Genomic DNA, 115,343 nt, shown 5'->3' on the forward strand with positions numbered 1-115,343 from the left:
CATCACGCTCCGCTATAAATGCCCTCAGCTCATCAGTCAACGCCTCCCCCGTAAGCTGCGGCAGCAGGAAGGCATTGCCGCTTAGCTGCTGCCGGATCTCTTCGAGTACACGCTGCGGGTCCGCACCGGCACGGTCGGTTTTGTTAATGAAGAACAGGGTGGGAATGTTATGCTGGCGCAGCAGCTGCCATACGGTTTCCGTATGACTCTCTACACCCTCCACCGCGCTCAGAATGACCACTGCATAATCCAGCACCTGCAGACAGCGCTCCATCTCTGGAGAGAAATCAACATGGCCCGGGGTATCCAGCAGGAAATACCGCGAATCCTTATATACAAATTCCGCCTGATCGGCAAAAACAGTGATTCCGCGCGCTTTTTCAATCTCGTGGGTATCCATGAAGGTATCCTGATGATCCACCCGGCCCCGGCTGCGGATCGTTTCGGTATGGTAGAGCAGCTGCTCAGCGAAGGTCGTCTTGCCGGCATCTACATGTGCAAGCAGTCCGACGGTTATATTGTTCATAAGGTGCTGCTACACTCCTCCACGGATATGCGGAACAACCTCGGACTGATAGAATGCGCTCAGGCGCTCCATTTCAGTTGAACTATAGGAAGGAGCTTCAAGTGTAGCGAGATTATCCGCTACCTGAGTTTCATTCTTGAAGCCCGGAATCACACAGCTGACGGCGGGATGGTCCAGAATCCAGCGCATGGACGCTCTGGCCATATTGCCGCGTCCTTCAGCAATCCACTCCAGCTTGCGGGCCAGTTCCACTCCGGTAACAAACGGAAGTCCGGCGAAGGTCTCACCAACGTTGAATTGCTCGCCGTTCGCGTTGAAGCTGCGGTGGTCGTTCTCCTGGAAGGTACTGGTCTCCTTGAACTTGCCGGTCAGCAGACCGCTGGCCAGCGGCAGACGCACCAAGATCCCTGCGCCGCGGGCAGCCGCACGCGGTAATAACTCCAGCGCCGGCTGCTGGCGGAACAGATTGAAGATCACCTGAAGCGCCTCTACTCCCGGATATTCCAGGCATAGCAGCCCTTCCTCGATGGTTTCGACACTTACGCCGTAGTGGCGGATTTTACCTTCGGCCTTCAATTGGTCAAGGGCCCCGAAGACACTGCCCTCTCTGAGGATTTCAATCGGCGGACAGTGGACCTGATACAGATCAATCGCTTCCCTCTCCAGCCGCCGCAGGCTCTGTTCACAATATTCGCTTATTCTGCGCGCAGAGTAATTCTCCGGATCATGAATATCACCGGCACGGCAGAATTTCGTAGCAATATGTATCTCATCCTGCTTGCCTTTGGTTGCCTTGGCCAGCAGCTCTTCCGCATGCCCGGAGCCGTATACATCGGCAGTATCAAAGAAATTAACGCCCTGCTCCATAGCCAGCTGCAAGCCCTTAAGCCCGTCTTCATCCCTGCTGCTGCCCCAGTCCCCCCCGATTGCCCAAGTGCCAAAGCTGACTTCACTTACTGACAAACCTGTATTTCCCAGCTTGCGGTATTTCATCGTAGAACCTCCGTTTATGAGTGTAGTTAGTGTAATGAACCCTATGGAACCGTTAACAACTGACCTTATTATTATGAATGGTTTGCGCGAGAAGGTCCAGTCTCTGTATAGCTATACCGCCCGTGCTTAATCTCAGACTAATCGGACTCAGAATCGCTTATATTACTCGATACTGTGCATTTGGGGCACGATTTAACCAGATAACGGAATCTCTCAGTCCGCTTCATCCTCAAAAGGTGGTTTCCTCACGAAATAGGGTCCTCTCAGTCCGCTTCATACAACACTGGCTTTCTTGACCAAATGCAACATAGAATTGCTTACAATAAAAAAGACCGCCTCCATTATAGCGGAGCACAGCCTTTCACTAAATCCCGGCACAACATTATAGCTCTATCCGGTAGAACGGTCCTCATTTCTCGACTGATAGAAGGCCAGGCCCCATACAAGCAGAACCAAAGGAATGAAGACAAACCAGGGAAGTGTGACGGTATCTCCAATAATGAACGAAATAGCCAGCAGAATGACTACCACGATAATGGAATACAACATCCCTCTGCCAAAAGTTCTCATAATACTCTCCTCCTGTCACTGGATTATATTGTATATTACCCCGGTGACTGAAGTTTAAGCTCCTGGCTCTCCATGACAAAAGCAAACACCGGATAACTCTCCACAGGCTCGAATCCCAGCTTCAATGCCAGCCTGTGTGACGCGGTATTCTCATGTGTGGTTTCCCACAACGGAAGCTGGCCTCTGTCCAGGTAATAACTAATCAGTGACCGTGCGGCTAGCGTTGCGTATCCTTTGCCGCGCTCAGCTTCTGAGTATGTATCCACATCAATGAAATATCTGTTGTTATCGGTGAAGCCGTTATGCTTACAGACAGAGACTGCCTGACCCTCTACCTTCACCACAGCTCCGGTGGTTGTCAGGCTGCTGAAGCGGTTATGTATGTCAGACATATCATCTTCATGCTCCTCCAGAACAGGAAATTGCCTGTAGTCAACGGTCACGCCGCTGCCTGAAGCGTCTTCCGTAACCTTACTCTCAGGCGGATTAAACCTTGCACGATTGAACTCATATACCGATTCCATATGTCTATATACTTGCAGTCCGGCATATCCGGGCTTAAATAATGCAGTCCATGCATCACAATCATCCGTGTATATCTCGAACCAATTCTTTTGCCGCCGCCGGCAATCCGGAATCACTTGGGTCTGCAAAAATGCTGTCAGCTTCATCCTGTTCAGCTCTGTTCTGATATCTCCGGCAGCATACATCCATCTCCCCGTAGCCCATACCACGGCAAGGGATGGTGCAGCTGCATCATCGGCAAATACCCGTCCGGGATAATTCCCCTGCAAGACTGACAATGCGGGAATATGCTGCTTCTTATCGGCAAAAAAAACTTCAGCCGCAGGATAATTCTCAAATTTCAGCTCAATCATCGCATTAAACCTCCAATACAATCCATGTTTCCGTTTACAATAATACTCTATTATGCTATTTGTCGACAATGGTAGCAATTCACTTGTGGATTATCTATATATTTAGTATTGTTTAGATATATTCAGTATTAAATCTCTCTAATTAGCAAACATCCAGAACCACTAAATAGAATCTATACACTCCATACATGAAAGGAACGTGAAATCATGAAGATCAGCGCCAGAAACCAGTTTGAAGGAACTGTAGTGTCGATTGAAGAGGGACAAGTCAATGCTAAGGTTGTGGTGGATACCGGAGGCCAGAAGCTTACCTCTATTATCTCAGTAGAAGCGCTGCGCGATTTGGAACTGAAGGAAGGCTCTCCTGTTACCGCAATTATCAAAGCTTCCTCCGTATTGCTGATGGCATAACCGGCTTACGGCTTGCGCCGGGTATACGCATAGCCTATACACGCCCGCACGCCAAAAGACCTGATCCGGCTATCCGCCGCTGATCAGGTCTTATTGGTTCAATACCGCAGCACCACCACAAACCGCATCCCATGCTCCAGAGGCTCTGCGAAGATGTCGCCGCCCATCTTCATCAGCAGCTGCTTGCAGATGAATAGGCCGAGGCCGTTGCCTGGCTTCCCGTCCGCATTGGAGCCGCGCCAGAAGCTGGTGAAGATATAGGGCAGCTCGCCCGGCAATAGCGGTTCGCCTGAATTCTTAATGACGATGAGCTGGCGGTAATCCTCTTCCCGGAAGGTCATGCTGACCGTACCGCCATCGCCGTATTTTATCGCATTCTCGATAAGATTATTAAGTACTTCAAGCAGCCTATCCATATCACCCAACAGCAGCTTGTCCTGATAAGGCCCCACCTTCAGCTCTATCTTCAGCAGCTCCAGCCGTTCTTTATGACCCGGGACAACCTTCCTGATCAACTCACTGATGTAGAACTCTCCCGGCACGACCTCCATCTCCTGCAGGGAGGAGACCGAGGCCGTGATAATATCCCCGATCAGCTGCTCCATCTGCTCCGCTTTCCGGCCGATCAGCCTGGCGACCGCTTGGCGTTTCTCTTCACTGTCATAGAGGCTGCCGTCTAGGGCACTGGCGTACAGCCTGATTGCGGCGACTGGTGTTTTGAGCTCATGTGACAGGGAGGCGACCAGCGTCTGGCGGTCTTTTTCCAGGCGGAGATTGGTCTGCTTCTGGGCATCCAGTGTCTGCCGCAGCAGGTCCAGCCCCCATACGAAACGGCCGAAGAACCGGCTCCGGTGCTCCTTCATGCCTGTATTTAATTGGCCTCTGGATAACTCGTAAGGCAACTCCTGTAAGGTGTGAAACGGCTGCAGGATCTGCCTCCGGATATAGAACAGCAGTGCAGTCACCGCCCCAAGCGCCGCCAGCAGGAACACATTCAGGATCAGGAACACGCTGTGATCCGCACCGGGCAACCGGTATGAGAACCTTAAATACCCTGTCAGCTGCTGCTCCAGATAGACAGGTTTGACCGTGAATTCGTATGAATCCGCTACACCTATTCCGGCAAAAAACCGCTCAACAGCCTGTGCTTCCGCCCCCTGATCTATCCAGCTTAATCCGTTAACGTATGTATAATCTCCCGGAGTAAGTATAATCTCTTCCGGCAGCACCCCGCGCTGCACCTGATCAATAATCCGGTTGATCTCCACCCGGTAAGCTTTGCCGGGCTCCCGTACTTCCCGGTAGGATACATATCCATTCAGAATGGCAATCACGATGAACCCGGCGAGTATTGTCCAGAGAATCAGCCGGTTAAATGCCTTCATATTTGTATCCTACCCCCCAGACGGTTACAATCCGCCTCGGCTCTTTGGGGTTCAGTTCGATTTTGTCCCGCAGCTTATTCATATGTACCGTCAGCGTAGAAGGCTCACTGAAGCTGTCTGCTCCCCATACCTGCTGGAACAGCCACTCTTTGCGCAGAGCCTTTCCCTTGTTATTCATCAGCAGCACCAGCAGCTCATATTCCTTGGCCGTCATCCCGAGCGGCTGCCCGCCTCTATACACCGTCATCGAGGTCCGGTTAACTGTAAGGTCTCCATCAGCCAGCAGCTGCTTATCATCGTTCATATCATAGCTGCGCCGCAGATGTGCTTTGACCTTGGCTGTCAGCAGGTTGACCGAAAATGGCTTCTCCAGATAGTCATCTGCACCCAGCTCAAGACCGATAATCTTATTGTCATCCCCATGGCGTGCACTCATAATCAGAATCGGCAAATTGAACTTCTCTCTGGCGAGTCTGCAGACGGCGAACCCGTCAAGCTCCGGCAGCATAATATCGAGCAGCAACAGCTTGACCGCGTGTACTTCCAGATATGCCAGCCCCTCTTTTCCGGTGGCTGCAATGAATACAGAATAACCCTCCACCTGCAAAAAATCCTTAATCACCTCCGCCAGCTCCGCATTGTCTTCAATGATCAGAATATCCGCCACGGCTATCTCCTCCTGCTGCTTGTTACCAGCCCATCTCCATCAGCCAGCCCGTCAGGCTGCGCTCACGTTCCCTCGAACCCTGCTCCGGCGAATATTTGCCCAGGACATGCTCGCCCTGAATATTTCCGTCCACCATATATAATACCTTATCGCTCTGTGCGGCGACCTTCACATCATGGGTTACAATCATAACGGTTGTTCCCTCACGGTTGATCCGGCACAGCTCATTCATTACTTCCTGGGCTGCTTTGGAGTTGAGCGCACCTGTCGGCTCATCGGCAAACAGCATCGCCGGCTCATTAATCAGCGCCCGGCATATACAGGCCCGCTGCAGCTGTCCCCCGGATACCTCTGTAATGTCATGTGCCGCAGTTTCAATTATATTCAGCTTCCGCATTAGAGCATCGGCGTATTGATTGACATCGCTGCGGCTGCGCCCGCTTCCTTTGCCGGATAGCGCCTGATAGCCCGATAGAATGATATTATCATAAACGGACAGATTGCTCAGCATATGCATCTGCTGAAAGATGAACCCCATCTTATGCAGGCGCAGCCCGGCCATCTCTTTCTCGGAGAGCTGTGAGAGGCTCTGCCCGTCAAACACCACTTCCCCCGCCGTGAGCCGGTCCATCCCGCTGACAGTATAGAGTAGCGTTGATTTGCCCGATCCGGATGGTCCCATTACGGACACGAACTCTCCTTCATGAAGCGTAAGATTAATATTCCGCAGGACATTATTCTGTCCTTTGTTTACAATATAGGTTTTGCATAGATTGGTTACTTCCAGTACGGCTGCCATTTCTGTATTCCTCCTTGGGTAGTTGTTTGCAGTTCGCTAATACTCACTCATTCTTTATTCATATTCCAGATCTGCACGCGCCTGATTTGTCCGCAGCTGGTGTATACCGCCAGCATGACGACAGCAAGCATCAGGAGCGGATAGAAGACATAGACCTGAAGCGGAATGATGACGAGTTCCAGCTTCGTCAGACCGAATATCCTGAAGATGATGCCGAGCAGACGTCCTCCAAGGGTATTCGCTGCGATCACCCCAAGGATTAATGAGGCAGCCATGATAATCAGAATGCGCAGTACCTGCCACAGCCGGATGGCTGAATTCGTGAAGCCGATGCTTTTCATGACCGCAATGCCGTGTACTTCCTTCGTAATCATCAACCTGACGAACAGACTCGTAATAAAGAACGTAATAATGCAGATAATCGCCGTGAGCAGTGCATTGAGGCTGCGCAGCTGGCTCATGAACCCTCCGGTAGTCTCTCCCAGCATTTCCATCCCCGATTTGATGTTAAGTCCGCTGATTTGGCTCTGAATGTCCTTAATAATTTCAGCCTTCTGCTCCTCCGGGGCATGGATATTACCAGAAAACAGGTAAGCTGATATAACCTTCGGGTTGTAATCCCGTGCAATCCAGACGCCATAACCTTCGTTAGAGATACTCTGGAACAGTCCGCTTATCATGAAAGTGCTTTGCTTGCCATCCATTTCAAACTCAATAGTATCCCCTACCTGCTTACCGTACTTCTCGGACATGATGCTCGTTATGGCAATTTCATTCTTAAGTATAGGGGCAGTGCCCTCCAGATATGGAATGGACTCATCCTGATCATTCTTCTGGGCGTTGATGCGCCGGTTATCCTGACCGTCATCTGAGATATATTTGATCAGGAGCGCATAGTTGGCCGTGAGCGAGACATCGAAGCCTTTATCGCGGAAGCTCTGGCTGAGTATCGCCTTTTCCCGCTGGATCTCATCCACAGACTTCTCAGTCATTTCCGTTTTGGTATAGAAATCCGCCCCGACTGTGCCGAAATACTCTAAAAACTTAGGGGTAACGATCGTATTGGTCAGATTAACCGGGATGAGGATGATCGCTGTACTCAGGACAAGAGTCAGGATGAGTGAAGTGTAGCTCTTCAACCGGTTCAGCACATCGCTCAGCGCCAGGAAGAATGCGGTGTGCAGGTAGCGGCTTTTATGTAAATGAATTCTGCGGGAAGCCTTGAAGCGTTCTCCTGTCTGGCCTTGCCGGATGGCGTCAATGGCGGAAGCCTTGTTAATCTTGCGCATACAGAGCAAACAGAACAGCAGAATGAAACCTATAATGGCTACAGTACTGCACGCGGATATAATGATGCTGATACTGCCGCCCGGCAGAATCATATACTGCGAAGTCCTGCCGGACATCAGCCCTGTAAGCGGAAGACTGATTCCAAGTCCGATGATGCCGCCAAGCAAGGACAGCCCCATATATTTCGTTAAATAGAGCTGTTTGATCGCGTGGTTCCTGAAGCCAATCGCCTTCATCACACCGATCTCCTTGTACTCATCCTGCAATGTAGAGACAATCGTGAAGCGCAGGGTAAGAAAGGCAATGAAGATCAGGAACAGGCTAATCGCAAACATCATTGCGGAGATGATCCGGTCTGTCATATAGGACATCGCAACGAGCGACTTGTCGACCTCGAAGTTAATCGGCAGATCCGCACCGGCAAAGGCTCCGGACAGTTCAGTAGGCTCGATACCCGGAACAGCGTTGAAACTCCATAAATTCACGCGGGAATTCTCCGGCAGCGTCTTCTCAATTTCGTTAAAGTCTTCTGTGGAGATTATCAGACGTTTGAGGCCCAGCAGATTCGAACCCATAAATGCATCCTTGAAGTAACCGCTGACGGTAAAAGTTCTCGTAATCCCTTCCAGCTGGAAGCTGATCCGCTCTCCGGTTTGGATGCCGCTAGTCAGCATCAGGTTCGTAGGCAGTCCAATTTCCCCTTGCTGAAGGGTATAGGGCTCATTATCTGCGCCGAAGATCAGGTTCACCTGTTCCGGGATGGCGGACAGTACAAGACTTGTATTGCCGGAAAAGCTGGTACGCCCCTCTGGCATCTTGATTTGCTCCAGTGAAAGACTGATTTGTTTCTCCGTATACGCCGTCTCCACTCTCTTCTCATTCCGAACCCAGTCCTGGACCGCCCCGTTATATTCGGGATTATCCGCCAGTGTGATATTAAGATCGGCCACACGGCTCTTGTCAATAAAGCTGTCGAGGGCACTGGACGTCGAATACATCAGGCTGGAGCTGCTTGCTACGAGCGTTGAAGCCAGAATAATGAGTACCAATAGAACGGTATTCATCACTTTTTTACGCCGCAGATCTTTTTTAAGTATTTTCAGGAACACGATGTTGTTCTCCTTTCGTCAAGCTCTGTCCTGAGTATAGCGGGTCAATTATTAAATAATCCTTAAGTCGCTGCAAAAGAAGTCCGCGCAAAAAAAGAGCTACGGAATGATCCATAGCTCTCTGCTTGCTTCCAGCCTAAACGTCCTGCTCCGAGATCCCCGATTCCGGGTCAAAGGTAAGCATCTTCGTCGCTATTTTATCAATAAAGAACCGGTCATGGCTGACCGTAACTACCGCTCCGGGAAAATGAATGAGTGCCTGCTCCATCACTTGAATACTGGTCAGGTCCAGATGATTGGTAGGCTCATCCAGGATGATCACAGCAGCACCGGAGAGAAGACATTTCGCTAACGCTACTCTGGCCTGCTGGCCGCCGGATAGATGTCCGATCCTTTTACTCAAATCCACTTCAGAGAATTGCAGCATAGACAGGAATTTGTTCACTTTTTTCCGCGGCGCATCGAGTCCCAGACCATACACATTAACCGCATGACTTACTGTATCTTTAGGATCAAGCTCGTCCCACATACGATTGAAATACGCGTAACTGACACCTCGCTCCCAGGTCACAACCCCGGAATCCGGCTCCTCCTGACCCGTCAACACCTTGATTAGCGTCGATTTCCCGCTTCCGTTAGGGCCGACTATGACCATCCGGTCTTCCTTTTGGATGTCGAAGCTAATGTTCTGGAAGATAGTCCGGCCATCATACGTCTGGCCAATTCCCTTCACTTCACCGAGCTTGTCCGGAAAACGCAAATTGCTATAAATATCGGTAATCAGGACATTCACCGGATGCGGCTCCACCCGCTTTTTGATCTCCGTCAGCTTGCGCGACAGGCGGTCTTTGGGAGACTTTTTACGGCCCCGGGTATCAATGGCTTCAGACTCCATAAGCAGAAGTTCTTCTTCCCATTCAAACTGACGGTCGAGCACCTTTTTGCGCATCTTCTTTTTTTGAACATAATCGGTATAATTGCCTTCGTACTCCTGAAAATGATAATTCTCGATCTCTATGGTCCGTGTAACTACCCTGTCAATAAACTGCCGGTCATGTGAGACCAAAAGCATCGCCCCGGTGAAACGGTGCAGCCACTGCTCGAGCCATACGATTCCTTCCATATCCAAAAAGTTGGTAGGTTCATCGAGCAATACGACATCGGGCACCTCAATTAAGACCTTGGCCAGTGCCGCGCGGTTCCGCCACCCTCCTGATAACTCCTCTACTGGCTGATGCCGTGATCTCTCATCAAATCCCAGTTTAGTGAGCACCGTATTAATCTCCACCGAGACATTCCAGCCATCCAAATGATCCATCTGTTCAAAAAGCTCCGCTTGCCGTTCTAACAGGGTATTCATCTGGTTATCATCCGTTACTTGCCCAAGCTGTTCCCCGATCTGATGCAGCTCCTGTTCGATTAGCGTCACCTGCCCGAAGCACAGCTCCAGCTCCTGTTGAACAGACAAGGACCCGGATAGCTCCGAGAATTGGGAAAAGTAACTGATCTTAACCTTCGGGTCCAGCTCCACGTTCCCGGCCGTTGGCTGTTCTTGTCCCATGATCAGCTTGAACACCGTTGATTTACCTGCACCATTGCGTCCGATTAGACCTATGCGTTCGCCTTTGCTTACACGGAAATAGATATCTCTGAAGATCAATGTATCCTCATATTTCTTAGTCACGTTCTCCATACGTATTACACTCAAACCTATCGCCCCTCTGGTTCATAACATCAGAATTCATCTATCCGCACACAGAGGTGATTATAACATTAAATCCGTATTCCCGTTCTCCGATTACACAAAAGGCCGCGATCTGCGGCCTTTTCACTTGAAATTAGAGTTGTTTTTGGGCAAAATCATAAAACGCCACTGCTGCTTCCCAAGCCGGGAAGCCGGCCTGGGCCAGCTTGTCGCTGCCGCCGCCTTTGCCCTGGTATTCGCCGAGATGGGCTTTGAAGAAGGCCCCGCAGGACAGATCCGCAGCACCGCTGCGGGCGAGTACCACCTTATTCTCCACCGCGCTCAGCAACAGAACAGGAAGGTCGGTCAGCGCAGTAAGCTTCACAGCCAGACTCTGCAAATCCTTCAGCGTTCTGGTGTCGGAGATATGCGTAATCACCCGGCTGCCTGGTTCCATGGCGGATAATAGCTCCCGGGCCAGATAGATATCATTCTGTTCCTTAAGCGCAGCCAGTTCAGTCTGCACCAGCTTCTGCTCATGCTCCCATTTCTCAAACCGGCCGATAATTTCGTCCTTACCCGTATTGAACCTGGCTGACAGCTGCCCCAGAATACGTACATTGTCATTGAATTCATCCAGTGCGCGGCTTCCGCATTTGAAGGTAATCCGGGTGTTGCCCTTCTGCTTCTCGGAGCGCAGCAGCTTGATCATGCCGATGGCTCCTGTTGAAGCTACATGCGTCCCCCCGCAGGCGTTGTGTTCGACACCTTCTATCTCAACAATCCGGATATCCTCTGTCACCTTAGGCAGCTTCACAAGCGGCAGCCTGGCCATTTCTTCTGCTGTTACGAAGTAGCTGACAATGCTCCGGTTCAGGTAAATCTGCCGGTTGACCTCCTGTTCAGCCTCCGCCATCTGCGCAGCAGACAGCTCCGGCAGCCCGATGTCAATCGTGGCATAGTCACTTCCTAGATGGAAGCTAAGGGTCATGGCCTGGTACAAATCACGGAAGACCGCCGACAGCAGATGCTGTCCGCTGTGCTGCTGCATATGGTCAAATCTCCGGTTCCAGTCGATTCTGCAGTTAACCTCTGTATGCGCAGGAAGCTGCGCTACCTTATGAAGCACCTCATTATCTTCCAGCACTACATCCAGCACTGGAAGTTCACCTATGTACCCTGTATCACAAGGCTGTCCGCCCCCGTGGGGATAGAAGGCTGTCTCCGCAAGCGTCACATAGATCCCGTCTTCACGTTCTAAGGTTCCGCTTATAGTTGTACTCCATTCATTCAAATAAGCTGATTCATAATACAGCTTCTTAGTCATGGGTAAACTCCTTTCTGTTTGTCGTCTTCAGCGGGCGTGAAGAACCTTTCCATTACGACATAGTCCTTGCCGCCTTTGCTGAACACTTCTTCTGTCGCCTGCATTCCAAATTTCTTGTAGAAGCCCGCTTTGTAGGTTCTTGCGTTGCAATAGATCCGCTGTACCCCTGCCTGCTCTGCCTCTTTCAGTACGGTCTGCAGTAGTCTGCTGCCGTAGCCCAGACCCTGTTCCAGCTCCAGCGTAGCAAACTTGCGGAACTGTGCTTCTGTACCATTAATGAACAGGGATAACACTGACACCAGCTGTTCTCCCAGATACAGCCCGTAATGCACGCCCAGCTCATCATCCGCCAGCTTGATGTAATCCGGCTCACGCTCGGGCCACATCACTTCATGCCTCAGTTTCCATGCTTCTTCTTTCTGTATGATTCTGATCTCCATCTCATCCACTCCATTATATGTACTTAATGCATCGTATCCCATATCTGCTTGCCGATCAATATAACAGTAACTGTTATGAATAGCGGGCGGATGTAAGCCGCTCCATTGCGGATAGCTATCCTGGAGCCCACAATAGCTCCGATCACCATCGGAATGCCCAGGATCAGCCCATGGGTATAGCTGACAGAGCCGAGGGCAATAAACGTAAGCAGACTCGTGATGTTGCTGGCGAAATTCAGCATTTTGGCATTGCCGGCGGCCGTAACAAATTCGAAGCCCATCATCAGAAAAGCAAAGATCAGAAAAGATCCGGTTCCCGGTCCGAAGAAACCATCGTAGAAGCCTATGACCAGTGCCGCGATAATCCCGATCAGCCGTGTTCTGCCATTGCTGCCGGAGAAGGTGGATACGTCTCCCCATGCTTTTTTGAACAAAGTATAGACCGTTATCACTACCAGCATCACAATGACCAGCGGCTTTAGAAACTCTGATGGCACCTGGCGGACGGTAAGTGTACCGGCCACCGCACCTATAATGGACAACGGAATCAGTGTCCGGACCAGCTTGAAATTGATTTTGCCGGAGCGCACGAAAGAGGCCGTACTGGTCAGCGAGCACATGGACCCGGCTAATTTGCTGCTGCCCAGGAGCAGAGGAAGCGGAATCCCTACAGACAGCAGTGCAGGAATTGCAATCAGTCCTCCCCCGCCTACCACAGAGTCAATTAATCCGGCCAAAAAACCGCAAAGCACCAATACTGCCACCATGCCAATCGTCCAATCTTCCATCCTGCGGAAATCCCCCTGCTATGTACTTTACATTTGTTTTCAGTAAACTTCATTCAGCATACACAATTTTGGCGGGATGCACCATAGATTTGTGAAATTGCGCTCGGCTCTGGTTACTTCTGTCACGCCCATCCATGTGAAGCAAACCAGACACCGTCTCTGAATTTGCTCCATGCCTCCTGCACAAAAGGGATGATATTCTCCGGAAGATCATCCAGCGGGAACCAGCGTAAATCATCGCATTTATCAGGCTCGGTGTTGCTAATCTCACCACTCCAATGCTCCGCTTTGAAGAAGAAATCAATCCGTTCATTTCCGGAAATCCGGATATGCATCGCTCCGAGCATTTCAAGGTCAGAAGGCGCGATAACAGCTCCGCATTCTTCCCGGACTTCACGGATGGCGGCGGAATGAAGCTCTTCTCCTCCTTCCAGCTTGCCCGCAGGCAGACCGTATTCTCCATCGTGATGCCCTGTATTCGAGCGCCGCAGTAGCAATATCTGCCCATCCTTGATCAGAAATACATGGACTACACTCAACAACCGGAAAGGTTCCATTTATTAATTCCTCCTGTTTGATCAGCCAACCAATTAAAGAGAACGCTAGTTTGCATATTTACAATCGACTATAGCATACCAGGGTGAGCTTTGTCAGACTGAAAGAGTACTGTCAGCTTCATCCAATGCCAAAAAGCGGTGAGGTTGCCCTCACCGCCCGCTTAGCCCCTGCTTCACTTTCAGGAACAAATCATTTATACGTATTCTGCTCATTTTTCTTATAGGTCGTTTTGTCATCCCTCAGGGATTCCTTGCGGATGTCACTCTTCTTCTGTTCCATCTGCTGTGCTTCCTGGCTGGTGACCGGGTCCTGATCAAGCTCCTTGACGGTATTAACCAGGTTCTTATCCGGTGTTGTAAATTCCTCCACTATATTGCCTCCTCTACGTAGTGTGCTGCTCGGTTCGGTTTATTTTGGCAAAGATCGGTATAGAATATACACAGCATGGCAGAAGTAAAAAAGCGGACAAGCCCGAAATAGGCTTATCCGCTTAGCAAAGCAGCTTATTCTATTCTTCCGAATCCACGTTGTGGTAGACCTGCTGCACATCGTCCAGTTCTTCGAGAGCGTCAATCAGCTTCTCGAACTGCGCCTGTGCATCTTCAGGCAGGGCCACATAATTCTGTGGAAGCAGAGTCAGCTCGGCTACGGTGAATTCCGTAATGCCTGCGCCGCGGAAAGCTTCCTGTACAGCGTGGAACTGGTCGGGTTCGGCATATACGATCACTGCTTCATCCTCTTCCAGCACATCACGGACATCCAGGTCTGCTTCAATCAGCAGCTCCATCACTTCATCCGCAGTTTTGCCTTCTACACCGATTACCGCTGTCGGATCGAACATATACGTTACCGAGCCGCTGACACCCATATTGCCGCCGTTCTTGCTGAAGGTGGAGCGTACCAGCGGAGCTGTACGGTTAACGTTATTCGTCAGCGCATCGACCACGATCATCGAACCGCTGGGACCGAAGCCTTCATAACGAAGCTCCACGTAATTTTCGTCGCCGCTGCCTTTTGCCTTTTCAAGTGCGCGGTCGATAATCGCCTTCGGCACATTGTAAGTTTTGGCCCGTTCCAGAACCACCTTCAGTGCACGGTTGGATTCGGGATCAGGTTCACCCTTCTTAGCAACAACATAGATTTCTACACCGAACTTGGCGTAGACCTTACTTGTATTGGCATCCTTGGATGCTTTCTTTTCCTTAATATTATTCCACTTACGACCCATATCGTTACCGCTCGCTTTCCAACATTTGATTAAAAACAGTCCTGTACATTATACCTCTGTTCGATATATCCCGTAAAGGGCCGTCCGGCTCCATTCATAAATCCAGTAAAGACAGCATCCGCTCCGTCCCCGCAGCCTGAATAAGCATCGGCAGACGCGGGCCTTCATCCGCACTCAGAACTAGCTGATAAATAATGGTGAACAGCCTTTTTTGCTGAGTCCGCATTGTTTTTTTGTCCTCATGATGACAGATGGCGTAGATTTGGGTCATTCTCTGCGTTTCATCCAGCTCACAGTTTCTTAGCAGACTGCAAAGGGTGCGCAGCCATTTCAGCTCTGCCGCGTCCAGTGAATGATAATAGGCTAAGTCCGGCGAAGAATTGACCGTAATCAGCTTGTGCGGCATCCAGTTTCTGATCCAGTGCTCCGCCCGGTCCGCCGTCAGCAGCAGCTGATGCTCATCTGCCTTCTCCCCATTCTTGGTGAGAATATCCCGGAGCAGTTCCCGGTCGAAGTTGATTAATGGCAGCAGACTGGACACCTGATTGAAGCTCGGGGACGTTCCGGTAGAGCCGCTAAGCAACGATAACTCCAGCGCATCCGCAAGATCACCCGTTAATGTTCCGGCATGAACTGCAGCAGCATATCGCTCGAACTCCGCATAATTGCGCAGCACATCCTCATCCAATCCAATATGAAAAGCCGCATTCGGCTGGTATTTGGCGAACAGGAACAGGATATTCTCCGGGGCATATATGTTCAGCAGATCATCGGGTGTGTAATTATGCCCGGAAGAGCTGGACATTTTGGAGTAACTGCCTTTAATGCTGATAAATTCATAGGGCTCATACATAGGCGGCGGGTTGCCGAAGATCCGCTCCGAGATTACTGCGGCCACATTATAGCTTCCGGTTTCAGACGAGTGATCACGTCCTCCAGGCTCAAACACCACCTGCTCCATGTTCCAGCGCATCGGCCAGTCGATTTTCCAGTGCAGCTTCAGGTTGTCAGCCTCAGGAACACATATGGTATCGGCATGACCGCACTTACAGCTGTACACCACGGTCTCTGCGCTGTCGTCGAAGCTGTGAATCGTTGTCGCATCTTTTCCACACCGTCCGCAGTATACATTCACCGGATAAAAAGCTGCCCGGTCTTCCGCAGAGCTCTCGCCAGTTTTGAACGACATCAGAATATCGTAGATCTCTTCCCGGTGGCGCAGGGCATGCAGGATTGCCGGATTATAGCGGTGTGACTGGTATTCCCGGCTCTGATAGATGAATTTAGGCTCGATCTCAAATGCCTGCAGCGCCTGCTCAAACTCCGCCTCGAAATGTGCCGCGTACGAAGTATGGCAGCCATGCGGACAGGGAACCTGCGAATATGGCAGCCCTATATATTGTCCGAATGCAGGGTCCACAAGCTTCGGCACCTTCCGGAACCGGTCAAAGTCATCCCACGAGAAAATGAACCGTACCTCCTTCCCCGCCCGCCGCAGCGCTTTGGCTACAAACGAAGTGGTCACAATCTCGCGGAAATTTCCGATATGGACCGATCTGGACGGACTGATCCCCGATGCACATACAAAAGTCTGCCGCTCCGGATGGTTTTCTATTAACTGGCCTGCAATTTTTTCTGCCCAATGCATTGGCAAATCACCTCTACTGTTAGTATGGAGTTCATGTGGAGCCTGTTTGACTTGGCACGACGCCCGGCCGCCCGGGAACGCAAAAAAGCTCCCGCCCTCAAGATTGTTATCTTGAGGACGAGAGCTTGAATAAGCTTCGTGGTACCACCTCTGTTCGCGGACATGTTGCCAGGCCCGCCTCTTCGGGTACGGCCATTACGCTTATACCCTATCTCTGTAACGGGAGATCCCGGCATAGTATCCTTGGGCGCCGTGCCCAATTCCGTATGCAGCTCAGAGACTTTTTTCAGATCAGACGCTTCGCTGCCCCCTTTCACCACTCTGGAGCTCTCTGTGAACGCTGCCGCCTGCCTACTCTTCTCTTCATCGCTTGTGTGTATGTAAGTAATTATTTGCAAGTGTACTGCGGGAGCTGGGTTCTGTCAATAACAAAGCATTAACCGGGAACAGTCCCCCCCTTGGGGAGATGCCGGTGTGGAAGCTGTTTGGGTACCGCCTCGCACGATAAGCAAGTGGAAAAACGTATCTTAATTTCCCCATTTCTGAAGTATTAGTGAAAGCAAGTGGATAAATGACATCTAATACTATTGGTTTTTGCTGCTCTGGGTGAAAGATGATCATTTAAGTGTTGTTTTTCCAACTGCTACCTTGACAGGGACCATTTGTTCATCAACAAGTGGATTAAATCCAACTAATTCCGGGTCCTCATCCCGGCGCGTGGTGCTTGGCCCAAGGTGGTGGTCACCCCCCCATCCCATCAGGTCCTGGCGAAGCATATATCTTATATATCCCCTCAAAAAAGAGAGCAGGTCACCCCTTCGTACAACCCCGCTCTCTATGCAGCATATACCTTCTACACCCAAACCTCATCCGCCGTCTCAATCACCAGCCGCAGCTTGTCCCACTGTTCTTCTTCCGTCAGGATATTCCCTTCCTCGGAGGAGGCGAAGCCGCATTGGGTGCTGAGACAAAGCTGATTAATATCCACGTATTGTGATGCTTCGGCGATCCGGGCTTTGAGCTGCTCTTTGTTCTCCAGGCCGCCATGCTTGGTGGTGACCAGCCCCAGCACAACAAATTGGTTACGAATAAAGCGCAGCGGTTCGAAATCACCGGAACGTTCATTGTCATACTCCAGGAAGAACGCGTCCACTTCGGCGCCAGCGAACAGCTCTTCGGCAACTGGCCCGTACCCCCCGGCAGCAAACCAGGTCGAGCGGAGATTACCTCTGCACACATGCAGCGCAATCGTCATATCCGCAGGGCGCGCAGCGATGCTCTCATTAATCAGCCGGACATAGTCCTTCGCCAGCTGGTCGGGATCGACGCCTCTGCTGCGCAGATGCGCCCGGTGTTTGCCGCTGCAAAGTGTGCCCCACGTGGTATCATCCAGCTGCAGATACCGGCAGCCGGCATCATAGAAGGCCTGTATCGCATCCCGGTACACCCGGACGATATCTCCATACAGCGTTGCGGAATCCGAGTAGACCTCGTTTCCGTTATAATCCTGCACGAAATGAAACAGCGCCGGTGAGGGAATCGTCATTTTGGCAAGCGTGTCTCCGGCCATCTGCTGCAAACTGCTGAAGTCTGCCACCATAGGATGGTCGCCGAATGCGATTTTCCCGGTAATCTTGAAGCTCTCGGCCCGGTTCACCGGTTCCTTGGAGCTGCCGGCCGGCCCGAGTGTGATCTTCTGCGTCCCCTGTACCCCGAAGAAGAAATCAAGATGCCACCAGGAGCGGCGGAACTCGCCATCGGTTACGGCATGCAGCCCCAGGGATTTCTGCTGCTGGAGCAGCTTGGCAATCTCTATGTTCTCCACCTCACGCAGTTCCCCGGCGGTCATGGTACCTTGGGCATGCAGGCTGCGCGCTGCTTTGAGCGCCTCTGGCCGCAGGAAGCTTCCGACAATGTCATAGCGAAAGGGCGGTGCATTTCTTGTCGATCCGATAACTGGACTACTCATACGTCCCTCCTGCTGTTAAAGTAGGAATGATTCAAGCTCGAAATAATTATCCGACACCAGATCATTCAGAATGTTAATATACCCCGACATAATCTCGCTCGGTTTACGGTCCTTGTGGGCAATCCAGCCGACAGAGAACACCTCTTTGCTGTCAAAAGGAATAGTGACCAGTCCCGCGTCATTCAGCTCAGAGGCCATAATCCCTGTGCCTACCGTATACGAGTCACTTCCGAGCAGCAGATGAGTCAGTGTGGCGCGGTCGGTAACTTTAATATTCTTCTCAATTTGTGTGAAGCTAAGCATTTCCTCCGAGAAGTGCAGTGAATTGTTATCCCCCTGCTCAAAAGTAATATAAGGAAACGCAAGAATATCATCAATAGTGATTCTTTCTTTGCCGGCCAGCACATGTCCTGCCCGCACATATACATGCGGATTCGTATTGAATAGCGGTGTAAACTTCAGGTTACCGTCGCTGAACAGCTTGTTCATTACCTTATAGTTACTCTCATTGATATACAGAATACCAATATCGCTGCGCAGGGTACGAACATCCTCAATAATCTCATAGGTCTGTGTCTCCCGCAGGCTGAAATTGTATTCCGCTATCTTACTCTCCTTCATCAGCTTCACAAATGCGTCCGTAACAAAAGCATAGTGCTGCGTTGATACCGAAAAGTAGATCGGACTGCGTTTCTTGCCGGTATAACGGTTCTCCATAAACTCCGTTTGTTCAATAATCTGCCGGGCATAGCCCAGAAACTCCATGCCTTCCGCCGAGATGCTGATCCCCCGGTTGTTGCGTTCGAAGATTGTAATGCCAAGCTCGCTCTCCAGCTCCTTGATAGCATTCGAGAGGCTGGGCTGTGACACAAATAGCCTTTTGGCCGCTTCGTTCATAGAGCCGCTGTTCGCAATCTCAATTGCGTAGCGGAGCTGCTGCAATGTCAAACCTGTTCCCCCTCTGATCAAGGAATTCACCTATGCTACAAATAAGAATTTAATAGTTATCCTATCACACCTTGCCGCGCCCAATCTACTAGGGAATATGCAGCGTGAAAAGCTGAAGTTATTGGGTCCGCTTCTTGCCTGCATCGATTTTGGACGGATCCAGTCCTTCCCAGATGTTCTTGATATCCGCCTGCTCGGGATTCTCAAACACCAGGAATGCCGTAGGCAGATAACGCTCCCCGTATTGTGAAGAAGGCTTGTTAAGAATCTCGTTGTCCTTCACCAGTACAGTGGATGATCCCCCGTCCAGATTGGCTGCGATCACAGCACCCTGCTTCAGCATAATCTGCTGCACATCATACAGGTTCGCCCCGATGCTGTAGCCCGGCTGCCGCCCGTCAATGACCACGAAGATCAGTGCACCGTCCGCCCGCTGGCCCATAGCCGTTCTTGGGGCGATCCCCCAGCCTTCAGCGGCATTCTTGATCTGGCCTTTGCCATTCACGATAATCCGCGGCTGAAAAGTCACCGCCTCTTGCACACCCATCTTGCTCAGCTCATCTAACGTGTAATTTCCGGCAATCATTTTGCCTTCTTTATCGAGACCCACAATCTGCGTAGACTTCTTGCCGCCAAGTCCGTTATAGTACAGCTTCCCTTGCGAGACGACCAGCCCGATCGGCTTGAAGCCATTGCCCTTCCAGTTCGGGTCGGCGAAGCCTCCGCCGTTCACCCCGGCGATTGCGCCAGTCCGCGCCACCATACTGGATACCTTTTCCCCTGAACCGATCTTATTAGGTACACCGAGGCGAACCTTCTTCGGATCGTTAACAATCATCACATAACCTGCGTACCCGCTGCCATTCACCTTTTCAATCTCGACCAGAGGTTTATCCTCCGGGACCACGGGCTCCGGCTCAATCACATGGGTATCCACCTCATCGCCCATCTCCTGGAACCGTTCTGTATATTCGCTGACGCGGTTCTTGAGCTCATCTTCACCAATAATATATTTGGCCATATACCGGTGTTGTGTCGTAATCAGCGTATCAGCGATAAGATAGCGGGTGTTCTGGGCAGACGGTGCAAGGTAGAGCCAGCCTCCGGCTACAATCAGCAGGATGAGGCAGAACATAAATACTCTGAAGACTGTACGGAAAAAGCCCCTTTTCTTGCGCTTGCGGGCTGGTTTTTTCTTCTTGCGGACAGTGGAACGTTGCGGTAATGATGAAGAATTCACTTCTAAATATCCTCCCTAAACAAACCTTTTGTTGTATACTTCTATAAACTCACATATCTCATAATAGACCAATATAGAAGTTTAAAAGTTTCAGTTTGGTCAATTCTCTGCCCATTATCTGTTATTTTCTAACTCATCCATGTGGCTGCTGACATTCCGTTGTCAGTAGCATTTTTGTATAATTGCTTAAAGAGATTACTGAGGAGAACTTACTATGCAAACTAATAACAATCCATTTATTTTTGAAACACCTCTCATTGAAGGTGTGATTTGCAGACGGCGTAACCGGTTCATTATGGAAGTCGAGGTTGACGGAGTCATTTATGATTGCCATTGTCCCACGACAGGCCGTATTGGTGACATCATTTTGCGTGATGTTCCTTGCCTGCTTTCACTAAGCAATAATTTATCAAGAAAGACCCTTTATACAGTGGAGGCCATATCAGTTGATTTACCATCCAATGCCACTAAATCATGGATAGGAATCAATCAGAATGCAGCAAATAGATATGTAGAGCATTTTATTAAAAACGGCCAGCTTTCTGGTATGGTGAATAATGGTGAAGCAATAAAAAGAGAACAAAAAGTCGGCAACTCCAAACTTGATTTTCTTGTGGGAAATACTTACATTTAGGTCAAAACACCCCTTACGCGATTACAGGTCGAGGTTAAGGAGCATATCGAAACTAAGGAAGGAAGCAGCTTCACTTCCTTTGAAAGATTCATAAAACATATTGGGGAACTGGCCCATAGTTTGAATGAAAATGACAAAGCAATCCTGTTGGTATGTTTCATCTATGATAGTTCTAAATATATGGGCTCATCGGGCGGGAAGTATAGCAGCTATATCCGGAATTCCGTGCAATCATCAATAAACCAAGGGGTTGAAGTGTGGCAGGTTAATTTCAAAATAACCCCTACTGAAGTAAATCTCATACGTTATTTTGAAACCACGAAAGATATGATCAAGGGTTGAATTCTAAACAAGGGAGTGCAGCTTCCATTGAATAAAACAGAGCGTCTTTTATCGATTGTGATGGAACTACAGCGAAGCAAATTGCATACGGCTGATGAATTAGCAGCGGTCTTAGGGGTTAGTGTAAGAACGATCTATCGTGATATGCAGGCTCTGAGTGAAGCGGGAGTTCCCATCATCGGTGAGACAGGATTAGGATACTCCTTAATGGAAGGCTATTTTCTTCCACCCATCAGTTTTACCACAGAAGAGGCAGTATCACTTCTTATTGGAGCTGAATTCATAGAGAAACGTTTTGATCCGACTTATCGCAATAGTGCCCGTTCTTCCCGAAGAAAAATAGAAGCCATTCTTTCCCGGCCCATGCGTGAAGAGACAACCCGAATACAAGGGAGCATCCGGTTGCTTCAAAGGGATGAAAAGGTCAAAATGGCCCGGGAGAAAGTAAACTTGGGAATCATTCGTGAAGCCATGCTGGAGGGCAAGAAACTTCGTTTAACCTATCACAAGCGGGTGGCTGAAGCTGGTGGGAACCGGGTAAATGTGCGAACTGTATCGCCATACGGATTGGCACATGATGAGCAGAATGGCTGGCTGTTACTTGCTTTCTGCGACCTAAGGGAGGATATCCGCCATTTTCGGGTCTCCCGGATCAGTGACCTTACCGTGACTGAGGATACGTTTCAGACTCCCGATAACTTCAACCTTGAGTCCTACCGGCCGAAGGATACCCGCAGCATACGGGTCTGTGCCATTTTTAATCCAGACATCACAGATAGAGTTGAAGAAGCTAATAACTATTATATGGAGACTGCCGAATCTAAAGAGGACGGTTACCATGTCACTTTTCGTGTCCACGAGCCGGAAGAATTGCTGAGCTGGATGCTTGGATGGGGGGCAGATGTAGTAGTCACTGAACCTGAATCCTTCAAAAACCGGATAAGAGAAGAAATCGGAAAAATGAAAGAACGCTACTGACATGCTGTTGGCAGTAGGGGGCTTGTATAATCAAGACATACGAATAGTACATTGAAGATTTGCAAATGCTGATTTTGAGGCGGTGGCGAGTCAGATGATTATTCTAATAACATAAACAGGAGGACATTATTATGTCAGCAATTGGACCCGACTTCATTTCAATTCAGGTGAGCAATCTTGAAGGCTCTGCGGAATTCTATCAAAACTATCTCGGACTGGTACGCTCTCAAGCAGGACCACCTCATGCTGTAGTCTTTGATACCAAGCCTATAGCATTTGCTCTTCGTGACCTAATGCCTGGAACAGAACTCGGTGCAGGGACTCAACCTGGACTTGGTGTCGCTCTGTGGCTTCATGCCCCTGATACGCAAGACATCCACGACAAGCTTATTGCAGCAGGCGTAACAATTACATCCGCACCAATAGACGGACCCTTCGGGCGAACCTTTTCATTTGCCGACCCGGACGGTTATCAGGTTACTCTTCACAGTAAAGGCTAATACGCAAAAGTATTCAGCTTAATAACTAGTGATAGGCTCCCCATATGGTAGACAGGTGAGATCATACAACCTGTTACTGTCAGGGGAGCTTTTTCATGCCGGCGAATGGTCAAGCTAAGTGGAACACCTTGTACGGCAAGGCTATTTCTCCAACTCATAGCGGGCCGCGATAATGCCCGACTTGAGCGTTCGGCTGGACAGCAGCTTGAGCCTGATTTTCTCACCGTCATCCTGGAATGCTGATTTCCCACTGCCCAAAATGACCGGACAAATCGTCAGCAGGAATTCGTCTATCAGACCGAGCTCAAGCAACGTCTTCGCCGCCCCAGGGCTGCCGAAGATAACGAGATTGTTGCCAGGCTGCTCCTTGAGTACCCTGATTTCCTCGGCGATATTATCTTTGATCAGCATCGTATTGTTCCATTCCACAATGTCCATCGAGCCGGAAATAACGATCTTCTTAACATCCTGCAGCCATTTGGCATGCTCCATATCGTGCCTCGACGCATTCGGATCGTCCAGCACCGAGGGCCAGTAGCTCTCCATCATCCGATACGTCGTGCGTCCGTATACGGGAGAGCCGACCTCGGTTACGACCTCCTCAGCGTATTTCTCTAATTCCTCGTTGTACGGAATCCAATCTAGTCCTCCATTCGAATCCGACGCATACCCGTCCAGCGACACATGCATGAACAATACGAGTTTTCTCATGTTTGCTTCTCCTCCGATTTCGAATTTTCTTCAAAGATAATACTATTGTGCAAATCTGTTCGTTCGGAGCATCTCACGCCTTCCGGACAGCGGGCGAGTAAAATACGTCAGCATGCATATGCTGAATTTCGGCCCAGTTGCGGGGATTGGTCGTATCTGGTGCACCATGCTCCAGAATGTCCTGATATAGGGCAGTTTTTTGTTCCAGATGGGCTATATGCCGTTTAGCTTCTTCAAGCTTAATGAGCGCTGCTTCTTTATGCTTCATTATGAGTTCACTGCGTTGCGGAAGGGTCGAATCTCCTTCGAGACAGAGATCAATGTATATTTTGATAACTTCAATCGGCATGCCGGATTGCTTGAGACATCTGACGCCATGCAGCCAGTTGATCGATTCTTCATCGAACAGCCGGATATTATTCTGGTTTCGCTGTACGCTGGGCACCAGCCCTTTATCGGTGTAAAAGCGTACAGCATGCTCAGTGAGTCCAGTAATCTGGGCGGCTTCTTTGACCGTATGCATGTGTGATCCTCCTTGAAAAAAATGATAAGACCGCTTGACTTCGTGTTACACGAAGGCGATAGGCTTATTGTAATGCAACTCGGATGGAAGTGGAACCCCCGCTGCAGTATCCTTCTTCCGGATACACACCGTTTGCTGTTACACATCTGAATACTTGGAGGAATTATAATGCTAAACGTAACCTTAAACAATGGTGTGAAAATGCCGATCATCGGTTTTGGTGTCTACCAAATCCCGGATGCTGGAGAATGCGAGAACGCCGTATATGAAGCTCTGATGGCTGGATACCGCCTCATTGACACAGCGGCCGGTTACCTCAACGAGGAAGCGGTTGGACGCGCAATTAAGCGTAGCGGCTTGAAGCGTGAGGAGCTGTTCATCACGACCAAGCTTTGGGTTCAGGATGCCGGCTACGAGAGTGCCAAGCTGGCGTTCGCCAAATCCTTGAATAAGCTGCAGCTGGACTATCTCGATCTATACCTTATTCACCAGCCGTTCGGGGATTACTACGGCGCTTGGCGTGCGATGGAAGAATTGTACCGCGAAAACAAGATCAGGGCGATCGGTGTCAGCAACTTCCTGCCCGACCGTCTGATGGACCTCATTGTGCATAACGAAATCGTACCCGCTGTCAACCAGATCGAAACGCACCCGTTCTACCAGCAGGCTGAGAGCGCTGCTTTTATGAAAGATCAGGGCGTGCAGCACCAGTCGTGGGCGCCGTTCGCTGAAGGACTGGGCAACATGTTCGGCAACGAAGTACTGGCTTCAATTGCTGAGAAACACAACAAGTCCGTCGCCCAGGTCGTGCTGCGCTGGCTTGTTCAGCGTGGTATCGTTGTGATTCCAAAATCAGTGAGAAAAGAGCGGATCGCGGAAAACTTCAATATTTTCGATTTTGAGTTGAGCGCGGATGACATCGGACAAATTACCGCCCTCGATACGCGGGACAGCCTTTTCTTATCCTATCACGATCCGAAGTTCGTCAAGATGCTGGGCACCTTGAGAGTCGATCTGTAAACCTTGATCATACCGTAAGCTCATCACATCTTTATCTTTATCTATGAAAAAAGGGACAGGGCGGCCGCACGGCCACTGTCCTTTTTTCATTATTTTCTTAGTCTGCAACTCCAGCCAATCACCGGTGTCTGCCTACACCGCCTCCTCCGCTTGCACTGCCGCCTCCGCCGGAATTATTATCGTCATCGTCATCATAGGAAGAATAACGCCCCGCTCCACCACCATTGGTAGAACCGCCATCCCCCTCATTTTCATCCTCGTAAGAGGAATAGCGCCCTACTCCGCCTCCGCTTGATGAACCGCCGCCTCCCTCATTGCTACCCCAGAAGCTGCTCTGCGAACTGCTGTGATTCAAGGCTTCGTTCCGATGCCGCTCATGACGGCGGTGCCGCCTCTGTCTCATTGTAGAACCTGAGCCGAACCTGGTAACGAGGCGGTTCATATTCTGCTGGTTGAACGGATTAAGCCTTGATCCGAAACGGGCAATTAAACGGTTGCGGCCGGAAGCAGCAAGACTGAATAGAGCAATGATTATCAGATACACTCCCATAATCTTTAATCCTGTAGATGCGCTGACAGGTTTCGGTTTACCGTTAATGTTCGATTTTACAGGTGATTTGGTTGCTGCTGCAGCGGTTGATTTGGTGCCCGCCGCCGCAGCCTCCTGGCTGGCATCTGCTCTGGCCAGGAAGAAGCTGTAGAAGGCATTCGCCGTGGCGGTTGCCCCTCCGGCGTAATCTTTTGCGGCAAATCCGGGTTCAAGTACCGTGTCCAGTATTCCGCCAATGCGTTCATTGGTCAAGACTCCATCGATTGCCTTGCCCTGTAATACATGATAGTTATCTCCGCCGATATCGAGCACCAGCATCACATCTTTAGGCCCTGCGGCTACACCGGCGAACTTTGCGTACGTATAATCCTGCAGGCTTTTATCACCGGGATTCTTGATTGTCACTACATAGATCCCGCTTCCGGTCGTTGCCGCATAACGGTTGCTGGACTGGTTCAGATAATCCTTCGTAACTTGTTTGAAGACCCCGGCATTATCCGATACATAGTTTTTGGTGCCGACAGTCTCCGAATAGATTCCGCCAAGGCTCTTAATTAACGCACCATAGGTTTTGCGCGCTCCAACACTGTAATCCTTCTTGGCAAAATCCGGCTCCAGCGACTCCGATAGAATCCGGGATAACACATTGTCGTTGAGCGTATCCTCCAGGCCTTTGCCCGGAACCGCCCAGTAATCATCATCCTGGGTGGAGAGCAGCAGCAGGACTCCGTTATTCTTATCTGCCGAACCGACTCCCCATGCATTGAACAGCGAGGTCGCATACTCTTCCATCGGTGTTCCGTTCGTAGTATTCACCGTCACCAACACAACTTGAGCACCAGTCTGCTGATGCAGCTTCACGCCGTAATTGACCATATAATTCTCTGTCTTCTGATCGATTACGCCCGCGAAGTCATTCACATAAAAGGACTCCGAATGAGCGGGAACAGCTGCCTCCATCCGGCTTGGCGCCAGCGGCAGCAGAAGCAGGATCATCAGGATGACGGTAAACGCTGCTAGTATACTTTTACGATTCATTCGTACCCCTCCGCTAGTTATATCTCTTCTATACTATATCGGTTACGCACATTATGGTATATAGTTCCATTCCGGTTGTACTTATGTATGAAGCAAAAAAATGGCAGGCCAGCCCGCAAAAGGGGAGGCGCTGCCGTTGTATTTGTGCTGTCTCTAGTTCTCTAATCAGACTATTACAGATATAAAAAAGCGAAAAGAACAGATTACCGGTGTCTGCCTACACCACCGCCGCCACTTGCGTTGCCGCCTCCGCCGGAATTGCCGCCCCCAGAAGAACCAGAGGAGTGGCGGCCCACTCCGCTGCTGCTGGAAGATCCCGAGGAATGACGGCCTGAGCCGCCTCCGCTTGACGAGCCTCCGCCTCCATGATTCGTTTCTCTACTGGAGGAGGAAGAGCGGCCCGAGCCCCCGCCGTTTGTTGAACCTCCGCCTCCCGAATTACTGCCCCAGAAGCTGCTCCGTGATTCATTACGGGACGATGAGCTGCGGGGTTGAGGCCGCTGGTTATAGCTTCTTTGGTTATGGCTTCTTTGGGTATAGCTTCTTTGGGTATAGCTCCTACGCCTGATGCCATAATCCTGCTGCCCCGTCCAAACACCATAGCGCTGTATATTGCCGGGGTGATGCGGGTTAATTCCGATTCCGTACCGGGCAATATTCCGGTTGCGGCGCGAGGCGGATACGCTGAAGCCCAACACCAATATTAGAAAACAAAGAATAATAGCACTCCCGTCTAAATGGTCAACCGGATCTTTGTCTAGCGGATCATAGCTGGAGGCTGGATACGTGCGCACCTGCACTTTCGAAGGGTTGTCCGCTGCCGGCAACGTGTTTACCTCCGCAGACTCAGCGCTTTGAACTGCAGACTGTTGGCTATGATCCGCTCTAGCCAGGAAAAAGTTGTAGAAGGCATTCGCCGTAGCGGTTGCCCCGCCGGCGTAATCTTTTGCCGCAAATTTCGGTTCAAGCGCAGTATCCAGAATCCCGCCGATCATATCATTAGTCAACAGATTGTCGATATCCTTACCCTGAAGGACATGATAATTATCTCCGCCGATATCGAGCACCAGCATTACATCCCTAGGTCCAGCTGCTACGCCGGCGAACTTCGCATACGTATAATCCTGCAGGCTAGTATCACCGGAATTCTTGACAGTCACTACATAGATCCCGCTTCCGGTCGTTGCCGCATAGCGGTTACTGGACTGGTTGAGATAATCCTTCGTTACCTGCTTGAAGACTCCGGCATTGTCTGCGACATAGTTCTTGGAGCCGACCTGCTCCGAATAGATTCCGCCAAGCTCCTGAATTAATGATCCATAGGTTTTGCGCGCACCAGCGCTATAGTTCTTCGCCGCGAAATCCGGCTCCAGTGACTCCGAGAGAATCTGAGATAACACGTTGTCGTTCAGTGTATCCTCCAGACCTTTGCCCGGTACCGCCCAGTAATCATCATCCTGGGTGGAGAGCAGCAGCAGGACTCCGTTGTTCTTATCCGCCGAGCCGACTCCCCATGCATTGAACAGCGAAGTCGCGTAATCTTCCATCGATGTTCCGCCTGTAGAATCCACTGTTACCAGTACAACCTGTGCACCGGTCTGCTGATGCAGCTTCACGCCATAATTGACCATATAATTCTCTGTTTTCTGATCAATGACTTCCGCGAAGTCATTCACATAAAAGGACTCCGAATGTGCCGGAACAGCCGCCTCCGTGTGGCTTGGCGCCAGCGGCAGCAGTAGCAGGATCATCAGGATAGCGATAAGCGCAGTTTTTAAAGTTTTCCCATACATTAATACCCCTCCGGCTACTCATATCTCTACTATACTATATCGGTTAAGCACACAATGGGATATAGTTCCATTCCCTTTATACTTATGTCCGAATCTAGTAAATATTCAAAAGAGACTGCCCGGAGGTTACTCGTTGTTAAATCTGTCCGGATGCGATCCAAAACGCTGGTTGTTGTTCAGCGCATTAATGCGGCTGATTTCATCCTCTGACAGCTCGAAATCAAAGATATCGGCATTCGCGATAATCCGCTCTTCCTTGACCGACTTAGGAATAGTCACGATACCGTTCTGCAGATCCCAGCGCAGGATGACCTGAGGCAGCGTTTTGTTATGGCGTGCCGCAATGTCAGCAATCACTTCATTGTCCAGCAGATGGCCTTGGGCCAGCGGAGCCCAGGCTTCAATCTGGATACCTTGCGCCTTGCAATACTCACGGAGCTCTAGCTGGCTAAGCAGCGGATGAAGCTCGACCTGGTTAACCATTGGCTTCACGTTAGCTTCAGTTAAAAGATCTTCCAAATGATCAATCTGGAAGTTCGAGACACCGATCGCCCGGACTTTGCCATCCGCATACAGCTTCTCAAGTGCACGCCAGGTGTCTTTATATTTGGCTCGGATCGGCCAATGCACCAGATACAGATCTACATAGTCCAATCCCAGTTTGCTGAGACTCAGGTCAAATGCCGCCAGCGTAGAATCATACCCCTGATCGTTATTCCATACCTTGGTGGTGATGAACAGCTCTTCGCGGGCAACCCCGGATTCACGGATCGCCTGGCCGACTCCCTCTTCATTACCATACACAGTTGCTGTATCAATGCTTCTGTATCCGGCCTTAATTGCTGCTTTGACAGAATCCACAACCTCTTGACCTTCCTGGACCTTGAACACTCCCAGACCAAACCAAGGCATTTCTACACCGTTAGCTAACTTCGTTGCCGATTTTAGATTCATCATTATAAGAATACCACCCATCTATATAATTTGGATTGTTGCTAGAACAATGAGGCAGGGATCAGCTTGCGGCCGCCCTTAATCAGGGTTGAATCCAGTGCATCTCCTTTATCACCGCCAAAATACAGCTGCCAGTACACGCCGAAGCGGATGCTGACATCATTCTTCACCAGCTCCGGCGGCGTAACGATCAGCCACTGGAACTTCAGCGCCTTGGAAATCTCGAATACCGGATCAAGCACGTTATTGGAGACCATTTCACCGAACGGATTATCGTACAGGAAGACCGTCCAGCCTTTATTCTCACGGTTGACGCGCTTGTGGGTCATAATCATCATCGCCACCAGCAGCTGAACCGACTGGCGTTGACCGCCGCTGCCGACGGCCTCATCCAGCGCCCCGCGGTTAATGACCTCCCAATCCGAGTAATGGTACTCTTCCGGTGCTGCGTAGAGGAAATAATTCTCGGTCACCGGTTTATATACCTGGAGCACCGGGAAGCGGTTCTGCAGCGCGGCATACACCATCCGCCCGTCATTAATCAGCTCTCTGACTGCGGAAGCCGGAACCTGTTCGATCTTCGGGAACTTCTCCAGCAGGCTGCTGATGCAGCGGTTGAAATACTCACTGACCAGCGGTTCGATGTCATCTGTCGTTCTCGGAACGGTAATATTCTTGTAATTCAGCCGGACCAGCGGGAAGGCATGCCCGTTCTCATTATGAATAATCATCCGTCGTTCCATCCGCTTGAGAATGTCGGTAATCTGCACGACCCGCTTCGCGGCACGTCCTACCCACAGCTTGCGCGACAGCTCCATATCTTCCTTGTCACTGCGGATACTTTCAATCTGATCACGTGAGCTCTGGAGCATGGAGTCCAGTACCTGCAGTGCAATCGAGAAATCATCCCAGTGAACCGTGTTCAGGCGATCCTGAATTTTGGTCTCCAGCTCTGCGTTCCAGCCGGACTTGGCCAGTCTGCCGCTGAGTGTTGTCTTCTCTTCTTTGACTTTGCGCGAGATCTCCGCACGCTGGCTGCGGCTCTCCTTGCTGCGCAGGAGCCAATCTGCAACCAGCTGCTCACAGTTCTCCCGCACATCCAGCTGCACCTCTTCCGGAACATCCCGCAGCTGTACGCGGCTCTCGACATGGGTATCCATGACCTTGCTCTGATTGGAGAGTGTCTGCAGCCATATATCCATAGAGGCAAGCGCCTGCTTGCTTGTATTCAGCAAATACTCATTCTCTCGGAAGCGCGCACTGAGCTCTTCTTCCTTCTGCGCCAGCGGCTCATGCCAGAGCTCTACAGCACGCTCGTGCTTCTCCTTGATGGCCTTCTCGGATTTGCCCAGCTCCTTCTGCAGGTTATCCAGCTCCGCCATACAACGGATGTAGGAATCACGGATATGCTGATAATCCTCATCCAGAATTCCCGTGTCACTCTTCTGGCGCGTTCTGGCCGACTGAATAACCTCGGGCGAATCGTCCGGTTCAGGTGCGGACTGCCATCCGTCATCGACCTGCTGTACTGCTGCTTCCAGGTCAACCAGCTGTTGCCCTGCCGCTTTGATCTGGGCAGCCCGTGTGCGGATTTCCAGCTCATTCTGGCTGAGGGACTGCTGCAGACTTTCCACGGTACTCAGCAGCTGCAGCAGCTTATCCTGTACAGCCTCATCCGGCACTGCTTCTTCCTGCACAGTATCTTGTGCAGCACCGCCATGTTCACTTGGGAAGTGGATCTCCGGGAACCAGTTCTGCAGCCGCGGGAACAAGGAATATTTAGCTTCTCCCAGCCATTTCTCACGCTGCAGGGCGAGGCTGTCCATATCTGCCTTTAAATGTGCCAGCTGCTGTTCCTTAACGGCAATCTCTTTGCTTAAGCCTGTCTTCAATTCAACTGACTTTTGTTTGTCCTTGTAATCCTGCTCCTGCTTCCGGCTACGCTCCGCCCACTCACGCAGCGCCGCTGCCCTGGCCTCATGCTCGGTTTTCTCGGCCTCACTGACAGCCAGGTCTCTGGAAATTCCGGATAGAGTCTCTTCATTCAGCGACATTTCAGCGTTCAACTCATTCAGACTCTTGCCAAGCTCCTGCTGCAGGGTCTCTAATACCTTCTGTCTGGCCCGAAGACTTACGGTGTGTTCACTCTGGAGCAGCCGGTCATACTCCTGTCTGGCTGATTTCAGCTTCGCCAGATACCCTTCCGCATCCTGCAGCTCTTCTTCCCGCTCTTTGAGCCGGGAGGCGATCCCTTGCTTCCAGTCCAGGAAACGCTCCGGCTGCAGCACCATCTGTGGCCCCTGATGGGAGAGCAGCAGGAATGAAGCTCCTGTGGCATCCGCCATTTCCTCACGCACGAAGACCGGGACAGGCGATTTGAGCAGAAGCTCCTGAAGCAGCTCAGGCTGAAGCTTAGCCGATTCACGCTTCGTTACAATCAGCCCGTAAGGCAGCAGCGGGTGACGTTCCAGCTCCTCTTCACGGACCAGGTAAGACTGGTCGTTCAGATATGCACTACCGATCATGGAGCTGATCTTAAGGGCATCCAGGGCATCCTTCACTATCAGGATATCATTATTAGGCAGCCAATAGGCTTCCTGCTGCAGCTCTACATCCAGCAATTGATTATAGTATTCCCGTCTGAGCCGCTTCGTCTGCTGCTCGGCATCATCCAGCCTGCGGATGAACCGTTCCTGGATAAGTGATTGGGCCTCGAACAATGCCGTCGTCCCGAGCAGCTGATGTTCTTCATACATTTCCAGCAGAACTACGAGCTGTGACCAGAGCTGTGACTCCTTGCCCATCTGGCCTTCAATCCGGTCCGTAAGCTCCTCCGCCTGGCTTGCAGCCCCCAGCAGCTTCTCAGTCAGCCGTGTATGTCTGGTATGCAGAGCAAGCTTCTCTTCTTCTGCGGATTTGCGCTGCTCGTTCAGGACAACGATATTCTCGGCAATGCTTCTGGCTGCAATCAGCGTGCGCTGAAGGGCGGCTGCCGGTGAATGGGCAGCCTCCTGCCCGTGGCGGGAAGCGAACACTCCCAGATCTTCGGTATACTGGCGGATGAGCGCCGTCAATTCATGAATCTTGCCCTCAAGTCCGCCGAATTCAAGCAGGAATGCCTCCCGGCCTTTGCGCAGAACGGCCTCTTCTGCACCCAGAGCCTGCTGCCGGCCGCTGAAGAACAGCATTCGCGCCTGCCACAACCGGTAGACCTCATCCCACTGCAGGCGAAGCTCCTGCTTGGCCGCTTGGATAACCTCTTGACGCTCCTTCATCGCAAGGGAGCCTTCAATGGCTTCAATTTCCTTCTGCCACTGCTCCATCTGGCGGATCTGCAGTCTGCGTCTGGCTAAATAATGGGCAACCTCAAGATCCTTTTCCTTGATCTTCGATTCCTCCAGCCGCTGCTTAGCCCGTGCCTGATTATCCGAGACCGCTTTGAAATCATCCTGTTTGCGGTCACGCTCTTCCTTGAGCTTCAGATACTTCAGATTATCCGTCTCAAATTTCAGCTGCTTCGCTTCCTGATAATGCCCGGCTAGCTCATCCGCAGTTTTGCGGCGTTTGTCTTCGGCATTCTTCAGCTCATCATAGATCACGGTGTACAGCTGCCGTCCAAGCAATTCCGTTTCCTGAAAGCTGCGGTCAGCCTCCGTCCCCTGCTTGACAGCCTCGTAGAGCGGGGCGGCAAGTGAAGTGAATTCGGCAAAAGCCCGTTCTCTCTGCTCCAGCATCGGCAGCCGCTGTGCAACCGTAGCAGAATCTATGAACATCCGCTGAAGCGAGCCTTCATCCTCGCGCATGCTGCCGTTCAGACTGGACCCGATTTCCGGAATAATCAGCTTCTCGAACAGATTATGGTTGGTGAAGGCATCATTCTTCTGGAAATAGCCTTTAATTCCGCCCTCCTCGCCGTTGATTCTCCGCATATTCCGCCATTCATCAATATGAATATCCCGGTCTGCCAGAAAAGCATAATATTTCTTCAGGTCCGAGCTGTGGCTGCCATACGCAACGATCTCATTACGCCGCTCACGGACAAATTGCTGAATCGCTTCAAAGCTGGCCGGAGTGTTCAGCTCGTGATCATAGAGCGGCAGGGTAGACAATGTAAGCTCCGCATTCTCATCATAATTGAGCAGCGCATAGAGCAGATAATCTACTTTGATCTCCAGCTGATCCACCGAGTTCTGGGCAGTCATTGCGATTCCGGTGGTTATGTACTCCGTCCGTTCCGGCTCGTCCAGCCGCCATTCGATGGCAACGTGGAACGTATAGGGCTTCAGCTGTTTTTTGTGATTATGGAAGAAGGCTTCTACCTGGTTCTCATTATCTTTACCCCAGGCAGCCTTGGGCATCAGCAGCTGGAATATCGACTGCAGCAGCACGCCCTTTCCTCCGCCGTTCATCAGCGTAATCAGCGTGTTGGACGGGCCTTCCTCATTGCACAGGTCGAGGATCATATCCTCATATTTCTTCAGCATCTTCTCATATTTAAGTCCGGCGATGCGGATTCGCTCAATGCGCGGCATGGGCTTCCTCCTCCTTCTCGCTGAGTGTCCGGCCAATCAGGGCCTTCAGCTCCTTATAGCGGTCCACATCATGATAGAGATAACGCATCCGCTCATACAGCTCTTCCCGGGGGAAAATCCGCTTCTCATTCTCGGAGATGAATACCAGATGCTCTTCCTCCAGCAGCTTCATCCCCTCATGGATCAGGCCGATCCGTGAGCCGGCGCCGCGGGTCAGCGAATCGCCCTCCTCCTGGCTTTTGGTCTGCATATACAGGCTGCTCCATACTTTGTGCATCGCCTGAATATCCAGCCGCCACTGCTTGCTGAAGCTGCCGTCTTCGTCCATGTCCATCCATGTCTGGAACAGGGCGGATACCTGATCCGAGAGCTGTATGTAGGACATGCTGTCCTGACCCGGCTTGAAATGCTGTTCATCCTGATCCATCTCAGCCAGGAACACCAGAATGATTACGTTGATGATATGCATATGCGTCTTGCGTTCGATGCGCGAATATTTATTGCGCAGCTGTGTGAAGTTACTGGCAAAGCCGGAGCCCATTGGACTCACGAGCAGGTGCAGACGATGCCCGGAGTTCATAATCCGGCAGCCGGCTTCCTTGGCTACATATTGTAAGGCATCATAAGCAACGGTATCCTGCAGGCATTCGGCCGCAGCGGGATCATCAAGTGATATCACCTTGCGGCGAAGCAGGTCGAAGAACAGCCGTGAAGCCTGTTGTACTTGCTCTAACGAATAACTCATGCTGAATCATCTCACTTCTCTACTATAGTAATGGTATAAGGACTGATCTCCAGGCCGGGCCAGCGGATGCTGTCCTGCTGCCCGTTAGCAATCCTGGTCTGCAGCACTTTGCCCCGCAAGGTCTCAAGCTCCGGGTGGTCCGCGATCAGACGCCCAATCAGCTTCTGACATTCGTCGGCCCCGCCGTGACCTTCCGCTTCCTGCTCCTGCACCTTAATTTCGGTATGGAAAAATTGAACCCACAGGTCCACCGCATTGGGAGTAACCGCCCAGCGCCGCTGTTCATCCTCCGTGAAAGCCTCTGCCGAGAATGTAAAGCTTCCCTGTTCTGCCAGTCCGGCGAAGACCGGCAGCCAAAGCTCAGACACCTCGGTCCACGGTATGCTTTTGGGGACATAGTGGAGTTCTTCCTCCTCCCCGGCTTCATCCGGGTCGTCCGGCAATTCGTCAGGCAGGAAGCCGACATCCTGCTCTTCCCAGGCCCAGGCCAGCGGATAAATAAAGTCTTGGCTGGGAGAGAATAGCCCGCTGATCAGAGTTTCCATGCTGTCTCCATCCGGCAACCCTTCCGGCTTCACCCATTCCTCCCAGACATGGGTACGGAAGTTGAAGCCGGCGGCACCCCAGAACAGCTCCGGGAAGTTGAGCCTGAGATTGGTTTCCGCTTCAAAAATGCTAAGTACCACTTCGGCAAGCTCATCATGCACCCGACGGGAGAGTTCGACCCGCTCGGAGAGCAGCCGCAGCTCGTTGAAGTCGATGACATCCTTCTCATCATTGGCCAGCCGGGCCAGCGAGCGGTGAATATTATCGAAATGCTTGCGTTCTTCGTCAAATTGCTGGTGAATCTCCTCCAGCCGCTGGTGCCGCTGAGCGCCATATTCGCTGAAGATATGCTTCGGATTGCGGCGCAGCGCATTGCGGTATTCCTGCTGCTGCTGCGTCATCTTCCGCACCCGGGAGATCAGTTCATTCACATCCTGCATCGCCCTCGTTACCCGTCCATGCTTGATATGCATCTGAATCTCGAGCAGCTTGATGCTGATCTGAAATTCGTCAATGATCTCATGGCTCATGAAGATCAGCTCCATCGCATATTCGGAGAGCCGGTAGATTGTGGTCCCGTTCTCTTCCCAGCTGGTCCGGGTAGCATCTTCATCCACTGTGAAATATTTGTATTTCTGCACCGCCATCTGACGGGACTGATCATCGTAATAATTGGCCTCGAAATCCCCGCCGTTTCCGCTCCACAGCAGCCCGTCCACCAGCCGTTCCACCGATTCCGGACTTCCGAGCCTCGCGATGCCGAAGCGTTCAAGCGAGCTCCACGTCAATTCGACCAGGTCCTCCCTGGATCTCTGCTCATTCGATTCCAGCTCCAGATAATAGACCTGCAGCAGCACGCTTAGAGCAATCATTTCCTTATAAGGCTGAAGCTCGCCGAGATTCATGCCTGCCCCCAGACTCCATAGGGGATTCAGCCGTTTATTCCGTTCTCCAAAATCATTCCAGTTCATGCTCCAGCCAACCTCGCCATCACTTCATAATTTACCTCACAACATAACATAAACCCACATCTGCCCCGAAGGGTGAAGTATGGGCTAGGATTACGATAAACGATATATTGGGGAATGTATGTTTCTATCCTCATGTCTTTCTATTATATCAATGTTTCTCAGATATGGCTATTTGCAAAAAATAATAGAGGAGCCCGCAATGGGACCCCTCTAAGTTTCGCTTTGGCACCCGGATGGATGCAGCTACTTATATTTCACATTCAACAAATAATCAAGATTAGCCTTCACCGCAGGCCACTCGTCGTCAATGATACTGTACAGCGCATTATCCATAACCATGCCGTTAGAGGTGAGGCGCTGCTTGCGCAGCACGCCTTCCCGGACAGCGCCAATCCGTTCAACCGCCCGCTGCGACCGGAGGTTGGTACTGACAATACAGAAGTTAACGCGGATTAATCCGAGTGCCTCGAAGCAGTACTGCAGAAGCAGCGACTTCGACTCCGTGTTCACTGCGGTTCTCCAGTAATCCGGCGAAATCCAGGTGCAGCCGATCTCTGCATTGCGGTGCGTCCGGTCCAGATGCATGATCCGTGTAGTGCCGGCAATCCGGCCGGAAGCCTGCTCAATGATGACAAAAGGGATATCCGTACCTTTGGCCTTGTTCACCAATGCCGCGTCTATCAATTGTCCTACCTGCTCTTCTGTACTGATCCTTCTCCAGGTATATTCCCAGATCAGCGGATCGTTCAGCACCTTAACCAGCTCCGGCTTATGCTCTTCCATCAGGGGCACAAGCCTGATCACGCCGCCCTCCAGTTGCTCAGCATTCTTCGAAATCATGTATCAGCCCTCCTGACTTTTGATTACCTATTTAATGAAGCAATTTATTTCCGCTCAGCGATTTGGCCGGCCAGCAGCTGAATGAACTCCTGTACGCTGAGCGATATTTGTGAACTCTCCGCACGGCCCCGTACGGAAACTGTACCGTTGTTCTGTTCCTGATCTCCGAGTACGAGCATATAAGGCACTTTCTCCAGCTGCGCTTCACGGATTTTGTAGCCCAGCTTCTCATCCCGCGCATCCAGCTCAACCCGCAGTCCGGCCGCCTGCAGCTGCTCTTTAACCTCGAAGGCATAATCAGCATGAACCCCGGATACAGGCAGCAGCTTGACTTGCACGGGAGACAGCCACAGCGGAAATGCTCCGCTGAAGTGCTCTGTAAGAATGCCCATGAACCGGTCAATGGAGCCAAATACAGCACGGTGAATGACTACCGGACGGTGCTTTCCGTTATCTTCACCAATATAAGTCAGATCGAACTTCTCCGGCATTTGGAAATCCAGCTGGATTGTACCGCATTGCCAGCTTCTTTTCAAGGCATCAAGGACATGGAAATCGATCTTGGGCCCGTAAAAAGCGCCGTCTCCCTCGTTCACCCGATACTCGATCCCGTTATTCTTCAGCACGCGTTCGAGCGATAGCTCCGCCTGATCCCAGAGTTCTTCAGCCCCCATATAATCATCCGGACGTGTGGACAGCTCCACCTTGTACTCGAAACCGAATACTTTGTACATCTGATCAATGAGCTCCAGCACCCGGCTAATTTCATCCTCAATCTGTTCCGGCAGGACAAACAGGTGGGCATCATCCTGGCAAAAAGTGCGGACGCGCATCATTCCATTCAGCGCCCCTGAGAATTCATGGCGGTGGACCTGGCCATATTCAGCAATCCGGATCGGCAGCTCCCGGTAGGAACGAAGGCTGTTCTTGTAGATCAGCATATGTCCGGGGCAGTTCATCGGTTTGAGCGCAAAATCTGTTTCATCCACTTTTGTGAAATACATCTCGTCTTTATAATGATCCCAGTGTCCGGATTGCTCCCATAGCCTTCTGTTCATCATCAGGGGTGAACGGACTTCATCGTAATCACTATACCTCTGCAATTCACGCGAGAAGTTCTCCAGCTCTGTACGGATGATCATGCCCTTCGGCAGATAGAACGGCATGCCCGGCGCTTCTTCGGAGAACATGAACAGCCCAAGTTCCTTGCCCAGCTTGCGGTGGTCGCGCTTCTTCGCTTCCTCCAGCATGTGGAGATGCTCCTCCAGCTGGGATTTCTTGAAGAATGAAGTTCCGTATATCCGCTGGAGCACCTGATTATCTGAATCCCCGCGCCAGTAGGCTCCCGCTACGCTAAGCAGCTTGAAGGCCTTGATCCGGCCAGTTGACGGCATATGCGGCCCCCGGCACAGATCAGTGAATTCACCTTGCTCATACAAGCTGATCACTGCATCCTCCGGCAGGTCACGGAGCAGTTCAAGCTTAAGGGGCTCCTCCAGCTGCCGAAACAGTTCCATCGCTTCACTTCTGCTGACAACCCGGCGCAGAATCGGCAGATTTTCTCCGATTATCTTCTCCATTTCCCGCTCAATCGCACCCAAATCCTCCACGGACAACGGCCGTGCTATATCAATATCGTAATAGAATCCATCCTCTATGACCGGACCGATACCCAATTTAACATTCTGATCCCCGTAGATCCGTTTGACAGCCTGGGCCATCAGATGAGCAGTACTATGTCTATGGATCATTAGACCCTCAATGCTGTCCGCCATTATAATTTCAACGAGGCTATCCTGTTCAACCGGGTGATCAAGGTCAACGAGCCTGCCGTCGATTTTACCGGCTACCGCATTCTTCTTCAGACTTGCACTGATTGACTCCGCAACCTGCGCAACTGTGGTGTTACGCGAATACCTCCTAATTGTTCCATCCGGCAGTTTCACTTGAATCTCCATGATTGTGGCCTCCATTTCTTCAGGTTTCTGTTAGTGTGATTTGAACGCAAAAAAACGCATCTCATCCCGGAAAGGGACGAGTGCGTCTAAGCTCGTGGTTCCACCCTAATTCGACTATGTATCTACGGACCCCCGGCTGTTCGGCGGAAACGTGATAAGCACAATCCTCATGGCATCCGTTAACGGGGATGGGGCGGTGGCATTTACAGCCTCACTAACAGCAGGAGGGTTCAGTGTCACGGCTGCAAAGGGGTAACATCCGGCTGGTCTCTGTAAGAAGCTCTCACCTTGCACTTCTCTCTCTGGTCAGTCCTGGGAGGATATCCTGTCTCTGGTCATTGCCTTAGATATGGTGTTGCTTGGTTACATAATACTGAATGCCTTCGCTAAAAGTCAATACTGCGGTGAAAAAATAGTTGTATGCCGCTGTCCCCCGGCAATCTATCCGTTAATATCATTCACTTGAAATCCGCGAAATAATCATACCCGTTTCTTCAACCGTAGCAGCAATATAATCCGCTCCGGCAGCCGATAATTCCTCCTCCGAACCGTAGCCGAATAACACGCCAATGGAAGGCACACCGCAGGCCTTCGCCCCGATAATGTCATGCTCCCGGTCCCCGATCATCAGCGCCTGTGTGGCAGGAATATCATTCTGGTCCAGCACATACTGGATCACCTCGCGCTTCTTCGAGCGTGTCCCGTCCAGATTGCTGCCAGCGGTGAACCTGAAGAAGTGATCCAGCTTGTAATGGCGGAGAATTTCCTCAGCAAAGACCGTGGGTTTGGATGTCGCCACATACAGGCTGAATCCCTGATTCCGCAGGTTCTCCAGTAACTCCGGAACCCCTGGAATCACACTGTTCTCGAACATGCCGAGCGTCCGGTAACGCTCCCGGTAGAAGTCCACACCCTGCAGGGCAGCTTCATGTGTCAGCCCCTGGATGTGAACAAAAGAATCATAGAGCGGCGGCCCGATATACGGGATCAGCAGGTCAGGATGCTCCACCTCGATCCCTAGCTTGTGCAGCGCATATTCCACGCATTTGGTGATGCCTTCTTTGGGGTCGGTTAATGTGCCGTCCAGATCAAATAAGATATGATGCAACGCGTCCTTCACTTCAAGTTCGTGCTCCCTTCCTGTTTAACTTTGTCCATCATACCTTCCTTTCTTCATACTTTCCACACACTTATCTACTAACATCACTATGTAAGCTATATTTGAACCTGGAGGATGTAACATGAACATGACGCATTATATGTCCCTGCTGGCGGACAATCAGCCATGGAATCTGATTCTTTTTATGGCGATTCCCGTGATTTTTGCCGAGACGATTACGGTTACAGAGTTTATTATTCTGTTCACCAAGAAGCTGAACGGGCCGCTCCGAGCGTTCAACCGGGTATGCAGCATTCTTGCCGGACTCTATTTCACCGGAGTTTTCCTGTACTTGTTCCCTACCGCCTTCATCCCGCTCACCGCGAATGGTGAATGGCACACCTGGGTGGATGTGGTTGCGGTAAGCTTTTATCTGAGTGGAGTCATCTTCCTGCTGCCTCTGGCCCTGCTGGATCTCGGTCTCATCGCCCGCAAACGCAGTGAAGAGAGCAAGCTTAAGCTGCATTTCCTGCTGATCAGCGGCTTCCTCGTTGTTGCCCACATCGCGATGATCTTCGGGATGGTGAATCCGGAAATTATGGGCGGAATGGCTGGCATGAACCACTAAGAGTTGAGTCACCTAAGTTTATAAAAGATTGACAGGTGTCCGGGGAGGCTATAGAAATAGCTGCCCGGGCGCCTTTTGGTTTTCATTACGCACAAACCCGTCAGAATGAGATTGCTACCAGCTATCCGAAGCATGTGTGCTGCTGAATTTTGTCTCATCCGTCCAATCAATCCCGGAGCATCGCGTATATGATTTACTAACGATGGAGACTGGATAGAGATGGGTGAATTCATGAAACTACAAGACGTCAAAAAGGACTATGAACTGATCGTCAGCTTAGGTTCATCTTGTGCGCCGGCAATTAACCTGAAGAGATACGGTCTACGGAAATTCTCAATGCCTCTAGACTGGATGATTTCGTATTCACTGGCCGATGTCAACCGGCTTCTAAAGAATGAGTTCAGGAACTTTATGGATTTCAGAAATCTGCATCCGCTGGATGAGACCCATTTTTTGCTGGATGATGGAGATCCCGTGTATTTGGATCATTCCAGGAACAATCTGTCACCATCTTATTTCATACGAGACTCACTGTATAACATCATCTCCGCCCACGATTTCCCGATTATTACAGGTCAGGGCTGGAGCGCTTCCTATCCCGCCTACAGACTGAAGCTGGAATACCGGATCGGCCGGTTCTGGAACAGTCTGCTCAGCAGCGACGATAGTTTATTTGTCAGATGGTTTGCAAGCGCTGAACAGGTACTGGAGCTGCATATGATTTTATCAAAGCTATTAAATAACAAGAAATTTACAATCCTCATTCTTAATCCTATACCCGGCCTTAGTGCAACACGAGAAGCGGAATGGGGTATCGGCAATGTCTGCGTTCTGGAAGTGCCCGGTGATATGAATGATTATGCGAATTGGGATTACATCCTGCAAGGTATAAGTCTAAATCATTCTTAGTTATCTCCTAAAAGCAACCTCACAGCGTGTTCCTACGCCCACCTTACTTGTAAACACAATCGTACCGCCGAGCAGCTCGACCAGCTTATTCACAATGGAAAGACCGAGGCCGGAGCCTCCGTATTGCCGCGAGCGGGATTTCTCTACCCGGTAAAAACGGTCAAAAATAAAGGGAAGCTCTGCCTCCGGAATACCGATTCCCGTATCCTCCACAACAAATATTGCTGAGTCCGGAGTGAATCTTAGACTCACCTTGATCTGTCCCTTTTCGGTATAGCGGACAGCATTCTCCAGCAGATTCATCACGATTTGCTCCATCCGTTTGCCATCGCCTAATACTCTTACCTCCTGCCCGTCATCGTACGAAGCTGTCAGCAGCAGACCTTTCTCCTTCGCCGGTAATTCCACCCTGCGGACCGCCTGATCCATGATCTGTCTGAGATTGACCTGTTCCAGGTTCAGCGGAATTCTGCCCTCTTCCATCTTAGCCAGCTCGAACAAGTCATCGACCAGATGCTGCAGCCGGTGTGCTTCCTGATCGATGATGTCGAGATACAGCCCCTTCTCTTCCTCCGTCTCATATAACCCGCTCTTCACTACCTTGGCATACCCCTGCAGATAAGTAATCGGTGTCCGCAGTTCATGCGAGATATTGGCCAGAAATTCCTGGCGGGTATCCCTGTAACGCTGCAGGTCAACGGCCAGATCGTTAATGGCTCCTGCGAGGAAACCAATCTCATCCTTGCCGCGGATGGTAAGGCGTGTCTCCAGTTCACCGGCGGCGATCTTGCGGGTGGCTCTCTGCATCTGCAGAAGCGGACGGGACAGGACCACGGCAATGATCCAGGTGATGCCGAGCGCCAAAGTGAACGCGCCAATCCCCGCGAGCAGCAGAATATTGCGCACTGAAGCCAGCGATTCTTCCATATTCGTGGTAGAGGACATTACATACAGCGCCGAACTGACCCCATCCTCACCTGTGATAGGTTGTCCAGTGACGAAATACCGGTGCCCCGCTGGATCTTTGTACAGGAAGCTGACTGTTTTGCCGGTAAAAATGTCTGTAAGATCACCGGTCCGGATGAACGCCCGGTCCGCAGAATCGTGAACGCCTGAATGCAGATTCGTACGGCCATCAGGAAGAATGTTAAATATACTGACATTGGAGAATTCAGCAAACGTCGTCATCATCTGGCTGGTCGTGGACTCCTTGGACTGGGCCATGACCGTGAAATGGGAGGCCAGCTCCTCCGTTTCCGTCTGCATTTCGTTGTAATAGAAGCTGGTGAACATCCTGTCGATCACCATGCCCAGCGACAGCAGTACGATCAGGAATACGGACATAATGACCAGCCCAAGCTTGGAGCCGATGATATTATGTTTCATCCGGACTACCCGTGACCTGGAATTTATACCCGAGGCCCCATACCGTTTGCACCGGATTATACGCTAGGCCCGCTCTCTGCATCTTTTCGCGGATATTCTTGATGTGGGTGTCGATGACCCGGGTTTCACCGCCGTAATCGTTGCCCCACAGCCGTTCGACCAGCTCGTCGCGGGTGAATACCCGTTGTCCGCTGCGCGCCAGCAAGGCCAGGAGATCGAACTCTTTTAATGTAAAATCAACGTTCTGGCCCTGTACACGCACCTCGCGTGCCTCCGGGTAAATCCGCAAATCGGGATACTCCAGTACTTCTTCCCGGGGCGCCAATGACTGCGTCAGTGCAGAACGGCGGAGCAGCGAATGTATCCGGGCCAGCAGCTCCTCCGGCTCAAACGGCTTGGTCAGATAATCATCTGCGCCGATGCCAAGACCCTGCACCTTATCCTTAATCTCCGAACGCGCGGTGAGCATCAGGATGGGGATATGACTCTGCTCCCGGATCAATCGGCAGACCTGCCAGCCATCCATGTCAGGCATCATCACATCGAGCAGAATCAGATCAAACGCGTGCTGCCCCGCCATGCGGATGGCCTCCTGCCCCGTTGCAGCTTCTCTGGTGCTGAACCCCTCGTTCAGCAGATATATACGCAGCAAATTCCGCATATTCCATTCGTCGTCTACTATAAGTATTTGAGATTTGGACAAGCCGTTCACCCTTTTCGTGGACTGGTTAATAGTTCGTGCATTCATTATACCCAAGTGGAAACGGTTATGCCTTCTTACTTGTTCTATAAATAAAGAGGCCGGCAGCGGGTCCCGCTGCCGGCCTGCTCTGTCTAATGCCCCGAGTGCGGATTATCACCGGAGGCGGAGGAAATCTCCAGCATGTCATCGATCTCACTCTGCGCTGCGGCGCAAATCGTCGCTGTATCACCAGTCAGCCAAGCGTGATTATAAGGCCCTTCAGCCGGTGAATCCTTGAATTTAGGTTGCAGCTCCATCGTATAATTCATCAGAGAATCCGGCAATCCGTCCTGCTTCATGAAGACCAGCGGCGCGTGTTTGCCCAGATGGGAGAAGGGGGCAGCGGCAATTGCCAGCATCGTTGAATCCGTAGTCAACAAGGACAGGTTATGTCCGGGAGTAGTGATTCCCCAGCCGAATCCGTTTGCCTTATCCTTGAATTTGGCAAAGGCAATGGCATTCTCATAAGGATCCTCACCCGCTATGCGCGTAACCGTTCCGTATTGCTTAAGCTGCTCCTCCACATCTGCTGAAATGACAGATTGGGGACCGAGAATATAGATTGCTGCACTGCCGCCGCGTTCCTTGAGCGCGTCTGCTGTTGCAGCCGGGATTTCGCTTTTCTCCACAAATAGTAAAGGCTCCGGCATATGAGCGATCCAGTTCACAGCCGGGAGGGTATATTCAGGACTATCCATCGAGCCGATAATTACACTCTGCGGCAGCTCGCCTGACACTTTTGCATAGTAAGAATCAACAGCGCCTGCCACTGCGGCTGGATCATCCCCTTCAATCTTGTCCAGCTTCAGATTAAGCGAGTTGAGCTGAGTCTCGACAGCTTCAGACGATGGCCCGACAATTACAACCTGAATGCCGTCATTGCCGTCCGCACCAAGCGGCTTCAGTCGCTTCAATTCAGTAAGAGTCTCATCCGGCACACCGTCTTTGGTGAAAAAGAGCACCGGCCCGTTGCTCGGATGGTGGATCAGATCCGTGCTTACCGCGGCAATCTGCCAGTTATCCACACTTGTCAGGACTACAGACGATGGCCGGTTGCTCTTCGTTTCAGCCGTCCATAAGGTCCGGGAGACCAGCACAGCCGCCTGAACAGGGTCAGAGGTGTTGATCCGTGTTGTATTCTTGGTAGCGATCCAAGGTGTAGTTACCGCTGTTTGTGCAGTGATAGCGCTTGATTCTTCCTTGTTATCCGCGCCCGGGCTGCAACCCGCCAATGTTGCTCCAAGCAGCAGGATAAAGGTCGCCGTCAGCAGTCTTCTCTTCATTATTGTCCCTCCACTTCAGTTGCTCTCGCGAATAACTAGAAGTGTACAGGACAAATGTGTAGAAAGAATGAAGCTCCTTACCAGGCCACGCGGATAATCATGCCTTTGGGATCGCCGACTTCGAGATAGGCCGCCTGGCCGTTGACATCATCATAAGGGAAGCCGTAGGCCAGCCCGCTAATGCTGTGATCATGCCAGAACTTCGCATAGTAATTGGCTGGAGCCGCTTTGTAATAGTCCGCGACATTGTTCCAGTTGCCGGAGGTGTAGACATGGCGGTTAATGGCAGCGCTGGTGGCAGCATCAATGAGCGAGCCATCGTTGCGGAGAATATCCTGGGTGCTGTAGCTGGAATAACCTGCGAAATAATTGCTGTTGGCCCCGCCGGCTTTAAACGATCCATGGACAGGAGCGATAATACGGTAAGGTGCCTGATCCGTAGCAAGTGATTTAAAGGCGGATGGCACTTCATTCTGGTATTTGCTGAAGATTCCGGCACGTGTCTCCGATTCCAGCTCGCCTACGGTTTTATCATAGCCTCCAGACAGGCCAACCAGCCGGTGCTGGATCGGAAATCCGAAGGCATCTACGCGCGTCGTGTTGCCGTGATAGCCTGTAGCATCCACCGTGAATTCAACGAAATCGAAATAGAGATTACGGTTAGGATCGGTAGGATTATCAATATCCGGTCCGGCAAAGCCGTCATCATAAGTCTTGATGTACAGCGGCGTGCCTACGCTGAGGAACATGCGGCCGGAGGTGATTTTGGGCATCGTTACCCAGGAAGCCTGACTTACGGTATGGTAGATATTCGCGTAATTCACGCCGTTTTTGGTCAGATGGCCGGAGGCATCATTCAGCGCATTAGAGATTGGCAGCAGATTGCCGCTCAGATCCAGATAACTCCATTTGCCGTTGGCCGGATTGATGCCGATCACCCCCCAATATATCTGGTTGTCAGGATAGGCCCCGCCCGTGCCGTTCATGACCTTCACCGACACGGAACCTCCCGGCGGGGTGGGAATGGAAGAGGCGGCTATGGAATAGATCGAAGCAGAGGAACCCCCAGGCGGGGTGGTCGGCGCCGTTCCGGCGGTATACGTAAACCAGCCGGTATCATATGCCGGTGTTCCATTGTTGTACGTGAAGAAATAGGTGAGAACGGTTCCGCTGGCAACGCCTGTGACCACCTGCTCATATCGGGCTTTGCTGCTGTTGTAGGTTGTACGGTAATTCAGCTGCGTTCCGGAATTGACCTTGTAATGTACATCCACCCAACTGGTGCTTACTGTAGATTTGAACCAGATTGTCGCTGTAGTTCCCGACAAATCTACTCCCTGTGTATAATCAGCGGCGGCAGCTTTGGAACCAAAGAAAGGCAGGCAAGAGAGCAGAAGCACGAACGCAAGCATGGACATTAGCCATTTTTTAGGCATCGTAATATTCCTCCTTAATTATATTGGCATTGCTATAATCATTACCTTTGGCAACCGGAAGCTACAGACAGATCATTCAGCATTTCAGAAAGCCTCCACCCTCCTCCATTCCCCGGATCAAAGCCAGAATCATGTATAATTGTATGCGTTTACAAATATGATTATAGTAGGACAAATCTTCATTTAGTAGGCTCGGAATTTCGGATTTAGGTTCCCATTTTTTGGTTTTATGCCTTAAATTATTCCGTTTCACCTCCAGACTGCTGCGAAAATAGCAAAAAGCCCTCAATCCCCAGATGCCAGGTGATTAAAGGCTTTCTTTAAACCTAATTTCATTATCCGCTTTTACCAGTGCTGCGAAATAAAGGTATCCCGTCCGGATTGCTCACGGTCCTCTTTATAATGCTTCGGATTCTTCTTGTGATAGTCCTGATGATAGTCCTCAGCCGGATAGAAATGGGGTGCAGGCAGAATCTCCGTCACCACAGGAAGCTCAAATCTGCCGCTGACCGCCACTTGCTCCCGGGAAGCCAAAGCCGCCAGCCGCTGCTCTTCATTATAGTAGAATACCGCTGTCCGGTACTGTGTTCCGCGATCCTGAAACTGTCCGCCGTCATCCGTCGGATCAATCTGCGGCCAGAACAGCTCCAGCAGTCTCTCGTAGGGGAAAAGTGCCGGATCAAACGTAATCTGAACCACCTCATAGTGACCGGTTGTCCCTGTCTTGACCTGTTCGTATGTAGGATTCTCTACCGTGCCTCCGGCGTACCCTGATACGATTCCGTGAATTCCTGGAAGCTCTTCAAACGGTGTAACCATGCACCAGAAGCAGCCTCCGGCAAACATTGCCTGTTCCATAAGCTTAATCCCTCTCCCTGTCTCTCATCTGCAATTCATATATTAACACATGTACTGAAGATAAGGCCTGCTGGTCATAAAGTCAATTTGAGAGATTAGACCTGCAAGCTTTTAACCATAATGACGTGGGGGATTCCATCTTCCATAAAGACAGCCGAGGAAGTCTCATAGCCCAGCTTCTGATAAAAGCCTTCGGCCTGCTTCTGGCCATGCAGTTTGGCTTGCCGGAGTCCTTGCTCTGCAGCCATTGCCTCCAGTGTGCCGATAATTACGGACCCTAGCCCGCTTCGGCGGTACGGGGCCAGAAGACAAATCCGCTCCAGCTTGGCCCATCCGTCCACAACCCGCAATCTGGCTGTCCCTACTGGAGCCTCCTCCGCCTCATGAAACACCAATATATGCTCTGCCTGGCTCTCATAATGATCAAATTCATCAGCCAGCGGTACGCCCTGCTCCTCCACAAACACTTCACGTCTGATCCGGAATGCCTCTTGTAATCCTGCTTCATTCGTAACCTTGTCTACACGCATATCATCCTGCCTCCCTTTCCGGTTAAGATTGCTTAATGCCCGCCCAGAAAATCCCCCAGATATCCTCCAGGCGCTGTTCAAATTCCTCTTGCTTGTAAAAAAACATCTGCATGGCGATCCCGTCAAGCAAACAGTAATAAGCCGAGAGCAGACTATCTGCCCGCTGCTGCCGTATGATCCCCGTGTTCATGCCTTCCTCAAAAATCGCCCGGTACAATACAGCGGAACGCTGCTCCATCCCCGCAATCTGCGCCTCCAGCAAGTCCTGGAAGAAAGGAGGCGGAAATTGCACGGCCATTTTATAGAATGCGGTCAATACCGGGTGCTCCACTTTGTAATAATAGTTCTTATACATAATCTCACGCAGCTTCATCTCTATAGGTGTATCCCTGAGGCCCTTATACAGCTGTTCAAGAAATTCATAGTAATGCCGGGCCATTTCGCCGAAGGCGGCCATGAACAAATCTTCTTTTTTCGGAAAATAGGTGGCAATGGATTGCTTCTTAATCCCTACTGCCTGAGCTATGCCGGCCAATGATGCTCCTTCAAAGCCCTTCTCGGCGAATTGTGAACATGCAGCCTGCAGTATCGCGTTAGCAGTCATCTCTTCAGCCCCCTGACGATCGTCAGGTAATTATTACATGCAGATTATAATTTGTCAATTGGGTGGTTACCTGCCTTGTATTCCCGTTACAGCACGCAAAAAAAAGGATCACAGCACGTGATCCTTTCTCCCTGGCTATCAAGAATGTATGATCTCACACATGTCCAGTACTACACATACTGTCCTGCCGTCAGACCCGTTCTGCCCGCCGAGGACTTGTAGATTCCATCGATCAGCTCCAGCGCCTTAATGCCCTCTGCTGCGTCAATCCAGAACTTTCGGCCATCACGGATGTGGGCATAGAAATCATGAATTAACCGTGAATGTCCGGTCCCCCAATACGATTTACCTCCGGTGCTGCCGGTTGCCGGTTCGCTGAGCAGCGTCTCTTGCCCGTCCTTCAACAGATACAGGCAATCCCTACGCTGCAGCAGCGTTCCCTGCTCGAAGACCAGCTCCAGTTCAACGGGAGAATTCACCCCATAAGCATTGGTTCCGTAAAAGAGTCCGCGCACCTTATTCTTGAAGCTGATGCAGGCATGTGCACTATCTTCCACCTCAATAACATCATTCAGCACATCAGTGGTAACACTGCCCTTCACGGAAGAGATTTCACCGCCGAACCATTGCAGCAGATCCAGAGTATGAATAGTCTGGTTGATGAGCACACCTCCGCCTTCAGTAGCCCAGCGGCCTCTCCAGCTGCTATTCTTGTAATAATCTTCACTCCGGGTCCAGGTAACCACCCCTTTCATACAAATGAGGGCTCCCAGTTCGCCGGAATCTATCATCGTCTTGATCCGGACCGAAGGGTCATTGTAACGGTTCTGGAAGACTACACCGAGTTGCCCCTCCGCTTGATCCGCTGCTGCCTGCATTAACCGGGCTGAAGGTACATCCAGCGCCATCGGCTTCTCGGTTAATACATGTTTGCCGGCCTTCAGCAGTTCCACCGCCATCCCGGCATGCAGATGATGGGGCGTGCACAAATGGACAATTCCGATATCTGCCCGCTCCAGAAGCTGCTTGTAATCCGTCAAGCCCTCACATCCGTAATCCTGGGCGGATTGCGCTGCCTGAACGGGATCACTGTCCACCACGGCCAGCAGCCGCGCATAATCTATAGAAGCAATGGCCCTGGCATGCAGCGGAGCAATCGCACCACAGCCGATAATCGCTGCTCCAATTGGATTCATCTTATACACCTTCCGTTCTTCTGATAGCTGTGATGCAACTATTTGAGAGTATCCGGGGTCAGATTGAGCGCTTGCCGCTGCGCCTCCAGGCATAGTTCGGCCGCTTTGAAGGCATGCTCCTGGGTCATGGCATTTTCTGTACGCTGCAGGCAGTCCATGATCAGCTCACCGAAGAACGGGAAGCCGATTTTGCCGGCCACATGCTCATAATGTTCCCCCCCACGGTCCACATAGTAGACATGGTCAGGCGTGCTGGAGCGGCCAATATCGCTGTATTTGCGCAGCTCGATATACCCTTCGGTGCCCATAATAATCGTCCGGCCATCGCCCCAGGTCCCTAATCCTTCCGGAGTGAACCAGTCCACGCGGAAATATTGGGTTGCCCCGTTATCGCCCACCAGCGTGGCATCACCGAAATCCTCCAGCTCCGGGTATGACGGATTGTTATAGTTCGCTACCTTGCTGTGCAATATCTTGGCATCGCGGCAGCCGGCATAGAAGAGGAACTGTTCAATCTGATGGCTGCCAATATCGCAGAGAATGCCGCCGTATTTATCACGCTGGAAGAACCAGTCCGGCCGGCTCGGAGCATTTAACCGGTGAGGCCCCATTCCAATTACCTGAAGTACACGCCCGATCGCACCCTGTTGCACAAGCTGACCTGCATACACAGCACTCTCCACATGCAGTCTCTCACTGAAATAAGTCATGTATTTCTGCTTCGTCTGTTCCGCCTGAGTCCGTGCTGCCGCCAGCTGATCGAGTGAGGTGAACGGTGTTTTGTCCGTGAAATAATCCTTGCCGTGTGCCATGACGCGCAGACCCAGCGGACCACGCTCTGACGGAATAGCCGCCGCCGCTACGAGCCGGACTTCAGGATCTTCGAGAATCTCTTCAGCCGAGCGTGCGGCCCGGACGCCGGGATAGGTGTTCTGGAACACTTTTACCTTCTCCGGGTCAGGATCGTATACCCATTTCAGCTGTGCTCCTGCTTCCACAAGCCCGTTGCACATCCCGTAAATATGCCCATGATCCAGCGCCAGTGCGGCAATTACGAATTCACCCGGCCCCACCACAGGCTTGGCCTCATGCACAGGGGCATACATCATCCCATCCTTGCGGCTCATGCCTCAACCTCCAGCTTGGCGTGCAGATAGTTCAGACTAATCTCCAGGCTCTCAAACGGATCACGCTGGCACACATCCTGCTCCACGATATGCCATTCCACACCTGTCTTGCGGCAGGCTTCAATAATCGCTCCGTAATTCATGTTCCCCTGGCCGATTTCGGCAAAAATCGGTTTGCGCGACAGAACCGTCATATCTTTGAAATGCACGGCCTGCATTCTGCCTTCCACTTTATGAATCCACTCTACAGGATCGCCGCCGCCTGCCTGAACCCAGTACAGATCCAGCTCAAAGCCGAACACCTCCGGATCACTTTCCTGCAGCAGAATTTCCATACCAGTCATACCTTCGAAACGTTCAAATTCAAAATCATGATTATGATAGACAAATTGCAGGCCATACTGCTCCTTCAGGGTACGCGCAATACCGGATGCCAGCTTGGCAAAGGTGCGGTATCCTTCCTGGCTGGTCTGATACTCTGCCGGTAGTCCGCCAAGGCCGATGTACTTGCAGTTCCACAGCTTATGTTCAGCTGCGAGCGCATCCAGATCATTCACCAGCCGGTTCCAGGGGACATGCGTTGCACAAATCTTCAAACCGTATTCATCCGCATACTCCTTCACCAGCTTAGGGTCCATCGGGCCAATTCCCGAGATCTGCACGGCCTGGTAGCCAATTTCGCTCACCTTCCGCAGACTTTCTCTTAACCCCTCCGGGGTCTGGGTAAATTCACGTAAGGTATACATTTGTGCGGCAATCGTTGAACGTTCCATTTCATTCATCCACTCCCAGATTAGTTTGATTTGGTTAGATGATGCTATACCTGCAGATTAAAGAGTGATGCTAGTGGGTTCCCGATACATCCAGCGCTTTCTGGCTGACGGGTGCCTTTTGAAAAGTAGAATTCTGCACCTGCACCATCAGCTTCTCGTGGAACAGGTCGCTGTCGATCGGCAGGTCCACCCAGTTATCCGTCCACGCTGACAGGTACATCGCATTGGAAAGAGTCAATCCGTGAATCCCCTCTTCGCCAGGCGCCAGGAGCGGCTCGTCATGGAGAATGGCATTGGTGAAATTACGCATAATGCCTTTATGCTGATCCCCATCACCTGGTGCTACCGGAATCTCGCATTTCCAGCACTCGGGTGCTCCGAATCCTCCGGTAAATTCAGCATTGAATTGCGGCTCCGGTGTGCGCAGGCGGAAGAACGTCAGCTTGCCGTCTTCGATTACGATTTTACCGTTGTCGCCTGTGATCTCGAACCGGTTCGTTCCCGGTGCCTCCCCTGTAGTGGTGATGAACAGCCCCGTTGCGCCATTCTCATATTCCACATAGGCAGTCACATCATCCTCAACTTCAATATTGCGGTACTTCCCGAAGTGGCAAAAAGCCCGTACCCGCTTCGGCATCATTCCGGTCGTCCACTGCCAGAGATCCAGTTGATGCGGGTCCTGGTTAAGAAGTACACCGCCGCCTTCTCCGCCCCAGGTCGCCCGCCAGCCGCCGGAGTCATAGTAACTCTGAGAGCGGTACCAATTCGTGATAATCCAGTTCGTACGCCGGATCTCTCCAAGCTCTCCTGACTTGATCAGCTCTCTCAGCTTCTGATAGAGCGGGTTGGTCCGCTGGTTGTACATAATGCCGAACTTGCGGTCAGACTTCGCAGCAGCGTCGTTCATCTCCTGAACAGCTTTGGTGTACACGCCTGCTGGCTTCTCAATCAGAACATGCAGCCCGTAACCCAGTGCCTCAACCGCGAGCGGCGGGTGGTCATAATGCGGTGTAGCAATCAGCACAGCATCAATGGTCCCGGACTTGAACAGCTCTTCCGGTGACAGGAACCGCTGCACGCTATCCGGCAAATGCTCTTCCGCCCAGTCCAGCCTTTCCGGGCTGGTGTCACATACGGCTGCCAGCTCGGCTCCCTTAATATCACTCAGCAGGCTCTGCGCATGCGCTCGCCCCATATTGCCCACTCCGATAATGCCAAATCGTACCTTTTCCATCTCCCAATCACTTCCTATTACAGTTTATGATATGAGGATAACCTTAATCGCCTCCGGTGAACATGACTGTAATTAAGGTGTTTTTGTATATAAATAAGATGTATTAGATAAATGAAAGCGGTATAATGAATTTATGAGCGTTGTAAAGGAGCTAAACCTATGAATATGTATGCCAGCGGAAATCTGACCGGACGCCTGCTGCAGAATCTGACCGTTACCGTTACGCATGCCCAGTTGACCAGCAGATACCCCGGATGGAATAGGACGAACGAGACCCCTTCCTTCAACCGGCTGTACTATATTGATTCCGGCGAAGGCAAGGTGATTATCAACGGCGTGGCGTATTATCCCAGACCCGGGCAATTAATGATCATGCCGGCCGGCTCTACCCAGACCACGGACACCTCGCCCAATGATCCCTACACACGCTACTATTGTCACTTTGATGCGCAGATCGGGGAATGGCCGCTGTTTCATTCTGCCAATAAGCTCTATATCAGCGATGTGCCGGATCCGGATGCGGTAAGGGCGATTTTCACGGAAATGATTGATTTGTTTCAGGATACCGGCTTTCTGGCGACTCTGCGCACTCAGGCTTCACTGCTCACGCTATTGGCACTGTGTCTGGAATCGGGAGGCTACAGCAATTTCCTGGATGACCTGACACATACCAGCGATCAGGGGAAGCTGGCGAATGTGCTGACTTACATTGACCAGCGCCTGATGCGGCCGCTTGATGTGGAGGAGCTGGCGGAGCTCGTCCATCTGCATCCGAACTACTTCATTCCCTACTTCAAGAAATTCATCGGCGTCCCTCCGATGCAGTACGTTCAGCTGAAACGGATGGAGCTCGCCAAAAGGCAGCTCTCGTACACCGACTTCAGCATCTCCAATATCGCCGAGCAGGTCGGCATGGAGCTTGCCCATTTCTCCAAGGTGTTCAAGAAGACTACTGGTGTTTCTCCTTCTGCTTACCGGAGCAGTACGAAGTAGGGGGGATTTGTTAGTTGGAGTATGATTTACGCTATCCTTGCATTCAAAATCCAACTTGATTTCATAATAGTTGTAGATTGTGCAGTTAAAAACTGCGATAAAGGCTGCCCACATCTTATAACTGTATTCTGTACAACTAAATTTGCCCGGAACGGTGATAACCAGCTACAACCGATAATTTAATTGTACGAAATACAACTAAACGGATGATCGATTGTAAATCAGGCGATTTAGTTGTACAAAGTGCAATTAAAAATTGCGGGACCAATGTGCACATAACTTAATCCGGTCACTGCAACCACGCAGCAAGCGAATTATCAAATTGGTTATCACGAGTTTAAGTCACCATAACATGTGCGCTCAATAAAAAAGGAACAATCCCAAGCCATATGATGGCTGATAGGACTGTTCCTTTTTGTAGCTACATACTATTTTATCCCGAAATATGCATCGGCATTGTTGTAACAAATGTTCTCGATCGTCCGGCCCACAAAAGCATAATCGCGCGGCAGATCGCCCTCTTCAATCCATGTGCCGAACAGGTTGCATAGAATCCGGCGGAAGTATTCATGACGCGTGAAGGAGAGGAAGCTTCTGGAGTCGGTCAGCATGCCGACGAATGGACTGATCAGGCCGATGCTGGAGAGCGCCTTCAATTGCTGCAGCATGCCTTCCTTCTGATCATGGAACCACCAGCCTGAGCCCATCTGCACTTTGCCTTTGATCCCCGAGCCCTGGAAATTACCGATCGATGTTGCAATCATCTCGTATTGTGACGGATTCAGCGTATACACAATGGTCTTCGGAAGCTGTCCGCTGGCATCCAGATCATTCAGCAAGGCATTCAGGCTGCGGGCCATATTGAAGTCCAGAATGGAATCGAACCCGCTGTCCTTGCCGAGCGCATCGAACATCCGTGAGTTGTTATTACGGAGCGCCCCGATGTGCAGCTGCATGCTCCAGCCCCGCTCGTGATACAGCCGGCCTAATTTGAGCAGTGTGTAGCTCTGGAACTTCTGTTCCTCCTGGGCGCTGATCTCCTCGCCTTTGAAGGCACGGGCAAATATGTAAGCTGCTTCATGTTCGGTTGAATGTGCGTGCGGAAGCTCACCGAAGGCCTGATCGGACAGACGGCAGCCATGCTTGTGGAAATAATCGATCCGCGAAGTCACAGCCTTCATGAATTCGGAATAACAGTGAACTTCCATTCCGCTGGCTTCACTGAGCGTGGCAACGTAGCCGGCAAAACCTTCATCGCGGATATTCAGCACCCGGTCCGGTCTGAAGGTTGGAGCAACAACGGTCTCCAGTGCACTGTCGTTCTTAATAAGAATGTGATGCTCCAGGGAATCAGCCGGATCATCCGTTGTGCAGACGACGTCAACATTCTGCTTCTTAAGGATGCCCTGTGTAGTCATGCCGTCTCCTTGCAGCTGTTCATTACAGCGGTCCCAGACGCTCTCCGCATTATCGGCCGAGAGCAGCTCATCGATGCCGAAATAGCGCTTCAGCTCCAGATGTGTCCAATGGTACAGCGGATTGCCCAGCATCTCGGGTACTGAACGCGCCCAGACCATAAATTTGTCTTTGTCCGGAGCGTTCCCGGTAATCAGCTGTTCATCGATGCCGAGCCAGCGCAGCGCACGCCACTTGTAATGGTCCCCCGATAACGCCAGATCGGCGATATTGCGGAACTTGCGGTTGCTGCTGATCTCCTGAGGATTCAGATGACTGTGGAAATCGTAGATCGGCATTTTTTGAGCATAGTCATGGTACAGGGTTTGTGCACTTTTGTTCAGGAGCAGCCAATCTTCATGAATAAAAGGTGAGGTACTCAATGTGTTCTCCAGCCTTTCGTCATACCGTATTTTAGAAGATAAGAATGTATAAGCTACTCGCAATATAACGTTCTTATCTTTTCCGCAGAAGCGGAAATTTGTCCTGGTAAGGACGGTATTAGCCGTTTCTGCCTGTTTGCACTACCATACTACCATACTTGTATGGTAGTATGGTAGTGCTTCTGAACAACTTAACAGGAGGGCTACGCGATGGAATACATTATCGGTACACAAGCGGTTTCCACACGGGACATCGTGTATCGTTCTTTGAAGAATCAGATTTTGCTGTTGGAGCTCCCTCCCGGCACCAGCATCTCGGAGAAAGAAATTTCACTTAAATTCAATGTTAGCCGCACTCCCGTCAGAGAGAGCTTCGTCCGGCTGGCCCAAGAGGGCCTGCTCGATGTCTATCCCCAGCGCGGAACGGTTGTCTCTCTTATTGATTCCGGCCTCGTCGAAGAAGCCCGCTTCATGCGCGAGCATCTGGAGCGGGCGGTTATGCGCGAGGCCTGCAGCTCTTTTCAGGCCAAACATCTTATAGATCTTAAGGCGAATCTGGATAAACAGAGACTCTGCATTGAAGATCAGGACTATAAGGAAATGTTCATGCTGGATGAAGAATTTCATCATCTGATCTTTACAGGCTGCAGCAAGAAGAATACCTGGGAAGTAGTCCAGCAGATCAAGGTCCATCTGAACCGCAGCCGGATGCTTAAGCTTACGGCAGATCATAATTGGGAGCATCTGTATCAGCAGCATTATTGCCTCTATGAAGCGATTCAGACACATGATGTTTCGCAGGGTGATCATATGATGCAGGAGCATATGGCATTAACCATTGCCGATCAGGAGATGCTGATGGAGAAATACCCGCAGTACTACAAGTAGAAACGGCTTTGCCGTCCATTTAACAAGGAATCCGGGGAACTGAATAGACGCCCCGCCCGGCGGGTAATGATGCCCGATAGTAAACAGACTTAGTCCTTACTTAGGATCATACTTACATTAGAGAAGGGTTGGATACCTATGTCTGAGTTGGCATTACAGCCTCAACTGGCAGGCAAAATCACCGTGATTACCGGAGGAGCCGGCGCACTTTGCAGCGTGATGGCCCTGGAATTAGCCCGTCAAGGCGCCAGGGTCGCTATTCTGAACCGCACTGCGGACAAAGGCGCCGCTCTGGCTGCGCAGATAACTGCAACCGGAGGACAAGCACTTTCCCTGGCCTGTGATGTTATGGATTCCAGCAATGTGCAGCAGGCAGCCGATGAACTTCTGAAGCACTGGGGGCCTTGTGATTTATTAATTAACGGGGCCGGCGGTAATCAGCCTTCGGCAATTACGACCCATGAGACCTTCGCGGACGGAGACCTGGAGAATCCGGATATCGTCTCCTTCTTCGATCTGTCTGTAAGCGGGTTCCGCAATGTCCTTGATTTAAATATGACCGGAACGTTAATTCCGACCCAGATCTTCGCCAAGCAGATGCTCGGGCGAACCGGAACAACGGTAATCAACATTTCTTCCATGAGTGCCGCTTCGCCAATGACCAAAGTTCCGGCATACAGTGCTGCCAAGGCGGGGATTAACAACTTCACGCAATGGCTGGCCGTCCATCTGGCAGACGCGGGAATACGGGTTAACGCTATAGCCCCGGGCTTCTTCGTAACCGCTCAGAATGAACAGCTGCTTGTGGACAGTAATGGAGAGCTGACAGAACGTTCCCGCAAAATCATCTCCCAAACCCCGATGCGCCGTTTCGGTACGCCCAAGGATCTGCTCGGCACCCTGCTCTGGCTGGCAGATGAGCAAATGTCGGGGTTCGTCACCGGAATCACCGTGCCTGTGGACGGCGGATTCATGGCTTACTCAGGGGTTTGAGCGTGATCTATGATGTGATGTGTTCCGTTCCACTGGACTAAGATAATCCCAACCAATGTACCAGCCCAAATCCGAGCAGCGACATGAATACCGAACCTATGAATCCGGCGAGTACCGGCTTACGCCCCATGCTGCTAAAGGTCTTGAGATCAATGCCGAGTCCAAGTCCCGCCATCGCCATGGCCAGCAGCAGATAGGCAAGTGTGATCATATCTGACGCAAGCGGCTGAGGGATAACTCCAAGCGTATTGATGCCGCTCATCAACAGGAAGCCTGCAATAAACCAGGGAACCGGGAGCTTCTTGCGCTCCCGGTTTCCTTCCGTTTCGGCGGCACACCCTTCTTCTGCTCCATCGGACAGTTTCATGCGGCGGTGTAGCTTCCGCTCCCTGCGGCCTTCTATCAGGCCCAGAATCAGAGCGACCGGAACCAGCATTGCTACCCGCGTCAGCTTCACCAGTACTGCCAGATCGGAGCCTTGCTGCCCGGCAGGTACGGCTGCAGCGATGACATGTGCCACCTCATGCAGGGTTGCTCCTGCGAAGATTCCGTATCCCGAAGCGCTTAAGCCCATATATGGATATAGAATCGTATATACAAGTGTAAAAACAGTTCCCAGAATCGCCACTGTTGCCGCTCCTACTGCCGTCTCGTTGTCTGTCGCTTTGATCTGCGGGGCAATGGCAGCTACTGCTGCTGCGCCGCAGATGGCTGTTCCGCACGCGGTCAGCAGCCCCAGTCTTCTGTCCATCTTCAGCCAACGCGCCAAACCATACACAGTGAACAGCGTGAACACCAGGTTAATAGCTGCAATCCCGGCCACCTTTGGACCCGCCTGTACGATATCCCCCAGATTCAGTCTCATCCCCAGCAGAATGATTCCTGCTCTGAGCAGTCTTTTGCCCGAGAACCGTACGCCTGCCATGGCCTGCTCCGGAACACCGGCTACTGCTCTGAGGCCAATCCCCAGCAGAATGGCCAGCACCAGCTGGCCCATAATGCCGAGGACCGGCAGCATGGCTAAATATTTCGCCGCAACCGCCAGAGTGAGTGTAACAACAATCCCGCCGGCAAAGTAGACATATCTATGATTACTCCGCTGCAATCTGTAACTTCCGCTTCCATTCATCCGTCCCGCGCCCCATTCACTACTTCGTTATAACACCGCTTTTATAGCTTTACTATATAAGCATGCTTACGGAATGTGAAATACAGGTTTGCTATTTCAATCATTATTAATACTTATGCTTAGGCGAATTCACTATGTTAAAATAGTAAAAAACCGTAATTACAGCTACATCCATCTTCAATAAATGAGGGATTATTATGATTACTGATGCGCTCCGCGTTTTTGTTACCGTAGTAGAGCAGCAGCATTTCTCTAAGGCGGGCGAGCTGCTCAACCTCTCCCAGCCCGGAGTCAGCCTGCATATCCGCAATCTGGAGAACGAATTCGCAGTGAAGCTGCTGCACCGTTCCCCCAAGCAAGTGCGTCTTACTGAAGCCGGAGCCATTCTATATAAGCATGCGAAACAGATGCTCATGCATTATGAAGAGGCCGGCCGGGAAATCCGGCTGCTGCAGGACGAAGTGACCGGCACCCTGCAGATCGGAGCCAGCTTCACAATTGGGGAATATGTGCTCCCGGCCCGCCTGGCCGACTTCGCCCGGCAATATCCGCTGGTCAGTCTCCAGGTCACCATAGGCAATACGGAAGAGATTATTGCTGCGGTCCGGTCTAACCGGCTGGATATCGGCTTCATCGAAGGTGAAACGTCGGGCTCTGATCTGTCCATTATCCCGTATATGAAGGACGAGATGATTCTGGTCGCGCCCTCCGCTCACCCGCTAAGCAGTGAACTCGCTGTAGAGGATCAGATGCTGCATAATGAAGTCTGGGTGCTGCGGGAACCGGGTTCCGGCACCCGGGCTTTCAGCGACCGTTTTTTGCAGGAATCAGGTATTCAGGTCAAACGCTCCTATGTATTCAACAGCAGTCAGGGTGTCAAGGAAGCGGTCAGCGCCGGACTTGGACTGTCCCTGCTGTCCAGATGGATTGTACGCAAAGAGCTGGCCAGCGGCGAATTAAGTGAACTAAGAATCAGGCATACGCTGACTGAAAGGGATTTCCGGATCATCCGGCAGAAGCATGCTCCAGATACACTGGCTATGCGGGTCTTTGTCGGGAAGCTGCTGGATTGATTTACTCTGCTCCCATTAATCAGCTGGCAGTAGCCAGACCAGAACAGCTTCAAGACGCCTGGCCCCCCCACTGGAATATGTGTGGGGGACCAGGCGTCTTGTAAGATTAATTATTCAGCTATTCTGGCAGGCCGAATCATGATTACCCCTGCCGGCGGCACCTCTAGTGCATGCACTCCTTTATTCCACAGCAGCCTGTGATCCGCTACAACCGTTCCCCGGCAGCCGAGGATATTCACAAGAAGCAGACCCGGATCGCGGTCCATTTCCAGTACCAGGCGCGGGTTCAGCGTCCCGTTGATTACCAGAACCAGCCCGGGCAAATCCCCTGCTAAAGGGATTACTGTATCATGATAAGCGGCAAACACCCACTTCTGCGCGGTCCGGGCGATGACAAGCGGATACAGCAGCTCGGGACTCACCGGCTCCAATGTTCCGTCCAGCAATACATCCCGGTGCCCGCGCCAGAAGCTTAGCCAGAAGCCCAGCATAGCCTTATGCGGCTCCGGCAGAGTATCCAGCCGGACGGATATCTGCGGCACAGCGAACAGAATGTTAATGAACTGCAATGCCGCTGCCTCGACCGGTTCCTCCGGATTCCACATCAGCATATCGGCATGTGCCGCGGTATCCCCGCAGATCAGCCGGATATCGATTGTATGCATCCGGTTCTGAAGTGCATCGTTTGGACAATCTGCTGCCCGGAACATATTGCCGTATTTGCGCATCAGCGGTCCGGTATAATTCTGGCGGAATTCGATCATAATATCCGGCTTCAGCTGCCGCAAGCGTGAGAGGATTCCGCTTAACAACAGATCGACGGCTTCCGGAACCGAGCCTGTATCCCGGCTGCCCCAGTCGTCATCCTTCTGGTCCGCCGCCTCCCGGGCCGTATAGAAGCTATCCACGAAGTCGAGCTTGAAGCCGTCCAGATCCCAATCCAGCAATGCCTGCTCATATAAGGAAATTAAATATTCCCGGACTTCCGGATAACGGGGATCGGCCACGCCTGCTCCGAAGCTCTCACTATAGTAGAGTAACTTATCCTTGAAGCGCAGCCAGGCTTCACTATGCTTGCCGATGAACGGCACGGCATACCACAGCAGGTATTTCATGCCAAGGTTATGAACACGGGCAACATGTGCCTGCATATCCGCGATTTTGTCCGGGCTGGCCTTCCAGTCTCCGCAATATGCATACCCCCGGGCTTCATCTGACGTCTGCCAGCCGTCATCCACAATTACCGCGCCGCAGCCCAGTTCAGCTGCGAGTCTGCACTCCAGCTCTAAGATCTCCGGCTTCAGCTGCTGATGGAAGCTGTACCAGGTGGAATACACCGGCTCCCTTGCGGTATCAGGAACCGGGGACGTCTCACTCCCTTTCAAGCCTGCCCACCATTTCCCCGCTGCGCCCAGTGCTTCATAGTAAGGAACGCTGCGGGAATCCAGCCGCAGGATGAGCTCATAATGTGTTATGGGAGAGACATCGCCTGCGAACAACGTTACAGCACATTGAAAGCTGGACGTTTCTTCATTCAGCCCCGCACGCAGCTCCAGCGGATTCAAGACGTCTGAGCAGGCAAAGGTCAGAACATTGTTCCCCCTGCTGCCATACAGGCTGACAACTGGTGCAGAGAAAGTGGATCTGGACAGGAACCCCTCCCGCCAGTCGGGAATCAGTCCCCTGTTTCGTTCCGCTGCCGGATGCCACATTCCTTGAATATCAATAGCCTGGCAGCTCCAGCGAAGGGTTAGCTTGGGGGGAGCTGCCGGAACGAGAGCACTGAGTGTCAGGATGGCGTAGGCAACGCCATCTACTCCATGCTCCACATGAAGCTGAGATTGAAAGTCCGGACTGCTTCCTTCAAGAAGGATCTCGTAATCTCCTGTGTGAATGGTCTTCAATACGGTCCAAGCTCCTTTGTAGCCGATTGACTGCTTATACGGTTATAACCGGCAGGGAATAGAAATCTGCACACAGGTGCCGATTCCGGAACGGCTGGCGATCAGCACTCCGTATTCACTGCCGCCATGCAGCTTAATCCGGGAATCTACATTACGGATGCCGTAGCCGATCCGGGTCCCCTCAGGGGCCAGAATCTGCCGGATGGTATCCGCATTCATGCCTACCCCATTGTCTATAATCTTGAATATGATGCTGTCCTCCCTCTTCTCCGCCACCAGCCGGATTCCGATGGTGCTGCCGAACCAGGCATGCTCCAGCACATTCTCAATCATCGGCTGCAGAATCAGCTTCACCGTCGCATACTCCAGCACCCCGGGGTCAATATCGTAATATACCGACATCCGTTCCCCGTATTTGATGCCCTGAATGGCAATATAAGCTTTGGCATGCTCAATTTCATTGCCCACGGTTGTGATAATTCCGCCCCGGTTCAAAGACAAACGGTAGAACTTGGCCAGCTCCTGAACAAGGGTGTGCAGCTTCTGAATATCTCCGAACTGGGCCAGACGATTGATCGAGGAGAGTGTATTGTAGAGGAAATGCGGATTGATCTGCGCCTGTAGCGATTCCAGCTCCGCTTCTTTTTTCTGAAGATTGGCGACATAATTCTTGTGAATCAGCTCTTCGATATTGCTGCCCATCCGGTTGAAGGCTACGGCAATCTGTGCCAGTTCGTCATTGCCCTTATACTTAATTCTCTTGTGAAAGTCTCCATCGTGAAAAGCGTTCAGCGATCCGACGATCTTTTGAATCCGCCGGGAGAAATAGCTGGATACTCCGATGCCGAGACAGGCCAGAACCAGTGCGCTGGCCAGACAGACCAGCAGTGTCATTCTCCGCACTTCGCTTGCACTTTCATCGAACAGGCTGTTCGGAATATAGGCTTGCAGCTCCCAGCCGATGCCTTCCAGCGGCTCTCTCAGTTGCAGCAGGTTGCCGGCGGATTGCAGGCTGGCGGCTTCCGCACCCTCCGGCGAAGATTCCAGCACCATTCTGCCGCTGCGGTCGGTCACCACAAGGGTGGCATATTCGCCGATCTTGCGGTAATCCACCGAATCCAGCAGATCCCGCATCTGCACCGTTACCCGGATTAGACCGATGCTCCGCTGCTTCTGGATATCATCCATCCTCTGGATCAGTGAGATATTGCTGTTCTCTTCATCGCGCAGAATCTGACGCCATTGACCGGCACCCGGTTTAGCTTCCGGCGCCACAAGGTCATGATACCAGTCTTCTCCCCGGATTCTCTGCAGATGAAAGATCTCATACCGCTTGGTCGAGAGCAGCGGATTGGGTCCAATCTCGCTGTAGTATAGTTCAGGAATAGAATCATTCTCCAGGTACAGGGATAACCCGACATTGCTTGCCGTGTAATTAAGCAGATTCTCAAGCGTAGGCATGAGAGTCTTAGTCATCGTCTCATAGCTGTACCAGCCTTGCTCATAACGCCGCAGTGCACTTTGCAGATTGAAGTTGTAATAGAGAGTGCTGGAGATACGTTCAATATTATCCGTACGGTAGGTGATGTTATCCCGCATTTGCTGCAGTGTGCCTTGGATGTTCTCGCGCGTCTTCTGTTTGAGCGAGTTCACGGAATGACTGTAAGCAAACAAGCCCACTGTACCCACAGCTAGCAGCAGGCAGACCACATAAGGGAGAATCAGCTTGTATCCGTAAGGCATACTCCATCTGCGCCGCATATTACAGATGTCTCCTATAATCACCCGGGCTGACTCCGTAATAATCCTTGAATTGCTTGCTGAAATGGGACAGATTCTTATAGCCGACCCGCTGGGCAGCTTCATAAACCTTAAGCTTCGGGTCACCAAGCAGCAGCTTCACCCGTTCCAGCCGTCTTAAAGAGACATAATCGGAGAAATAAATTCCCTTCTCTTCGTAGAAAATCTGCCCCAGATGATTAGGCGAGAAGGAGAAATGATTGGCAGCATCCCGCAGCATCACGTTGTGCTCCAGACGTTCCTCTATATAAGCTTCAATCTCCTGCACGAGCTTGCGTTTCTTGCCCTGCCGTTTGCGCTGCAAATGCTCCGACAGCTCGAACATACGGCGGCGCAGCCAGGATTTCATATCCTGGGTAGTCTCGAAATGATAGAGAATGCTCAGATGCTTCCGGTCCAGTCCGAGCACCTCGTAGAAGTCCTCATTAATCGTATGCAAATAGGCATCGAGCTTCGACACCACATGCAGAAACAGCTGATAGATCTCCAGCTTGGTCTCCATATGACCTACCCACACGAACAGCTCCTCATTACAATCGTCGATATCAACCAGCCGGTAAGAGGACATGGCCTGAAACAAGGCCTGGAGAATATCATCAAGATCCTTGGCTTCAGCCGTAACCGGCCCTCTGGCATCCGTGTGCAGGATCAGCTTGCCTTTGCCCAGGAACAGCTTCAATCCAAGGGCTTCCTTGGCCCGCTGGAAGGAGTAATGCAGCTCCTTCAGACTGTTCACCAGCGGTCCTGCTCCAATGGTCACTGTCAGCGGAGTTCCGCTGACCGCATGATGAATGAATTCCCTTAACCGTCCATGGTCAACACGTTCTTCAAGGATTAGAGCAAAATGGAACTGATCCAGTCTGCAGACCTGAATCCGTTCCATCGCACAGAACTGTTCAACAGACAGGCTCAGCTGCCGCTCTATTGCCGCTTGGGCCTCCTCACTATAGCCGTTCAGCTTCCAGGCCAGGTCATCCGGTTCCAGCAGAGCGGTGTACAGGCGGGATCTTTGCCAAGCAATCCCCATGCGCTGAAGCAGCGGCAATACCCGGTCCTCATCCGGTGTTCCATCGAGAAGCTGCATGAACAGCTCACGCTTCAGCAGGGGTTCCGACTCCGAGAAATAATGCTCCAGATGGCTATGCGCCCGTTCCTTGTTCAGGGCCTCCTTCACATCAATCAACGTCCGCCGCATATCCTCATCGTCCACAGGCTTCAGAACATAACCGCAGGCACTCATGGAAATGGCCTGCTTGGCATACTGGAAATCCTCATAGCCGCTGACAAAAACTATCTTCAGCTTCGGATTCAGCTCAAGTGCTCTGCGGGCAAGCTCCATCCCGGTCATAATCGGCATCTTGATATCCGTGACGACAATATCCACCTGCTGCGCTTCCAGCACTTCAAGCGCCTCGAAGCCGCTGCTTGCGGCTGCACACACTTCCATGTCCATGTCTTCCCAGTTCATGAAGTATTGCAGACCCTTCAGATCCAGCAGCTCATCGTCAACCAGCAGCACCTTATACATTCCATCCCCTCCTTCGGACCCGCTTGCTGCCAAGGCGCAAGAGCGGAGGTTATCCCCATAAGGCGGAAGGCAGCCCCTTCCCAAATAATGGGGTATACTTGGCTTCAGTATACCCCACGCCCCAGGCAGACTCTATTGTTATTTCATCTTGCTGAGGTTGTTCTGCCATCTTTCCGTCTGGTACGCCAGCAGCTTGCCGTAACCCGCTTTTGAGGCGTCTTCATTCGCTTGGTTAATCAGGCTCAGCACCTCTTCATCACTCTTGGCATACAGCGTCTTGGCAAAAGCCTCCTGATAGATATCGTTGACGGCTGTGGCAATGGTTCCTTCTTCCGAATCCGGAAGCGGATCAAGGTTCACGAATTCCGTGAAGTTCCGGGAAGTCTTCCAGGTCACTTTCTGCTGGGCCAGCGTTGTCCAGTTCTGCTTATCAGCCGGCAGCTGCGCATCCATCTTGGCTTTGGTCTGATCGATGAATGTCGTGTTGCCTACCCAGTTGAAGCGGCCGATTCTTTCCTTGTCTTTCCCTGCCTGCTCTGTGCTAAGTCCCCCGGCATTCAGAATCGGTACTCCATCTGCGTCAGTCTCATCCCAGTAGAGCCCCTTACGTCCGAAGTTGATAATACGCTGGCCCTCCTCCCCGGTCAACCAGTCCAGGTATGAGAAGATCGCTTCAGGGTCCTTGGCATTCTTCGTAATCACGAGCACATTCCAGCCGAGGGAATTGTAATTATTCGGAGTGATTTTGGTGGCATCCAGGCCGGCTTTGTGGATCGGCCAGATGATCTCGTAGCCCGCTTCCGGATCGGTTGCCTTCAGGGCACCGTCCGCTCCCCGGCCCGGATTGACCACATCGCCATCCACGTATACTGCAACGCGGCCCGTTTTCAGCTTTTCGTTAATCTGGTCTCCGGTCTGTGTGAATACGTCCTGTGAAATCAGCTTGTCGCGGAACAGCTTGCTGGCATACTGCATGTTCTCAATGAAAATCGGATCTTCAAAGATCGGCTTCAGTTCATTGCCTACAGGATTAGCTCTCGTCAGATAAGGTTTGTTCTCCGCCCATCCGCCATACATGGTATCAATGCCCCGGCCTTTGGCTCCAACCTCGAGGGGAACAACATCACTGTATTTCTCCTTCACCAGCTTCAGATAGGCATACAGATCATCAAAGGTTTCCAGCTTCGGCGAGCCCAGCTCTTTATAAATTTTCTTGTTGATGATCCATCCGCCGTTGCCGTTGGGGCTTGAGGTATACCAGTTCGGGAACTGGTACAGCTTGCCGTCGTCTGAGCGGAGCATACCGAGTGTGGCTTCCCCGGCGTTATTCTTAAGATTCGGATATTTGTCGAGATAATCATCCAGTGCCACCAGCATTCCGCCTTGCCGCAGACGCTCGACACTTGCACCGCGGTCCGTCATAATGACATCCGGCAGACTGCCTGAAGCAATCATGGTGCTGAACTTCGTCTCGGCAGCGCCGCTTGACTGAACGGGAGTCATGTTGACCTTCAGGGTATCGGCAATCCAGCGTGTGGTTGAGTCGGCGCCCCACTGCTCAGTAGTATCCCAGTCATAATTGCTGTAATAGCTGAAGGTTACCGGCTTCACTGTACTTACTTCGTCTGTGGAAGGCTCCTCCGAAGTTGCGGGTACCGCCGTTTCCGCTGCAGCAGTGGCTGCCGCCGTTTCTTTACCGGGTTCTGCCGTACTCTGAACTGCTGCGTTATTCCCTCCGCCGCACCCGGCCATCAGCAGCACCGTGCATAATACAACCGTCATTTGTGTCCATCGTTTGGTCGTCCGTTTCAAATTAAGTAACCCCTCTCTACATGTGAGTTCAAGAAATCTGCGCTACTCTTTCAAGGAACCGATGAGTACCCCTTTGACAAAATATTTTTGCAGAAACGGATACACCATAATGATTGGCAGCGTTGCCACCATAGTGGTAGCCATAATCAGCGACTTGGTGGTGACAGACTGCACCAGAGCCAGACGGTCCTGGGCTGCTGCATTGCCGACGGACTGAAGCTGATCAGTCACAATATTGGAGCTCAGGATCTGCTTCAGCAGCGTCTGGATCGGAATCAGGCTGGGGTCGTTAATATAAATGCTGGCTGAGAACCAGTCATTCCAGTGATAGACGGCGGTAAAAAGGGACAGGGTGGCCACAACGGGACCCGATATAGGCAGGATGATACGGATCAGCACACCGATATGGTTGCAGCCGTCAATCCGTGCCGACTCCGCCAGTCCCGCCGGCAGGCCAAGAAAGAAGGTCCGAAAAATAATCATATTATATACACTGATTAACCCGGGAATAACGAGAACCCAAAAGGTGTCCATCATGCCAAACTCCCGCAGCAGCAGAAAGGTAGGAATTAAGCCGCCGCTGAAATACATTGTAATAATGCAGAAGACCATATAGAACCTGCGCCCGATCAGCTCATGACGCGATAGCCCGTAAGCCAGGATGGCTGTGAACAGCACGGACAGGATCGTCCCGGTTAGCGTTCTCAGAATGGATATCATGAACGCCTGCCCGATCCGGCTGTCCTGGAAGACAACCTCATAGTTATCAAACGTTGGGACCCGGGGCCAGAACGTGATGCCGCCCAGCGATGTATCTGAGCCCATATTGAAGGAGATAACCAGGGAATTCCAGAAGGGATACAGGGTGACGAAGCCCAGCAGGATCAGAATGATATAAATGAACAGCTGCAGCACTTTATCCCCCGTTGACAGCTTCATCATATCCTGTAACCCCTTTCCCCGCAGCGTCTGATTTCATGAACATTTCTGCATCTATACTGCTTTGATGCTGCTTCGCTCACCATAAGCTGGAGCCCATTTTTCTGGCTGCCTTATTGGCCAGCGCCAGCAGTGTTACACTGACAACTGCCTTGAACAACCCTGCTGCTGCCGCGTATGAGAAGCGGTTATTCAGAATCCCCATCCGGTACACATAGGTATCGATCACATCCGACACATCACGGAGAATCGGATTCGTGGCCAGAATGAGAATATCTTCAAACCCGGCGTTAAGAATATTGCCCACCGCCAGAATCATGAAGATGATAATGACCGGCCGGATACAAGGCAGTGTGATCAGCTGGATCTGCTTGAATCTCCCCGCCCCGTCGATGGAAGCGGCTTCATACAGATGCGGATCAATTCCGGCAATGGCAGCCAGATAGACAATGGCGGCAAACCCCATCTCCTTCCACATCCCCGTCCCTACGAGAATACCCCAGAAATACTCCGGCACAGACAGAAAGCTGATCGGTTCAGATGTCAGATTCAGGCTCATCAGCAGCATGTTAACGCTTCCATTATCAGTCGACAGCATCGAGCCTACGAAACCGCCGACGATCACCCACGAGAGAAAATGCGGCAGATAGCTGACGGTCTGCACGACCCGCTTGAACATCATACTCCGGACTTCATTCAGCATCAGCGCCAGCAGTATCGGTGCCGGGAAGCCGAAGCAGAGCTTCAGCAGACTGATCACCATCGTGTTGCGCATGACTCTCCAGAAGTCCGGGGAATTGAAGAAAGCCTCGAAATGCTTCAGGCCCACCCATGGGCTGTGTAAAAATCCGCCGAACAGCTGATAATCCTGGAAAGCCATTAGAACTCCGTACATGGGCAGGTAACTGAAAATAAAGATGAAGATCAAAGCAGGCACTACCATCAGCTGAAGATCCCATTGTCTGATCCAGTTATTCCACCAGGATACTGCGTTTCCTTTCTTCCGGACGGGCAATCTCCGCTCGATTTCCACATTGGTCATCCTTCCTGTTTCTTTGCTTTACACCTTCATTCTATGATCTCCAGGAAGGAGCTACCAGTAGCGCAGCCAACGAAAACTGTGGTCCAGCAACGGAGATTTTTTTAGGGTTCACTTTGGTTAGTTAGAGTTAGTTAGAGTGGGCTTATTCTTCCTCCACGGGCAATTTGATAGCTTTTACATCGTCTATATACAGTGTCCCGCTTCCCTGTGTCCCGCTGCCTTGGGCAATATAGAAGGCGAACTCTTTAATGGAACCCAGATCGATGACGCCGTTGCCGCCGGTAGACCACCCGGGCCGCAGGAATTCGGTAAAAGGAATGCTAACAAGCACTGGAGTTGTGCCTTGAACCGGAATACTCGCTTCCCATACCTCACCGTTCGTCTCATGAAACTGAACCGCAAGCTGCCGGTTCGAGCCATCCGGCTGCAGCCAGAAGGAGATGGCTTCCATCCCCGGCCATTCCTTGCCCATGCTGCGGTATAACCCCGCATAGCCGGGATTGCCTACCGTATAGTCCAGCTTAAGCCCGTAGGTACCGCTGTTCAGATGGTAAGTGTCCAGCGTGACCGTTGCCAGGTTACCGGAGACATTCCGCTGCCATTTGGCACGCAGGCTGCTGTTCGAGCTGCCATACTGTTCGAAATCATCAATGAGATAACTGTCCGCAGGCGGCGGTACATACGGGCCGTTGCCTGTTTCGCCGTTATGGAGTGCACGCGGATTGCTATAGAGCGCTTGAATGGCACTGAGTGAATTTTTGTCGGTCAAATATTGTGACCAGGTCATGAAATACGCATACCGGGGCTGCTTCTCCATCAGCATATCCATGTCCGGCAGCTCCCCGTTCTCTCCTATAGCAATCGGTCTGCCGCCGCTAAGCTGCACAAGCTTGTTGTAATACGTATCCCGGTAATCGTTGTTATAGATATCCATCGCCAGCACATCTACGGCATCATGACCGGGATAATAAGGAGCAGAATCATAGGCCCATGAGCTCTCGGCATTCGGGCTCCATACCCAGATCAGATTATCCAGACCATGCAGATGGGTGAAACGGTCATACATATTGTCCCACAGCTGCCTGAACAGCTCCGGCCGCGCGCCCCACCAGAAGAATTCGGCATTCATCTCATGATAAGGCCGCCACAGCACCGGAATGCCTTCGTTTCTCAGCTGGGCAAGATATCCTGCAACTTCATCCACTTGAGCAGCCCACTGATTGTAGAGTGCAGTCCCCGGAGTAACAATCTCCGTCATCTGAGCTGCCGTTACATCTCCTGTGACACTTTCCCATCCGGCGGTGGCAGAATCCATAGGACGGGGCTCATGATACGTCAGGGTAATAATGCTGCCCGTATGACCTTTGTTGATCGCCTCGTCAATCATGGCCTGGCGTAGGGCGCTGAAATCCCCGCCGGTATAATAGGCGAAATCCGAACCCCAGATCGCCGGATAATATCCGGTTAATTCTGCTGCCGTATCATACCAAAGGGATGGCGCTTCATAATAATTATGCTGGCCTGTATACACGGCGCTGCCAACCGTGGCATAGAGCCGGTCCAGAAGTGCTGCCGTTTCCTCCGACGCTCCCGGATTCACCGGGAACATCTTGCCGGTAGTGAGCTCCAGTGAACTCGCCGCCGACACTGCCGTCCCTTCGCTGACTGCTGTCACCTTCACCTCATAGTGACTCTCAGGTGACAGACCTTCCAGCTTATAGGCATACAAGGATTGACCAGGAACATAAGGCACCGTTATACTGCTCCATTCAGTATCCGCCGCCTTTTTGAAGGTAATGCTATAATTCTTCACACCAAAAGGACCCGTAGCTGCCAGCCACTCCAGATCTGCGGACACCCCATCAGCACGGTTCACGGTAAACCCTGCTGGCGCCCCAGGTGCAAGGTCCTCTGGAAGCTCCGGCAGCTTGCCGATATATACCTGATCCAGGAACTGATCCGTCCCTGTCTGATTCTTTGCTGTCAGCTGCATATATTCGGTGGTACCTGTTGTCCGCAGCTGATTCTCCGAGCGTGCCCATACCGAAGCAGTATTTGTGATCAGCGGATGCTCAGTTTCAGAGGATTCCTGATAGACACTGAGGCTTACGGTAGATGCTTGCGGGGGTACAGCTGCTGACCTGGTCCAGTAGGAAACCAGATAAGAGCCCTCCCCGTCCACAGGAATCTCCTCGCTTCTGATTGCCGAATTGCCCGTCAGGCGCGCCGCATATTGTCCAGCGTATGTTCCGTAGGTTGTTGTCTGCACTGTTCCCGTTTCGGTCCACGGGCTGATCGAAGCTGTTTCGAAACCGCCGTTAGTGAGCAGATTCACTCCCGGTGTCGCCTCCATCCCCATCACAGCACCGGAAGTATTGCCGGCCGTATCTCTGGAACGCAGCATAATGGCATACACAGAGAATGGATCAAGATTCTGCAAAGTATAGGTGTATGATGTGACGGTCTCCTGATGGGGAACCGATAAGGTATTCCAGCCGGAGTCTTCTGTTTTTTTGTAAGACAGCTGGTAAGATTCGACCGCCATATCATCTGTAGAGCCCGCCCAGGTCAGCTTAAGTGAATCCGGCTCATGCTCGGCTGTCCAGGTTCCGGGAGTTGACGGCCGTTCAATGTCAACATTCTCCCGGATCAAAGCGTCATCAATATAGTAATCTTTGCTGGTGCTGTTCCAGAAGGAGAAACGGATGTACTGCACCCCGGGAGCCGGTGTGTACAGCAGCTGCTTATACTCCCACTGGGTCGAACCGGAGAAAAAGAGATATTGCTTCGTCTGCTGACTGCCGAAGGCATCCAGATCGATCGCCGCACTCGTCACTCCCGTTCCTGCGAATTTGACCCACAAGCCTACCCTGTAGGTTTTACCTTCCTGCACTGCTACGGACGCAGATGCCCCGCCTGTATTCCGCTTCACCTGAAGACTCTTCGTGCCACCATGCTTCTCGGCGGTTGTCACCACCGGACTCCCCCATTTCTCCCACGACACATCTCCCGCTTCGAAGCCGGGATTTCCAAGCAGATTCTCCCCTGCCGAATAAGATACCGCTGGCGGCAGGAGAATTGATGCAACAAACAGAGCGAGGGCCAGGCAACCATGCAACCATTTTTTGCTCGTTCGTGCAGCCACTTTGTTCAGTCCTCCATTTGAATAGAGCCGGATTATATTCGATGATTACATCGTCCGGCCCATCAAATGTAAGCGTTTTCCTAGAGACTCAACAAGAACCCGCAGCAACGAAAACTGTGTTTCAGCAATGACAACGCAGTTAAAAGCAGCAATACCCGCTACAGGCTGATTGTCCCGCGGAAAGCACCGTTGCCGCAGGTGACGGCAAGCACTTGTCTGACCTCACAATCAAGCGCAATCCCCTTCCAGCGGACAGCTCCAAGCGGGGCATGCTCCCACTCCTCCCAGGTATCTCCCCCATCCCGGCTCCAGGCCATTTCAGATTCTGTGGAGGACCGGACCATCGGTTCGCTGGCCGATATCAGCACATCCTCTCCGTGTTCACCCCGCCCAACACAGAGTGCTGATACATTGAAGAGCTTGCCTGCCATAACCGGAAACAGCTTGTGCCAGCTCTGTCCGCCGTCACTGCTGCGCCATAGCCCTTCCGAAATAAACCCCGCATAGATTGTCCCCGGACAGGAGGGGGAGTACGCCACTGCGCTCAGTATTGAAGCCGGGCCGCCATGCTGAAAAGGAAGCCCCTCTCCTATGAAATTCCAGGTGTCCCCATGGTCTGAGGATTGCCAAATCCCCTCCGTGGCTTCTCCGGCAATTAGCTGTCCTGCCAGATGCGGATTCGTATCCATGAGCTGGTTGGACCCGCAGGCATTCTTAACCTGATAGACTACAACGGACAGCAGCTCGGCTTCAATCCAGCGCTTCTGATGCGGAAGTGTCTCCACATAAGCCGGAGGCCGAAAAGCTGTGCGGTCCCATGAAGTGCCGCCGTCCCGCGACCGGTAGATTCCTGCGCCTGCACTGACTGCCCCGTCCACATAGGCATAATAGGTGCCCGGCTGATTGCCGTCCTCACGCAAAGCCTGCACGAATAACCCGGGACCCAGTGTTAAAGCTGCTCGGGCACGGTCTTCACCATCGTGGTATACAGCGATACAGGCTGTATTGCCGTGGCCGATGAGGCCGTACAGATACAATCCCGGATCTGCTGCGGAATTAACAGCCGCAGAGCTTCCGGAATAGCCGGACAGTCCGGGCAGATTGCGGAAGGAGAGACCGCCATCCTCGGTCACCTTCGGAGAATGGTCCGCCATGGTGACACAGAACTTGCCGGGCTGCAGCTTATCTGCTACCACCGCTTCCATGCAGGTGGTCTCAAGCCCCCGGAACTGCCCGGCCCGCCAGGTCATTCCGCCATCTCCGCTGTAGGCTACCCCATACCAGTTGCAGAGATAGAGGCGGCCTGGTGTGAACCGGTCTACGATAATCTTAGAGATCGCCCAGCCGGCAGCAGAAGCCCGTGAACCTCCGTTAAAGCTGTCCATGTATGCCGGAAAGCCGCTTAAATCATTATCACTGTGATGATGCAGCAGTCTCCACCGCTCCGCGCCATCGTCTGTAACATACAGCGGTATCGGCGGGATGTCCTGCATCTGCGGGCGCAGATCAGGTGCTGTATACCAGCGCTCCGGGACATGCCAATCCTGGACAAGGGTCCCGTACCGCTGCTCTCCCTTCAGCAGACCTTCTCCGGCAGACTGCCAGGTCTGCCCTCCGTCTGCACTGCTCTTGATGCCGCCCCAGATGCAGGCGGCCAGCAGCCGCTGCGGGTCCCGGCTGTCGAATGACAGCCCGGCAAAGCTGGGACCTTCAACCAGCAGCTCCCACGATTGTCCCGAGTCACGGCTGAGATATAGCCTGCCCGCCTTCCCCCGCGGGCGGTCCTGCAGCAGCCCTAATATGCCGTACTCCCCCGGATCGGCATAATCCATATTCAGCTCCTCATCGCTGATCGTTCCGGCATATAACATACCCGGCTGATCCGGGTGAAAAGCTACACACCCGAAACGCTCCTCCGGAAGGCTGCTCTGCTCCCAGCTCTCTCCTTCATCCCTGCTGATCCAGAGTCCGCCGGTATACCCGCCGGCCGCTACAATACCGGGATGAACGGGATCTACGGCAATGACCTCCCCGTACATCCGGGTCGGCCCGTTGCCGTAGAAGCCCATCCCGCCGCAGACCTCATACCAGCTGTTCCCGCCATCTGCCGACTTGTGCACCGCGCCGTAGAAGGTCCTGCTCCTCACTTCGCCGCAGCAGCGGAACATCACCTCCGGGTGATGACTGCTAATGGCAAAGCTCTGCACCTGATGGTGGTAAGCCTGGGTCAACCCCCGGTTCAGGGTCTCCCAGCTCTCCCCGCCATCACTGCTGCGGAAGACGCCCGCCACATCACAGCGGGCATATAATACACGGTTGTCCGCCGGATGCTGCAGCAGGCCGGTAATATAACCGCCTCCGCCCAGCGCCGCCGGCAGCAAGACACCTGGCAGGTTCAATGAATTTCCCATGTCAGCTTCTCCCCCTCACTCCAGTTCCTCTAAGCATAACTTGGAGCTGACCAGAGCGGCATCCCCGGCAGCAACGATATCTACCGCTGAACAAAGAATGTGAATCGCAGTACAAAGCTGCTGCTTCTTTTCCAAATTCAAGGGCAAGTTCACCTTACATTACTGTCATTCAGACTTATTAGGGAGCAGCATCCGGGGAAGCACATTGTATTCGGTTTTTCGCATACATTGGCCGGGTTACCTTCGTATAAGCACATTGTATTCGGTTTTTCGAATACATCTGGCCCGGTTACCTTAACGGAAGCTCATTATATTCGGTTTTTCGCATACATCTGGCTCGATTACCTTCGTAGAAGCACATTGTATTCAATTTTTCGCATACATCGCCCCGGGCAGGTGTTTCATTAGACTATACCAGCTAATAGCTTGTCAACATTACCAGTAAAGTGATTCTAAATCATGTGGTATAGTTAAAATGAGGCATGCCAAAAAACCCTCCAATTTTCTTTGTGTCTTGGAAGGTTATGCCAATAATATTTTTTAAATTGGACGAAATTCCTTTTTATTTTTTAAGATCGCATAGAGCCAATGGACGAGTTTATTTGCACATGCGATTAGAGCTACTTTATGTGGTTTTCCTTCAGCTCTCTTACGTTCATAGAACGCTTTGATTCGCATATTTCGGGAGCGTATAAGTCCACACTGAACAGCCATCACCAGTGCGTAACGCAGCTGCCTGGAACCACGTTTCGTGATTCGGTTTCGAGTCGCTGTAAACTTACCGGAAGCAAAGACACTCGGGTCAATGCCTGCGAAGGCGACTAACTTCTTAGGATGATCAAATCGTTCGACTTCTCCTATTTCGGATAAAATTGTTGCAGCAATTTTATGCCCAATCCCGGGAATCGACTGAATTAATTCATACTCTTCAATTTCTTCAGCCAGAGCATCTATGTTCTGTTCCAGTTCAGCAAGATGCTCTTGGTATTGAAGAATAAGGGTAATAAGAACTCTCATATTGATTAAATGACTTGCATACATGGTTTGCTGAAATGGATTTTGTTTTGCCGCATCTACTAATCGTTGAACCCGTTGGTTAATCCAGTCCTCTGAACGCCCCCGTTTCGAAGAAAGCAGTTCTTTCATCTTAGCTCTAAGTGTATCTTCATCCGTCTGTAAAACTAAATATGAGGTTGGGAATTCACTTAAAAACCGCAGTGAAACACCGGAATACATAGCTCCAAACACGCCTTTATAACCCGGGAAAACCTGATCTAAAACAGCTTGGAATTGCAGTTTAGTCGATACACACATCTTTGAAAGAGTCTCATATTGCCTTGTAAGATAGCGCAGATTGAGAAGTTGCACACCTCTTTTCTTAAAAGGTTCAAACTCTTCCCTGTAGTACAACTCACCCAATAGGTAAGCGTCAGCAGCATCCGTCTTTACTTTACGAAGCTGAGACTTTCTAAGCCGATTGGAGATTAGCGGGTTAATGACAATGTAAATATAGTGATGTTCCTCTAAGAACTGAACAACAGGGCTTTGGTAATGTCCTGTTGCTTCTAGAATAAGTAAAGGACGTTGTTTGGATACCGATTCAACGTCCTTTAAAACTTGATGTAGATTTGCTAGGCCATCACGAGTGTGCTCGAAGTGGAATGTCCCTCTGAAGAGCTTTCCGCGCGCTAAAAAGGCTTGTCCATGACTTTCTTCTTTTGAAATATCTAGACCGACAACTGGATTCATTTCATCTCATCTCTCCCTGTAAGTTTAAATTCACCGGCATCCCTACGGTTCTTCTTGTCGCTCCATAGCATCGCTTGTTATACGGGATCTTACGTCCCAACCAGCCTCAATCATGGTCATGACAAGTAGGGTGAACATTATAGCGCTCGGGATCAAGTCCCACGGGCAGGTACGTTCGACCAGGCTACTTTAATCCTCTATGCAAATGAAAAAAGGATCAACCAGAAAGAACTGGTTGATCTCATAATACGAACGGGCAGGATAGCGAACATTCAAATCAAAAGGCGATACAAACATTCGCGGATTTCTCAGAAGTGGAAGGCTCATTTTCCTATACGCTAAATACCACTTTATGGTATATTTAAATGCGATTATCAAATCAAATTCCTATGACGAAGTGGGTCAACAAAATGGATTTTCGGAAGTTTCGGCTTACATATGGGGTAATTGCCCTGTCATTAATCATTTCTGGCTGTACTTATGCGGAAAAAGAGAAAGCCGCTGAAGGAGCGGTCAGTGATCTAGTTGCGGCAAAAGAGTCAACTGCGGCTCCTTCTACTGTTGCACTTGCAATACGGGAGTATATTTTGAAAGACAGCTCGAATGCGTTGCTGTCCCCTGAAAAGATCGGCAGTCTGGACAACCGTATTCTGAAGCTTGCGCGCAACGAGATATTTGCAAGGCACGGGTATGTATTTAAACAGAAGGATTTGAAGGACTACTTTGCCGCCAAGCCTTGGTATCATGCAGACTCTGCCTACAAGGAGCATCTTAGCCCGATTGAGAAACAGAACGTTGCGCTACTTCGTGACTACGAAGCCAAATACGCTGGCTATAAGCTCGAACCTTCTCATACAGATGACGTCCATTTACGAGGTTACATAGGTGATTCGGGCTTTAAACAGAAGAAGATGAAAGTGGATCTGAACGGAGATGGTCGTGAAGAAGAGATCCAGCTAATACCGCCGGAAACGGAATTAGGGGTCTTCAAGCTGAAGGTGAATAACATCACGATGGAGGTGGACAGTGAGCTGCTTCCTTATGTGGATATTGTCGATCTGGATATTGACGATCCATATTTCGAGATTGCACTTCAAATGGATTCGCAGATGGTCTCTTTACGATCAACATCTTTCTATGCCTATGACGGCGAAACCCTCAAGCAAATAGGTGAGCTTCCCGATTTCTCGGCACACAGCTCAATGTATGACGGCCATGGGAGAGTGGTCAGCGCAAAAGAAAGCAATAACTTTCAGACCTGGTTCCGTAATTTGGTATTCCGTCTGGATGCCGAACATTCTCTCCATGAAGAGCAACAGGATTTTTATCCGATGGAACCACCGACGCCTTTAACGATCAAAAAGGAAATTGCCGTGCAGTTTCATAAAGATGGCACGGACGAAGCCTTTTCCCTGGAAGCAGGAGACAACGTGAAATTCCTGGGTGACGACAAGCAGGGCCATATCAAGCTTCAGACTAGCACGGGTAAGGAAGTCTGGTACACCACGGGCGATGAGTACGTCGACTATAGTATTTTTTTTGACGGGCTAATATTATATGATTAGACGGAGTATTTCGGCATAGGACCCGTTGCTACAAGTAGAGATGAACATTTATTTAATCTCACTGGTGACGGATTGACGAGTAATCAACCGTTAAACTAACGGAGAACGTTAGCTCATTACAAACAGGAAGGCAGCCGGATCAACATGGTCAGCTCCCTTTGTTCAAAGAACGGGCCGTTTAACTCTTCCAAGTTCATTATTATTCCAGAAGGTTAGACAAATGACGGGCGGAGGATAGTTTGATTAACTTCTTCCCGATGTAATAAGATAATACTACTTGAATTGGAGGATGATTTAGAAATGATTCAGTCCATTGTACATATTGCTTTGGTGGTTAAAGATTATGATGAAGCGATAGAATTTTATACAAGAAAGTTGAATTTCACCTTAGTTGAAGATATCTATCAGCCAGAGCAAGATAAAAGGTGGGTAGTGATTTCCCCTCCGGGTTCTGTCGGCACTACGATTTTACTTGCTAGAGCATCAAAACCTGAACAAGAGCTGTTTATTGGCAACCAAACTGGTGGCCGGGTATTCCTATTTCTAAACACCGACGACTTTTGGAGAGATTATAATGAAATGGTTCTCAGGGGGATAGAATTTGTTAGAGAGCCCCAAGAACAGTCTTATGGAATAGTTGCTGTATTCAAAGATTTATACGGTAATTTGTGGGACCTACTGGAAATGAATGAAGATCATCCGATTTCCAAACGAGTTCGGTGATACCTTTTCATTTAGAGTTCTTCTAGAGTTTCACTAATAACGAAGATCATCCAATTTCCAAACTAACAAAAACTGAACCCCGTCCCCGGGATTCAGTTCTAACTAACCATCCAAGTTCTAACCTAAACTTGAACCAGCACGCCATCCTCCAGATGAAGCACACGGTCGCACCACTCCAGCATGCGGTCATCGTGCGTTACCATGACGGCTGCCTTGCCTTCGCTCCGCACCTCGTCAGCAATCATCCGCACTACTTCTCTTCCGCGGCTGTAATCCAGACTCGCTGTCGGCTCATCTGCGAACAGGATAGCCGGTTTGTTCATCCACGCCCGGGCAATGGCCACACGCTGCTTCTCACCGCCGGACAGCTGCTCGGGATACTGGTTGCGCCGCTCCCAGATTTCCAGACGCTTCAGCAGATAGGTTGCCCGAACCTTGGCTTCCTTCGTGGTGAGCTTAGCCAGCTTGGCAACATAGAGCAGCTGTTCCTCCACCTTCAGGAAAGGCAGCAGCTGTGCGCTTTGGAACATGAAGCCGATCTTCTGCAGCCTCAGCTCCGTCAAAGCCCCTTTGTCTTTGTCACGCAGCGATTCACCATCGATGAAGATTTCCCCGCTTGTTGGGGTGAGCAGAGCACCGGCGGCAGAGAGAAAAGTGCTTTTGCCGGACCCCGAAGGCCCCAGTACTGCTACGAATTCACCCTCGTTCACCGTAAAATCCAGGTTATTCAAAACAGTCATTGCCCCGTCTCCGTCCCCGTAGGTTTTGGTCACTTGCTTCATGATTAATTTGGCACTCATGCTCCAGTCCTCCCTATCGCTTCCAAGGCATCCACCTTGGCTACTCTTGCTACAGAAATCAGTGAACCCAGCAGCGACATTCCGATGAACAGCAGGCTGGTCAGAATCATCGTCTGCCCGTCCAGCTGGAACGGCATCGCATCCGGCAGCCCCATATTCATTCCGAACGTAAGCAGCAGGCTCAGTGCCAGACTGGCTACAGACAGAATCAGGACTTGGCCGACTACGCTCCAGGCTAAATAGGACATTTTGGTACCCATTGCCTTAAGAATACCGAACTGGCTGGTCTTCTGGATTGTGATGACGTAGAAGAATACGGCAAGTACAACTGCAGCAATAATGAACAGAAAGGCTATCATCATAAGCAGTGAATTCTGTTCAGCCGCATATCCGGGGACACTGGAAATCGCCTGTTTCTGGGTAATCACCTCTACCGCCTGCTGCTGTCCGGCAATTTCAGATGCCTGTGCAGAAGATACTTTTATCGCGATAACGTTGTAAGGAGCATTGCCTGTACTGTCTGAGCTGCCGCCCTGAACCGCCCCTTGCTTCATGGCCTGCCAATCCAGCTGGTTAATATATACCACCGGAGTGTGGCTGTAAGAGCTGTCTTTCACAAAACCGCTAACCGTCCAGCTCATGCCTGTTGCCTGATCACTTATTGTACTGCCGATCGTGACACCGGACTCTTCCAGCTTCGAATCTACCACGGCACTCCCTTGAACTTCATTGGTGATTCCAGCACCTTCCGTCACTTCAGGAGCCAGCATACCCGCCATATCTACGGCAAAAAAAGTAATGTCCGCCTTCACATCCGCATCGGCAGCAGTAATAGTACTGGTCTGCACGCCAAGCGGAGTTGCCTTCGCCTCCCCGGCTACCGCACGGGCTGCTGCAAGCTCCGATTCGCCTAACTGTGAACGTCTAAACGTATGGTCAGCGTCGCTCTGCACGACAAAATAATTCGCAGGCATATTCTCCAGTGCCGAGATATTCGCATAGGCAAGTCCTCTGGCCAGGCCCGTTACGAACAGAACCAGAAACGAAACCAGCAGCATAATCACCATTATGAGGCTGTAGCGTGCTTTGGAGTGCCTCATCTCCCGTAAAGCCAAAAACATATAACCACTCCTTCTAATCTGTATATCCACAGTTTAGAGGATGAAAATGAACGGAGTATGAATAAAGAATTACATTATACAGATTGAACTATAGTTCATCAGTTACTATACCTCTGCTCAATCTGTATTATGGCAGGGCAGGGAGACAGTAAAGGTAGTCCCTTCTCCAACCGTACTTGCCGCCTCGATCGTACCGTTATGAGCCTGAATAATCTTCTGTGCAATGGCGAGCCCCAGCCCGCTGCTGTTGCTGTCACGGGTGCGCGCCTGATCCACTTTGTAGAACCGGTCGAAGATCATCGGCAGCTGCTCCGCAGGAATCCCTTCACCGTTGTCCGTCACCGTTACAGTGCACGTATGATCGTCTGCACGTGCCGCTATGCTGATTGTGCCGCCCGCCGGAGTATACTTCACGGCATTCGTGACCAGGTTCATCCATACCTGATAGAGCAGGTTAGGGTCGCCTTCCAGTGTAATTTCAGCTACGTGCAGCCGGACCGCAAGCTCCTTCTCAGTAAGATGCCATTCCATAATCTGCATGACCTGGCGGAGCTGGGCACGGAGGTCGAAGCTTCGCTTCTGTAGGGCATGTTCTTCATAGTCGAGTGAGGATAAGGTGAGCAGCTGCTTGCTGAGCACGGATAGCCGGCGGCTCTCTTCATCAATGATCGACAGGTACTCCAGCCTCTGGGGTTCGGGCAACGCACCGTCTTTGAGCGCATGGGCAAAACCCTGGATGGACGTCAGCGGGGATTCAATTTCATGCGAGACATTGGCGACAAATTCCTGACGCGCCCGGTTTGTCCGTTCCAGCTCCCGGCTCATCGTCATGAAATGGGAGGCCAGCTGGCCGATTTCATCACGACGGGCGGTATATAATTTGATATCGTACCTGCCTTTGGATATTTTGAGCGTAGCCTCGGTCAGCCGCGTTATGGGCTTCACCACATGGAATACTGTAATGAGCATAAACCACAGGCTGAATAAGATAATGACGCCAATCAGCACGGCAAAAAAGATCCGCAGCTCCCCAAACTGCACCTCGGCATCCGGACGCATGAACAATGCATAAGTCTGTCCGGTGATCTGAACAGGTACACCAATCGAATTGCTGAGCTGATTATCGAAGAAGCCGGTGATAAACGCTGAGCTGGGGAAATTACCGACTCCGTGGTAAATCCCCCCCGCCAGCACCTTTTGCAGCGCTCCCTCCTGCAGGTCATTTTTGCGGAAAGGCTGGCCGTAGAATTGTTCATCGCCGTTGTCATTGGACAGATACATCTTGTACCCTAACGAGGCTGTACTCAGCAGATACTCTTCCACCGCATCCGGGTGGTCCTGAATGAACTGCTGCAAGCCTATGGCCATTTTGGTCAGCTTGGCATCGTTCTGCGGTTTGATTTTGGCCTGATAATAGAGATTGGAAACGAGGAACCCCAGTACACTGCTGATCACTATAACCGAGCAGAACACAATACTCATTCTTACATACAGCGATCTCATGTGTTCACCATGTCCACTTTGTAGCCAATCCCGCGTACGGTGCGGATCGTGAAATCATTCTGGTAGTCGCTGAACCGCTGGCGCAGCCGTTTGATATGCACATCCACCGTCCGCTCATCCCCCTCATAATCCGCACCCCAGACCCGTTCGATCAGCTCACTGCGCGAGAACAGCCGTCCGGGATATTGCGCCAGCTGGGCCAGCAGCTCGAATTCCTTCACCGGCAGCAAAAGCACCTCATTCCCGTCACTGATCTCATAATTCTTACGGTCAATCACCAGTGAGTTCAGGCGGATTTTGTCGTCAGAGGCAATCGAATAACGGCGGAACAGTGCCTTAATGCGGAACAGCAGCTCCTCCGGTTCAAAAGGCTTGGTCACATAATCATCCGTCCCGCGCAGATACCCCTGCTCCTTGTCGCTGAGCTGCTGGCGGGCCGTCAGGAGGATCACCGGAATATCGTAAGTTTCCCTTATGTACGAGCATAGCTCCAGACCATCCATGTGCGGCATCATCACATCCACCACCGCGAGATCCACTGTCTGCTCCTGCATCAGGGTTACCGCTTCCCGGCCGTCGCCGGCTTCCAGAACAAGATACCCCTCTCTCGTCAAGACATGCCGCAGCAGCGTGCGGATATGGACATCATCGTCGGCTACTATAATCTTTTTCAACTGTAAGCTCTCCCTCCGGGCTTGCCGAATTCAATGACATCATACTAGCAACAAACCAGTTTCGAGACAAGCCTTAGTCCATTTCTACATTATCCGTTCTTCCGGCAGCTCAATAAAAGGCATAATGCTCTCCTTCAGCGGTGTGACAGGACGCCCCATTAGCCGTTCCAAATCTCCTGAAGTGGATGAGGTATCCAGCTTGCTCATAAAAGCATAGATCCAGTGCTGAACTGCGGCATCCTGACGGTGTACCACCGGCTTCCCGGCAACCTCGGTTAATACTTCAGCCAGATCTGCAAAATCCCAGGTACGTGCAGCGGCCAGCTCATAAATATGATTGCCTGCCTCACCTTCACTAAGCACAGCCGCAGTTGCCAGCGCAAGATCTCCACGTGTTACCGAATTGAACTTCCATTCACCCGGAGCGGTTATCAATTCCCCGCTGGACAGTGCTTCCTTCAGCCCCAGCACTCCTACGAAATCAATGTATAAGGCATTGCGCAAAAAAGTATATTCCAGTCCGGACTCTATAATCGCCTGTTCGGTTAGCGTGTGCACATTGTCCGGCTTGCTCTGCTCAGATCTCTGCCGGGGAAAAGCAAAACCCGTATAGAGAATATGTCCGACACCGCTTCGCTTAGCAGCATCAATAACCCGCTTGTGCTGGATCAGACGGACGGTGTCATCCGTATTCGAGCTGGAGATTAGCAGCAGCCGGGAAATTCCGCGAAAGGCTTCATCCAGCGATTCCGTCACATCGTAATCGGCATAACGGACTTCTACGCCTTGCTCCTGGAGATACGCCGCCTGCTCAAGCTTCCGTACTCCGGCTACAACCTGTTCTGCGGGGATACGGCTGCGCAAATTTTCTATGATCAGACTTCCCAATTGTCCGGTGGCGCCAGTAATCATAATCTTCATTATTATCTCTCCCTTGTATGTTCGCTCAATTTGTTCAGCAGACCCAGCAGCTGGTGCAGCTCCGTATCATCCAGACGCTTCATCACGCCGGCAACAGCTTCCCGGTTTCCAGGCAGCTGTTCAGACAGCAAGGCCCGGCCAGCTTCAGTAATCGAAATCACCGTCTTGCGTCCATCCTTGGCATGATCCGCACGGGAGATATAACCGTCTTTCTCCAGCGGAGTGAGCAGGAGGCTGATATTGGCTTTGGTTACACCGATTCTCTCTGCGAGCAGTGAAGGGAGTATCGCTCCCACGTCCTTCGCAATCTCAACCAGTACGCGGATTCTTGCCCCGTTCAGCCCTTGAGCCTGCCAGTATTTCTCGGATACGGCTACTGCATGGGCTGTCGCTCCCACCATAGCGAAGAAAACCTCATTGTGGAGCGGCAGCTCCAGCACATACTTTTGCAAAGCATCCATCCGTGCATCCAGCCGATCATTTACTCGGTCATTCATAAGTCCATTCATAGAATCATCCATCAGTCCGTTCAATAGTTCGTCGGCTGGTTTATTCATCCGCTCACCCATTTGATCACCCATTCTATCATTCAAAGTTTTGTCCATATCGCTCTTTAACGAGACATAACACCACTTAACGCCTCTTAACGCCCAAGCTCAATTTAGTTAATGGCTTAACTATATTTATATAGAGAATAACTCAACCAGCTCTTATTGTCAAAATGTTGCATCAGAGCACCCCCGGCAGGTGTGGGTTTATACAAAAAGCCATTTTAAAGACACATAGTTTGGGTGTGCGTTTAACTGTGCATTTAGGCGTGCATTTAGGTGTGCGTTTGGACAAGCGGTTTTGGCACTAGTTTGATCATACGATTTCAGTACTCGGTTGGTTTGTGCATTCGGTTGGACATGCAGTTGGGTATTCATTCGGATCTTGCGGAGGATTACTGGTGATTTAACCGGATTAACCCCGGATTGTTGTACTAAATGCAAGATTATTTCTTTATTTACTTGTAAAATTGGTTATTGTTGTACTTTTTACAACAATTCTTACGATTCAGCGGGTTACCCGACTGAATTGTTGTATTTTGTGCAAGATTCCCGGTAAATTAGCGAGATCGAATTTGAATTGTTGTACTTTCTGCAGGATTTCCCTCGCTTGATCGGATCAGGTCTGCTTTGTCCCACTTTTCGCATAACCTCCAGTAGTTTTTCTGGATTTCAACTACAAAATTCGCCCTACACCATAACATAAAACCAACATAAAACCCCCTATCCTTCAATCGAAGGTAGGGGGCTTGGCGGAAGGCACACGGAGTACGGTAAAAGGTACAAGTTACGATAGATGGCTCGGTTCCAATAGATGGTTCAGTTCCAGTTGACGGTACACATCCGATAGATGGTACAGTTCCAGTAAATGGTACAGTCACGGTGGATGGTACAGAACACAGTAGCTGACTCACATACAATTATGTTGCCTCCACTAGACGATCTTTTAGATCAGTACCGCCTTAGCCGTTGATGTCACAGGTTCTTCGTTATAGCTCATACTACCCTCCAGAACAACCTCCAGCTTGATCAGCTCAGAGCGGCTGGCCAGACGGATTGGCGGTCCCCAGGTTCCGTAGCCGGAGGAGACAATGACATGCAGCTTGTCTTTGAGCAGATAACCCCAGTCCAGCTCGAACAGGCGTCTCGTAATCCAGTGATTCGGAGCAATCTGCCCGCGGTGGGTATGTCCCGACAGCAGTACATCCACGCCAGCCCGCGCAGCAAGCTCGAAGCCGGTCGGCTGATGATCCATCATAATAATCGGCTTCGTGCGGTCAAGTCCGTCCAGCAGAGCCTCTACACTGAGCCGTCCGCCCGCTTCCATCGCCTCCGCCGTCTTGTCTTTGCGGCCCACAACATATACTCCCGAGGTTTCCACAACCTCATCCTGCAGAACTTTAATGCCGATGTTATTCATCACTTCAGTGTACTGCGCAATCGAACCGCCATAATACTCATGATTCCCCAGCACAGCATAGACCCCGTAACGTGCCTTAAGCTGCTTCAGCTGCTGGTCCATTCCATTGCGGATAAAAGGTTCAATGCTGTCATCCAGCACATCTCCGGCCAGAAGGACGATATCGGGATTCATCGCATTAATCTCCGTGACCATCCGGCGTAAATGTCGGTTCCCGACAATGTTGCCCAGATGCAGGTCAGAGGCGACAGCTACCGTCAGCGGAACGCTGGTTCCAATAGACTTATCGACTTTCAGTCTGTGGCTCCGCACCACTGTACTCCAGGCATTGCGTGAACCCCATAGCAGGAATACGGCAAGCAGTGCCAGCACAGTAGCTCCAGCTTCGGTCACAAACGCCGAGAGGCCCACACCGGTGAGCGCCAGCACTCCATATACCAGATCGGTCAGCGGCAGCAGAATCACGGCAAACTCCATACAGGCCAAATAATAGGAGCCGACCACCTTGAACAACCGGCCAACCGGCTTAAGCGCCTTCGGCAACGGAACTCTGCCAATAATATAAGAGAAGGCAATCACAAGAAAGACAGGCCAGTAAGCAGCAGCATGAATACCCGGCAGCCATTCCTGGAGCAGAACCCACAGATGCCATCCAATGTAGAAATTAACAAGTCCAAGCACAAGAAGCATGATAATTCCCGAAGCCAGCATGCGCATGTTTTTCACCCTATTCACTCCCTTAAGGTAAGTTTCTATAATATCTACTTCAGATCATATCACAAAGTATTAGTGAGGTATAAATTGTGCTCCGCCACTATGAAAAATCTTAGACACATGCAGGAACTTAGCTGAATAAAAACGAATCCGTTCTATGTAACACTTGAGTAACTATTTACGTTAAGCGGGAGAAAGGTGAGGATTTCCTTGGATCACTCTTTTAAGATTTCGTTTATGGCTTTTTCAAAGATTTCTCTATTCATTTCATTATTAATTCTGATTGTCGTATTAACCGGCAGTGATTCAAGTGCAAATATACAAACCACTCCAATAGACCTTAACAAAAGCTCCGTTTCAAATATCCCCTATTCCATTCGTTCGAGCATGTCTTTTGCATTTCATAAGGCAGAAATTGAGAAGCAATTGGGAAAAGCCGATATTACCAGACGCATGAAAGGCTATTCCTATGAAATACGAAATGTTTCTGACGGCAGTCATATCTTTATAATGTACATGAGCAGCAGCTATGTTTCTGACGTATGGAGATTAACGCATTTGTTAAGTCTGGATAGCTTCAGCAAGATCACCATCGGAGAAAGTACAGTAAGCGATGTGGGAAAAATTGATCCCTACTTCATGGAGTTTAATTACTCTGATCAGCAAAAGGTGGCAACGAGTGAACATAAGCTAGACGATGATGGAGTAATGATTATTAGCTATACACACAGCAATAATACTTGGGTTGTTGATTCGATCGAGCACACCAAACAAGATCCGTCAGCGTTTGCTGCAAAACTTCTGCCTGAGGATAAAGAATTGCTGCTGGAAGATTATTAAGCTGTGTACGCACAGTAAAAAAGAGCCCAACAGGCTCCATTTATACTTCACTTAACGCTTTCAGAATTTTCGCTTTAGTCTCCTTTAGCCGTGTCTCTGCACCATCCGGATGCAAGGGCTCACTCCAGGCCAATCCGTCACCCTCGTAGCGTGGAACAACATGCATATGGTAATGGGTCAGATCATTAAATTTACCGCCGTCAGCACAAATTCTGATTCCGTCCGGTTTGTACAGGCTTTTGAGCAGCGCAGTAACCTTCTGCGAAGCATCCGTAACCGCATGCGCGGTTTCCGGGTCCAGCTCGTCGGTATCCAGGTAATGTTTTTTAGGAAGAATCAGGGTATGCCCTTCATTGAACGGAGCGATATCAAGTACACAAGTGATAAGTTCATTTTCCAAAATAATGTTCAGGTCTGGTTCAATACCATTAGCGATTCTGCATCCCAGGCATTCCATATTGCGCCTCTCTCCCCTCTAAAAAAAGAAAATGCCCTGCGGCATCTTCGTGTTCCGGATTATGTAGTTAAACGGCTTTGTTACCTTTTGCAGCGATACAGTCCCCGATCAGCTTGTCACATTTGTGAATGTGATTAATCAGCCAGTCAGTCAAAGTACGGTTAAGCTTGATTGTTGACAATACGGATACCCCTTTGGTCTTAATGCTCTCTTCCAGATCCAGAACGGTCTGTACGAATTCAGCATGCGTCTTCTGGTGTTCTGTCAGTTCAGGGAAGTCGATGTCCTTCATCAATTGCTCTTCACTGCCGAAATGCTCCACGGTGTAGTCCTTGAGGAACTTCAGTGTTTCTTCGATCTTCTCTTTGCCCTGCTGGTTGGTACACGCTTCAAAAAAGTCATTCAGCTTCACAAGCAGCTGTCTGTGCTGGCAGTCAATCTTCTCTACTCCGATGTCATATGAATCCTTCCAGTTAATCATTGACTCACCTTACCCTTTTCCATAAATTACATAATGAAAAGCATAATTCATTGTCCGCTTTTCCGCATAAAACTTCTATTAACAACATCACACGACAGCAGAAAACAAATTCCTGCGGAATTGGCGTTGCAGTTTGTTATGGAAGGAGTACGATATAGCTAAGTCATTAACCTGTTCTACCCGAAGGAGTGATATACAATGTTCAGCAAAAGATATTCAAAACCTCTGATTACCCGAAAAGTATCCGGAATCGGCTGGACCTTAAATCCTGCTCATCCCGTGGCCTGGCTTGTACTAGCCGCTATATTAGCAGTAAGCCTGTATTTCGCCTTCTCAAGTTAGATTCCACTCCAGGTTGTATCTGTACAGCTTCGATGGGCGGTGTCCGGCATCGCGGGTACTCTCATCCGTCTCAATTACCCGCTCAGCAATCTTGCGGCGGAATGCGGCGGCGAGCAGCTCTTTGCCAAGGATGATTTCATACACACGCTGAAGCTCGGACAAGGTGAACAGCGGCGGCATCAGATTGAACACAATATCGGTATACTCAGCTTTGCCGCGCAAGCGTTCGATTGCAGCCTGTACCATCATCAGATGGTCAAAAGAGAATCCCGAGCTCCGGACAATCTCACGGTCCAGATGGCGGACATGGCCCCGGATGGTCTCGGTAAGCTTGACCACACCGCTGAGCCTCGCCTGTTCATTCTGCAGAATAATCTCCACAAATGTCTCCAGCCGGATACCTTGCTCCAGCTCCTCGCGGCGGGTCTCCAGGATATTGTAGGAAACCTCAAACCAGGCGGCTGCTGCCGCATCATCCCCTGCTTGTACAGTCAAGGCTTTGCGGTCCACGAGTGCCATGTAAGAACAGCTGATCACCCGCATCCGCGGATCACGCTGAACATCGCCCCAGGTATATAACTGTTCCATATAAATGTTATCGATATTAGTCTCACTGTACAGCTCCCGGCGGGCTGCCTCCTCAACGCTTTCGTGGATCCCCACGAATCCTCCAGGCAACGCCCATTGTCCCAGAAAAGGATGTTCACCGCGCTGTATGAGCAGAAGCTGCAGAGATTTCTCCGCCAGCTTGCGGTAATTATCCTGCTGCTCCTCCATTACGGTGAAGATCAGCATATCCACAGCAACAGACGGACGTTCATAGTTCCCGGCGTCATAAGTCTTCAGGAACTGCTCCTCGGTTAGACCGTTGTAATCAGTGACGGGTTGATTAGACATTGGCAGGCTCCTTTATAGGAATATCTTAATATTATCCCATTGTTAATAACATATCGTTATTATATACCTGCTGCCGAGGAATGCGTCAAGTACAAAGGTGTTGAATCAAGCTATATATCATCACAAGGGTTCAATATGGACAAGCACCGTAGCTACTTGATGGCGGTCCTTCAACTGATCTTCAATCTCTTCCGTAATGTCATGGCTCTGCACCACATTCAGCCTGGAATCCACAAGTACCGTAGTATCCACTAGTACATTGTTTCCGTGAATGCGGGCTTTGATATCCTTAATTAACTCTACGCCTTCAATCTCCGATACCGTCTGCTTCATTAACTCCAGCTCACTTGCATCGAATCCGTCTGTCAGGTCATGAGTGGCTTTGCGGAAGATATCCCAAGCAGTTTTGCAGATCAGCAGACCGACAATGGTAGCGGTGAGCGGATCAAGCCACGGAATGCCGAACTGTGAGCCGATGATACCAATGAAGGCACCCACGCTTACGAGCGCATCCGAACGGTTATCCTGCGCAACGGCATGCATCGCATTGCTGTTCAATTTGCGGGCAAGCTTGATGTTATACCTAAACACAGCGATCATAATCACAGCACAGGCAGCTGCCGTCCACGCGGCAATTAGATCAGGGGTTTCCAGTGAAGGCTGAATGAACTTGTTGATACCCTGATACAGCACTTGAAAGCCTACAGCAATCATTATGAAGGAGGCGATCAATGCAGCAACTGTCTCTGCTCTGAAATGACCATAGCTATGATTGGAATCCGGGGGTCTGCGGGAAATCTTCAGGCCTGTCAAAATTGCTATGGAAGCAATAATATCGGTGCTGTTATTCAGTCCGTCCGCAAGTAATGCCTGCGAGCCTGAAACAGTGCCGATGAACAATTTGACGGCAGATAGCAGTATGTAGGCCATTAGACTAAGCCAAGCCCCTTTTTCACTTTGCTTGATATCGCTGTAATTATCCAAGAAAAAGGACCTCCAAATAATAGTATTGTTCCATACTACACGCTGAATAGCGGGTGGGTCTAGAGAAACAGTGTTGCCGGACGGCGCAAGAGTTAACCCCGCCAAATAGAGTTGCGGAGCCGGAAGTATGTTGCCTCGCCCAACATTGTTTGCCCCGGTTCAACATTGAGCACAACTCCCTGCTGCAGAACCCAGTAACTTTTCATTGCAAACATCGTCTAACTAATAGGAAGCGGTCACGGCAGCCGCATTAAAAAGCGGATACCCTCCTTATAAAGGAGGCATCCGCTGTAAAAGCAAACGAAAGGTACAAGTCCGGAATCATATTATTCCGCCGGCGGTGTAAAGGAACGGGCGGCGAACTCGGCATCCAGCATATAGAAGGCATTGCTGTCCGTTTCAATCCGTTTGAGCTTGGCGATAATATTGCTGAAGAGCGCTTCTTCTTCCACCTGCTCGTCAATGAACCATTTGAGGAAATAGATTGTAGCATGCTCGCGTTCATCCAGGGCCAAATCAGCCAGATGATAGAATTTCTTCGTATTCTGCTGCTCATGGGCGAAGGCATGCTCGAACGCATCCAGCATGGATGAATATTCATTATTCGGCTCCGGCAGGGCGGCAAGGGTGGCACGATAGTCACGGTCATTGAGGAATTTGTAGATTTTCATCGCATGGAACCGCTCTTCTTCAGCCTGCACCAGGAAAAAGTTGGCGAATCCGTCGAGACTTTCACCGGAACAATACGCGGCCATCGCCAGGTATACATGAGCGGAGTAGAACTCGAAATTCATCTGTTCATTAAGCGTGTTCATTAATTGTTCTTTCATTGACAGGTCACCTCATCCTTCTCATTTGTGTACACAGTAAGCAGTTCTTATGTAAAATCTACTTCATCTTATCATTCCTACCCGCCAATCAGCAAACGAAAGGATGAATCTCAACAATGAAATGGTTCAGCCCACGGCAATATAAGTCGACCCCGCATCAGCACCCGCTCCTCCTCTTGACAACCGTCTTATGTCTTCTGCTGGCAAGCGGTTGTGAAGGAAGCGGAAGCTCTGCACAGGCAGGCACGGGTCCTTCGCGGGCACCGGCATCAGCTTCTCCCTCTGCTCCGGTGACTACACCGGCAGCAACAGCAGCAGAAACACCTGCAGCCAGTGTCCAGCCTTCCGCTACTCCTGCTTCGGCAGCAAACAGTACAGACAGTAATGACGTTATCTCCCGGAAGCTAGCCGGAATGACACTGGAGGACAAGATCGGGCAGATGCTGCTGGTCGGAATCGATGGAACTACGGCAGAGTCAGCCGCACAGAAGATGATTGCCGAAGACAAGGTAGGCGGAATCATCCTCTATTCCGATAATATCAGCAGCCTGAAGCAATTGGTCAGTCTGACCAATGCCTTGAAGAAGAGCAATAACGGCAATCCTGCCCCGCTGTTCATGAGCGTGGACCAGGAAGGCGGCAAGGTGAGCAGACTTCCTGATGAATATGCAGTGTTCCCTTCCAATGCAGCAGTAGGGAAAGAGAATAGTGCTGCCGCTGCCGGAACGATGGGCGAACTTCTGGCCCGGGCGGTGAAGTCCTCCGGCTTCAACATGGATTTCGCACCTGTCCTAGATATTAACAGCAATCCGGATAACCCGGTTATTGGCGACCGCTCCTTCGGCAGCACTGCAGATCTGGTAGTCCGCCTCGGCATCGCCGAAATGAAGGGCTTGGAGTCTGAAGGAATTGTGCCTGTAGTGAAGCATTACCCCGGCCATGGGGATACTTCCGTCGATTCCCATCTGGAGCTGCCGGTAATTAACAAAACAGAGGCGCAGCTCGCCAAGCTGGAATGGCTGCCTTTCCAGGCGGCCATTAAGGAGAAGGCAGATGCTGTAATGGTAGCCCATATCCTGTATCCGAAGCTGGACCCTGAGAAACCCGCTTCCCTGTCCCAAGTAATCATCGGTGAGCAGCTGCGCGGAGAGATGGGCTTCAAGGGAGTCATTATAACCGATGATCTTACGATGGGCGCTATCGTCAAGAACTACAGCCTCGCTGCGGCTGCAGTCGATACTGTACGGGCCGGCAGCGATATCCTGCTGGTCGCCCACGAGTACAAGAATGAGCAGGCGGTGCGGGCCGCTCTGCTCAGCAGCGTGAAGGACGGTACGATCACAGAGGCACGGATTGATGAAAGTGTCTACCGCATTCTTGCACTGAAAGCCAAATATGAGCTGAACGATCAGGCAGTCCCCGTCCCCGATCTTACCGGGCTGAACAGCGATATCAAAGCCTGGCGTAAGCCATTTCAGCAGAACAAGTAGTTAACAAGCGGAATCGGTACCACTCTCAACAATTTATACGCTCTGGGGAAGTGAAGCTTATTCCTTATGCAGTAGCGAGAGGTGTGAACCAGCAGAGTTGGAAAAAAGGCACTTAATTCTGCCGAAATCATGCGCTTCAGGGAAGCAGTTGGAAAAAGTACAATTAATCAACTTAGCCCCAAGGATTTTAGCAGAATTCGGTCTGATTAAGTGTTGTTTATCCAACTGTTTCCAGGAATTGTACCCGTGACATCAAATTAGATGTACTAATTCCACTTAGATCTTCCGCCGCGCTCCGCCTGTAATTTATATTTAAAAAAAGCCCCAAACCCGGCAATCAACCAGGTTTGGGGCTTTTCACTGCTGCTATACTACTGAAGAACTACCGTATCCCCAGCCTTCAAGCCCGAGAGTACTTCAGTCTTCTCTGTCGTTTCCATGCCAATCTTGATCTCCGTGCGCTCATATTGGCCATTCCCTTTGTCCAGCATGACATAAGCCAGATCACCTTCATGGACAACGGCAATACTGGAGACCACTACCGCCTTCTCTTTACGCGAGGTCTCGATGTCACCGCTGAGGCTGAGGCCGCCGATCAGATGCTCGTCAGGCTGCAGGGAGATAACTACTTCGAATTGCGGGATTTGCCCAGCCGTATTCTGGCCGGTGGTCGTCGTCGCAAATTTGGATACCTCGGTTACTTCCCCATTAAGGATCAGATCCTTCATCGCAGTCATCTTCACCTGTACCTTCATCCCTTTTTTGATACGGAAGATATCCTGCTCTCCGACCTGTGCAATGAACTCCAGCTTGTTCAGATCAACGATCTTGCCGATGTACTGGTTATCTGTAACCGTCTGCGGACGCTCAGTACTGCTGTCGTAGAGGAAGATGCCGTTATCGGGTGCATGATAGACCGCCGTGTTCAGCTTCGTTTTTTTATCCGCAAGCTCCTTGGCCTGGATCTCCGCATTCACCTGATTCAGCTCGTCGTTCAGACGCGCAGCCTCCTGGGCAGCCAGCGCCTTCAGCCGTTCCGCTTCCGTACCGGCCGGAGCCGCACTATCATCCTCCTGCTGGCTGACAAAAGCGTTCAGCTCCGCCTCCAGCTTCGTTTTGCGGTTGGCAGCTTCTGCCGTCGCAATCTCATTGCGGAGTGTACTCTGATCCAGGGTAAAAAGGACGTCCCCTTTCTTGACCTGTGCCCCGTTCTCTACTTTCCAGGCGGTCACCTTAGAGGCAAACGGTGCATACACCAGCGTCTCCTGCTGGTATTGCGATCTTCCTTTTACCTGTATCGAGCTGGTCAGCGTCTCCTCCGTTACCGGGAAACTGATTACCTGCATCGTTTCCGGCGGAAGCTCTGCCGCCTCCTTGCCCTTGAAGAACTTGGTATACCCCAGATAACCTGCGGTACTGATGATACCTAAGATTATGATCCACTTCAGGCTCTTCTTTAGAGTCCTCTTCATCATTTCGGCTTCCTTTCTAGCTTAGGCTTAATCTCGTTTAATGGCGGTCAACGCATCGGTTCGGGAGGCGCTGATGGCCGGATAGATTCCGGACAGAACTCCGGTCATAATGGCAAAGGATATCCCGATCGGCAAATTCATCGGCGGGATGAAGAAATTCATCCCATCGCCTGCCGAACCGACCAGCTTATTTAGCCCCATGACAATTAAATAGGAGAACAAGACACCGAGCAGTCCGCCCAGCAATCCCAGAAGCGCGGCTTCTGTAATAAACATATTGCGGATCTGACCCATGTTAGCCCCCAGGACTTTCATAATGCCAATCTGCCGGCGACGCTGATGGGTCGACATCGTCATAGCCACAATAATGGAGATCGAGGCGATGATCAGAATAAATACACCGATGCCGAGTGCTGCCATCTTAATCATGTCAAATTGTTCCTTCAGCATTTCCTGCTGGAACAGATTGTCTTGAGCGTTCAGTGACAGCTTCTGAATCATCTGCTCGACTGACTTGATGTTCGCCACATCATCCACTTTCACTGTAACTGCGTTATAGCTCCCCTCTTCCGGGAGATTGAGGACACTGGTGGTGGAATTATCAAATACCAGTTCCTTGGAGAGCTGCGCTGCAGTTTCAGGTGATATATACATAATCTTGTCATACGAAGCCTGCATATCGTCGATCCCTTTTGCTCCTTCCAGAATGCCGCCCACCTGAAGCGGAGAGCTAAGCTTCGTTGCAGGTGTTGTTGTGCTATAGTCCTGCGCCTGAATCTGAATCTGCTTGCGGTACAGCTCGGAGGGCTGGACCGATAGTTTTCTATACTGCTCCTGAATATCCTGATTGAACGGATCATTGCCCATACTTTCATAAAGCTTCTGGCGGGTCTCCAAGTCGATTAAGCCCAGCGTCGCCCCGTAATTGAGCACGATCGTTCCCGGCTGGCCATTCGCTCCGCCCTGCTTGAATTTATGATCGTATTCCGTCAGCATCTGCAGATCGGCGACAATGATCCTGACATCAGCAATCTTATTGTCGATCGTCACCAGCTGCAGATATCCTGCCTCCTGAAAAGGTGAAGCGGCCTTCACATGATTCAGTCCCTGGATAATCTTCAGCTTCTGGTCCGTCAGCTTGCCCGGGTCGAGGTTCTCATTCACCTCTCCAGAACCGCCGCCTCCGCTGCCGCCCTTGCCGTTTGAAGGAATTCCCCCGCCCGGCGAGACCATAATTTCGTCCATTTTGAAACTTTGGTTCACCTGTTCGGTCACATAGACTTGAGCAGATTGGCCCACACTCAAGGCCACGATAATTGCTGCGCAGCCGATGGAAATCCCGGTCATACATAGACCTGTAACCACCTTGCGCCGTTTGACCTGTTCCCAGGCCATCCGTGAAATATCTCTGATCTTCACGGCTTCCCTCCCTCTGCAGGCTCAGCTTCACCAGGCGTCTGCTGCTCAGCTTCACCAGGCGTCTGCTCTTCAGTACCTGCAGCTGCCTGCTCTTCAGTCTCTGCAGCTGCCTGCTCTTCAGTCTCTGCAGCTGCCTGCTCTTCAGTCTCTGCAGCTGCCTGCTCTTCAGTCTCTACCTCTACAGCTGCCTTCTGCCCGGCTTTCGCAGCTGTCTGCTGCTCAGTGATCAGGAAGCCGTCTCTGAGCGTAAAGATCCGCTGCATTTGTTCCGCCACCTTATATTCATGTGTAACTACAATAAACGTGGTTTTCATCGTACGGTTCAGATTCAGCAGAATGCTGATAATCTCCTCCTCGGTCTTGGAATCCAGGTTCCCCGTAGGCTCATCTGCAAAGATGACCGACGGTTCTGTGATCAGTGACCGGGCAATACTGACCCGCTGCTGCTGTCCCCCGGAGAGCTGGGAAGGGAATAAATCCGCTTTGTCGGGAATGCCCACCTGCTCCAGCAGGGCGAGCGCCTTCTTCTTGCGGACGGATGGAGACACCGATTGGAATACAAGCGGCAGCTCTACATTCTCCCGGACAGTCAGGCTGGTAATCAGCTCATACGCCTGAAAGATAAATCCGATATGCTTGCGCCGGAACTCGGCAAGCTTGTTCTCGCCCATCTTCACAATGTCTTTGTCGGCAATGTAGATATGACCTTCCGTAGGCTTCATCAAGCCGGCCATCAGATTAAGAAGCGTCGACTTGCCGGACCCCGAACTGCCCAGTAGTGCAACCATCTCCCCCTCCTTGACGGCAAAATTGATTTTATGAAGAACGGATGTCCATTCATTACCGCTTTTGTACGAATGCGTAATATCTTCAACACGCAACATGGAAGCTGCTCCTTTTTTAACCGGTATATTTAGTTTGATTTATGAAGATCATTCCTCAGGCTTGACCGGATTCACATTGGTGACTGCATAAGCCTGGCTGCCCAGCTTTATGCGCTCACCCTGGAATTCATCATAGAATGTTAAGGAGTAGGCCCCTCCACCCATCGTTTTGTACAGGGTTCTGCTGATGGAGAGCGAATACTGGTTGTTGGTTCCTTCGGTCAGATCTGTTCCGAGTGTAAGTGTCTTCTCTGTAGAGATTCCAAACGGATCGGTAATCTGCAGAATCAGCTTATGTTCAAGCGCTCCTGCATCATACTGGTTATCCCGCTTCAAGCCATAGTTGATCGTAATATCCAGGGTATCCGATGACCTCAGATGCTTGCCTTCAGAGCTCTGCACGGAAATTGTATACGGATATAACACAGTCGAAGCCAGTGTAGTAGCAGGTACATTACCCTGCGGATTCAGCTGGAGCGCAGCCACATCCACAAATCCGGTCGCTTCCTCTTTACTCTCAATTAGCTTGCCTCCGTTGATACCGGCACCCAGGTAGAGTGAAATGTCCGCGATATCAGCAGCTTTGGGCAGCTTGGTCCAGAATACTACCAGCTGTTTGGCACCCGGAGAAGCACTGTTATCCGATTGGCTGGAGCTTGCTTCAAAATATTGTCCATCTTTGGTTTTGTAGTAGGCCTGCAGCCGGGCCATCTTGCTCTGTCGCTTCTCTTCACTGCTCAGCAGAAGCTCCGTATAGACCAGATTGTAATTCTCTCCTTCATATACAGTGGTTTTGTTCTCCATCAAACTTGCCGCTTTACCTTTTTTGCTTATAGTGTAGCTCTTGCCCTGCGCAATGGTCGGGATACTGTTGATCGAGTTGTTGACACTGAGATCCAGGAACGGAACACTTTCCGAATTCTGTGTGCCGTTTAAGGCAACCCGCATGTCCCGGAACTCTGACGTGTAGGCTATTTTGCCAAGTACATACAATTCCACCGATTTACCTGGGGCTAGCACCGATGATTCCTTGTTGTCCATGTACAACTCCGTAGTCACGGGCAGACTGTCATTGTCAAGCTTGATTGAACCCTTCAGCTCCGGGATCGTAAGTGACACAGTCTGTGTGTTGGTGATTCTCAGTCTTGCAGCTACAATGTCATCATCTCTCCATGGGTAACGCTGCAGAGATTGAATACTGTAAGAGAATGAACCGTATGAATTCGTCGTCATATACTCCTGGCCGGTCATCACATCAGCACGAAGCGCATAGGGGATTACGAAGTAGGCTACAGGGAAAATCATCTTAGTAGTCGCGGTCACAGGACTTGCTGGAGCCGGTGTGCCCGGAGTACCGGTAGTTCCCGCTCCCTCGCTGGTCCCGGATGAATCAGGCCCGCTTATATTATCCGCGCCAACCGCTTCGATCATCAGCAGCTGCAGGCCGGACTGCTCCACTTCAAGCGGTACGCGGACCGTCAGCGGAATGATTTTGGTCTCTAGCGGCTTGAGTGTAACTCCGCTTAACCCCTTCGCACTCACCGGGAAGGTTGTGCCTTTCTGGGATTTGACCGCCAGCTCATAGCTTGGCAGCGTTACTGCTTTGTTGCCGGTATTCTTGATCTGCATCTGAAAAGTCCATACCGCATCTGCATCCTGTGAATATACATTGGCATTGCGTATCAGCGTTTCTATGGTATTGCTGTTCACGATGATTTTTTTGACTACGCCGCTGCCGACGACCAGATTAGGTGATGTGGCCGCTGGAAGCTTATAGGCCGATTTCGGCAGCTCCAGCTTCGTAGTTTCATCCTTTTGCGTAAATTGTAGCTTCATATTATCCGTCTTAAGGTAGGCTGGTATTTCGGCCAGATAATAGATGCTCCGCTTCTCTTGCGGCTGAATCTTGTAATCTGCCTGCGTGCTGCTTAACGCAAGCTCAAAGGAAGTCCCGCTGGCGGATACCAGATACGCAGAATACCCCGGATCCCCCAGCACCTTATTTCCTTTATTGGTCAGATTGAGTCCAACCTTGGCATAGACTTTGCCGCCGTATTTGTAGAGCTGCAGTGAATCTGCACTGGCTGTAACAGGAATGTCGTTCATGGTGGTATTCAGGCTTGTACCGGCTGCTGCAGCTGTAGAGTAATTCGCCGGAACTGCGTAAGAACCCGTCTGCTTCAGATACCCCTTCGCCTTGGCGTCCCAGACCAGCATGGAGATCTTAAGGCCCTGCAAGGATGAAGTTTGTCCCACATTTACATAGTAGGTAACGCTCAGACTTTCTTTCGCGCCGACTTTTTTCTTCAGTGCATCCGTTCCTACCGGATTCCCCGGAAGCACTGAACCGCCAGGTGTTACAACCCGTGAGAAATATTTCAGCAGACTCGCGCTTGAATTACCGGAATTGGTATATTTCAGCGTATACGATACGATATTTCCGCCGGTCTGACTCCAGATGTTCACGTTCTCAAGGACTGCAGTCACCCCGGCTCCCAGCGGAACGGAATTGAATTTGAATGCTGGTGCAGCGGCGGGTGCCGCCGCGTTCTTTGATGTTGCGGCTGCGGCGGCAACGGGGGCAGTGATGCTGCCGGCCAGCTGGCCGGCTACAAGCGTACTCACGAGCAGAGCAGCATATGTAACTCTATACTTTCTCATTTATTTCCCTCCAGATGTATTTACTAGCAATATTATAGTTGCAGACAGCGTGGAAATTGTATCCACTTTGTAACCCTTCGCCTCCGGTTGTAACCTTCTCAAGCAAAAACATGTCAAGTACAGCACAAAAAGCGCTGATAATGTAACAAAGTTTGTTAATATTGTTTCGGCTACACTATGATTCTATGAGCTGAACAACCGTCTGTACTGGTTTGGCGGCATGCCTTCCAGCTGTCTGAAGACCTTAATGAAGTAACTCGACTGGTGAAAACCGCTCTGCAGCGCAATTTGCGCGACAGACAGCTCAGTCGAAACCAGCAGCAGCTTGGCACGGGCCATCCGGCAGTCACTTAAATAACGGTTCGGCGTCTTGCCCATTATGCTCCGGAACAGCCGCAGAAAATGATAGCTGCTGTAACCGGCAAGCCGGGCCATCGCTTCCAGTGTCCAGGGCCGCTCGCATTCGCTGTGTATCCTGTCGGCCGTGAGCCGGATGGAATGTCTGATCTCCAGCGGTACCGACCCGTGCAGCGGCTCAGAATTCTGCATCAGCGTCACAAGAATCTCATAGAGCAGGGTAGACAGACGCGGTTCACTCCGGGTCTCATAAGCCGCACTTAGCCTGTACATCTCCTCGAAGACCGGCTCATAGCCCGTTCCGGGATCGAAGGTAAAAAAATAACCGCGGGAGTGATCCGCCTCCTCCAGCATCGGCAAAGATAAAGCTGTGGCGAAATGGACCCAGCGCACATTCCAGGCCTGGCCCGGATCAGAACCGTATTGCTGGTAAGCCCCCCGCGGGAACAGAAACCCGCTCCCCCGCTTCATCGATATCCGTTCCCCTTCCTGGAACACATACCCTTCTCCGCCAAAGACCATATGAAGGTTATAGCTGCCCAGGAAACCTTCACTTCTGCGCTCCGCATGCTGCGGGAAGTCGCTGTAATGGCCCAGCATCTCCGGATAACATACATAATGGGCATACGCTGGCTGCGGTAGAACATAATGCTTTTTCATACGATCCCCTCTTCTCTCCGCCTTGAATCAAGCACGCAATATAGTAATATAATAGCAATATTATGTTATATAAGTGTATACACTGCTGATAATACAATAGATTGGTACCAACTATAAAGCATATATTTACACTTGGAGGTTACTATGAAGAAACCTGTTGCTGCAGAACGATTCGAGCTTGGCGTCTGTTATTATCCCGAGCACTGGCCTGAATCCATGTGGGCGGATGATTACCGCCGTATGGTTGAAACCGGATTCACTATTGTACGTCTGGGCGAGTTCGCCTGGTCGGTATTTGAGCCGGAAGAAGGTCAATTTCAATTCGGCCTGTTTGACCGTGCTATAGATTTGGCGCACAGCTACGGGCTGAAGGTGATTATGGGAACACCTACTGCCACTCCGCCCGCCTGGCTAACCGAGCAATATCCTGAGGTATTAAATGTGACTCATGAAGGTGTGACGATGCAGCATGGCATGCGCCGTCATTATAATTACAGCAGCCCCAAATACCGTGAGCTCTGCGCCAGAATTGTGACTAAGCTTGCAGAGCATTACGGCAGTCACCCCGGAGTGACCGGCTGGCAGATCGATAATGAATTGAACTGTGAGGTAAATGTGTTCTACTCGGAGAGTGACCATCTTGCCTTCCGGACGTGGCTTCAGGATAAATATGTGACACTGGATAAGCTGAATGAAGCCTGGGGTACTGTGTTCTGGAATCAGACCTATACCCGCTGGTCACAGGTCTATCTGACCCGGCCAACCCCCTCGCCTAACCAGCCCAATCCGCATCAGGCACTGGATGAGAAGCGTTTCATCTCTTATAACACGATTTATTTTGCCAAAATCCAGGCGGATATCCTCCGTGAACTGGCACCTGACCAGTGGGTGACTACGAACGGCCTATTCGGACATCTGGACAGCCATGAACTGAATGACGAGCTGCTGGACTTCTTCAGCTATGATTCATATCCGCAATTCTCGACCATTTACTATGATCCGGCAGAGGTGAACCCGCTGCGTGACCGCGGCTGGGGACTGTCACTCTCTGCGGTCCGCTCGGTCAGCAGCAACTTCTGTGTGATGGAACAGCAGTCGGGACCCGGCGGTTGGGTCAACCGGATGGATATGCCTTCTCCGAAGCCCGGGCAGATGCGGCTGTGGACTTACCAGTCTATCGCCCATGGTGCGGATATGCTGCTCTATTTCCGCTGGCGGACAGCTACTATGGGGAACGAAATCTATTGGCACGGCTTGAATGACTATCATAACCAGCCTAACCGGCGCGTGAAGGAAGCTGAGTTGATCGGCAAGGAGCTGGCAAAGATCGGCAAAGCCTTCATCGGCAGCCGGACTCAGGCTAATATCGCCATCGTGCGGGATTATGATAATGAGTGGGACGGGGAATATGACATCTGGCACGGGCCATTCATGTGGCAGAGCAACAAGGAATGGTTCAAGGCACTGCAGCGGAAGCATATCCCCAATGATGTTCTGTATATGCGCAGCAATACAACGCTTGCGGAGCTTGTGCGTTACGAGGTGCTGGTCTACCCGCATCCGGCCATTATGAGTGACGACACAGCGGCCCTGCTGGATCAATATGTACAGCAAGGCGGGAAGCTGATCTTCGGCTGCCGCACCGGATACAAGGATACCACCGGACAATGTTATATGCGGCCTTTTCCCGGAGCAGCCCAGGAGATGTGCGGTGTAACCGTGGAAGAGTTCACTATGGTCAAAGGAACACGTCAGCCTACCTCGATCCGATGGACGAATAATCCAGGGACGCTTACGGGTGCGGATGCTTTCAATGATATTCTTCATGTGGAAGAGGACAGTGTCGAGGTTATGGGAACCTACGCTACCGATTATTATGCCGGCAAACCGGCGGTAACCCGCAACAAGCGCGGCAAGGGGGAAGTCTGGTACTACGGGGCTGTATTCAATGAGCAGGCCGTGCTGCAAATGATCGGAAGTTTGGGACTGAATTCACCAGCTGCCGAATGGCTGGAATTGCCGCCGGAGATTGAGCTGCAGATCCGCGCTTCTGAGGGAGATGCCGCTGCAGGACTCACCTTCCTGCTTAACTATAGTGAAGAACCGGCAGAGATCGTGCTTAAGGAATCCAGAACGGATCTGCTAAGCGGGCAAACCCTCACGGGAAGTTATACGCTGGATGGATATGGCGTTCTGGTGCTGGAATAACAATTCCTTTTAAGCTTAGGCATGACTAAATCAATATAAAAGGGTTCCGCCGCCGCAGATTGCTCTGTGGATAGCGGAACCCTTTTGCTGCTGCAAGCTGCCCGGTACCGAAACGAGCGAGGGCATTGCAGCATATGAAATATAGAATTTCCTTGCAATTCGCTGTGAATTATTAGATATTAAAAACTGAAATTCATATTCAGTTTCAACGTGGAAGTTAGTGATAGTTGTATTATGTGCAATTAAAAAACAGAGAAAAAGCATGTTTGCCTCTAATAACTGTAGTCTGTACAACTAAATTTGCCCGAATGGGCGAGCACCCCTCTACATAGGGCAGTTTAATTGCACGAAATACAACTAAACGCTTAAACACTAGTAAATCAGGTGATTTAGATGTACAAAGTACAATTAAGCATACCTGATATACCGTGACCGGTCACTGTCAAACCTTCAGCAAGCGGTTTACCAAAGCGGTTATTACAAGTTTATATGTGATGCTATACATAGCTTGGAAATGAATAGTTTGGAATATAGAGGAGCGAGTGAATCCGTGAAGCCAGAATTCATACAACAGGAGTCTCCGGCGAATGGCCGCCTGCAGCGGGATGCCCTAGAGGTACCGGAGGGGAATGACACCTTCCTGCAAGGGGTCAAAGACTGCCTCCCTACTCTGCTCGGCTATCTAAGCATTGGCTTTGCAGCAGGTGTCGTGGAGAAAACTGCCGGCCTCTCCATTGCCGAAATTGCCATGATCTCCATTATTCTTTATGCCGGATCAGCCCAGTTTATCGCCGCAGGAATGATTGCGGCCGGAAGCAGCGCCTCCAGCATCATCATCACAATTCTGCTGGTCAATCTGCGTCATCTGCTGCTGAGCGCGGCGATATCGCCGTACTTCCGCCATTTGAATCCGCTGCGCAATCTGCTGATTGGATCACTGCTTACCGATGAGACCTTCGGGGTAGCCATCCAGAAGAGCGCCTCCAGGAAGCGGATCAGCGAGAAATGGATGCACGGGCTTAATATCACAGCCTATCTGAACTGGTTCCTGGCCAATATCGCCGGCGCCTTCCTCGGACAGTGGATATCCAGTCCGGAGAAGTGGGGGCTGGATTTCGCTCTGCCCGCCATGTTCATCGGACTGCTGGTACTGACGGTCATGGCACGGCGCAAATATCTGCTGGACATTACCGTCGGCTTCATAGCTGTCATTGTTGCCGTTCTGGTCTCTATTCTGTGGTCGCCCAGCATGGGCGTAATTGCGGCAGCTCTTATAGCCTCTACGATTGGAATGGTGATTGAACAATGGAAATAAGACTGGACATCTTCTTCATTATCCTGGGCGCTGCACTCGTTACCTTCATCCCGCGCGTTCTTCCGCTTATGCTGCTTAGCCGGATCTCCATTCCGGACTGGGGGATGCGTTGGTTAAGCTTTGTACCAATTGCGGTAATGGCTGCATTGGTCGCCCAGGAACTATTCGTAACAGACGGCAGGTTCGCCGGCCTTTCCACGAATGTGGAGCTGATCGCGGCATTGCCCTCCTTCTGGGTAGCCGTCAAAACCCGCAGCCTGCTCGGAACCGTAGTCACCGGCATCCTGGCGCTGATGCTGCTGCGCCTACTGTTTTGAACCCTTATACTTCAGCTTCCAGCTTCAGCGTCTCTTTTACATATTCGCCAATATGATGAATCGCCTGCTGCGCTTCAGGCAGCAGCGCAGCCAGCATCTGAAACACACTCCACATGTTCTCCCACACTTCCAGCTTGGCGGGTGTCCCCTCCTCTAGTGCCTTACCGGCCAGCCGCTCGGCATCGCTCAGCAGAACCTCGTGATCACCTACTTGAATGAACAGAGGCGGCAATCCAGTGAGGTCTTGTCTCAGCGGTGATAATAGTGCAGGAGCTTCCCCGGCATACTCCCCAAGATAATCTTCCAGAATACGCTGATTAGTCTCCCGGCTTCCGGTCGGATCTCTATCCGCCCGGCTCGTATAAGACTCTCCGTCCAAATGAACTAGATCTCCATGAGGCGAGAGCAGGAATGCGCCGCCCGGAAGCGGCTTCCCTTCATCCCGCAGAGAGATCAGCGTCATAAGGGCAAGCGTGGCACCTACGGAATCTCCGCCAAATATGATATGCCCGGGCTTGAAGCCCTGGTCCAGCAGCCACAGGTACGCAGACAGGCAATCTTCACCCGCAGCCGGATAACGGAATTCCGGAGCCAGCCGGTATTCCACAGTAAGCACCGCAATTCCGCTGGCGGCCGAGAGCCTGGCGGCCAGATCCCGGTAGACTGCACAGCTGCCGGCCACAAACCCTCCGCCGTGGAAATACAGAATTACCTTTGTATCCCAATGCGCATCCTTTTTCCCAGCAGTTCTGACCGACTCCCCACTGAACCTCTCTGTCTTTACCTGCTCAACCTGCACACCGTTTAGCACAGGCAGTTGTCCGGCGGATTCCGCAAGGGCAGCGCGGATCTCTTGGGCCGGTTGTCCCGGATAGGGTTTATTGTGCTTCAACTGGTTGGAAATGGCCTGCAGTTGTCCGGCTGGAGTAACACTAGGGCATAACATAACGGTTCATTCCTCCTCTTAATCGTTCATAGACTCAATATAAACCCTGTACCGGAGTACAGGGTCAAGTGGCTATCTCAGATTAAATTCCCGCCGGTTCAGCCTTTCATGTTCAAGATATCAAGAGTCTCCTGAACACCCGGATGCCTGTCCTGTGTAAGGAGGCTGCTCTTCAATTCTTCCAGCTTTGTGCGGGTCTTGTGCCGTTTGGCAATCTCCAGATCAACAGCAGCCATTTTACTCTCAATAACTGTAATAAAATCCGGTATTCCGATACTGCCGTCTGCAGATTTGACCAAAGCTTTTTTGATCTCACGCAGAGTGAAACCGCAAGCTTTCGCATTCTGAATAAAAGCGATCCTTTCCAGCGCTTCCTCCGGATACATCCGGTATCCGCTGGACGTGCGCTGAGGCTGCGGAATCAGCCCGTATTTCTCATAATACCTGAGCGTTTCTATGTTTACTCCGGCCTCTTTGGCCAGCTCGCCTCGTAAATATGGGGTCATCCCTATTTCTCCTTCCTGCAGGATTAGCTACAGCTTCAACTGTTCTTTAAGTGCCGTAATCTCTTCAGCAGAGAGCTCAGTGAGGTCTGACTGTTCCTCATCTGCATATCTGGCTTTATTATAAAATGCAAGCAGGCGGTTATAGGCTTCCCCTTCGCTGCCCGGGTATTTGCGCTGCCGCTTCTGTCCTTCCGACCATGCTGCCACATCGGCAGCCGTCTCCTGAGGCGTCAGATATGCCTTCACCTCATACCCGTCAGTATGCTTGGCGCGGAGCCAATGACGATAGAGCCAGCGGATGCGTGCCCGGCTTCCGTCCATCGTCTCCCACCGGTCCCGGCGGCTGGATGGTGTAAGCCTGGTACGAAAGTAATCCCTGAAGCCCTGAACAGTCTGCTCCCAAGTGAACAGGCTGGTCTCTTCATCCTGATAACCGGCAGCAGCTGCAGGCGATTCTCTGCGCAGCACTGTCAACAGCCAGTCCATTGCTCTGCGGAGCAGTCCACCGGTATTTCTGTATAGCCAGCGTACTCCGTAATACAGCACCACAACTATTGCAGCTGCACCTATAATATAGAAGCCAATGTTAAGAATTGCGGCCAGAATGCCAGGTTCACCGGCTTCCGCTGCCGGGAATTCCTGAATGGCTTGTGGAGGAGCCTCCTCCGGCGGAGGTTCCTCTGCACCGGAGGATAGCCGGCTGAGCCAGGTGAAGAAGAGCCTCACCGCATTCCACAGCAGCATACCCACCGTTTTGCCGCCGCCCGCCGCCAGGACTGCCGCCAGGACAATGAATCCCGCCAGATACAGGCGGTTATGCCGCCGCAGGCCTTCAGGCAGACGTGCAGAATCACTGTTTAAGGAGCTGTAGCGCAGATGGCTGCTGTTGGAGTCAATCAGTGCCAGCACCAGGCATAAGCTTCCGCTCCAGGTTAATATAGTCACATTAGCCTGAAGCTCCGGAATCTGGGAGAAGGCTATTGAACCAATGAAATAGATTGTGATTCCGGCCAGATAGATTCTGAATCGGTTCACCCGTGAAGCTGTAGTCATGCCAAGATACGCACAGACTGTGGCACCCGCTACCAGCGGTATGCCCGGGAGTGTCAGTGTGCTGCTTATCAGTCCGGTCAAGAGACCCAGCAGCAGCGCCGCCAGCAGCTGCTGCCATAACCGGCTGCATCTATGCCGCAGCAGTACACCGCCTGCAACCAGCAGCGGTAATAGGTAAATCCACCGTACCGCTGCTTCACCCGATTGCAGATAAGTCTGCAGCGCCAGCCAGACAGGCAGAAGCAGCAGCCAGTCTATGAAAGCAGTAATCCATAGCGCAAGGTTGGCCTGGAATGAAGATGAGAAACGGAGTTTCATAGCGCTGCACCGCCTTCTTCCGGAATATCCAGCCATTCTACTCCATTCCCCATGAAGCTCAATACCGCAGCGGCATCCTGCAGTTCCGCCCCCCGGTGACAGGTAATGATCAGATAATCCGTATCGCCTTCATCCTTCTCTGCTTCAATCTCCATCAGCCTGCTCATTGGCAATGTTCTGTCCAGATTCAGTCTGGCCAGCATGCCAAGGAATTCTTCAGCCTGTGATATCGGCCAAGTATCCACCGGATCTCTTGCCCCGCCACCGTCCAGCCTTCCGTTGCTGAGCAGCCGGGTCTCAATGCCATGGCTGATGGCATATTCAGCCACGGTCGCCGCATACCGGATGCCTAGCTCGATCCGCTCCACATCGGTTACGGTCCGCCACATGGAATCGCTGATCTCCACGTTCAGGCAGATTACAAGCCGTGAATCGGCCGTGAAATCCTTCTGATGCACCTGCATGCTTCCTGTCCGGGCTGTCGCTTTCCAGTTGATCGAAGCCAGGGAATCCCCTGCACTGTACTCGCGGGTACCTGCAGTAAGGAACGGATCTTCTACAATCCAGCGCTTGACGGGCAGCTCGCCGAGCCAGCTGTGCACCGGCAGCGGAAGCTCATGAAATTGAAGCAGCCCCGGGTAGACAAGCAGCTCCAGCTGCAGCGGGAAGGTCTTCGATTTGCGGCTCATCCCGAAGAGATCCCCTGTGGTCATCGTCGCGGTCTCCAGAAGAAACAATCCGCGCTCCCGGCAGATCACGTTATGCCGGCGTTTGATGTGGCGGTAAGACCTGAGAAAGAACAGGCTGACATGATTCTGTGAGATCTCACCGCTGCTGATGCCCAGATTCTCCTGGGAGCCGAACTCAAGCCCCCGGGCGATACTGGATTCCAGACGCAGCCAAGGCAGGGGAAGCAGCTTCTTATTCATGATCTCCTCGACCATCTCCACCTGCTCTCCTGCATATACGGCCTTGGCCGAGAAATAGCGGGTATATGTGACCTTCTTAAGTGCGTTACGGTCGTATATAACAGAGACGAACAACAGCAGAAACAGCGTGCTTGCAATGAACCACGGCAGCGACATGGCTCATTCCACCCTTCCGCCTCTGGACAGGACAGCAGCCTCCGCCGGAACCTCCACCTCGCGCAGCACCTGTAGCACGACCTCTGCCGATTGCCCCTCGCGGACTCCGGGTCCGCGCTGAAGGATTAGCCGGTGTGCAAGCACCGGAACGGCCACAGACTTAATATCATCCGGAATAACATAATTCCGCCCTTGAATCAGAGCATATCCCTGCGAAGCACGCAGGAGGGCGAAGCCTGCCCGGGGGCTCGCACCCAGCCGGACAGCAGGAGATTTACGTGTAGCCTCGACCACACTGATCATATACGCCAGCAGTTCATCACTTACATTAATACCAGCGGTAAGCCGCTGCATCTCTTGAATTTCCTCTGCACCTGCAACCGCACCGGTATCCTCCAGCGGGTTGTTCTGGCGGAACCGCTGCAGAATATGAACCCCTTCATTAAATGTGGGGTACCCTGTTGTAATCCGCATTAAGAACCGGTCGAGCTGTGCCTCCGGCAACGGGAACGTCCCCTGGCTGTCAATCGGATTCTGCGTGGCGATGACCAGAAACGGCCGCTGCAGCTCATGAGTCACACCGTCGATGGTAATCTGCCGCTCCTCCATACATTCCAGCAGGCTTGACTGGGTACGCGGAGTGGCCCGGTTAATCTCATCAGCGAGCAGAATACTGGCGAATACCGGACCTGGACGGAATTGAAATTCCCCGCTTTTCTGGTTGTAGTAGTTGATGCCGCTTAAGTCAGAAGGCAGCAGGTCGGGCGTGAATTGAATCCGCTTGAATGTGCAGTCCAGCGAGCGGGCGAGTGTTTTGGCAAGCAGCGTTTTGCCTGTTCCGGGCACATCCTCCAGGAGTACATGACCATTTGCGAGCAAAGCTGTCAGCAGCAGGTTTACACCATCTTCTTTTCCGACAATAACCTTAGCCAAATTTCCCCTTATCGATTCAATTAGAGCAGATGCTTCTTGAAGATTCATGTATAATGACACCATCCTATTCCAAAAAAAGGTATGTACTATAGCTTAATCATACCAGAAAGCGTCTACATTATATAATTGGGAGAATCAACAGTCATTTCAGCTGCTTGCCGGACTTCGAGCGTACCCATGCTACGATAAAATAGTACACCGGTATAAACTCCACAATCAGCCAAAAAATACTCGTATTGAAAGAATAATAATTGTGGTAATATACGGCCACATTCATCGAGTATACAAATGCAATTGTAATGGAACAGACCGTCAGGAGCGGAATCATAATTTTTTTTGCTTTTTGTCTGGTAAGATACAAGGCGCATTTATAAGCAACATAGATCATAAAAGAGCTGTGAATGAACATTGAGGACGACCATATGCCAATCAGAATCGGATCAGAGTTTCCCAGGAGATCATCATTCGAGGAACTGCGGATCATCTGCAGGAAGGGAAACTGCAGTTCCTTCCCGAGATACGGGCCGAAATTCAGCATGGTCATAAGCCATACTATCAGAACAATCAGTATCACAGTGATCCCCCCCAAACTTAGTGGCTTCATGATCTTATTGCTGATCTTAAGCTCCGGGGCAACAAAAAGAAACACAACCCATTCGCCAAACCAGGACATCACCGTAATCGAATCCTTAATGACGATGCGCGGGTCATGATAATGGATAAATGCCGGAAGCATAGAATATTCTGCATGCTGGATGAATAAATACGTACTTAGAATGGCGAAGACAATGCAGATCAGAGCAATGCCTTCCGACATATACACCATAGAGGCAAAACCCAGATGAGCGGTGTACATAATGACCAGACCTACAACAAGTATAATAAAAAGCGGGGGAGTTCCGCGCAAATAATTGCCTCCGAAGAACAGTGCGAAATTGTGTATATCATATGATACGTAATAAATACACCAGCACAAGAGCAGAATCACTATGATTCCATGCAGCCACTTCCCCATAATTTCTGCCCCGAACTCAACCCAGCCTATTCCCGGCTTGAGCTTTCCCACCATGATCGTGAAATATAACAGAATCAGCCCAAGGAAACCGCCAAGAATCAGGCTTATCCATCCTTGATAGGATGAGGTTTCAATGAGACCGGGAATCAGAAACATCGTACTTTGAGAGCCAAGGTATACAATCGAGAACCGAGTCATTTGCCATTTAGATGTCCGCATATTTCCTCCTTCGCCCCCTTATTTCTCCGAACCAAAATCCGCAATTTTAAAATCAGCTGTCACCTTGATCCGGGCCTCCCTGCTGTAATAATCCTCCCAGTGATCACGCAGACGTTTCCATTCTTCCGGATAATTCCATTCCAGCAGCATACCGAGCTGAAGTACATCTATTCCCGCCTTCTGCACATTTTCCAGCGTCTCCGAAACTTCCTTTACCGCTTTCTCCTGAAGTTTGGTCTTAAGCAGATGGCTGAGCTGGTCCGCTTTACGTTGTTTGGAATCCTTGAAAGAGGTTATACTCGCCCGGCCTTTTAGCTTCACATGGAATTCTGGCCCTTCAGGAGTCATCTTGACAGAGGAGGAGGTTTTGTCATTCAGAAAATACGCAGTGGCAGTCCCCTTGCCGTCATCATCCCAAGCAAACGAATTTACAGATTGAACATAATGATCTGCTGCCCAAGCCAAGGCTCTACCCTCTTTCACCTTCAGTATGGCCTTCATCTTCTTATCCTGAAACAGCATCACACCGTCTACCCCGCACCAATATTCCGTTTTCCCCTGCTCGGAAGTTTCACTTTTTTTGCCGAAAGATAAATAATTCATGGCATAGCCCATATGGTAGGATTCCGACAGTATGCAGTCTCTGATTGTTGTGCTGAACAGAATCTTTTGCCTGGCCATATTATTAAGCACCTGATCGGGCAATTGCTCGAAGACCGGTGTCAGCATCGGGATCTCCTTAGCCTTGCCTGGAGCAGCCATAATATAGGTTCCGAGAGAATTCTCAGGCTGCCGCTGGAACCATTCCAGCATATCTCCTATCCCCTGCTTGGCATATTGTTTGCCCAGTACAATAATCTTGAGATGTGAAGCCTCCATTTTGCGTGACAAATCCTTCTGAATCAGCAGGATAGCTTCCGGAATGGTCGGTGCAGTCTTGGATACCATAGAGTAGCTCTTTCCGTCTCCAGCCGCGCCCCCTTGTGCGCCTGAATCCAGACGGTTCGGGAGCGGCGAACTGATAGTCACCTCAACCGTTCCGGGTTCCTCACCAACATCAATAAACAAGCCAAATACAAAGGTCAATTCGTCGAGTTCCAGCTTGGACCAGCAGCCGGTCAGATTCAAAAGCAGCACTAACACAAGGATCAGCTTGAGGGGCTTCATTGCTTCTGTCTCCTTTTATTCTTCCTGTCGGTATAGGAGGAGCTGCGCTCCGTCATATACTGGGACGGAACACGGACCACGGTATCCTTCCAGTCTTCCAGAACCAGCGGAGCCACTGGCTGGAGAAAGGGAGTGCCAAACGATTTTAGATTAGCCAGATGGCCATATATGATAAAAACGGCGATGAAGACACCAATCAGTCCCATCGTCCCCCCCAGAATCAGGAGCACGAAACGCAGCAGCCTGAAGGTCAATCCAAGCTCAAGATGGGGGATGATGTAGGAGGCGATACCCGTAATGGAAACTACAATGACCATGGGTGCTGAGACAATTCCCGCCTGTACCGCAGCCTGCCCTATGACAATACCGCCGATAATAGAGACAGTCTGGCCAACCGGCTTCGGAATGCGGGTCCCTGCTTCTCTCAGTGCTTCGAAAGTAAGTTCCATGAGCAAAGCTTCCGTCAGTGCGGAGAAAGGGATATTCTCACGGGCGGCAGCAATGGTGATCAGCAGGTTGGACGGAATAATCTGTGCGTGGAAGGTTGTGATCGCCACATATAAAGAAGGCAGAATCATCGATATCAGCGAGAAAAAGAAGCGGACCAGCCGGATCCAGCTGCCGGCATAGAAGTTCTGGTAATAATCCTCAGAGGATTGCAGGAGCGCAAAGAAAGTTACAGGTGCCAGTAATGCCGACGGGGTACCGTCCTGCAATATGCTGATTCTGCCCTCCATCAACGATGCGGCTACAGAGTCGGGACGTTCTGTATATTGATAGATTGGAAAAGGTGAAAAATGCCCCTGGCGCATATGCTCAGCCAAATAGCTGATGCCCAGAATTCCGTCGACTGAGAGATTATTTAGTTTCTCTTCCATTTCAGCCAGGATTTCCGGCTTACAGAGCCCTTCGATATAAACCAGATATACATCGGTTTTGGTGTATCTGCCGATCGAGAAATGTTTGGTCTTCAGATCGGCATGCTTGATCTTGTGCCGCAGCAAGGACAGATTCGTCTGAACATCCTCGATAAAAGCCTCCTGGGGTCCAATGACCACCAGCTCGTTCTGCGATTCGGACACTGCCCTCTTCTGATACTGGGTAATTTCGAAATAATAGACATACGGCAGTCCTTCAATACAGAGAACCGGATTCCCGCTGACAATCAGCTCCACGGCCCTGTCCGGATGAAAAGCCTTCATATAAGGAATCGCAAAGGCTGAGCCGCGGTCCAGACGCTCCATGAATTGCAGCCAGTCCGGTTCACTGTTAGCCTCTGATTTCAGCGGGCTGGCAACAAACTCCTGCAGGCTGAGCATGTCCACGATGGCAGGTATATAGATCAGCATGCAGGCGTGTCCGTACACATGTATCGACTGGTATACAGCATCGCTGCAATCCGTGAGCTGTTCTTTGATGAGCTCCAGTATATTCTTGTCCGGCACCCTGCCTGCCTCCTTCCGGTTATAGAGAATCTTCCTTAGTGTGCCAGAACACCCTGAATTTATGCCCCCTAAGCGCAATAGCCCCACTATGCGGGCCCCAAAATATATAAATTTCATTAAAAAAGGAGCCGGATCATCCCGGCTCCTTCATTAAACAGTGTATTATCGTTGCTGTATCTGTCCTTAGTAGCCCATCACAGGATGAGGAATATAAGGCTCCTCCAAACGGAGTACATCTTCCGGACTGAGCGTAACCGATACCGCTGCAGCAGCATCCTCCAGATGGCTCATGCTGGTCGCACCGACAATCGGTGCTGTGACCGGCTTCTTCTGGAGGACCCAGGCTAGTGCAACCTGGGCACGCGGAAGACCCCGTTCTTCAGCAATCTCCTTCACTCTCAGCGCCACAAGGCGGTCGGCTTCCTCCGTCCGGGAGTACAGCAGCTTAGCAAATTGGTCACTTTCCGATCGGGTACTCGTCTCCTGCCAGTCCCGGGTCAGCCGCCCGCGGGCCAGCGGACTCCAGGGAATCACTCCGATCCCTTCCGCTTTGCACAGCGGCAGCATTTCCCGTTCTTCCTCACGATACAGCAGATTTACATAATTCTGCATCGATACGAATCGTGTCCAGCCGTGCCGCTCCGCCACATGCAGTGCCTTCAGAAACTGCCAGGCAGACATCGAGGATGCTCCGATGTAGCGTGCTTTGCCCGCCTTCACCACATCATGCAGCGCTTCCATCGTTTCTTCAACCGGTGTCGACGGATCCCAGCGGTGAATCTGGTACAAATCCACATAATCCGTCCCCAGCCGCTTCAGGCTATGGTCGATCTCGCTCATAATAGCCTTACGCGACAGGCCTCCGCCATTGGGGCCCGGGCGCATTTTACCATGCACCTTAGTAGCAATGACTACCTCATCACGGGAGGTGAAATCCTTGAGCGCACGTCCGACAATCTCTTCGCTGGTACCGTCAGAATAAATGTTGGCCGTATCGAAGAAGTTGATGCCCAGCTCCAGCGCTTTGCGGATAAACGGCCGGCTCTCCTGCTCATTCAGTGACCAGGGATGAGTTCCGCGCTCCGGCACCCCGTAGCTCATACACCCCAGACAAATCCGTGATACATCCAGTCCCGTTGTTCCCAGCTTCACATATTCCATAATCGGCAGCATCCTCCCTATAGCAAATTAGATCCTATGAAACCGATTATAGTATACCGCTGCCGGCCGGAAATGGAAATCCGTCCTGTTATCCGGCTTATTGAAACGTAGCGCCGATGTTCGTACCGCTTGGCGTACCTGATCCGATCAGATCACTTCCGGCGGCCAGCTTCAGAAAGCTGCCGAGGCTGAACGAACCGTCCGCATTTCTCACGACCGAAGGTGTAAGACTGACAAAATCACTACTGCTTGCGCTTAGGCCTTTGGCATTGGTGCTGGCATTGCTTTTCCACCATACATTGGTGCTGAGGATATCCGTTCCGCTGGTCTTATCGCTGGAAGCGCCGGCAAAACTCAGATTATTCGTAAACTGATGAGTTCCTGTATCAAAGGCAAAATTGCTCTGACCATTGCTCCACGAGGTATTATTGGTCATTTGAATGGAACCTGGATTGCTGTTGTAGGTGAACCCGTGTTTTTTGTTCTGAAAAGCGATGCTGTTCAACACGATGTGATTGACAGCAATCTTTTCACCGCCAAGCTTGAAGCCGTTGCCGTCACTGTTCGCTGTGCTGTTTCCGTCCGAGGTCTGGCCATTCTTATATGCAATGCTGTTCTTGATCGTGACCACACCAATAGGGCCGGTATCCGATTTGGTATAGAGATCCCAGCCGTCATCTGTGTTCCAGGCCGAGATGCAATAGTCGAACACATTCCCGGGTCCAATCGTCAGCTTGGCGGCAAATCCGTCAGCATCCTCGCCATTATCCGGATCGAAGTTGTCATGGGAATACACGCCGATGATCTGGTTATAGCTGGGCCAATCGGCCATGTTAGACAAGGTAGAGGAATAGCGGCTGATTTGCAGCCCGGAGTCCCGGTTATGATGAACCTCAACATTCTGGATAATGTTGTAGTTACCGCCGATGAAGATACCGTTATCTCCTGCCCCTTTCACTTCAAGGCCCTTTACATTCCAGTAGTGTCCGAATATCTGCAGGCCGCGCTCAGTAGAAGCAAAGGTCTCTCCTGAGAAATCCAGTACCGGCTTCTCACTTCCATAGGCCACCAGGTTCTTGCGCAGCCCGGAGCTTCCGCTGTTCTCCCGCTCAACCGTTACCGGAGCTGTGAAGGAGTAGGTACCTCCGCGCATGTAAATTGTTCCTCCGGCAGCCACTCTGGTAAGTGCCGAAGAGAGTGTCGTCGGACTGCCAATTGTACCCGGATTACCGGCTGCCCCGTTGGGTGCAACATACAGGCTTCCTGATACCGGTGTTACCGTTGGCGTCGGGGCGGCCGTAGGAACTGGAGTTGGTGCTGTGCTCGGTGTTACTGTTGCTGTTGGTGTACTTACTGGGGTTGCCGTAGGTGCTGAAGTCGCAGTAGCTGTGGGGGCGGTAGTTGGACTTGCGGTTGCTGTCGCTGCTGGTGTTGCGGATGGTGCAGCGGTCGGAACCGTGGAACCTGCCCCGTTGACTACGACATTGTCGAATTTGACTGAAGTCTTGTAAGCAACAAGGCCAATGCCTCCGGCAGTCAAATTGTTATCGTGTGCATTTAATTGCAGCACATTATTCACATACATATTTATTGAATCTCCACTCAGCTCAAGCTTCACTGTGTACACAGTGCCTGTAGAAACCGCGAAGTCTTTGGAGGCCAGCGTTGTGCTCGAACCCGAGACTTTTTTGCGGATTTCGAGTGTGCCGCCATTGCTGTTCGACAAAGAAGCTGCGTAGTAGTTGTTCCC

Annotated in this window: 96 protein-coding genes and 3 pseudogenes (1 of these 99 running past the window's edge); 19 read left to right on the top strand and 80 right to left on the bottom strand. The window is 51.2% G+C overall.

Annotated elements, in window-relative coordinates; translation table 11 throughout:
- The 4 genes from NSU14_RS14830 to NSU14_RS14845 all read right to left on the bottom strand — a co-directional run.
- Window positions 1–526, bottom strand: the start of a protein-coding gene (locus NSU14_RS14830; protein ID WP_340945870.1) for a translation factor GTPase family protein. It extends 1,433 nt beyond the left edge of the window; the window shows 526 of its 1,959 coding nt (coding positions 1–526); it begins with the start codon at window positions 524–526; its stop codon lies beyond the left edge, outside the window.
- Window positions 527–535: 9 nt separating this feature from the next.
- Entirely contained in the window at window positions 536–1,519 is a 984-nt protein-coding gene (locus tag NSU14_RS14835; protein ID WP_340945873.1) for an aldo/keto reductase, read from the bottom strand.
- 390 nt (window positions 1,520–1,909) lie between these two features.
- Entirely contained in the window at window positions 1,910–2,089 is a 180-nt protein-coding gene (locus tag NSU14_RS14840) for a hypothetical protein (RefSeq protein ID WP_042137137.1), read from the bottom strand.
- A 35-nt stretch (window positions 2,090–2,124) separates the two neighbouring features.
- Window positions 2,125–2,967, bottom strand: a complete 843-nt coding sequence (locus NSU14_RS14845; protein WP_042137136.1) for a GNAT family N-acetyltransferase — start codon at window positions 2,965–2,967, stop codon at window positions 2,125–2,127.
- A 207-nt stretch (window positions 2,968–3,174) separates the two neighbouring features.
- On the opposite strand from NSU14_RS14845, the gene NSU14_RS14850 reads away from it, so the two are divergent.
- Complete coding sequence (locus NSU14_RS14850; RefSeq protein ID WP_171719451.1) at window positions 3,175–3,378, top strand: TOBE domain-containing protein; 204 nt, start codon at window positions 3,175–3,177, stop codon at window positions 3,376–3,378.
- Window positions 3,379–3,476: 98 nt separating this feature from the next.
- On the opposite strand, the gene NSU14_RS14855 is transcribed toward NSU14_RS14850, so the two are convergent.
- From NSU14_RS14855 to NSU14_RS14925, 15 genes are all read right to left on the bottom strand, one after another.
- Window positions 3,477–4,763, bottom strand: coding sequence for a HAMP domain-containing sensor histidine kinase (locus NSU14_RS14855; RefSeq protein WP_340945878.1), 1,287 nt, complete (start codon window positions 4,761–4,763; stop codon window positions 3,477–3,479).
- Window positions 4,750–5,430 (bottom strand): response regulator transcription factor, encoded by a 681-nt coding sequence (locus NSU14_RS14860; RefSeq protein ID WP_340945880.1) that lies wholly within the window; start codon window positions 5,428–5,430, stop codon window positions 4,750–4,752. The genes NSU14_RS14855 and NSU14_RS14860 overlap by 14 nt, the downstream gene beginning before the upstream one ends.
- Window positions 5,431–5,452: 22 nt before the next feature.
- A complete protein-coding gene (locus NSU14_RS14865) occupies window positions 5,453–6,229 on the bottom strand; it encodes an ABC transporter ATP-binding protein (RefSeq protein WP_042137133.1) in 777 nt (258 codons plus the stop codon).
- A 47-nt stretch (window positions 6,230–6,276) separates the two neighbouring features.
- Entirely contained in the window at window positions 6,277–8,628 is a 2,352-nt protein-coding gene (locus tag NSU14_RS14870) for an ABC transporter permease (protein WP_340945884.1), read from the bottom strand.
- A 136-nt stretch (window positions 8,629–8,764) separates the two neighbouring features.
- On the bottom strand, window positions 8,765–10,336 hold the full coding sequence (locus tag NSU14_RS14875; protein ID WP_042137130.1) for an ABC-F family ATP-binding cassette domain-containing protein: 1,572 nt from the start codon (window positions 10,334–10,336) through the stop codon (window positions 8,765–8,767).
- Between the two features lie 130 nt (window positions 10,337–10,466).
- Window positions 10,467–11,639: an alanyl-tRNA editing protein gene (locus NSU14_RS14880; RefSeq protein WP_340945887.1), complete on the bottom strand. Its 1,173-nt coding sequence runs from the start codon at window positions 11,637–11,639 to the stop codon at window positions 10,467–10,469.
- Window positions 11,636–12,079 (bottom strand): GNAT family N-acetyltransferase, encoded by a 444-nt coding sequence (locus NSU14_RS14885; protein ID WP_179093642.1) that lies wholly within the window; start codon window positions 12,077–12,079, stop codon window positions 11,636–11,638. The genes NSU14_RS14880 and NSU14_RS14885 overlap by 4 nt, the downstream gene beginning before the upstream one ends.
- 23 nt (window positions 12,080–12,102) lie before the next feature.
- The gene (locus tag NSU14_RS14890; RefSeq protein ID WP_042137127.1) at window positions 12,103–12,867 is read right to left on the bottom strand and encodes a TSUP family transporter; all 765 of its coding nucleotides are present in this window, start codon (window positions 12,865–12,867) and stop codon (window positions 12,103–12,105) included.
- A 122-nt stretch (window positions 12,868–12,989) separates the two neighbouring features.
- Window positions 12,990–13,424, bottom strand: coding sequence for an NUDIX hydrolase (locus tag NSU14_RS14895; protein WP_076248310.1), 435 nt, complete (start codon window positions 13,422–13,424; stop codon window positions 12,990–12,992).
- A 190-nt stretch (window positions 13,425–13,614) separates the two neighbouring features.
- On the bottom strand, window positions 13,615–13,794 hold the full coding sequence (locus tag NSU14_RS14900; RefSeq protein ID WP_042137123.1) for a hypothetical protein: 180 nt from the start codon (window positions 13,792–13,794) through the stop codon (window positions 13,615–13,617).
- Between the two features lie 139 nt (window positions 13,795–13,933).
- Window positions 13,934–14,653 carry a YebC/PmpR family DNA-binding transcriptional regulator gene (locus tag NSU14_RS14905; protein ID WP_039291545.1) on the bottom strand — a complete coding sequence of 240 codons (720 nt, stop codon included), beginning with the start codon at window positions 14,651–14,653 and terminating at the stop codon, window positions 13,934–13,936.
- A gap of 94 nt (window positions 14,654–14,747) precedes the next feature.
- Window positions 14,748–16,301 (bottom strand): lysine--tRNA ligase, encoded by a 1,554-nt coding sequence (gene lysS / locus NSU14_RS14910; RefSeq protein WP_340945895.1) that lies wholly within the window; start codon window positions 16,299–16,301, stop codon window positions 14,748–14,750.
- Window positions 16,302–17,154: 853 nt separating this feature from the next.
- On the bottom strand, window positions 17,155–18,270 hold the full coding sequence (locus tag NSU14_RS14915) for a 5-methyltetrahydropteroyltriglutamate--homocysteine S-methyltransferase (RefSeq protein WP_340945897.1): 1,116 nt from the start codon (window positions 18,268–18,270) through the stop codon (window positions 17,155–17,157).
- Window positions 18,271–18,285: 15 nt separating this feature from the next.
- Window positions 18,286–19,218 carry a LysR family transcriptional regulator gene (locus NSU14_RS14920; RefSeq protein ID WP_039291538.1) on the bottom strand — a complete coding sequence of 311 codons (933 nt, stop codon included), beginning with the start codon at window positions 19,216–19,218 and terminating at the stop codon, window positions 18,286–18,288.
- Between the two features lie 118 nt (window positions 19,219–19,336).
- A complete protein-coding gene (locus tag NSU14_RS14925; protein ID WP_340945899.1) occupies window positions 19,337–20,458 on the bottom strand; it encodes a phosphodiester glycosidase family protein in 1,122 nt (373 codons plus the stop codon).
- Window positions 20,459–20,672: 214 nt separating this feature from the next.
- Here NSU14_RS14925 and NSU14_RS35990 point away from each other — a divergent pair, with 214 nt between their 5' ends.
- The 4 genes and pseudogenes from NSU14_RS35990 (at window position 20,673) to NSU14_RS14940 (ending at window position 22,912) form a co-directional block, all read left to right on the top strand.
- Window positions 20,673–21,092: a hypothetical protein gene (locus NSU14_RS35990; protein ID WP_445670024.1), complete on the top strand. Its 420-nt coding sequence runs from the start codon at window positions 20,673–20,675 to the stop codon at window positions 21,090–21,092.
- A 33-nt stretch (window positions 21,093–21,125) separates the two neighbouring features.
- A pseudogene (locus NSU14_RS35995) lies at window positions 21,126–21,434 on the top strand (DNA/RNA nuclease SfsA); the annotation flags it as partial.
- Between the two features lie 27 nt (window positions 21,435–21,461).
- Window positions 21,462–22,412 (top strand): helix-turn-helix transcriptional regulator, encoded by a 951-nt coding sequence (locus NSU14_RS14935; RefSeq protein WP_336100192.1) that lies wholly within the window; start codon window positions 21,462–21,464, stop codon window positions 22,410–22,412.
- A 131-nt stretch (window positions 22,413–22,543) separates the two neighbouring features.
- The gene (locus NSU14_RS14940) at window positions 22,544–22,912 is read left to right on the top strand and encodes a VOC family protein (protein ID WP_042137108.1); all 369 of its coding nucleotides are present in this window, start codon (window positions 22,544–22,546) and stop codon (window positions 22,910–22,912) included.
- Window positions 22,913–23,053: 141 nt separating this feature from the next.
- Here NSU14_RS14940 and NSU14_RS14945 read toward each other — a convergent pair whose 3' ends face one another.
- Together NSU14_RS14945 and NSU14_RS14950 are read right to left on the bottom strand one after the other, a co-directional pair.
- Window positions 23,054–23,623: a dihydrofolate reductase family protein gene (locus NSU14_RS14945; protein WP_340945901.1), complete on the bottom strand. Its 570-nt coding sequence runs from the start codon at window positions 23,621–23,623 to the stop codon at window positions 23,054–23,056.
- Between the two features lie 73 nt (window positions 23,624–23,696).
- Window positions 23,697–24,146: a MerR family transcriptional regulator gene (locus tag NSU14_RS14950; RefSeq protein WP_340945903.1), complete on the bottom strand. Its 450-nt coding sequence runs from the start codon at window positions 24,144–24,146 to the stop codon at window positions 23,697–23,699.
- A 168-nt stretch (window positions 24,147–24,314) separates the two neighbouring features.
- Here NSU14_RS14950 and NSU14_RS14955 point away from each other — a divergent pair, with 168 nt between their 5' ends.
- The gene (locus NSU14_RS14955) at window positions 24,315–25,166 is read left to right on the top strand and encodes an aldo/keto reductase (RefSeq protein WP_340945905.1); all 852 of its coding nucleotides are present in this window, start codon (window positions 24,315–24,317) and stop codon (window positions 25,164–25,166) included.
- A gap of 118 nt (window positions 25,167–25,284) precedes the next feature.
- On the opposite strand, the gene NSU14_RS14960 is transcribed toward NSU14_RS14955, so the two are convergent.
- The 9 genes from NSU14_RS14960 to NSU14_RS15000 form a co-directional block, all read right to left on the bottom strand.
- Window positions 25,285–26,754 (bottom strand): TPM domain-containing protein, encoded by a 1,470-nt coding sequence (locus NSU14_RS14960; protein ID WP_340945906.1) that lies wholly within the window; start codon window positions 26,752–26,754, stop codon window positions 25,285–25,287.
- Between the two features lie 203 nt (window positions 26,755–26,957).
- Window positions 26,958–28,547 (bottom strand): TPM domain-containing protein, encoded by a 1,590-nt coding sequence (locus tag NSU14_RS14965; RefSeq protein WP_340945908.1) that lies wholly within the window; start codon window positions 28,545–28,547, stop codon window positions 26,958–26,960.
- A gap of 126 nt (window positions 28,548–28,673) precedes the next feature.
- Window positions 28,674–29,507, bottom strand: a complete 834-nt coding sequence (locus NSU14_RS14970) for an aldo/keto reductase (protein ID WP_340948945.1) — start codon at window positions 29,505–29,507, stop codon at window positions 28,674–28,676.
- A 35-nt stretch (window positions 29,508–29,542) separates the two neighbouring features.
- Window positions 29,543–34,033: a hypothetical protein gene (locus NSU14_RS14975; protein WP_340945910.1), complete on the bottom strand. Its 4,491-nt coding sequence runs from the start codon at window positions 34,031–34,033 to the stop codon at window positions 29,543–29,545.
- On the bottom strand, window positions 34,020–34,778 hold the full coding sequence (locus NSU14_RS14980) for a DUF6063 family protein (protein ID WP_336100199.1): 759 nt from the start codon (window positions 34,776–34,778) through the stop codon (window positions 34,020–34,022). Before NSU14_RS14980 ends, NSU14_RS14975 begins: the two co-directional genes overlap by 14 nt.
- A gap of 11 nt (window positions 34,779–34,789) precedes the next feature.
- Window positions 34,790–36,295 (bottom strand): hypothetical protein, encoded by a 1,506-nt coding sequence (locus NSU14_RS14985; protein ID WP_042137094.1) that lies wholly within the window; start codon window positions 36,293–36,295, stop codon window positions 34,790–34,792.
- Between the two features lie 243 nt (window positions 36,296–36,538).
- Window positions 36,539–37,135 (bottom strand): GNAT family N-acetyltransferase, encoded by a 597-nt coding sequence (locus tag NSU14_RS14990; RefSeq protein ID WP_042137091.1) that lies wholly within the window; start codon window positions 37,133–37,135, stop codon window positions 36,539–36,541.
- 44 nt (window positions 37,136–37,179) lie between these two features.
- Window positions 37,180–39,093: a threonine--tRNA ligase gene (gene thrS, locus NSU14_RS14995; RefSeq protein WP_042137090.1), complete on the bottom strand. Its 1,914-nt coding sequence runs from the start codon at window positions 39,091–39,093 to the stop codon at window positions 37,180–37,182.
- Between the two features lie 454 nt (window positions 39,094–39,547).
- On the bottom strand, window positions 39,548–40,213 hold the full coding sequence (locus NSU14_RS15000; RefSeq protein ID WP_340945913.1) for an HAD family hydrolase: 666 nt from the start codon (window positions 40,211–40,213) through the stop codon (window positions 39,548–39,550).
- A 121-nt stretch (window positions 40,214–40,334) separates the two neighbouring features.
- Between NSU14_RS15000 and NSU14_RS15005 the strand changes: the two genes are divergently transcribed.
- Both NSU14_RS15005 and NSU14_RS15010 read left to right on the top strand, forming a co-directional pair.
- Window positions 40,335–40,820 (top strand): DUF6803 family protein, encoded by a 486-nt coding sequence (locus tag NSU14_RS15005; RefSeq protein WP_042137086.1) that lies wholly within the window; start codon window positions 40,335–40,337, stop codon window positions 40,818–40,820.
- Window positions 40,821–41,051: 231 nt separating this feature from the next.
- The gene (locus NSU14_RS15010; RefSeq protein ID WP_042141169.1) at window positions 41,052–41,729 is read left to right on the top strand and encodes a DUF1796 family putative cysteine peptidase; all 678 of its coding nucleotides are present in this window, start codon (window positions 41,052–41,054) and stop codon (window positions 41,727–41,729) included.
- On the opposite strand, the gene NSU14_RS15015 is transcribed toward NSU14_RS15010, so the two are convergent.
- From NSU14_RS15015 to NSU14_RS15065, 11 genes are all read right to left on the bottom strand, one after another.
- On the bottom strand, window positions 41,730–43,115 hold the full coding sequence (locus NSU14_RS15015; protein WP_076248336.1) for a sensor histidine kinase: 1,386 nt from the start codon (window positions 43,113–43,115) through the stop codon (window positions 41,730–41,732).
- Entirely contained in the window at window positions 43,105–43,818 is a 714-nt protein-coding gene (locus tag NSU14_RS15020; RefSeq protein WP_339303390.1) for a response regulator transcription factor, read from the bottom strand. The genes NSU14_RS15015 and NSU14_RS15020 overlap by 11 nt, the downstream gene beginning before the upstream one ends.
- Window positions 43,819–43,949: 131 nt before the next feature.
- The gene (locus NSU14_RS15025; RefSeq protein ID WP_340945918.1) at window positions 43,950–45,140 is read right to left on the bottom strand and encodes a cell wall-binding repeat-containing protein; all 1,191 of its coding nucleotides are present in this window, start codon (window positions 45,138–45,140) and stop codon (window positions 43,950–43,952) included.
- 77 nt (window positions 45,141–45,217) lie between these two features.
- Window positions 45,218–46,576 (bottom strand): glycoside hydrolase family 64 protein, encoded by a 1,359-nt coding sequence (locus NSU14_RS15030; RefSeq protein WP_340945920.1) that lies wholly within the window; start codon window positions 46,574–46,576, stop codon window positions 45,218–45,220.
- A gap of 345 nt (window positions 46,577–46,921) precedes the next feature.
- Window positions 46,922–47,434 (bottom strand): peptide-methionine (S)-S-oxide reductase MsrA, encoded by a 513-nt coding sequence (gene msrA, locus NSU14_RS15035; RefSeq protein ID WP_039292646.1) that lies wholly within the window; start codon window positions 47,432–47,434, stop codon window positions 46,922–46,924.
- Between the two features lie 95 nt (window positions 47,435–47,529).
- Window positions 47,530–47,964 carry a GNAT family N-acetyltransferase gene (locus tag NSU14_RS15040; protein WP_042137076.1) on the bottom strand — a complete coding sequence of 145 codons (435 nt, stop codon included), beginning with the start codon at window positions 47,962–47,964 and terminating at the stop codon, window positions 47,530–47,532.
- Between the two features lie 22 nt (window positions 47,965–47,986).
- Window positions 47,987–48,568, bottom strand: coding sequence for a TetR/AcrR family transcriptional regulator (locus NSU14_RS15045; RefSeq protein WP_052421865.1), 582 nt, complete (start codon window positions 48,566–48,568; stop codon window positions 47,987–47,989).
- A gap of 170 nt (window positions 48,569–48,738) precedes the next feature.
- Window positions 48,739–49,764 (bottom strand): Gfo/Idh/MocA family protein, encoded by a 1,026-nt coding sequence (locus tag NSU14_RS15050; RefSeq protein ID WP_336100214.1) that lies wholly within the window; start codon window positions 49,762–49,764, stop codon window positions 48,739–48,741.
- A gap of 38 nt (window positions 49,765–49,802) precedes the next feature.
- Window positions 49,803–50,891 (bottom strand): Gfo/Idh/MocA family protein, encoded by a 1,089-nt coding sequence (locus tag NSU14_RS15055; protein ID WP_042137072.1) that lies wholly within the window; start codon window positions 50,889–50,891, stop codon window positions 49,803–49,805.
- Window positions 50,888–51,673: a sugar phosphate isomerase/epimerase family protein gene (locus NSU14_RS15060; RefSeq protein ID WP_340945925.1), complete on the bottom strand. Its 786-nt coding sequence runs from the start codon at window positions 51,671–51,673 to the stop codon at window positions 50,888–50,890. Before NSU14_RS15060 ends, NSU14_RS15055 begins: the two co-directional genes overlap by 4 nt.
- A gap of 61 nt (window positions 51,674–51,734) precedes the next feature.
- Window positions 51,735–52,898 carry a Gfo/Idh/MocA family protein gene (locus tag NSU14_RS15065; protein WP_042137069.1) on the bottom strand — a complete coding sequence of 388 codons (1,164 nt, stop codon included), beginning with the start codon at window positions 52,896–52,898 and terminating at the stop codon, window positions 51,735–51,737.
- 159 nt (window positions 52,899–53,057) lie between these two features.
- Here NSU14_RS15065 and NSU14_RS15070 point away from each other — a divergent pair, with 159 nt between their 5' ends.
- Entirely contained in the window at window positions 53,058–53,891 is an 834-nt protein-coding gene (locus tag NSU14_RS15070; protein ID WP_305954236.1) for a helix-turn-helix domain-containing protein, read from the top strand.
- A 428-nt stretch (window positions 53,892–54,319) separates the two neighbouring features.
- On the opposite strand, the gene uxaC is transcribed toward NSU14_RS15070, so the two are convergent.
- Window positions 54,320–55,729: a glucuronate isomerase gene (uxaC, locus tag NSU14_RS15075; protein ID WP_042137067.1), complete on the bottom strand. Its 1,410-nt coding sequence runs from the start codon at window positions 55,727–55,729 to the stop codon at window positions 54,320–54,322.
- Window positions 55,730–55,939: 210 nt separating this feature from the next.
- On the opposite strand from uxaC, the gene NSU14_RS15080 reads away from it, so the two are divergent.
- Window positions 55,940–56,617, top strand: a complete 678-nt coding sequence (locus NSU14_RS15080) for a GntR family transcriptional regulator (protein ID WP_039292670.1) — start codon at window positions 55,940–55,942, stop codon at window positions 56,615–56,617.
- A gap of 138 nt (window positions 56,618–56,755) precedes the next feature.
- Window positions 56,756–57,610, top strand: coding sequence for an SDR family oxidoreductase (locus tag NSU14_RS15085; protein WP_042137066.1), 855 nt, complete (start codon window positions 56,756–56,758; stop codon window positions 57,608–57,610).
- A gap of 37 nt (window positions 57,611–57,647) precedes the next feature.
- Here the strand turns inward: NSU14_RS15085 and NSU14_RS15090 are convergent, their stop codons facing one another.
- Window positions 57,648–58,715 carry a YeiH family protein gene (locus tag NSU14_RS15090; protein WP_445670026.1) on the bottom strand — a complete coding sequence of 356 codons (1,068 nt, stop codon included), beginning with the start codon at window positions 58,713–58,715 and terminating at the stop codon, window positions 57,648–57,650.
- Window positions 58,716–58,936: 221 nt separating this feature from the next.
- Here NSU14_RS15090 and NSU14_RS15095 point away from each other — a divergent pair, with 221 nt between their 5' ends.
- A complete protein-coding gene (locus tag NSU14_RS15095; RefSeq protein WP_340945931.1) occupies window positions 58,937–59,812 on the top strand; it encodes a LysR family transcriptional regulator in 876 nt (291 codons plus the stop codon).
- A gap of 110 nt (window positions 59,813–59,922) precedes the next feature.
- Here NSU14_RS15095 and NSU14_RS15100 read toward each other — a convergent pair whose 3' ends face one another.
- The 10 genes from NSU14_RS15100 to NSU14_RS15145 all read right to left on the bottom strand — a co-directional run bounded on the left by NSU14_RS15100 (window position 59,923) and on the right by NSU14_RS15145 (window position 76,142).
- Complete coding sequence (locus NSU14_RS15100) at window positions 59,923–61,716, bottom strand: glycoside hydrolase family 36 protein (protein ID WP_340945934.1); 1,794 nt, start codon at window positions 61,714–61,716, stop codon at window positions 59,923–59,925.
- Window positions 61,717–61,758: 42 nt separating this feature from the next.
- Window positions 61,759–63,477, bottom strand: coding sequence for a cache domain-containing sensor histidine kinase (locus NSU14_RS15105; RefSeq protein ID WP_340945936.1), 1,719 nt, complete (start codon window positions 63,475–63,477; stop codon window positions 61,759–61,761).
- Between the two features lies 1 nt (window position 63,478).
- Entirely contained in the window at window positions 63,479–65,044 is a 1,566-nt protein-coding gene (locus tag NSU14_RS15110; protein WP_340945939.1) for a response regulator, read from the bottom strand.
- 138 nt (window positions 65,045–65,182) lie between these two features.
- Window positions 65,183–66,826 carry an extracellular solute-binding protein gene (locus NSU14_RS15115; protein WP_340945943.1) on the bottom strand — a complete coding sequence of 548 codons (1,644 nt, stop codon included), beginning with the start codon at window positions 66,824–66,826 and terminating at the stop codon, window positions 65,183–65,185.
- A 72-nt stretch (window positions 66,827–66,898) separates the two neighbouring features.
- The gene (locus NSU14_RS15120) at window positions 66,899–67,798 is read right to left on the bottom strand and encodes a carbohydrate ABC transporter permease (RefSeq protein ID WP_340945946.1); all 900 of its coding nucleotides are present in this window, start codon (window positions 67,796–67,798) and stop codon (window positions 66,899–66,901) included.
- A gap of 76 nt (window positions 67,799–67,874) precedes the next feature.
- A complete protein-coding gene (locus NSU14_RS15125) occupies window positions 67,875–68,837 on the bottom strand; it encodes an ABC transporter permease (protein WP_042137054.1) in 963 nt (320 codons plus the stop codon).
- A gap of 142 nt (window positions 68,838–68,979) precedes the next feature.
- Complete coding sequence (locus NSU14_RS15130) at window positions 68,980–71,982, bottom strand: glycosyl hydrolase (protein WP_340945949.1); 3,003 nt, start codon at window positions 71,980–71,982, stop codon at window positions 68,980–68,982.
- 158 nt (window positions 71,983–72,140) lie between these two features.
- Window positions 72,141–74,393, bottom strand: coding sequence for a hypothetical protein (locus tag NSU14_RS15135; protein ID WP_340945952.1), 2,253 nt, complete (start codon window positions 74,391–74,393; stop codon window positions 72,141–72,143).
- Between the two features lie 15 nt (window positions 74,394–74,408).
- A complete protein-coding gene (locus NSU14_RS15140; RefSeq protein ID WP_340945955.1) occupies window positions 74,409–74,534 on the bottom strand; it encodes a hypothetical protein in 126 nt (41 codons plus the stop codon).
- 399 nt (window positions 74,535–74,933) lie between these two features.
- Window positions 74,934–76,142, bottom strand: coding sequence for an IS110 family transposase (locus tag NSU14_RS15145; RefSeq protein ID WP_042138433.1), 1,209 nt, complete (start codon window positions 76,140–76,142; stop codon window positions 74,934–74,936).
- A 389-nt stretch (window positions 76,143–76,531) separates the two neighbouring features.
- On the opposite strand from NSU14_RS15145, the gene NSU14_RS15150 reads away from it, so the two are divergent.
- Entirely contained in the window at window positions 76,532–77,707 is a 1,176-nt protein-coding gene (locus NSU14_RS15150; protein ID WP_179093666.1) for a YARHG domain-containing protein, read from the top strand.
- 300 nt (window positions 77,708–78,007) lie between these two features.
- Window positions 78,008–78,430, top strand: coding sequence for a VOC family protein (locus NSU14_RS15155; RefSeq protein WP_042137047.1), 423 nt, complete (start codon window positions 78,008–78,010; stop codon window positions 78,428–78,430).
- Window positions 78,431–78,552: 122 nt separating this feature from the next.
- Here the strand turns inward: NSU14_RS15155 and NSU14_RS15160 are convergent, their stop codons facing one another.
- From NSU14_RS15160 to NSU14_RS15190, 7 genes are all read right to left on the bottom strand, one after another.
- Window positions 78,553–79,230: an ABC transporter ATP-binding protein gene (locus tag NSU14_RS15160; protein ID WP_042137046.1), complete on the bottom strand. Its 678-nt coding sequence runs from the start codon at window positions 79,228–79,230 to the stop codon at window positions 78,553–78,555.
- Window positions 79,227–80,351 (bottom strand): ABC transporter permease, encoded by a 1,125-nt coding sequence (locus NSU14_RS15165; RefSeq protein WP_042137045.1) that lies wholly within the window; start codon window positions 80,349–80,351, stop codon window positions 79,227–79,229. The genes NSU14_RS15160 and NSU14_RS15165 overlap by 4 nt, the downstream gene beginning before the upstream one ends.
- 117 nt (window positions 80,352–80,468) lie before the next feature.
- On the bottom strand, window positions 80,469–81,854 hold the full coding sequence (locus NSU14_RS15170) for a sensor histidine kinase (RefSeq protein WP_340945958.1): 1,386 nt from the start codon (window positions 81,852–81,854) through the stop codon (window positions 80,469–80,471).
- On the bottom strand, window positions 81,851–82,528 hold the full coding sequence (locus NSU14_RS15175) for a response regulator transcription factor (protein ID WP_340945960.1): 678 nt from the start codon (window positions 82,526–82,528) through the stop codon (window positions 81,851–81,853). The genes NSU14_RS15170 and NSU14_RS15175 overlap by 4 nt, the downstream gene beginning before the upstream one ends.
- 84 nt (window positions 82,529–82,612) lie before the next feature.
- Window positions 82,613–83,449 carry an SDR family oxidoreductase gene (locus tag NSU14_RS15180; RefSeq protein WP_340945961.1) on the bottom strand — a complete coding sequence of 279 codons (837 nt, stop codon included), beginning with the start codon at window positions 83,447–83,449 and terminating at the stop codon, window positions 82,613–82,615.
- A gap of 2 nt (window positions 83,450–83,451) precedes the next feature.
- Window positions 83,452–84,030 (bottom strand): MarR family winged helix-turn-helix transcriptional regulator, encoded by a 579-nt coding sequence (locus NSU14_RS15185; RefSeq protein ID WP_340945962.1) that lies wholly within the window; start codon window positions 84,028–84,030, stop codon window positions 83,452–83,454.
- Between the two features lie 913 nt (window positions 84,031–84,943).
- Entirely contained in the window at window positions 84,944–86,134 is a 1,191-nt protein-coding gene (locus NSU14_RS15190) for a metallophosphoesterase (RefSeq protein WP_340948948.1), read from the bottom strand.
- Window positions 86,135–86,341: 207 nt separating this feature from the next.
- Here NSU14_RS15190 and NSU14_RS15195 point away from each other — a divergent pair, with 207 nt between their 5' ends.
- Window positions 86,342–86,971, top strand: a complete 630-nt coding sequence (locus tag NSU14_RS15195; protein WP_336100636.1) for a hypothetical protein — start codon at window positions 86,342–86,344, stop codon at window positions 86,969–86,971.
- A gap of 40 nt (window positions 86,972–87,011) precedes the next feature.
- Here NSU14_RS15195 and NSU14_RS15200 read toward each other — a convergent pair whose 3' ends face one another.
- The 5 genes from NSU14_RS15200 to NSU14_RS15220 form a co-directional block, all read right to left on the bottom strand.
- Window positions 87,012–87,428, bottom strand: a complete 417-nt coding sequence (locus NSU14_RS15200) for an HIT family protein (protein WP_042137034.1) — start codon at window positions 87,426–87,428, stop codon at window positions 87,012–87,014.
- A 67-nt stretch (window positions 87,429–87,495) separates the two neighbouring features.
- Window positions 87,496–87,909 carry a bacteriohemerythrin gene (locus NSU14_RS15205; RefSeq protein WP_081969990.1) on the bottom strand — a complete coding sequence of 138 codons (414 nt, stop codon included), beginning with the start codon at window positions 87,907–87,909 and terminating at the stop codon, window positions 87,496–87,498.
- A 333-nt stretch (window positions 87,910–88,242) separates the two neighbouring features.
- The gene (locus NSU14_RS15210; protein ID WP_340945967.1) at window positions 88,243–89,148 is read right to left on the bottom strand and encodes an NUDIX hydrolase; all 906 of its coding nucleotides are present in this window, start codon (window positions 89,146–89,148) and stop codon (window positions 88,243–88,245) included.
- A 120-nt stretch (window positions 89,149–89,268) separates the two neighbouring features.
- Window positions 89,269–90,132, bottom strand: a complete 864-nt coding sequence (locus NSU14_RS15215) for a cation diffusion facilitator family transporter (RefSeq protein ID WP_042137029.1) — start codon at window positions 90,130–90,132, stop codon at window positions 89,269–89,271.
- Window positions 90,133–90,458: 326 nt separating this feature from the next.
- Window positions 90,459–90,962 (bottom strand): ferritin, encoded by a 504-nt coding sequence (locus NSU14_RS15220; RefSeq protein WP_039292730.1) that lies wholly within the window; start codon window positions 90,960–90,962, stop codon window positions 90,459–90,461.
- A 116-nt stretch (window positions 90,963–91,078) separates the two neighbouring features.
- Between NSU14_RS15220 and nagZ the strand changes: the two genes are divergently transcribed.
- Window positions 91,079–92,452 carry a beta-N-acetylhexosaminidase gene (nagZ, locus tag NSU14_RS15225; RefSeq protein WP_340945972.1) on the top strand — a complete coding sequence of 458 codons (1,374 nt, stop codon included), beginning with the start codon at window positions 91,079–91,081 and terminating at the stop codon, window positions 92,450–92,452.
- 371 nt (window positions 92,453–92,823) lie between these two features.
- Here the strand turns inward: nagZ and NSU14_RS15230 are convergent, their stop codons facing one another.
- The 5 genes and pseudogenes from NSU14_RS15230 to NSU14_RS15250 form a co-directional block, all read right to left on the bottom strand.
- The gene (locus NSU14_RS15230) at window positions 92,824–93,927 is read right to left on the bottom strand and encodes an efflux RND transporter periplasmic adaptor subunit (RefSeq protein ID WP_331281722.1); all 1,104 of its coding nucleotides are present in this window, start codon (window positions 93,925–93,927) and stop codon (window positions 92,824–92,826) included.
- Between the two features lie 24 nt (window positions 93,928–93,951).
- Window positions 93,952–95,343: an ABC transporter permease gene (locus tag NSU14_RS15235; RefSeq protein ID WP_171719390.1), complete on the bottom strand. Its 1,392-nt coding sequence runs from the start codon at window positions 95,341–95,343 to the stop codon at window positions 93,952–93,954.
- Window positions 95,344–95,537: 194 nt separating this feature from the next.
- A pseudogene (locus tag NSU14_RS15240) lies at window positions 95,538–96,227 on the bottom strand (ABC transporter ATP-binding protein); the annotation flags it as partial.
- A 48-nt stretch (window positions 96,228–96,275) separates the two neighbouring features.
- Window positions 96,276–98,888, bottom strand: a complete 2,613-nt coding sequence (locus NSU14_RS15245) for a hypothetical protein (RefSeq protein ID WP_340945976.1) — start codon at window positions 98,886–98,888, stop codon at window positions 96,276–96,278.
- Window positions 98,889–99,071: 183 nt separating this feature from the next.
- Window positions 99,072–99,905 carry a helix-turn-helix transcriptional regulator gene (locus tag NSU14_RS15250; protein ID WP_042137023.1) on the bottom strand — a complete coding sequence of 278 codons (834 nt, stop codon included), beginning with the start codon at window positions 99,903–99,905 and terminating at the stop codon, window positions 99,072–99,074.
- A 144-nt stretch (window positions 99,906–100,049) separates the two neighbouring features.
- Here NSU14_RS15250 and NSU14_RS15255 point away from each other — a divergent pair, with 144 nt between their 5' ends.
- The 3 genes from NSU14_RS15255 (at window position 100,050) to NSU14_RS15265 (ending at window position 103,745) form a co-directional block, all read left to right on the top strand.
- Entirely contained in the window at window positions 100,050–102,113 is a 2,064-nt protein-coding gene (locus tag NSU14_RS15255) for a beta-galactosidase (RefSeq protein WP_336100626.1), read from the top strand.
- A 595-nt stretch (window positions 102,114–102,708) separates the two neighbouring features.
- Window positions 102,709–103,428 (top strand): AzlC family ABC transporter permease, encoded by a 720-nt coding sequence (locus tag NSU14_RS15260; RefSeq protein WP_042141160.1) that lies wholly within the window; start codon window positions 102,709–102,711, stop codon window positions 103,426–103,428.
- Entirely contained in the window at window positions 103,419–103,745 is a 327-nt protein-coding gene (locus NSU14_RS15265; RefSeq protein ID WP_042137016.1) for an AzlD domain-containing protein, read from the top strand. Before NSU14_RS15260 ends, NSU14_RS15265 begins: the two co-directional genes overlap by 10 nt.
- 4 nt (window positions 103,746–103,749) lie before the next feature.
- Here the strand turns inward: NSU14_RS15265 and NSU14_RS15270 are convergent, their stop codons facing one another.
- The 10 genes and pseudogenes from NSU14_RS15270 to NSU14_RS15315 form a co-directional block, all read right to left on the bottom strand.
- The gene (locus NSU14_RS15270) at window positions 103,750–104,691 is read right to left on the bottom strand and encodes an alpha/beta hydrolase (protein WP_340945983.1); all 942 of its coding nucleotides are present in this window, start codon (window positions 104,689–104,691) and stop codon (window positions 103,750–103,752) included.
- Between the two features lie 98 nt (window positions 104,692–104,789).
- Window positions 104,790–105,197 (bottom strand): MerR family transcriptional regulator, encoded by a 408-nt coding sequence (locus NSU14_RS15275; RefSeq protein ID WP_042137014.1) that lies wholly within the window; start codon window positions 105,195–105,197, stop codon window positions 104,790–104,792.
- A 27-nt stretch (window positions 105,198–105,224) separates the two neighbouring features.
- Window positions 105,225–106,568: a hypothetical protein gene (locus NSU14_RS15280; RefSeq protein WP_340945987.1), complete on the bottom strand. Its 1,344-nt coding sequence runs from the start codon at window positions 106,566–106,568 to the stop codon at window positions 105,225–105,227.
- Window positions 106,565–107,653: a DUF58 domain-containing protein gene (locus NSU14_RS15285; RefSeq protein ID WP_076244962.1), complete on the bottom strand. Its 1,089-nt coding sequence runs from the start codon at window positions 107,651–107,653 to the stop codon at window positions 106,565–106,567. The genes NSU14_RS15280 and NSU14_RS15285 overlap by 4 nt, the downstream gene beginning before the upstream one ends.
- Window positions 107,654–107,656: 3 nt before the next feature.
- Window positions 107,657–108,634: an AAA family ATPase gene (locus NSU14_RS15290; protein ID WP_340945992.1), complete on the bottom strand. Its 978-nt coding sequence runs from the start codon at window positions 108,632–108,634 to the stop codon at window positions 107,657–107,659.
- A gap of 94 nt (window positions 108,635–108,728) precedes the next feature.
- On the bottom strand, window positions 108,729–109,820 hold the full coding sequence (locus NSU14_RS15295; RefSeq protein ID WP_042137005.1) for a GerAB/ArcD/ProY family transporter: 1,092 nt from the start codon (window positions 109,818–109,820) through the stop codon (window positions 108,729–108,731).
- A gap of 18 nt (window positions 109,821–109,838) precedes the next feature.
- Window positions 109,839–110,987, bottom strand: coding sequence for a Ger(x)C family spore germination protein (locus tag NSU14_RS15300; RefSeq protein WP_042137003.1), 1,149 nt, complete (start codon window positions 110,985–110,987; stop codon window positions 109,839–109,841).
- Window positions 110,984–112,432, bottom strand: a complete 1,449-nt coding sequence (locus NSU14_RS15305) for a spore germination protein (protein WP_340945995.1) — start codon at window positions 112,430–112,432, stop codon at window positions 110,984–110,986. The genes NSU14_RS15300 and NSU14_RS15305 overlap by 4 nt, the downstream gene beginning before the upstream one ends.
- Before the next feature lie 183 nt (window positions 112,433–112,615).
- Window positions 112,616–113,593 (bottom strand): aldo/keto reductase, encoded by a 978-nt coding sequence (locus NSU14_RS15310; protein WP_042141158.1) that lies wholly within the window; start codon window positions 113,591–113,593, stop codon window positions 112,616–112,618.
- Window positions 113,594–113,690: 97 nt separating this feature from the next.
- Window positions 113,691–115,004: pseudogene (locus tag NSU14_RS15315) on the bottom strand (right-handed parallel beta-helix repeat-containing protein); the annotation flags it as partial.
- Between the last annotated feature and the right edge of the window lie 339 nt (window positions 115,005–115,343).

Source organism: Paenibacillus sp. FSL R10-2771 (assembly GCF_038000205.1).
In the GTDB taxonomy this organism is placed as follows: domain Bacteria; phylum Bacillota; class Bacilli; order Paenibacillales; family Paenibacillaceae; genus Paenibacillus_AQ; species Paenibacillus_AQ phytohabitans.

Bases quoted from the DNA above. Each gene is read 5' to 3' on its own strand.
- NSU14_RS15255 (WP_336100626.1), top strand. From the start codon at position 100,050: ATGAAGAAACCTGTTGCTGCAGAACGATTCGAGCTTGGCGTCTGTTAT.
- NSU14_RS15270 (WP_340945983.1), bottom strand. From the start codon at position 104,691: ATGTTATGCCCTAGTGTTACTCCAGCCGGACAACTGCAGGCCATTTCC.
- NSU14_RS15115 (WP_340945943.1), bottom strand. From the start codon at position 66,826: ATGACGGTTGTATTATGCACGGTGCTGCTGATGGCCGGGTGCGGCGGA.
- NSU14_RS15110 (WP_340945939.1), bottom strand. From the start codon at position 65,044: ATGTATAAGGTGCTGCTGGTTGACGATGAGCTGCTGGATCTGAAGGGT.
- NSU14_RS15275 (WP_042137014.1), bottom strand. From the start codon at position 105,197: ATGACCCCATATTTACGAGGCGAGCTGGCCAAAGAGGCCGGAGTAAAC.
- NSU14_RS15125 (WP_042137054.1), bottom strand. From the start codon at position 68,837: ATGACCAATGTGGAAATCGAGCGGAGATTGCCCGTCCGGAAGAAAGGA.
- NSU14_RS15040 (WP_042137076.1), bottom strand. From the start codon at position 47,964: ATGCGTGTAGACAAGGTTACGAATGAAGCAGGATTACAAGAGGCATTC.
- NSU14_RS15070 (WP_305954236.1), top strand. From the start codon at position 53,058: ATGAATATGTATGCCAGCGGAAATCTGACCGGACGCCTGCTGCAGAAT.
- NSU14_RS15300 (WP_042137003.1), bottom strand. From the start codon at position 110,987: ATGAAGCCCCTCAAGCTGATCCTTGTGTTAGTGCTGCTTTTGAATCTG.
- NSU14_RS14915 (WP_340945897.1), bottom strand. From the start codon at position 18,270: ATGAGTAGTCCAGTTATCGGATCGACAAGAAATGCACCGCCCTTTCGC.
- msrA (WP_039292646.1), bottom strand. From the start codon at position 47,434: ATGGAACAGGCAATGTTTGCCGGAGGCTGCTTCTGGTGCATGGTTACA.
- NSU14_RS15015 (WP_076248336.1), bottom strand. From the start codon at position 43,115: ATGAAACATAATATCATCGGCTCCAAGCTTGGGCTGGTCATTATGTCC.
- NSU14_RS15210 (WP_340945967.1), bottom strand. From the start codon at position 89,148: ATGTCTAATCAACCCGTCACTGATTACAACGGTCTAACCGAGGAGCAG.
- NSU14_RS15060 (WP_340945925.1), bottom strand. From the start codon at position 51,673: ATGAATGAAATGGAACGTTCAACGATTGCCGCACAAATGTATACCTTA.
- NSU14_RS14845 (WP_042137136.1), bottom strand. From the start codon at position 2,967: ATGATTGAGCTGAAATTTGAGAATTATCCTGCGGCTGAAGTTTTTTTT.
- NSU14_RS14980 (WP_336100199.1), bottom strand. From the start codon at position 34,778: ATGAGTTATTCGTTAGAGCAAGTACAACAGGCTTCACGGCTGTTCTTC.
- NSU14_RS15145 (WP_042138433.1), bottom strand. From the start codon at position 76,142: ATGAATCCAGTTGTCGGTCTAGATATTTCAAAAGAAGAAAGTCATGGA.
- NSU14_RS15085 (WP_042137066.1), top strand. From the start codon at position 56,756: ATGTCTGAGTTGGCATTACAGCCTCAACTGGCAGGCAAAATCACCGTG.
- NSU14_RS15310 (WP_042141158.1), bottom strand. From the start codon at position 113,593: ATGGAATATGTGAAGCTGGGAACAACGGGACTGGATGTATCACGGATT.
- NSU14_RS14990 (WP_042137091.1), bottom strand. From the start codon at position 37,135: ATGATTTCGAAGAATGCTGAGCAACTGGAGGGCGGCGTGATCAGGCTT.
- NSU14_RS15050 (WP_336100214.1), bottom strand. From the start codon at position 49,764: ATGAATCCAATTGGAGCAGCGATTATCGGCTGTGGTGCGATTGCTCCG.
- NSU14_RS15095 (WP_340945931.1), top strand. From the start codon at position 58,937: ATGATTACTGATGCGCTCCGCGTTTTTGTTACCGTAGTAGAGCAGCAG.
- NSU14_RS15135 (WP_340945952.1), bottom strand. From the start codon at position 74,393: ATGGGAAATTCATTGAACCTGCCAGGTGTCTTGCTGCCGGCGGCGCTG.
- NSU14_RS14975 (WP_340945910.1), bottom strand. From the start codon at position 34,033: ATGCCGCGCATTGAGCGAATCCGCATCGCCGGACTTAAATATGAGAAG.
- NSU14_RS14940 (WP_042137108.1), top strand. From the start codon at position 22,544: ATGTCAGCAATTGGACCCGACTTCATTTCAATTCAGGTGAGCAATCTT.
- NSU14_RS15080 (WP_039292670.1), top strand. From the start codon at position 55,940: ATGGAATACATTATCGGTACACAAGCGGTTTCCACACGGGACATCGTG.
- NSU14_RS15160 (WP_042137046.1), bottom strand. From the start codon at position 79,230: ATGAGTGCCAAATTAATCATGAAGCAAGTGACCAAAACCTACGGGGAC.
- NSU14_RS14840 (WP_042137137.1), bottom strand. From the start codon at position 2,089: ATGAGAACTTTTGGCAGAGGGATGTTGTATTCCATTATCGTGGTAGTC.
- NSU14_RS15165 (WP_042137045.1), bottom strand. From the start codon at position 80,351: ATGTTTTTGGCTTTACGGGAGATGAGGCACTCCAAAGCACGCTACAGC.
- NSU14_RS14950 (WP_340945903.1), bottom strand. From the start codon at position 24,146: ATGCATACGGTCAAAGAAGCCGCCCAGATTACTGGACTCACTGAGCAT.
- NSU14_RS15155 (WP_042137047.1), top strand. From the start codon at position 78,008: ATGATTCAGTCCATTGTACATATTGCTTTGGTGGTTAAAGATTATGAT.
- NSU14_RS15180 (WP_340945961.1), bottom strand. From the start codon at position 83,449: ATGAAGATTATGATTACTGGCGCCACCGGACAATTGGGAAGTCTGATC.
- NSU14_RS15170 (WP_340945958.1), bottom strand. From the start codon at position 81,854: ATGAGATCGCTGTATGTAAGAATGAGTATTGTGTTCTGCTCGGTTATA.
- NSU14_RS15265 (WP_042137016.1), top strand. From the start codon at position 103,419: ATGGAAATAAGACTGGACATCTTCTTCATTATCCTGGGCGCTGCACTC.
- nagZ (WP_340945972.1), top strand. From the start codon at position 91,079: ATGAAATGGTTCAGCCCACGGCAATATAAGTCGACCCCGCATCAGCAC.
- NSU14_RS15245 (WP_340945976.1), bottom strand. From the start codon at position 98,888: ATGAGAAAGTATAGAGTTACATATGCTGCTCTGCTCGTGAGTACGCTT.
- NSU14_RS15250 (WP_042137023.1), bottom strand. From the start codon at position 99,905: ATGAAAAAGCATTATGTTCTACCGCAGCCAGCGTATGCCCATTATGTA.
- NSU14_RS15045 (WP_052421865.1), bottom strand. From the start codon at position 48,568: ATGACTGCTAACGCGATACTGCAGGCTGCATGTTCACAATTCGCCGAG.
- NSU14_RS15150 (WP_179093666.1), top strand. From the start codon at position 76,532: ATGACGAAGTGGGTCAACAAAATGGATTTTCGGAAGTTTCGGCTTACA.
- NSU14_RS15280 (WP_340945987.1), bottom strand. From the start codon at position 106,568: ATGAAACTCCGTTTCTCATCTTCATTCCAGGCCAACCTTGCGCTATGG.
- NSU14_RS14960 (WP_340945906.1), bottom strand. From the start codon at position 26,754: ATGAATCGTAAAAGTATACTAGCAGCGTTTACCGTCATCCTGATGATC.
- NSU14_RS14905 (WP_039291545.1), bottom strand. From the start codon at position 14,653: ATGGGTCGTAAGTGGAATAATATTAAGGAAAAGAAAGCATCCAAGGAT.
- NSU14_RS15105 (WP_340945936.1), bottom strand. From the start codon at position 63,477: ATGCGGCGCAGATGGAGTATGCCTTACGGATACAAGCTGATTCTCCCT.
- NSU14_RS15055 (WP_042137072.1), bottom strand. From the start codon at position 50,891: ATGAGCCGCAAGGATGGGATGATGTATGCCCCTGTGCATGAGGCCAAG.
- NSU14_RS35990 (WP_445670024.1), top strand. From the start codon at position 20,673: ATGCAAACTAATAACAATCCATTTATTTTTGAAACACCTCTCATTGAA.
- NSU14_RS14865 (WP_042137133.1), bottom strand. From the start codon at position 6,229: ATGGCAGCCGTACTGGAAGTAACCAATCTATGCAAAACCTATATTGTA.
- NSU14_RS15120 (WP_340945946.1), bottom strand. From the start codon at position 67,798: ATGATGAAGCTGTCAACGGGGGATAAAGTGCTGCAGCTGTTCATTTAT.
- NSU14_RS15295 (WP_042137005.1), bottom strand. From the start codon at position 109,820: ATGCGGACATCTAAATGGCAAATGACTCGGTTCTCGATTGTATACCTT.
- NSU14_RS14855 (WP_340945878.1), bottom strand. From the start codon at position 4,763: ATGAAGGCATTTAACCGGCTGATTCTCTGGACAATACTCGCCGGGTTC.
- NSU14_RS14885 (WP_179093642.1), bottom strand. From the start codon at position 12,079: ATGGAGATCAGAATCATACAGAAAGAAGAAGCATGGAAACTGAGGCAT.
- NSU14_RS15065 (WP_042137069.1), bottom strand. From the start codon at position 52,898: ATGGAAAAGGTACGATTTGGCATTATCGGAGTGGGCAATATGGGGCGA.
- NSU14_RS14965 (WP_340945908.1), bottom strand. From the start codon at position 28,547: ATGTATGGGAAAACTTTAAAAACTGCGCTTATCGCTATCCTGATGATC.
- NSU14_RS14955 (WP_340945905.1), top strand. From the start codon at position 24,315: ATGCTAAACGTAACCTTAAACAATGGTGTGAAAATGCCGATCATCGGT.
- NSU14_RS14890 (WP_042137127.1), bottom strand. From the start codon at position 12,867: ATGGAAGATTGGACGATTGGCATGGTGGCAGTATTGGTGCTTTGCGGT.
- lysS (WP_340945895.1), bottom strand. From the start codon at position 16,301: ATGCATTGGGCAGAAAAAATTGCAGGCCAGTTAATAGAAAACCATCCG.
- NSU14_RS14880 (WP_340945887.1), bottom strand. From the start codon at position 11,639: ATGACTAAGAAGCTGTATTATGAATCAGCTTATTTGAATGAATGGAGT.
- NSU14_RS14945 (WP_340945901.1), bottom strand. From the start codon at position 23,623: ATGAGAAAACTCGTATTGTTCATGCATGTGTCGCTGGACGGGTATGCG.
- NSU14_RS15290 (WP_340945992.1), bottom strand. From the start codon at position 108,634: ATGAATCTTCAAGAAGCATCTGCTCTAATTGAATCGATAAGGGGAAAT.
- NSU14_RS15230 (WP_331281722.1), bottom strand. From the start codon at position 93,927: ATGATGAAGAGGACTCTAAAGAAGAGCCTGAAGTGGATCATAATCTTA.
- NSU14_RS14835 (WP_340945873.1), bottom strand. From the start codon at position 1,519: ATGAAATACCGCAAGCTGGGAAATACAGGTTTGTCAGTAAGTGAAGTC.
- NSU14_RS15285 (WP_076244962.1), bottom strand. From the start codon at position 107,653: ATGTCGCTGCCGTGGTTCATTGCAAGCACGCTGTTTCTGCTGTTGTTC.
- thrS (WP_042137090.1), bottom strand. From the start codon at position 39,093: ATGGAGATTCAAGTGAAACTGCCGGATGGAACAATTAGGAGGTATTCG.
- NSU14_RS15030 (WP_340945920.1), bottom strand. From the start codon at position 46,576: ATGCCTAAAAAATGGCTAATGTCCATGCTTGCGTTCGTGCTTCTGCTC.
- NSU14_RS15010 (WP_042141169.1), top strand. From the start codon at position 41,052: ATGAAACTACAAGACGTCAAAAAGGACTATGAACTGATCGTCAGCTTA.
- NSU14_RS15200 (WP_042137034.1), bottom strand. From the start codon at position 87,428: ATGGAATGCCTGGGATGCAGAATCGCTAATGGTATTGAACCAGACCTG.
- NSU14_RS14895 (WP_076248310.1), bottom strand. From the start codon at position 13,424: ATGGAACCTTTCCGGTTGTTGAGTGTAGTCCATGTATTTCTGATCAAG.
- NSU14_RS14985 (WP_042137094.1), bottom strand. From the start codon at position 36,295: ATGAACTGGAATGATTTTGGAGAACGGAATAAACGGCTGAATCCCCTA.
- NSU14_RS15025 (WP_340945918.1), bottom strand. From the start codon at position 45,140: ATGAAGAGAAGACTGCTGACGGCGACCTTTATCCTGCTGCTTGGAGCA.
- NSU14_RS14850 (WP_171719451.1), top strand. From the start codon at position 3,175: ATGAAGATCAGCGCCAGAAACCAGTTTGAAGGAACTGTAGTGTCGATT.
- NSU14_RS15005 (WP_042137086.1), top strand. From the start codon at position 40,335: ATGAACATGACGCATTATATGTCCCTGCTGGCGGACAATCAGCCATGG.
- NSU14_RS15205 (WP_081969990.1), bottom strand. From the start codon at position 87,909: ATGATTAACTGGAAGGATTCATATGACATCGGAGTAGAGAAGATTGAC.
- NSU14_RS15185 (WP_340945962.1), bottom strand. From the start codon at position 84,030: ATGGGTGATCAAATGGGTGAGCGGATGAATAAACCAGCCGACGAACTA.
- NSU14_RS15190 (WP_340948948.1), bottom strand. From the start codon at position 86,134: ATGCGCATGCTGGCTTCGGGAATTATCATGCTTCTTGTGCTTGGACTT.
- NSU14_RS15220 (WP_039292730.1), bottom strand. From the start codon at position 90,962: ATGAAAGAACAATTAATGAACACGCTTAATGAACAGATGAATTTCGAG.